This is a genomic window from Pedobacter sp. 01N310 (assembly GCF_056399805.1).
The window spans coordinates 173,015-288,357 of sequence record NZ_JBFTSB010000006.1 but is presented as its reverse complement, the minus strand read 5'-3'; the positions used below and the strand labels follow the sequence as shown (position 1 = coordinate 288,357).

Annotated in this window: 98 protein-coding genes and 7 tRNA genes (1 of these 105 cut by a window edge); 40 read left to right on the top strand and 65 right to left on the bottom strand. The window is 37.9% G+C overall.

Annotated elements, in window-relative coordinates; translation table 11 throughout:
- Positions 1-223: the 5' end (the start) of a GLPGLI family protein gene (locus AC1DNH_RS14955; protein WP_477583455.1), read on the bottom strand. Its footprint begins 548 nt before the window's first position; only the first 223 of its 771 coding nucleotides appear in the window; the start codon lies at positions 221-223; the stop codon falls past the left edge of the window.
- Between the two features lie 95 nt (positions 224-318).
- Between AC1DNH_RS14955 and AC1DNH_RS14950 the strand changes: the two genes are divergently transcribed.
- The 4 genes from AC1DNH_RS14950 to miaA all read left to right on the top strand — a co-directional run bounded on the left by AC1DNH_RS14950 (position 319) and on the right by miaA (position 4,140).
- Entirely contained in the window at positions 319-885 is a 567-nt protein-coding gene (locus tag AC1DNH_RS14950) for an L-threonylcarbamoyladenylate synthase (RefSeq protein ID WP_477583457.1), read from the top strand.
- 119 nt (positions 886-1,004) lie between these two features.
- Positions 1,005-2,411, top strand: coding sequence for a CCA tRNA nucleotidyltransferase (locus tag AC1DNH_RS14945; protein WP_477625477.1), 1,407 nt, complete (start codon positions 1,005-1,007; stop codon positions 2,409-2,411).
- A 99-nt stretch (positions 2,412-2,510) separates the two neighbouring features.
- A complete protein-coding gene (locus AC1DNH_RS14940; RefSeq protein ID WP_477625476.1) occupies positions 2,511-3,161 on the top strand; it encodes an IS1096 element passenger TnpR family protein in 651 nt (216 codons plus the stop codon).
- A gap of 73 nt (positions 3,162-3,234) precedes the next feature.
- Positions 3,235-4,140, top strand: a complete 906-nt coding sequence (miaA, locus tag AC1DNH_RS14935) for a tRNA (adenosine(37)-N6)-dimethylallyltransferase MiaA (protein ID WP_477611022.1) — start codon at positions 3,235-3,237, stop codon at positions 4,138-4,140.
- A gap of 52 nt (positions 4,141-4,192) precedes the next feature.
- Here miaA and AC1DNH_RS14930 read toward each other — a convergent pair whose 3' ends face one another.
- The 21 genes from AC1DNH_RS14930 to rpsU form a co-directional block, all read right to left on the bottom strand.
- Positions 4,193-5,491, bottom strand: a complete 1,299-nt coding sequence (locus AC1DNH_RS14930; RefSeq protein ID WP_477611020.1) for a G-D-S-L family lipolytic protein — start codon at positions 5,489-5,491, stop codon at positions 4,193-4,195.
- A gap of 11 nt (positions 5,492-5,502) precedes the next feature.
- A complete protein-coding gene (locus AC1DNH_RS14925; protein WP_477582264.1) occupies positions 5,503-6,726 on the bottom strand; it encodes an OmpP1/FadL family transporter in 1,224 nt (407 codons plus the stop codon).
- A gap of 76 nt (positions 6,727-6,802) precedes the next feature.
- Positions 6,803-7,114, bottom strand: a complete 312-nt coding sequence (locus AC1DNH_RS14920; protein ID WP_055914859.1) for a DUF3467 domain-containing protein — start codon at positions 7,112-7,114, stop codon at positions 6,803-6,805.
- A 237-nt stretch (positions 7,115-7,351) separates the two neighbouring features.
- Positions 7,352-9,085, bottom strand: a complete 1,734-nt coding sequence (locus tag AC1DNH_RS14915; RefSeq protein WP_477582262.1) for a DUF4091 domain-containing protein — start codon at positions 9,083-9,085, stop codon at positions 7,352-7,354.
- 159 nt (positions 9,086-9,244) lie between these two features.
- Positions 9,245-13,531, bottom strand: coding sequence for a DNA-directed RNA polymerase subunit beta' (rpoC, locus tag AC1DNH_RS14910; protein WP_477625475.1), 4,287 nt, complete (start codon positions 13,529-13,531; stop codon positions 9,245-9,247).
- 87 nt (positions 13,532-13,618) lie between these two features.
- The gene (gene rpoB, locus AC1DNH_RS14905; RefSeq protein WP_029279311.1) at positions 13,619-17,422 is read right to left on the bottom strand and encodes a DNA-directed RNA polymerase subunit beta; all 3,804 of its coding nucleotides are present in this window, start codon (positions 17,420-17,422) and stop codon (positions 13,619-13,621) included.
- 157 nt (positions 17,423-17,579) lie between these two features.
- Complete coding sequence (gene rplL, locus AC1DNH_RS14900) at positions 17,580-17,957, bottom strand: 50S ribosomal protein L7/L12 (RefSeq protein ID WP_029279312.1); 378 nt, start codon at positions 17,955-17,957, stop codon at positions 17,580-17,582.
- Positions 17,958-18,021: 64 nt separating this feature from the next.
- Positions 18,022-18,543 (bottom strand): 50S ribosomal protein L10, encoded by a 522-nt coding sequence (gene rplJ / locus AC1DNH_RS14895; protein ID WP_477584715.1) that lies wholly within the window; start codon positions 18,541-18,543, stop codon positions 18,022-18,024.
- A gap of 2 nt (positions 18,544-18,545) precedes the next feature.
- On the bottom strand, positions 18,546-19,244 hold the full coding sequence (gene rplA, locus AC1DNH_RS14890) for a 50S ribosomal protein L1 (protein WP_029279316.1): 699 nt from the start codon (positions 19,242-19,244) through the stop codon (positions 18,546-18,548).
- A 20-nt stretch (positions 19,245-19,264) separates the two neighbouring features.
- Entirely contained in the window at positions 19,265-19,708 is a 444-nt protein-coding gene (rplK, locus tag AC1DNH_RS14885; RefSeq protein ID WP_010601094.1) for a 50S ribosomal protein L11, read from the bottom strand.
- Positions 19,709-20,090: 382 nt separating this feature from the next.
- A complete protein-coding gene (nusG, locus tag AC1DNH_RS14880; protein ID WP_025143263.1) occupies positions 20,091-20,630 on the bottom strand; it encodes a transcription termination/antitermination protein NusG in 540 nt (179 codons plus the stop codon).
- A gap of 9 nt (positions 20,631-20,639) precedes the next feature.
- Positions 20,640-20,837 (bottom strand): preprotein translocase subunit SecE, encoded by a 198-nt coding sequence (secE, locus tag AC1DNH_RS14875; RefSeq protein WP_029279332.1) that lies wholly within the window; start codon positions 20,835-20,837, stop codon positions 20,640-20,642.
- A 109-nt stretch (positions 20,838-20,946) separates the two neighbouring features.
- Positions 20,947-21,017: transfer RNA gene (locus AC1DNH_RS14870), tRNA-Trp, on the bottom strand.
- Between the two features lie 83 nt (positions 21,018-21,100).
- Positions 21,101-22,288: an elongation factor Tu gene (gene tuf, locus AC1DNH_RS14865; RefSeq protein ID WP_029279334.1), complete on the bottom strand. Its 1,188-nt coding sequence runs from the start codon at positions 22,286-22,288 to the stop codon at positions 21,101-21,103.
- A 125-nt stretch (positions 22,289-22,413) separates the two neighbouring features.
- Positions 22,414-22,485: transfer RNA gene (locus AC1DNH_RS14860), tRNA-Thr, on the bottom strand.
- Positions 22,486-22,564: 79 nt separating this feature from the next.
- Positions 22,565-22,640: transfer RNA gene (locus AC1DNH_RS14855), tRNA-Gly, on the bottom strand.
- An 81-nt stretch (positions 22,641-22,721) separates the two neighbouring features.
- A tRNA-Tyr gene (locus tag AC1DNH_RS14850) sits at positions 22,722-22,804 on the bottom strand.
- Positions 22,805-22,843: 39 nt separating this feature from the next.
- Positions 22,844-22,916: transfer RNA gene (locus tag AC1DNH_RS14845), tRNA-Thr, on the bottom strand.
- Positions 22,917-23,461: 545 nt separating this feature from the next.
- Entirely contained in the window at positions 23,462-23,809 is a 348-nt protein-coding gene (gene hpf / locus AC1DNH_RS14840) for a ribosome hibernation-promoting factor, HPF/YfiA family (protein ID WP_025143266.1), read from the bottom strand.
- Between the two features lie 14 nt (positions 23,810-23,823).
- Positions 23,824-24,702, bottom strand: coding sequence for a tyrosine-type recombinase/integrase (locus tag AC1DNH_RS14835; protein ID WP_477625474.1), 879 nt, complete (start codon positions 24,700-24,702; stop codon positions 23,824-23,826).
- A 163-nt stretch (positions 24,703-24,865) separates the two neighbouring features.
- A complete protein-coding gene (rpsU, locus tag AC1DNH_RS14830) occupies positions 24,866-25,060 on the bottom strand; it encodes a 30S ribosomal protein S21 (RefSeq protein ID WP_086549247.1) in 195 nt (64 codons plus the stop codon).
- A gap of 168 nt (positions 25,061-25,228) precedes the next feature.
- Between rpsU and AC1DNH_RS14825 the strand changes: the two genes are divergently transcribed.
- Positions 25,229-25,615: a hypothetical protein gene (locus tag AC1DNH_RS14825; protein WP_029277247.1), complete on the top strand. Its 387-nt coding sequence runs from the start codon at positions 25,229-25,231 to the stop codon at positions 25,613-25,615.
- Positions 25,616-25,700: 85 nt separating this feature from the next.
- Here AC1DNH_RS14825 and AC1DNH_RS14820 read toward each other — a convergent pair whose 3' ends face one another.
- The 3 genes from AC1DNH_RS14820 to AC1DNH_RS14810 form a co-directional block, all read right to left on the bottom strand.
- On the bottom strand, positions 25,701-25,877 hold the full coding sequence (locus tag AC1DNH_RS14820; RefSeq protein ID WP_477584846.1) for a DUF6496 domain-containing protein: 177 nt from the start codon (positions 25,875-25,877) through the stop codon (positions 25,701-25,703).
- A gap of 213 nt (positions 25,878-26,090) precedes the next feature.
- Positions 26,091-27,242 carry an acyl-CoA dehydrogenase family protein gene (locus AC1DNH_RS14815; RefSeq protein ID WP_230143489.1) on the bottom strand — a complete coding sequence of 384 codons (1,152 nt, stop codon included), beginning with the start codon at positions 27,240-27,242 and terminating at the stop codon, positions 26,091-26,093.
- Between the two features lie 531 nt (positions 27,243-27,773).
- Complete coding sequence (locus tag AC1DNH_RS14810; RefSeq protein ID WP_477608584.1) at positions 27,774-28,673, bottom strand: ComEA family DNA-binding protein; 900 nt, start codon at positions 28,671-28,673, stop codon at positions 27,774-27,776.
- 95 nt (positions 28,674-28,768) lie between these two features.
- Here AC1DNH_RS14810 and AC1DNH_RS14805 point away from each other — a divergent pair, with 95 nt between their 5' ends.
- From AC1DNH_RS14805 to AC1DNH_RS14790, 4 genes are all read left to right on the top strand, one after another.
- Positions 28,769-30,520 carry a lysophospholipid acyltransferase family protein gene (locus AC1DNH_RS14805; protein WP_477608586.1) on the top strand — a complete coding sequence of 584 codons (1,752 nt, stop codon included), beginning with the start codon at positions 28,769-28,771 and terminating at the stop codon, positions 30,518-30,520.
- 339 nt (positions 30,521-30,859) lie between these two features.
- On the top strand, positions 30,860-31,666 hold the full coding sequence (locus tag AC1DNH_RS14800; RefSeq protein ID WP_477608588.1) for a lysophospholipid acyltransferase family protein: 807 nt from the start codon (positions 30,860-30,862) through the stop codon (positions 31,664-31,666).
- A gap of 127 nt (positions 31,667-31,793) precedes the next feature.
- Positions 31,794-32,999, top strand: coding sequence for a hypothetical protein (locus AC1DNH_RS14795; protein ID WP_477586039.1), 1,206 nt, complete (start codon positions 31,794-31,796; stop codon positions 32,997-32,999).
- A gap of 116 nt (positions 33,000-33,115) precedes the next feature.
- Positions 33,116-33,391: a hypothetical protein gene (locus AC1DNH_RS14790; protein ID WP_116250017.1), complete on the top strand. Its 276-nt coding sequence runs from the start codon at positions 33,116-33,118 to the stop codon at positions 33,389-33,391.
- Here the strand turns inward: AC1DNH_RS14790 and AC1DNH_RS14785 are convergent.
- Entirely contained in the window at positions 33,388-33,540 is a 153-nt protein-coding gene (locus tag AC1DNH_RS14785) for a hypothetical protein (protein WP_215129302.1), read from the bottom strand. The two genes, AC1DNH_RS14790 and AC1DNH_RS14785, sit on opposite strands and share 4 nt — an antisense overlap.
- Positions 33,541-33,688: 148 nt before the next feature.
- Here AC1DNH_RS14785 and AC1DNH_RS14780 point away from each other — a divergent pair, with 148 nt between their 5' ends.
- The gene (locus tag AC1DNH_RS14780; RefSeq protein WP_477582993.1) at positions 33,689-33,994 is read left to right on the top strand and encodes a hypothetical protein; all 306 of its coding nucleotides are present in this window, start codon (positions 33,689-33,691) and stop codon (positions 33,992-33,994) included.
- An 80-nt stretch (positions 33,995-34,074) separates the two neighbouring features.
- On the opposite strand, the gene AC1DNH_RS14775 is transcribed toward AC1DNH_RS14780, so the two are convergent.
- The 14 genes from AC1DNH_RS14775 to rpsT all read right to left on the bottom strand — a co-directional run bounded on the left by AC1DNH_RS14775 (position 34,075) and on the right by rpsT (position 48,687).
- Positions 34,075-35,274, bottom strand: coding sequence for a hypothetical protein (locus tag AC1DNH_RS14775; protein WP_477625473.1), 1,200 nt, complete (start codon positions 35,272-35,274; stop codon positions 34,075-34,077).
- A gap of 116 nt (positions 35,275-35,390) precedes the next feature.
- On the bottom strand, positions 35,391-38,207 hold the full coding sequence (locus tag AC1DNH_RS14770) for a TonB-dependent receptor (RefSeq protein ID WP_477582999.1): 2,817 nt from the start codon (positions 38,205-38,207) through the stop codon (positions 35,391-35,393).
- Between the two features lie 111 nt (positions 38,208-38,318).
- The gene (locus tag AC1DNH_RS14765; RefSeq protein WP_477583001.1) at positions 38,319-38,834 is read right to left on the bottom strand and encodes an Mpo1 family 2-hydroxy fatty acid dioxygenase; all 516 of its coding nucleotides are present in this window, start codon (positions 38,832-38,834) and stop codon (positions 38,319-38,321) included.
- Between the two features lie 102 nt (positions 38,835-38,936).
- Entirely contained in the window at positions 38,937-40,508 is a 1,572-nt protein-coding gene (rny, locus tag AC1DNH_RS14760) for a ribonuclease Y (RefSeq protein WP_029277270.1), read from the bottom strand.
- A 294-nt stretch (positions 40,509-40,802) separates the two neighbouring features.
- Positions 40,803-41,093, bottom strand: coding sequence for a cell division protein ZapA (locus AC1DNH_RS14755; protein ID WP_029277272.1), 291 nt, complete (start codon positions 41,091-41,093; stop codon positions 40,803-40,805).
- Positions 41,094-41,126: 33 nt separating this feature from the next.
- Entirely contained in the window at positions 41,127-41,417 is a 291-nt protein-coding gene (locus AC1DNH_RS14750; RefSeq protein ID WP_029277274.1) for a hypothetical protein, read from the bottom strand.
- A 31-nt stretch (positions 41,418-41,448) separates the two neighbouring features.
- Positions 41,449-43,848: a phenylalanine--tRNA ligase subunit beta gene (gene pheT / locus AC1DNH_RS14745; RefSeq protein ID WP_477625472.1), complete on the bottom strand. Its 2,400-nt coding sequence runs from the start codon at positions 43,846-43,848 to the stop codon at positions 41,449-41,451.
- A gap of 309 nt (positions 43,849-44,157) precedes the next feature.
- On the bottom strand, positions 44,158-44,352 hold the full coding sequence (locus tag AC1DNH_RS14740; protein WP_477585865.1) for a hypothetical protein: 195 nt from the start codon (positions 44,350-44,352) through the stop codon (positions 44,158-44,160).
- 9 nt (positions 44,353-44,361) lie between these two features.
- Complete coding sequence (locus AC1DNH_RS14735) at positions 44,362-44,556, bottom strand: hypothetical protein (RefSeq protein WP_215129284.1); 195 nt, start codon at positions 44,554-44,556, stop codon at positions 44,362-44,364.
- 1 nt (position 44,557) lies between these two features.
- Positions 44,558-45,952 (bottom strand): radical SAM protein, encoded by a 1,395-nt coding sequence (locus AC1DNH_RS14730; protein ID WP_477625471.1) that lies wholly within the window; start codon positions 45,950-45,952, stop codon positions 44,558-44,560.
- 5 nt (positions 45,953-45,957) lie between these two features.
- On the bottom strand, positions 45,958-46,716 hold the full coding sequence (locus AC1DNH_RS14725; protein ID WP_477583928.1) for a prolipoprotein diacylglyceryl transferase: 759 nt from the start codon (positions 46,714-46,716) through the stop codon (positions 45,958-45,960).
- A gap of 3 nt (positions 46,717-46,719) precedes the next feature.
- Positions 46,720-47,556 carry an endonuclease/exonuclease/phosphatase family protein gene (locus tag AC1DNH_RS14720; RefSeq protein WP_477583926.1) on the bottom strand — a complete coding sequence of 279 codons (837 nt, stop codon included), beginning with the start codon at positions 47,554-47,556 and terminating at the stop codon, positions 46,720-46,722.
- Between the two features lie 106 nt (positions 47,557-47,662).
- Positions 47,663-48,361: a RadC family protein gene (gene radC / locus AC1DNH_RS14715; RefSeq protein ID WP_029277287.1), complete on the bottom strand. Its 699-nt coding sequence runs from the start codon at positions 48,359-48,361 to the stop codon at positions 47,663-47,665.
- A 71-nt stretch (positions 48,362-48,432) separates the two neighbouring features.
- Positions 48,433-48,687 (bottom strand): 30S ribosomal protein S20, encoded by a 255-nt coding sequence (gene rpsT / locus AC1DNH_RS14710; RefSeq protein ID WP_029277289.1) that lies wholly within the window; start codon positions 48,685-48,687, stop codon positions 48,433-48,435.
- A 242-nt stretch (positions 48,688-48,929) separates the two neighbouring features.
- Between rpsT and purN the strand changes: the two genes are divergently transcribed.
- The 7 genes from purN to rodA all read left to right on the top strand — a co-directional run bounded on the left by purN (position 48,930) and on the right by rodA (position 57,167).
- Positions 48,930-49,508: a phosphoribosylglycinamide formyltransferase gene (purN, locus tag AC1DNH_RS14705; protein ID WP_477583924.1), complete on the top strand. Its 579-nt coding sequence runs from the start codon at positions 48,930-48,932 to the stop codon at positions 49,506-49,508.
- Positions 49,509-49,680: 172 nt separating this feature from the next.
- Positions 49,681-51,207 (top strand): bifunctional phosphoribosylaminoimidazolecarboxamide formyltransferase/IMP cyclohydrolase, encoded by a 1,527-nt coding sequence (gene purH / locus AC1DNH_RS14700; protein ID WP_230145384.1) that lies wholly within the window; start codon positions 49,681-49,683, stop codon positions 51,205-51,207.
- 231 nt (positions 51,208-51,438) lie between these two features.
- A complete protein-coding gene (locus AC1DNH_RS14695; protein ID WP_010601761.1) occupies positions 51,439-52,461 on the top strand; it encodes a rod shape-determining protein in 1,023 nt (340 codons plus the stop codon).
- An 85-nt stretch (positions 52,462-52,546) separates the two neighbouring features.
- The gene (gene mreC, locus AC1DNH_RS14690) at positions 52,547-53,386 is read left to right on the top strand and encodes a rod shape-determining protein MreC (RefSeq protein ID WP_477610390.1); all 840 of its coding nucleotides are present in this window, start codon (positions 52,547-52,549) and stop codon (positions 53,384-53,386) included.
- Positions 53,379-53,894, top strand: coding sequence for a hypothetical protein (locus tag AC1DNH_RS14685; RefSeq protein ID WP_029277298.1), 516 nt, complete (start codon positions 53,379-53,381; stop codon positions 53,892-53,894). Before mreC ends, AC1DNH_RS14685 begins: the two co-directional genes overlap by 8 nt.
- On the top strand, positions 53,894-55,903 hold the full coding sequence (mrdA, locus tag AC1DNH_RS14680) for a penicillin-binding protein 2 (RefSeq protein ID WP_477625470.1): 2,010 nt from the start codon (positions 53,894-53,896) through the stop codon (positions 55,901-55,903). Before AC1DNH_RS14685 ends, mrdA begins: the two co-directional genes overlap by 1 nt.
- A 1-nt stretch (position 55,904) precedes the next feature.
- Complete coding sequence (gene rodA / locus AC1DNH_RS14675; RefSeq protein ID WP_477579450.1) at positions 55,905-57,167, top strand: rod shape-determining protein RodA; 1,263 nt, start codon at positions 55,905-55,907, stop codon at positions 57,165-57,167.
- Between the two features lie 784 nt (positions 57,168-57,951).
- Here the strand turns inward: rodA and AC1DNH_RS14670 are convergent.
- Positions 57,952-59,142, bottom strand: coding sequence for a hypothetical protein (locus AC1DNH_RS14670; RefSeq protein ID WP_477579451.1), 1,191 nt, complete (start codon positions 59,140-59,142; stop codon positions 57,952-57,954).
- Positions 59,143-59,341: 199 nt separating this feature from the next.
- Here AC1DNH_RS14670 and AC1DNH_RS14665 point away from each other — a divergent pair, with 199 nt between their 5' ends.
- The 6 genes from AC1DNH_RS14665 to AC1DNH_RS14640 all read left to right on the top strand — a co-directional run bounded on the left by AC1DNH_RS14665 (position 59,342) and on the right by AC1DNH_RS14640 (position 63,489).
- Positions 59,342-59,800 (top strand): hypothetical protein, encoded by a 459-nt coding sequence (locus AC1DNH_RS14665; RefSeq protein WP_477579453.1) that lies wholly within the window; start codon positions 59,342-59,344, stop codon positions 59,798-59,800.
- A 1-nt stretch (position 59,801) separates the two neighbouring features.
- Positions 59,802-60,209 (top strand): hypothetical protein, encoded by a 408-nt coding sequence (locus AC1DNH_RS14660; RefSeq protein ID WP_477579454.1) that lies wholly within the window; start codon positions 59,802-59,804, stop codon positions 60,207-60,209.
- Positions 60,210-60,376: 167 nt separating this feature from the next.
- Entirely contained in the window at positions 60,377-60,958 is a 582-nt protein-coding gene (locus AC1DNH_RS14655) for a thymidine kinase (RefSeq protein WP_057932507.1), read from the top strand.
- 48 nt (positions 60,959-61,006) lie between these two features.
- The gene (locus AC1DNH_RS14650; protein WP_477608746.1) at positions 61,007-61,612 is read left to right on the top strand and encodes a Crp/Fnr family transcriptional regulator; all 606 of its coding nucleotides are present in this window, start codon (positions 61,007-61,009) and stop codon (positions 61,610-61,612) included.
- A 75-nt stretch (positions 61,613-61,687) separates the two neighbouring features.
- Entirely contained in the window at positions 61,688-62,620 is a 933-nt protein-coding gene (locus AC1DNH_RS14645; protein ID WP_477579458.1) for an NAD-dependent epimerase/dehydratase family protein, read from the top strand.
- 47 nt (positions 62,621-62,667) lie between these two features.
- Positions 62,668-63,489 carry an SDR family oxidoreductase gene (locus AC1DNH_RS14640; protein WP_477579460.1) on the top strand — a complete coding sequence of 274 codons (822 nt, stop codon included), beginning with the start codon at positions 62,668-62,670 and terminating at the stop codon, positions 63,487-63,489.
- Between the two features lie 284 nt (positions 63,490-63,773).
- On the opposite strand, the gene AC1DNH_RS14635 is transcribed toward AC1DNH_RS14640, so the two are convergent.
- The 10 genes from AC1DNH_RS14635 to AC1DNH_RS14590 all read right to left on the bottom strand — a co-directional run bounded on the left by AC1DNH_RS14635 (position 63,774) and on the right by AC1DNH_RS14590 (position 78,536).
- On the bottom strand, positions 63,774-67,154 hold the full coding sequence (locus AC1DNH_RS14635) for a DEAD/DEAH box helicase (protein WP_477579462.1): 3,381 nt from the start codon (positions 67,152-67,154) through the stop codon (positions 63,774-63,776).
- A gap of 416 nt (positions 67,155-67,570) precedes the next feature.
- Complete coding sequence (locus AC1DNH_RS14630) at positions 67,571-68,602, bottom strand: GntR family transcriptional regulator (RefSeq protein WP_131030893.1); 1,032 nt, start codon at positions 68,600-68,602, stop codon at positions 67,571-67,573.
- Between the two features lie 43 nt (positions 68,603-68,645).
- Complete coding sequence (locus tag AC1DNH_RS14625; RefSeq protein ID WP_477625469.1) at positions 68,646-70,031, bottom strand: FGGY-family carbohydrate kinase; 1,386 nt, start codon at positions 70,029-70,031, stop codon at positions 68,646-68,648.
- Between the two features lie 15 nt (positions 70,032-70,046).
- Positions 70,047-71,327, bottom strand: coding sequence for a sugar isomerase (locus AC1DNH_RS14620; protein WP_477579564.1), 1,281 nt, complete (start codon positions 71,325-71,327; stop codon positions 70,047-70,049).
- A 219-nt stretch (positions 71,328-71,546) separates the two neighbouring features.
- Positions 71,547-73,667 (bottom strand): bifunctional aldolase/short-chain dehydrogenase, encoded by a 2,121-nt coding sequence (locus AC1DNH_RS14615; protein WP_230145396.1) that lies wholly within the window; start codon positions 73,665-73,667, stop codon positions 71,547-71,549.
- A 28-nt stretch (positions 73,668-73,695) separates the two neighbouring features.
- The gene (gene rhaT, locus AC1DNH_RS14610) at positions 73,696-74,790 is read right to left on the bottom strand and encodes an L-rhamnose/proton symporter RhaT (protein WP_477625468.1); all 1,095 of its coding nucleotides are present in this window, start codon (positions 74,788-74,790) and stop codon (positions 73,696-73,698) included.
- Between the two features lie 371 nt (positions 74,791-75,161).
- Entirely contained in the window at positions 75,162-76,013 is an 852-nt protein-coding gene (locus AC1DNH_RS14605) for an alpha/beta hydrolase (RefSeq protein WP_477579568.1), read from the bottom strand.
- An 18-nt stretch (positions 76,014-76,031) separates the two neighbouring features.
- Positions 76,032-76,499, bottom strand: a complete 468-nt coding sequence (locus AC1DNH_RS14600; RefSeq protein ID WP_029277032.1) for a pyrophosphohydrolase domain-containing protein — start codon at positions 76,497-76,499, stop codon at positions 76,032-76,034.
- A 225-nt stretch (positions 76,500-76,724) separates the two neighbouring features.
- Positions 76,725-77,459 carry a LytR/AlgR family response regulator transcription factor gene (locus tag AC1DNH_RS14595; RefSeq protein ID WP_477579570.1) on the bottom strand — a complete coding sequence of 245 codons (735 nt, stop codon included), beginning with the start codon at positions 77,457-77,459 and terminating at the stop codon, positions 76,725-76,727.
- Positions 77,460-77,528: 69 nt separating this feature from the next.
- Positions 77,529-78,536 (bottom strand): sensor histidine kinase, encoded by a 1,008-nt coding sequence (locus tag AC1DNH_RS14590; protein WP_477579572.1) that lies wholly within the window; start codon positions 78,534-78,536, stop codon positions 77,529-77,531.
- Between the two features lie 207 nt (positions 78,537-78,743).
- Between AC1DNH_RS14590 and AC1DNH_RS14585 the strand changes: the two genes are divergently transcribed.
- Positions 78,744-81,158 (top strand): outer membrane beta-barrel family protein, encoded by a 2,415-nt coding sequence (locus AC1DNH_RS14585; protein ID WP_477579573.1) that lies wholly within the window; start codon positions 78,744-78,746, stop codon positions 81,156-81,158.
- A 141-nt stretch (positions 81,159-81,299) separates the two neighbouring features.
- On the opposite strand, the gene AC1DNH_RS14580 is transcribed toward AC1DNH_RS14585, so the two are convergent.
- Positions 81,300-81,782 carry a GNAT family N-acetyltransferase gene (locus AC1DNH_RS14580; RefSeq protein WP_477579575.1) on the bottom strand — a complete coding sequence of 161 codons (483 nt, stop codon included), beginning with the start codon at positions 81,780-81,782 and terminating at the stop codon, positions 81,300-81,302.
- A gap of 216 nt (positions 81,783-81,998) precedes the next feature.
- Here AC1DNH_RS14580 and AC1DNH_RS14575 point away from each other — a divergent pair, with 216 nt between their 5' ends.
- On the top strand, positions 81,999-82,601 hold the full coding sequence (locus AC1DNH_RS14575) for a hypothetical protein (RefSeq protein ID WP_477579577.1): 603 nt from the start codon (positions 81,999-82,001) through the stop codon (positions 82,599-82,601).
- Positions 82,602-82,671: 70 nt separating this feature from the next.
- Here the strand turns inward: AC1DNH_RS14575 and AC1DNH_RS14570 are convergent, their stop codons facing one another.
- Positions 82,672-84,276: a S41 family peptidase gene (locus AC1DNH_RS14570; protein ID WP_477625467.1), complete on the bottom strand. Its 1,605-nt coding sequence runs from the start codon at positions 84,274-84,276 to the stop codon at positions 82,672-82,674.
- Between the two features lie 315 nt (positions 84,277-84,591).
- Here AC1DNH_RS14570 and AC1DNH_RS14565 point away from each other — a divergent pair, with 315 nt between their 5' ends.
- Together AC1DNH_RS14565 and AC1DNH_RS14560 are read left to right on the top strand one after the other, a co-directional pair.
- On the top strand, positions 84,592-85,038 hold the full coding sequence (locus AC1DNH_RS14565; RefSeq protein ID WP_477579580.1) for an SRPBCC family protein: 447 nt from the start codon (positions 84,592-84,594) through the stop codon (positions 85,036-85,038).
- Between the two features lie 254 nt (positions 85,039-85,292).
- Positions 85,293-86,300 carry a hypothetical protein gene (locus AC1DNH_RS14560; RefSeq protein WP_477579582.1) on the top strand — a complete coding sequence of 336 codons (1,008 nt, stop codon included), beginning with the start codon at positions 85,293-85,295 and terminating at the stop codon, positions 86,298-86,300.
- 38 nt (positions 86,301-86,338) lie between these two features.
- On the opposite strand, the gene AC1DNH_RS14555 is transcribed toward AC1DNH_RS14560, so the two are convergent.
- Together AC1DNH_RS14555 and AC1DNH_RS14550 are read right to left on the bottom strand one after the other, a co-directional pair.
- Positions 86,339-86,411: transfer RNA gene (locus AC1DNH_RS14555), tRNA-Phe, on the bottom strand.
- Between the two features lie 216 nt (positions 86,412-86,627).
- Positions 86,628-86,700: transfer RNA gene (locus AC1DNH_RS14550), tRNA-Phe, on the bottom strand.
- A gap of 228 nt (positions 86,701-86,928) precedes the next feature.
- On the opposite strand from AC1DNH_RS14550, the gene AC1DNH_RS14545 reads away from it, so the two are divergent.
- Together AC1DNH_RS14545 and AC1DNH_RS14540 are read left to right on the top strand one after the other, a co-directional pair.
- Entirely contained in the window at positions 86,929-88,224 is a 1,296-nt protein-coding gene (locus AC1DNH_RS14545; protein WP_477579584.1) for a 4Fe-4S dicluster domain-containing protein, read from the top strand.
- 77 nt (positions 88,225-88,301) lie between these two features.
- A complete protein-coding gene (locus AC1DNH_RS14540) occupies positions 88,302-89,090 on the top strand; it encodes a (Fe-S)-binding protein (RefSeq protein WP_029277013.1) in 789 nt (262 codons plus the stop codon).
- Positions 89,091-89,165: 75 nt separating this feature from the next.
- Here the strand turns inward: AC1DNH_RS14540 and AC1DNH_RS14535 are convergent, their stop codons facing one another.
- The 3 genes from AC1DNH_RS14535 to AC1DNH_RS14525 form a co-directional block, all read right to left on the bottom strand.
- Entirely contained in the window at positions 89,166-90,503 is a 1,338-nt protein-coding gene (locus tag AC1DNH_RS14535; protein WP_477579586.1) for a TldD/PmbA family protein, read from the bottom strand.
- A gap of 8 nt (positions 90,504-90,511) precedes the next feature.
- Positions 90,512-92,149 carry a TldD/PmbA family protein gene (locus AC1DNH_RS14530; protein ID WP_477579588.1) on the bottom strand — a complete coding sequence of 546 codons (1,638 nt, stop codon included), beginning with the start codon at positions 92,147-92,149 and terminating at the stop codon, positions 90,512-90,514.
- A gap of 433 nt (positions 92,150-92,582) precedes the next feature.
- Positions 92,583-93,068 (bottom strand): hypothetical protein, encoded by a 486-nt coding sequence (locus tag AC1DNH_RS14525; RefSeq protein WP_477579590.1) that lies wholly within the window; start codon positions 93,066-93,068, stop codon positions 92,583-92,585.
- Positions 93,069-93,118: 50 nt separating this feature from the next.
- Here AC1DNH_RS14525 and AC1DNH_RS14520 point away from each other — a divergent pair, with 50 nt between their 5' ends.
- The 3 genes from AC1DNH_RS14520 to AC1DNH_RS14510 all read left to right on the top strand — a co-directional run bounded on the left by AC1DNH_RS14520 (position 93,119) and on the right by AC1DNH_RS14510 (position 96,402).
- A complete protein-coding gene (locus AC1DNH_RS14520; RefSeq protein WP_131030925.1) occupies positions 93,119-93,598 on the top strand; it encodes an ABC transporter ATPase in 480 nt (159 codons plus the stop codon).
- Between the two features lie 5 nt (positions 93,599-93,603).
- Positions 93,604-93,894: a YciI family protein gene (locus tag AC1DNH_RS14515; RefSeq protein WP_477585495.1), complete on the top strand. Its 291-nt coding sequence runs from the start codon at positions 93,604-93,606 to the stop codon at positions 93,892-93,894.
- A gap of 96 nt (positions 93,895-93,990) precedes the next feature.
- Positions 93,991-96,402 (top strand): AsmA family protein, encoded by a 2,412-nt coding sequence (locus AC1DNH_RS14510; protein WP_477608725.1) that lies wholly within the window; start codon positions 93,991-93,993, stop codon positions 96,400-96,402.
- 137 nt (positions 96,403-96,539) lie between these two features.
- Here AC1DNH_RS14510 and mtgA read toward each other — a convergent pair whose 3' ends face one another.
- Entirely contained in the window at positions 96,540-97,268 is a 729-nt protein-coding gene (gene mtgA / locus AC1DNH_RS14505) for a monofunctional biosynthetic peptidoglycan transglycosylase (protein ID WP_477586021.1), read from the bottom strand.
- 199 nt (positions 97,269-97,467) lie between these two features.
- On the opposite strand from mtgA, the gene AC1DNH_RS14500 reads away from it, so the two are divergent.
- From AC1DNH_RS14500 to AC1DNH_RS14490, 3 genes are all read left to right on the top strand, one after another.
- Complete coding sequence (locus AC1DNH_RS14500) at positions 97,468-98,277, top strand: 3-keto-disaccharide hydrolase (protein WP_477585511.1); 810 nt, start codon at positions 97,468-97,470, stop codon at positions 98,275-98,277.
- Positions 98,278-98,307: 30 nt separating this feature from the next.
- Positions 98,308-99,006, top strand: a complete 699-nt coding sequence (locus AC1DNH_RS14495; RefSeq protein ID WP_477625466.1) for an SDR family oxidoreductase — start codon at positions 98,308-98,310, stop codon at positions 99,004-99,006.
- Between the two features lie 260 nt (positions 99,007-99,266).
- The gene (locus tag AC1DNH_RS14490; protein WP_477611263.1) at positions 99,267-100,622 is read left to right on the top strand and encodes an ATP-binding protein; all 1,356 of its coding nucleotides are present in this window, start codon (positions 99,267-99,269) and stop codon (positions 100,620-100,622) included.
- Between the two features lie 102 nt (positions 100,623-100,724).
- Here AC1DNH_RS14490 and rplI read toward each other — a convergent pair whose 3' ends face one another.
- The 4 genes from rplI to AC1DNH_RS14470 all read right to left on the bottom strand — a co-directional run bounded on the left by rplI (position 100,725) and on the right by AC1DNH_RS14470 (position 102,685).
- On the bottom strand, positions 100,725-101,168 hold the full coding sequence (rplI, locus tag AC1DNH_RS14485; RefSeq protein ID WP_029277406.1) for a 50S ribosomal protein L9: 444 nt from the start codon (positions 101,166-101,168) through the stop codon (positions 100,725-100,727).
- Between the two features lie 12 nt (positions 101,169-101,180).
- Positions 101,181-101,444 carry a 30S ribosomal protein S18 gene (gene rpsR / locus AC1DNH_RS14480; RefSeq protein ID WP_010599582.1) on the bottom strand — a complete coding sequence of 88 codons (264 nt, stop codon included), beginning with the start codon at positions 101,442-101,444 and terminating at the stop codon, positions 101,181-101,183.
- A complete protein-coding gene (rpsF, locus tag AC1DNH_RS14475) occupies positions 101,444-101,800 on the bottom strand; it encodes a 30S ribosomal protein S6 (RefSeq protein WP_029277408.1) in 357 nt (118 codons plus the stop codon). Before rpsF ends, rpsR begins: the two co-directional genes overlap by 1 nt.
- Positions 101,801-102,091: 291 nt before the next feature.
- The gene (locus AC1DNH_RS14470; protein WP_477581058.1) at positions 102,092-102,685 is read right to left on the bottom strand and encodes a hypothetical protein; all 594 of its coding nucleotides are present in this window, start codon (positions 102,683-102,685) and stop codon (positions 102,092-102,094) included.
- Positions 102,686-102,867: 182 nt separating this feature from the next.
- On the opposite strand from AC1DNH_RS14470, the gene AC1DNH_RS14465 reads away from it, so the two are divergent.
- The 4 genes from AC1DNH_RS14465 (at position 102,868) to AC1DNH_RS14450 (ending at position 108,831) form a co-directional block, all read left to right on the top strand.
- Positions 102,868-103,731 (top strand): AraC family transcriptional regulator, encoded by an 864-nt coding sequence (locus tag AC1DNH_RS14465; protein ID WP_477581060.1) that lies wholly within the window; start codon positions 102,868-102,870, stop codon positions 103,729-103,731.
- Positions 103,732-103,807: 76 nt separating this feature from the next.
- Positions 103,808-106,123, top strand: a complete 2,316-nt coding sequence (locus AC1DNH_RS14460; protein WP_477625465.1) for a TlpA family protein disulfide reductase — start codon at positions 103,808-103,810, stop codon at positions 106,121-106,123.
- Positions 106,124-106,146: 23 nt separating this feature from the next.
- A complete protein-coding gene (locus tag AC1DNH_RS14455; protein WP_477581063.1) occupies positions 106,147-106,905 on the top strand; it encodes a DUF1570 domain-containing protein in 759 nt (252 codons plus the stop codon).
- A gap of 102 nt (positions 106,906-107,007) precedes the next feature.
- A complete protein-coding gene (locus AC1DNH_RS14450) occupies positions 107,008-108,831 on the top strand; it encodes a DNA polymerase III subunit gamma/tau (protein ID WP_477625464.1) in 1,824 nt (607 codons plus the stop codon).
- 148 nt (positions 108,832-108,979) lie between these two features.
- Here AC1DNH_RS14450 and AC1DNH_RS14445 read toward each other — a convergent pair whose 3' ends face one another.
- Positions 108,980-109,387: a hypothetical protein gene (locus AC1DNH_RS14445; RefSeq protein ID WP_477581066.1), complete on the bottom strand. Its 408-nt coding sequence runs from the start codon at positions 109,385-109,387 to the stop codon at positions 108,980-108,982.
- Between the two features lie 400 nt (positions 109,388-109,787).
- Between AC1DNH_RS14445 and galA the strand changes: the two genes are divergently transcribed.
- Entirely contained in the window at positions 109,788-112,613 is a 2,826-nt protein-coding gene (galA, locus tag AC1DNH_RS14440; RefSeq protein ID WP_477581068.1) for a beta-galactosidase GalA, read from the top strand.
- 481 nt (positions 112,614-113,094) lie between these two features.
- On the opposite strand, the gene AC1DNH_RS14435 is transcribed toward galA, so the two are convergent.
- Positions 113,095-115,314, bottom strand: a complete 2,220-nt coding sequence (locus AC1DNH_RS14435) for an NADP-dependent isocitrate dehydrogenase (RefSeq protein ID WP_477610219.1) — start codon at positions 115,312-115,314, stop codon at positions 113,095-113,097.
- Positions 115,315-115,343: the final 29 nt, after the last annotated feature.

Here is a 115,343-nt window from a genome sequence, read left to right as displayed (position 1 = left end):
TCCTCCTACGTAGGCCCTCATAGGTCGTATCATTCTTAAAACTGGTACTACTTGGGATAACTATTTCTAACGACCGCCCATTTAAATAATATTGCTCTAATTTTATATTACTGGTTATTCCACTAATATTGATGTTGTTTGTATAATGAAATATGATCTTTTTTTGAGCAATAACGAATGGAGATAAACAGATAAATATTGCGAGGGCGAATAACTTTTTCATATTATTTTAGCATTTGCATAAAAATATAGACTCTTAGAGTCAAAAACCAAACATTAACATTATTTAACTTCCTCTTAATAAATTAACTTTGTAAAATGCTAAGAGACGAGATTAACAAAGCTTTTGAAGTATTAAAATCGGGCGGGGTGATCCTCTATCCTACCGATACCATTTGGGGAATAGGTTGCGATGCCACAAATCCTGAAGCAGTGGATAAAGTACTTAAAATAAAAAACCGTCCTGCCGAAAAAAGCCTCATTGTGTTATTGGATGTAGACAGCAAACTGCAAAGTTATGTTGCCGAAATACCTGATGTGGCTTATGATTTAATTGAATATGCTGAAAATCCTTTAACGATTATTTTCTCTGGCGCAAAAAACTTAGCCCAAAATGTAATCAATGCCGACGGAAGTGTGGGGATCAGAATTGTTAAACACGATTTTTGCACACCATTAATCCAACGCTTCAGGAAACCTATAGTTTCTACCTCTGCAAATTTAAGCGGGCAGCCTTCGCCAAAATTCTTTGACGATATAGCCCCCGAAATTATTGATGCTGTTGATTATGTGGTAGATTTTGAGCAGGAAAACCGAACCAACAGAAAGCCATCAACCATTATGAAACTTTCTCCCGGCGGACAATTTGAGTTTATTAGGAAGTAAGCCTCAATAGTTTTTATTAATTTCGCATCATTAAGTAATTCGTCACCCAATTTATTTTCAGAGACTTAATACTAATAAATGCTGATCTCGCACATTCGGGACAGCACGAAGCAATTTTTATGCAGCAACACCTACAAAACCCAATATTTAAAACCTTATCCACAACTGCCGATAAGAACAATACCGAAGCATATGTAATCGGAGGCTTTGTTCGCGATTTATTTTTAAATCGCCCTTCAAAAGATATTGATATTGTTGTTGTGGGCAGTGGAATAGAATATGCTGAAGCAGTAGGTAGAAAACTGCACACCAAAGTAGCTGTTTTTAAAAATTTTGGTACAGCAAATATTAAATATCAGGATTTAGAAGTCGAATTTGTAGGCGCCAGAAAAGAATCTTACCGTTCTGATTCCCGTAAACCCATTGTTGAAGACGGTACCTTAGAAGATGACCAGCTGCGCAGAGATTTCACCATCAATGCTTTAGCGATCAATTTAAATGCCGATCATTTTGGTGAACTGTTAGATCCGTTTGACGGGATTAAAGATTTAGAAAACAAGCTCATCCGTACCCCCCTCGATCCGGAAGTTACTTTTTCTGACGATCCTTTGCGCATGATGAGGGCAATCCGCTTTGCTTCGCAGCTTAATTTCAACATCGATCCGGCTGCCCTAAATGCCATTAAAACGCAAAAACAGCGCATTACCATTGTATCAAAAGAGCGGATAACAGATGAAATGAATAAAATCATCCTCTCAAAAAAACCTTCTATAGGCTTTAAACATCTTTTTGATACGGGCTTATTGCAGCTCATTTTCCCTCAAATGGCACAGCTTTATGGGGTAGAGATTATTAAAGGAAAAGGACATAAAGACAATTTTTACCATACACTTGAAGTATTAGATAACATTTGCGCAGACACTGATGATTTATGGTTGCGTTGGGCGGCTATCTTACATGATATTGCCAAACCAGCCACTAAACGTTTTGAAGAAGGCCACGGTTGGACATTCCACGGACATGAAGATAGAGGAGCCAGAATGGTTCCAAAAATATTTGCACAGTTAAAACTGCCTTTAAACGAAAAGATGAAGTATGTGCAAAAATTGGTACAGCTTCATTTACGCCCAATTGTTCTGGCGCAGGAAACCGTTACAGATTCTGCGGTAAGGCGGTTACTTTTTGATGCCGGTGAAGAAATTGAAAGTTTAATGCTGCTTTGCAACGCCGATGTAACGACTAAAAACGAATACAAAAAAACAAAATACCGAAACAACTTTGAGCTGGTTAAACAAAAGCTTAAGGATGTAGAAGAACGCGATAAAATTAGAAACTGGCAGCCCCCTATTTCAGGAAACGATATCATGGAAACTTTCGGACTTGATGCAGGAAAAGAGGTTGGTATAATCAAAAATGCCATCCGTGAAGCCATATTAGAGGGCGAGATTACAAACGACTATCACGAAGCATTTAATTTTATGCTAAATCAGGCAAAACAAATGGGATTAAATCCTGTTAATAAATAATTTAATTGCTAAAACACTACAATTAGGCTGTCTTTTATGCCACCTGATATTTGTGGTAATTATAAATTAACTTTATTTTTACGGTTCCAAAACACTATAATGGCTATTTATAAATTTAGAATTACTTTCGAAGATTTTGATGATGTTGTAAGAGAGATCGACATTAAATCAAACCAAACATTTGAAGACCTGCACAAGGCTATTCACAGATCTACGGGTTATAATGCCGAAAAATCTTCCTCTTTTTACGTAAGCACCGATAATTGGTTAAAAGGTGATGAAATTGCTTATTTACCAAGTGAGCGTAAAAAAGACCGTGTAGTTTTAATGGAGAATTCTAAACTAAGTGGTTTTATTGAAGATCCGCATCAAAAGTTTTACTATATCTACAATTTCGATCGCCCTTATGATTTTCATGTAGAGCTGGTAAAAATAATTTTAGATGCCGATCCAAATATCGAATACCCATTTTTAGCTAAAAGCAGTGGTGAAGCACCTAAAATTTTTGAAAGTAGCAATGCACCCATTGTCGATCCTGGCGCAGCTGTTGGTGCAGTTGCAGGTGAATTTGATTTCTTAAACGAAATGAATTTTGTACCAGAAGATACCGACGAATTGGAAGCCATGGGCGAAATGGGGATCAATGCCGAAGAGAGGGACGAAGACGAAGAAAGCGAAGAAGACGAATTCGGCGACGAATTTTCTGATAGTGATAACTTCGAAGATGATAGCCACAAAGACGACTATTAATTAACAACGAAATAATAAATGCAAAAAGCTGCCAAATATTTAAATTTGGCAGCTTTTATTTTATACAAAGCTCATGCATCCTAAAACCTTAATATCCATTGTTGGTCCTACTGCAATTGGCAAAACAGCCTTGGGTATTGAACTGGCACAACATTTTGATACAGAAATCATTTCTGCCGATTCCCGTCAGTTTTTTAAGGAAATGGCCATAGGAACCGCAAAACCTGATGCAGGCGAGTTAGCAGCAGCAAAACATCACTTTATTGATTCACATTCGGTTTCACAACTCTTCAGCACAGGCGATTTTGAAATAGAAGGGTTAAATACCCTCGATCAAATTTTCAAAAAACACAATCTGGCCATTATGGTTGGAGGTTCAGGTTTATATGTTAATGCGTTAATTAATGGCTTGGATGAAATGCCAGATATTGATTTAGCCATACGTGAAAGGCTCAATAAACAGTTTGAAGAAGAAGGATTATCAAGTATCCAAAAACAGCTGGCAGCATTAGATCCTGAATATTTTGCAAAGGTAGATCAACAAAATCCACAAAGAATGATCAGGGGTTTAGAGGTATTTTTATCAACCGGACAAAAACTTTCGTCAATGCTTTCCGCTACAAAAAAGAAAAGACCATTTAACATTATCAAAATAGGTCTCAATACCGATCGTGCTATCCTTTACGACCGAATCAACCAAAGAGTTGATAAAATGATTGCTGATGGTTTAATAGAAGAAGTAAAGTCGCTTATACCCTTTAAAAAATATAATGCTTTAAACACGGTAGGTTACAGTGAACTTTTCGATTACCTAGACGGAAAATTATCTCTTGAAGATGCCGTTTCAGCAATCAAACAAAATACGCGTCGCTTTGCCAAACGCCAACTCACCTGGTTTAGAAGAGATGAAGAGATCAATTGGTTTGAACCTATTGAAAAAGAAAGGGTAATCAATTTTATCCATGATAGGCTAAAATGAAAAAGGTCCCAACAGCGTTAGAACCTTTTAAAAATATAAAAATCTTTTTGAATTAATTTGGGAATTTAACGCCTCTATATTGCGTAATATCAATGTTTGGTACGGTAGAACCGTATTTAGCATTAATGGCATCTATAAATACATTGGCAATTACTGCATTTCCACGCGGCGTTAAGTGAACACCATCTAAAGAGAATGCGCCACCGGTAATAAATGAAGCATTGATACCAACCCCCTGAACATTAATACCAGTTTTAACCTGATTAAAATAAGCATAAGTGTCTGCAATGGCCAAACCTTTGCTTGTAGCTAAAGATTTAATGCTGCTATTGTAGCTATTTACATAATCTTTTAATTTAATTACTTCATCCTTATCTAATACCCATTTATTTTCAATCGGATTTAATGGGTGTAAACCATAAGGAATGCCAGAACCATTTGGCTTGCCAAATATGCCCTCTGATTGAAACGGTAAACGGATTAAATCTTCAGCAGTTGCAGGCCTTACCGAACCTGTTCCTGTTTGAATATAAATAGCTGCCGCTGCAGGATTAATTGCTTTGGCAGCATTTAATAAAGCTGCTACAGTAACTGTATTAAAATAAGGGATTGCAGTTACATCAGGAATAGTACCAACTATACCTTTTTGGCCAGCTGCAGTTAAAACATTTAAAAAATTAGCATATAAAGAAGAAAAAGTAACCTTATCTGTTAAAGCCGTTGTAGGATCGGTAGATACGGTAACTGCACCATTTAAAGCGTAACCCAATACATCATTATTTCCAAGCCAAAGCGAGAAAAAAGTATGATTTCTTCCTTGAATAAACTGAAAATAATTGGTTTTACCTACCTGAGCATCTGGCAACAAACGCTCGAAATAAGGATTTGCAGCACTGAAAGTAAGCGTTGGATCGAAGGCCAGATCAACACGCATTCCAGGTATACCCAAGTTTTGGATTTCGTCATTGAATTTGTCTAAATGCTTCGCTGCATCTCTTATAGCCAGTTTATCAACAACAGGAGTTAAAGTTGGGGTACCATTAACCAGTGCTGTTAAAGAAATATAACCTGAGCCATTTGAATGTTCTTCGCTAAAAAACGGAGAGGTAAATGCCCCACCACCGACCGTAGCCATTTTGGCGGCAATTAGGTTTGGATAAGCAACTTTTTGTCCTTCCAAATATAAACCTCCATCGGCATATCCTGAAGTTAAGGAGTTACCCACAGCAATGTATTTACTAAAATTAGCTTGTCCGGCAGTTGTACCTGCAGACGTTTCTATTTCGGGTTTACAAGCTGCTGCAAAAAGGATGATAGCAGCAACGAAACTATTTAATATATATCTTTTCATTTAAATTTCTCCTACCATTTATAAGTTAACGAAATACCTGGTGCATAAACCAAAGTTTTAAAGGTACCATCTAGGCCCGTTTCAATATTCTTTTGTTTACGCGATTTAACATCTTCAAAAAAGAACGATGCATTAACTTCGAAATGGCGGGTTGGCGTATAACCTAAACCTGCACTTAAAATGTATCGGTCAGCATCAGGAGCTTCAGGTGTTACGTACCCGTCCTGTACCGGAGAGAAAGCATAACCAATACCTGCTCTTAATGCTAATTTCTCTGAGGCCTGGTGGTTAATACCTAATTTAAACGAAGAACCATCACGATAATTGCGCGCTGATTTTGTATCAACCAGCGCAGGTGTATTGGTAGCATAATCAAAAGACAAATCCTGATAAATATGCCATTGTACCCAACTTGCATCAAAAGCTAAAACTGTACTTTTTGACAATGGAATACCTACACCTAAACTTGTGGTAGCTGGTAAAGGTAATTCAGCGTTAAAGGTATTTCCTGCTGGAAAAGATCCTTCTAATGACTTTGGAACCTCAAATTCTGCTGAACCAGCATCAAGTTTCGTAATTACCTTCGATTTATGTACGAGTGCAAAAGAGATATTGCTTAATGTTTTGATATATAAACCCGCATTCCATCCATAACCTGTTCCGGTACCATCTAAGGTTGCTTTTCCCGAACGACCGTCAGGAAAATTTACAGGAATAGCTCTTTGAAGATTTACATCGCCATGGTTATAAACAAAACCTGCACCTATACCAATACGATCGGTAATTTTTATACTTAATGTTGGTTGAAAATAGATTGCTTTTAAATTTAATGAGGTTAAAGCATACTTACCAGACCAATTATCGCCCCAATCTACTAAACCGCCAAAAGGCGTATACACACCTAAGCCTAACTTCCACTTATTTGATTTCGGCCCCCACACCGCATAAAACTCGAAAGGAGGGGCAATTTTGTTCTTCACATCCTCTGTAACATTCGAACCCGTTTGTTTAAAAGCGGATTTAAATAATAATGGGTTTACACCTGCTGAAACTGAGTTTTTCTCTAAGAAAGTTACTGCACCGGGATTATAAAATACGGAAGCCTCGTCTAAAGCCAATGCAGAACCTGCACCTGCCATACCAATTTGTTTCTGTCCTTGTAAATTAACCTGGAAACCCTGCCCCAAAACCCAAAGTGGGGCAGAAAGTAATGCGCTCAATAAAAATTTTTTCATATATAAATGGTTATACACAAATATATACTATGCTAACATAGCAAACAAACATTTGTTTGTAAGATTTTGAATAGTCTTACGCTTGAGCGGTTGGCCCGCCGAAGCCCATAGGAAAAGGTGGTTCTTCTTGAGTTTTAATACGCCCGTTTACGGCTTCGAATTTCTGAATATTATCTTCCAATGCTGCTAATAAACGCTTTGCGTGTTCTGGAGTTAAGATAATTCTTGATTTAACTTTTGCCTTCGGAATTCCCGGCATTACACGGATAAAATCTAATACAAATTCTGTATTAGAGTGGGTAATGATGGCTAAGTTAGAAAAAATTCCTTCAGCGATTTCTTCCGATAACTCTATATTTAATTGATTCTCGTTTTGTTGTTCTTCCATAATAGCTCAAAAATAAAAAATTCCACTGCTTAAGCGGAATTTAAAACATAATGTTTGAAATAAAATTAAATTTTATGGCGCTTTAAATGTTATTTCTCTAAAAAATCTAACACAGCAATAGCTAATGCTTTTTTTATTGCCTGCAATAGCCATTGCTTTACTTGTATATATTTTGCCGAAATTCACAATGCACCAGGCAGATCATCAACCCCACAAAAAAGTATTTGGCTTCATCTATTATTTGTTTAGCATCGGTTTTACGCGTTTTAAAATTTCATCAGCAGTAACCGTTGATAAAGATTTTAAGTTGAAATTTTCTAAAGCTTTATTCAATTCCTCAAGTGCTGCTGTATTCTTATTTTTGGTATAAAGTGCCTGCAGTTGCTTAATTTTCTCAAAATCCTGTCCACCTTCAATCAATTTTTCAAACCTGACCGATGTTAATGGTCCGGGATAAACCTGATAAGTATCGCCAGCGGGCCAAGCTGTAAAACGCGTATCGGTTAAAGGATTTTTGGTCCAGCTGTTATATGCCCAACGCAAATAACCGTCCATATTTTTATTGGCGGTATACCAACCCATCCATACCTGTTCTGCAGGCGAAGAGAAACTGAATGCATTTGGGTAAGGTTCGGTACAGCAAGTATACCAGGTGCTGGTTTTACCTTGCTCGTTACGTTTTTGCAACACATCAGCCGGAAATTCCCATTTTGAAGCAATGCAATAATTATCGATATCTTTTTCGATTTCCTGATGGTATTCACCAGCTAAAGCAAGTTTCCATTTCGGATCAACACTTTTTAATAGTTTAATTACAGCCTGCATAGCTTTCATCGGGCGCTCATCCATAGCGATATATGTCTTCTCGAACCAGTTCTTAGCTTTTAAATGTTTGGTGAAATCGGTAAGCATGTTCTTCCAAAATGCATCATAAGCAGGTGTTCCAATAGCTTCTGTAAAAACAACCTCTTTTTGTGCAGTTTCATCCCAATAGGTAAAAGCAATTTTCCACGGCACCATACTGTAGCAATTAATGCGTTGATTTATACCAGTGGTCATTACAAAAGCAATGTATCTATCAAATAGGCTATAATCGTAAAGCCAACTGCCATCTTTTTTCTTTATCCATTTGATTAAACTTGGATAATCATCGTAGGTTTGATGCCCCCAGGGTTCATTTACAATACTTGCTGTAATTGTTTTCTGTCCGGCATTGGCCAACATTGTATAATATGGTTTCATTAATACAAAATGTTCGTCGCTCCATAATTTTACGTTATGCGCCCGGGCAATAGCAGCGGGATGCTGCCATAAATCTAAATCGTATTTCCACTCACTTGGAGGTGGTAAAGTTTTATCGAGTACTTTGATTTTAATGGGCAAATTGTATTCCTTTTCCCCTTTAATTTTGACTGTTCCAGCGTAACTTCCGGCTTTTACATTAACAGGAACTTTTATACTTAACCAAACTGGTTGTGTATTTTTAGTATTAATGCTGATCGTATTAAGTTTGGTATCGATCAGGTCTGCTACATATGATGAATCAAAATCTGCAGCTTTACGGTAGCCACAGCCATCTCTAAACTCGTCGGTAATTACATATTTAATTATACCTGAAGTAATGTTTTCTTTTTTTATGCTATTGCCTTGTTGATCTTTGAGATCAGAAACCTGAATACTGATGTTGATATGCTTAGCTTTTGTCCAAAGCAACAGCTGGGTATGTACTTTTTCTCCTTTCCAGGCAGCAGTATTCCATGTATTTTGAATTGAAATGGCTGGAGGTATATCTTTTGCAAACCTGAGGTTACTATTAGCAAAGCTAATATTTAAACCTTCAGAGGTATTATTCCACTCCTTATTTATAGTTTCGCTATCTGGCAATTTTGCTTTTTGTAAGGCCAGACTAACATCCTGAGCTGCGCTTGTTAAACCCAAGCCCATGATTAATATCACAGATAAAAACTTCATAAACCTAAGTTAATCAAACCTAACAGAATAAGATTAAGTGATTAAGAAGGTGCCTCTACGCAAACGTTTGACGGACCGTAACAAAATAGATAGATTCTTTCATAAAACAAAAAAGCCCTCTGAATAAAAATTCAGAGGGCTTATAATTACTATTAAAATCTAAGCTTCTACTTCTTCTTGTTTCGAAGCTAATAATTTATCGTATTCTTCTTGTGAACCAACGATGATTCTTTCGTAACCACGTACACCAGTACCTGAAGGGATTAAGTGACCAACGATCACGTTTTCTTTCAAGCCTAACATATTATCGCGTTTACCTGCAATAGCTGCCTCATTTAATACTTTCGTAGTTTCCTGGAACGAAGCTGCAGAAATGAACGATTTAGTACCTAATGATGCACGTGTAATACCTTGTAAGATAGAACTTGCAGTTGCTGGTCTTGCATCTCTAACCGTGATCTGTTTTAAATCTTTACGTTTCAATTGAGAATTTTCGTCTCTTAATCTACGCAATGAAACAATCTGACCTGGTTTGAAATCTGTAGAATCACCTGCATCTTCAACCACTTTCTTGTCGTACATCGCATCGTTCTCGTCGGCAAAATCCCAACGGTCAACAGCATTGTTTTCTAAGAAAATAGTATCACCTGGATCTTCAATGTGAACTTTCTGCATCATCTGGTGAACAATTACCTCGAAGTGCTTATCGTTAATTTTCACACCTTGTAAACGGTAAACCTCTTGAATACCATTTACCAGGTATTCTTGAACCGCTGCAGGGCCTTTAATTGATAAGATATCCGCAGGAGAAATTGAACCATCTGATAAAGGCATACCTGCTTTTACAAAGTCGTTATCCTGAACAAGGATGTGTTTCGACAATGGAACCAAGTATTTTTTAACTTCACCATCTTTCGATTCGATTGTAATTTCACGGTTACCACGTTTAACGCCACCTAAAGTTACCACACCATCAATCTCAGTTACTACAGCTGGGTTAGATGGGTTACGCGCTTCAAATAATTCCGTTACACGAGGTAAACCACCTGTAATATCTCGGGTTTTACCAGTTGCACGAGGAATCTTAGCGATAATCTGACCAGTTTGGATTGCTTCACCTTCATCAACTGAAACGTGGGCACCTACCGGAATGTTATAACCTTTAATGAATTCACCTTTCTTATCAACGATCTGAACTGAAGGGTTTTTAGTTTTATCACGTGTATCGATAATTACTTTTTCACGGTGACCAGTTTGCTCATCTGATTCTTCACGGAAGGTTACACCTTCAATAATGGCATCAAATTGTGCTTTACCGGCAAATTCTGATAGAATAACCGCGTTGTACGGATCCCACGAACAGATTTTATCACCTTTAGAAAGTTTATCACCTTCTTTTACGAACAAGAATGCACCGTAAGGAATGTTATTGGTTACAATGATACGTCCGGTTCCTGGCTCAACAATTTTGAACTCACCTGAACGGCCCAATACCACCTGAACTGTTCCTTCTTCTGTTTGTGTATCTACAGTACGGATATTTTCGAATTCGATTACACCATCAAACTTAGCTACGATGTTAGATTCTGCAGCAATGTTTGATGCAGTACCACCCACGTGGAAAGTACGAAGTGTTAACTGTGTACCCGGCTCACCGATTGACTGTGCTGCAATTACACCAACTGCCTCACCTCTCTGAACACGTTTACCAGATGCTAAGTTACGGCCATAACATAATGCACAAACACCACGTTTAGATTCGCAAGTTAGTACTGAACGGATCTCGATACCTTCTAGTGGAGATTCTTCGATCAATTTAGCTACATCTTCGTTAATATCTTCTCCAGCACCCACCAATAAAGTGTTATCCAATGGATTGTACACATCATGTAGTGAAGTACGGCCTAAAATCCTGTCGTATAATGGCTCAACGATATCTTCCTGATCTTTTAAAGCGGTAGTATACATACCTCTTAAAGTACCACAATCGTTATCGTTAACAATCATATCCTGCGCCACATCATGTAAACGACGGGTTAAGTAACCCGCATCCGCCGTTTTTAACGCCGTATCCGCCAAACCTTTACGTGCACCGTGAGTAGAGATAAAGTACTCTAATACCGATAAACCTTCTTTAAAGTTTGATAAGATCGGGTTTTCGATGATATCGCCACCTGAACCTGATTTTTGAGGTTTCGCCATCAAACCACGCATTCCGCAAAGCTGACGAATCTGCTCTTTAGATCCACGTGCACCTGAATCAAGCATCATGTAAACCGAGTTAAAACCTTGGTTATCTGACGATAACTGAGTCATAACGAATGTAGTTAACCTGTTGTTGATACGGGTCCAGATATCAATAATCTGGTTGTAACGTTCGTTGTTGGTAATGAAACCCATGTTATAGTTGTTTCTTACCTCTTCAACTTCAGCTGCTGCCTGTTCTAATAAAGTATGTTTTTCTACCGGAATGTTTACGTCTTGTAAGTTGAACGATAAACCTCCCTGGAATGCCATACGGAATCCTAATTCTTTGATATCATCTAAGAATTGAGAAGCACGGGCCATACCAGTCATTTTCACTACTTCACCAATAATATCTCTTAAAGATTTTTTGGTTAATAATTCATTGATATAACCAACTTCTTCAGGGACCATTTGGTTGAACAATACTCTACCTACAGTGGTTTCAGTTAATTTATTAACGATAGAACCATCGCCTTGTTTAACATTTACCCTTACTTTGATAAATGCATGCAAGTCTAATTCTTTCTCGTTATAAGCAATGATAACTTCTTCCGGAGAATAGAAATTCGAATCCTGTCCTTTTACAACTCTGGTTTCATCTGTTCTACGGCCTTTAGTAATATAATAAAGACCCAAAACCATATCCTGTGATGGTACTGTAATTGGCGTACCGTTTGCAGGGTTTAAGATATTGTGTGCGGCCAACATTAATACTTGGGCTTCCAAAATTGCTGCATTACCTAAAGGTAAGTGGACAGCCATCTGGTCACCATCAAAATCGGCGTTGAACGCAGTACAAACTAGTGGGTGTAACTGGATTGCTTTTCCTTCAATTAATTTTGGCTGGAAAGCCTGAATACCTAGTCTGTGTAGCGTAGGTGCACGGTTTAATAATACCGGGTGACCTTTTAATACATTTTCTAAAATATCCCAAACTAATGGATCTTTTCTATCAACGATTTTCTTAGCAGATTTAACTGTTTTTACTACACCACGCTCAATCATCTTACGAATAATGAATGGTTTGTAAAGCTCAGCAGCCATATCTTTCGGAATACCGCACTCGTGCAATTTAAGGCTAGGCCCTACAACAATTACCGAACGAGCTGAATAATCCACACGTTTACCTAATAAATTCTGACGGAAACGACCTTGTTTACCTTTCAGGATATCTGAAAGTGATTTCAAAGCACGGTTACCTTCAGTTTTTACCGCGTTAACTTTACGTGAGTTATCGAATAACGAATCTACAGCTTCCTGCAACATACGTTTCTCGTTACGTAAAATTACCTCTGGTGCTTTAATCTCGATCAAACGTTTTAAACGGTTGTTACGGATAATTACACGGCGGTATAAATCATTTAAATCGGAAGTAGCGAAACGGCCACCTTCTAATGGCACTAACGGACGTAATTCTGGTGGAATAACCGGAACGATTTTAACAATCATCCACTCAGGGCGATTCTCGATACGTGTATTAGCTCCACGGAAAGCTTCAACAACCTGAAGACGTTTTAAAGCCTCATTTTTACGTTGCTGAGAAGTTTCGTTAGCTGCCTGGTGACGTAAATCATAAGATAAAGTATCTAAATCAATACGTTTTAATAAATCTTCTAATGCTTCAGCACCCATTTTGGCGATGAATTTATTAGGATCTTTATCGTCTAAGTATTGGTTTTCTTTAGGTAATTTATCTAAGATATCTAAATATTCTTCTTCCGTTAAGAAGTCCATATAGTTGATACCTTCTTCAGCCATTAAGCCTGATTGAATAACTACGTAACGCTCGTAATAGATAATTAAATCTAATTTTTTAGTAGGTAAACCTAATAAATAACCGATTTTGTTTGGTAAAGAGCGGAAGTACCAGATGTGTGCAACAGGAACCACTAAAGCAATGTGTCCCATACGCTCACGACGTACTTTTTTCTCCGTTACTTCAACACCACAACGATCGCAAACAATACCTTTATAACGGATACGTTTGTATTTACCGCAATGACATTCGTAATCTTTTACCGGACCAAAAATACGCTCACAGAACAAACCATCACGCTCAGGTTTGTAAGTACGGTAGTTAATGGTTTCTGGTTTCAACACCTCACCGCTTGAGCGTTCCAAAATAATTTCTGGAGACGATAAGCTAATCGTGATTGATGTGAAATTGCTTTTTAATTTATTATCCTTTTTGTAAGACATATCTTTTTGTTTTTAGTAGCAAGTACTTAGTATCAAGTATCGAGATTGAATTAACCTTCTTGATACTCGATACTTTATACTTAATACTTAGTCTAACGTAATATCTAAACCTAATCCGCGTAACTCATGTACCAATACGTTGAACGATTCTGGTACACCTGGTGTTGGTAGGTTCTCACCTTTAACAATGGCTTCGTAAGTTTTGGCTCTTCCGATTACATCATCCGATTTAACGGTTAAGATCTCCTGAAGAATATTAGCTGCACCGAATGCCTCTAATGCCCAAACCTCCATCTCACCAAAACGCTGACCACCGAACTGGGCTTTACCACCCAATGGTTGTTGTGTAATTAATGAGTATGGTCCGATTGAACGGGCGTGCATCTTATCATCAACCATGTGACCTAATTTCAACATGTAGATAATACCTACAGTTGTAGTCTGATCGAAACGCTCACCTGTTAAACCATTGTATAAGTAGGTTTTTCCTGAAGCAGGAACTCCTGCTTTAGCGATCCATTCTTCCACCTCATCGTGCGTAGCGCCATCAAAAATCGGAGTTGCAAATTTAACACCCAATTCTTTACCGGCCCATGCCAATACGGTTTCGTAGATCTGACCAAGGTTCATACGTGAAGGTACACCTAGTGGGTTCAACACGATATCAACCGGAGTACCATCAGCTAAGAAAGGCATATCTTCATCACGTACAATACGTGCAACAATACCTTTGTTACCGTGGCGACCCGCCATTTTATCACCTACTTTTAATTTACGTTTTTTAGCTACATAAACTTTTGCCATCTGTACGATTCCTGAAGGAAGCTCATCACCTACACTGATCGCGAATTTATCGCGTTTGTAAGCACCAAGTTCTTCGTTAACACGGATACCGTAGTTGTGAAGCAACATTTTAATCATCTCGTTTTTATCATCATCAGTAGTCCATTTGTTAGGGCTAATGTGATTATAATCAAGCTCAGCTAAAATTTTCTGAGTAAATTTAGCGCCTTTAGCAACTAATAATTCTTTGTAAATGTTAAATACACCCTGAGATGTTTTTCCATTTACGATGGTGAATAATTTGTCAACTAATTCTGCTTTTAATTTCTCAGTGATATTGTTATATCCTTTGTCTAATTTCTCAATTGCCGATTTTTCCTCAGCTTTTGTAGTTTTCTTAGCACGGCTGAATAATTTAGTATCAATTACCACACCTTGGATTGAAGGAGGAGTTTTTAAAGACGCATCTTTAACATCACCTGCTTTATCACCAAAAATTGCACGTAGTAATTTCTCTTCCGGCGAAGGATCTGATTCTCCTTTTGGAGTAATCTTACCAATTAAAATATCACCTTCTTTTACATCAGCACCAATACGGATAATACCGTTTTCATCAAGGTCTTTAGTAGCCTCTTCAGAAACGTTCGGGATATCTGGTGTTAATTCCTCTTCTCCACGTTTAGTATCACGTACTTCTAATTCAAACTCTTCAATATGCAATGAAGTGAAAACGTCATCACGAACAATACGCTCGTTGATTACAATCGCATCCTCAAAGTTGAAACCTTGCCAAGGCATGAATGCCACTTTCAGGTTTCTACCCAATGCTAATTCACCATTTTCAGTTGCATAACCTTCGCAAAGTACTTGTCCTTTAGTAACTTTCTGACCTTTCTTAACGATTGGTTTTAAGTTGATACAAGTATTCTGGTTGGTTTTTTTGAATTTAATTAAACGGTAAGTTTTGCTATCACCTTCAAATGAAACTAAACGATCATCTTCGTTACGCTCATATTTAATGGTGATTTCGTTAGCATCAACATACTCTACAACACCGTCACCTTCTGCGTTGATCAAAGTTCTTGAGTCACGTGCAACGCGACCTTCTAAACCTGTACCTACAATTGGTGCTTCAGGACGCAACAATGGTACGGCCTGACGTTGCATGTTCGATCCCATCAAAGCCCTGTTCGCATCATCATGTTCTAAGAACGGGATTAACGAAGCAGCGATTGAAGTAATCTGGTTAGGCGCAACGTCCATTAAGTCTAATTTCTCAGGCTCAATAATCGGGAAGTCACCCTCATAACGCGCTTTAACACGTGGTGTGGTAAAATTACCTTTATCATCATATTCTGCATTGGCCTGAGCGATGGTTTTACCATCTTCGTCCTCAGCAGATAAATAAATAACGTCTGAATCTACAACTACTTTACCATCTTCAACACGTTTGTATGGTGTTTCAATGAAACCTAAATTATTGATTTTTGCATGCACACAAAGTGATGAAATCAAACCAATGTTTGGTCCCTCTGGTGTTTCAATAGTACATAAACGACCATAGTGCGTATAGTGAACGTCACGTACCTCGAAACCGGCACGCTCACGCGATAAACCACCTGGACCTAAAGCCGATAAACGGCGTTTGTGTGTGATCTCTGCCAATGGATTCGTTTGATCCATGAACTGAGACAACTGGTTAGTACCAAAGAACGAGTTGATAACCGATGATAACGTACGGGCGTTAATCAAATCAGTTGGTGTAAACACCTCGTTATCACGAATATTCATACGCTCACGGATTGTTCTGGCCATACGGGCTAAACCAACACCAAATTGTGCGTACAATTGCTCACCTACCGTACGTACACGACGGTTAGACAAGTGATCGATATCATCTACTTCTTCTTTTGAGTTGATCAATTTGATCAGGTATTTAACAATTGCAATAATATCTGCTTTTGTTAATACTTTAACCTCATCAGGGGTATTCATTTTTAATTTACGGTTGATGCGGTAACGACCAACATCTCCTAAATCGTAACGTTTATCTGAAAAGAATAAACGATCAATGATACCACGGGCTGTTTCCTCATCAGGTGGTTCTGCATTACGCAAAGCACGATAGATGTTTTCTACAGCTTCTTTTTCTGAGTTTGATGTATCTTTCTGTAATGTATTATATATAATGGTATAATCAGCCTGACTTGCGCCATCTTCTTTAGACAAGATGATGCTTTTTACGCCTGCTTCGATAACCATATCAATGTGTTCGTCTTCTAAAACGGTTTCTCTTTCAAGAATCACTTCATTACGGTCGATAGAAACTACCTCACCTGTATCTTCATCTACAAAATCTTCAACCCATTTTTTCAATACCCTTGCTGCCAGTTTACGACCGATGTATTTCTTCAAACCAGATTTACTAACTTTTACTTCGTCAGCAAGATCAAAAAGTTCTAAGATATCTTTATCAGAATCGTAACCGATAGCACGTAATAAAGTGGTAACCGGGAATTTTTTCTTACGATCGATATAAGCATACATCACGTTATTAACGTCTGTAGCGAACTCGATCCATGAACCTTTGAAAGGAATTACACGTGCAGAATACAATTTGGTTCCATTTGTGTGACGGCTTTGACCGAAGAACACTCCTGGAGAACGGTGTAATTGCGAAACGATAACACGTTCTGCACCGTTGATAACAAACGTACCTTTTGGTGTCATATACGGGATTGTACCTAAGTACACATCCTGGATAATGGTTTCAAAATCTTCATGTTCTACATCATTACAAGAAAGCTTCAGCTTTGCTTTTAATGGAACATTGTAGGTTAATCCACGCTCAATACACTCATGTATATCGTAACGTGGCGGATCAACAAAATAATCAAGAAACTCCAATACGAAGATATTTCTTGAATCTGTTATTGGAAAGTTTTCAGCAAACACTTTAAACAAACCTTCGCTAGAGCGATCGTCTGATGTGGTATCTATCTGGAAAAATTCTCTGAATGATTGCAATTGCACATCCAGAAAATCCGGATAGTCTATAATGTGCTTACTAGTTGCAAAATTTACTCTTTGTTCGACTGTCTTTGCCAATGGACTAAAAGATTTTAGTTTAAGAATAAACTATTTGTTTGGTTTCAGTTTCAAGCATTCTCATTAACCAAACAAAATGAGATGTTTATAAACAGGTAAAGACACCGACATTTTCAGTCGGTGTCTAATACATTTTTAGCTTAGCTAAGTTAAGTGATTACTTAATCTCAACTACTGCTCCAGCTTCTTCTAATTGTTTTTTAAGAGCTTCTGCTTCGTCTTTAGTAACACCAGCTTTTAATTCTTTTGGTGCTCCGTCAACTAAGTCTTTTGCTTCTTTCAAACCAAGGCCAGTTAAGTCTTTAACAAGTTTCACAACTGCTAATTTAGCGCCACCAGCTTCTTTTAAGATAACATCAAATGATGTTTTTTCTGCAGCAGCAGCAGGTGCATCACCACCAGCAGCAGGACCAGCAACTACAGCAGCAGCTGCAGGCTCGATACCATACTCGTCTTTTAAGATTTGAGCTAATTCGTTAACTTCTTTAACTGTTAAGTTTACTAATTGCTCAGCAAACGATTTTAAATCTGCCATTTTATTAAGATTTTAAAAATTTACGTAAAAATAATTTTGTTTAATTGCGAACTTAAGGTGTTCGTTAACCTTCTCTTTCTTGTAGAGTTTTAACAATTCCTGCAATTTTGCCTCCGCTTGATTTAAGCGCAGATATAACATTCTTAGCTGGTGATTGTAATAATCCAATGATATCGCCAATAAGCTCTTCTCTCGATTTTAAGCTTACTAAGTTATTCAATTGGTCATCGCCAACGTATACTGATGAATCTATATATGCTGCTTTAAGCAATGGTTTATCAGATGTTCTTCTCAAAGTTTTAATCAACTTAGCCGGAGCGTTTGCTGTTTTTGAGAATAATAATGATGATGAACCTTTAAGGGCTTCGTATATCTCAGAAGCATCGCCATCTAAACCTTCAATCGCTTTGCGGATTAAAGAGTTTTTAGCAACTTTCATGATGATATCACCTTCGAAACATTTGCGGCGGATGTTGTTAATCTGCTCAACAGAAAGGCTAGAAGTATCAGCAATATAGAAATTGCCATACTCTTGCATTTGTCCTTGTAGTTCTAAAACTACTTCGTTTTTTTCTTCTCTGTTCATGATTAAATCCCCGCTACTGATTTTGTTTCAATTGCAATTCCAGGACTCATTGTAGAAGACACGTGAATGCTTTTAAAATAAGTTCCTTTAGCAGCAGATGGTTTTAATTTTGAAATTACCTGAATGATTTCAAGTGCATTCTCATAAATTTTATCTGCTGGGAATGATACTTTCCCTATTGAAGCGTGTATAATACCGCTTTTGTCTACTTTAAAATCAATCTTACCTGCTTTAACCTCTGTTACAGCTTTACCAACTTCGTTAGTTACTGTACCAGATTTTGGATTTGGCATTAAGTTCCTTGGACCTAAAACGCGGCCTAATTTACCTACTTTTGCCATACAAGCTGGTGTTGTGATAATAATGTCTACATCGGTCCAACCACCTTCAATTTTAGCCACATATTCGTCTAAACCTACGAAGTCTGCGCCAGCTGCTTTCGCTTCTTCTTCCTTATCAGGAGTTACTAGAGCTAAAACACGTACAGTTTTACCTGTACCGTGTGGTAAAGTAGCAATACCACGTACCATTTGATTCGCTTTACGCGGATCTACACCTAAAGATACATCAATATCAACTGATGCGTCGAATTTAGTGGTAGTGATTTCTTTTACCAAAGCAGCAGCAGCCTGTAAAGTATAAGCTTTACCAGCTTCTATTTTAGCGTGTGCCTTTTTTTGATTTTTAGTTAATTTCGCCACTGTTGTAAACTGTTTTTTAATTAATTGTTCCAGGGTGCGTCACCAGAAACGGTGATTCCCATACTGCGTGCTGTACCAGCAACCATACTCATTGCAGATTCGATTGTAAATGCATTTAAATCAGGCATTTTATCTTCAGCAATAACTTTAATCTGGTCCCAGGTCACCGATCCAACTTTTTTACGGTTAGGCTCAGCAGAACCACTCTGTAATTTAGTAGCATCTTTTAACTGGATAGCTACAGGAGGGGTTTTGATGATGAAATCGAATGACTTATCAGCATAAACAGTAATTACAACTGGCAATACTTTACCTGCTTTATCTTGGGTACGAGCGTTGTACTGTTTGCAAAACTCCATAATATTCACCCCTTTAGCACCTAACGCAGGTCCTACTGGTGGCGATGGATTTGCCGCTCCGCCTTTGATCTGTAATTTGATCATTGCACTGACTTCTTTTGCCATTTTGTGTTTTTTGTTTATTTAAAACTCAATGTTAAATATTGGAAGCATGTAACATTTAATTCCTTAGAGCTCCTATAAAGCTTAAAGGACTGCAAAGATATGGATAATCTTGTAAATGCACAATAGATGGAGAGAAATATATTTAATAATATGTAGGTGTTTAAAATATGTGCATTAAATCAGCGATTAAGAAAAATACTTTCTTCAGTTATAAACCATGAATAGATTGCTTCACGCCACCATAAGACCCTTTCTTTGTTCGCAACGACAGAATAAACCACAAAACTTACACTAATTATTAAGCAATTTAAAAAATCATTTAAAAAGAAAAAACCGCACGAAATAAATTCTGCGGTCTTTTTATATTCTAAAAATAATTTGCTTACTCTTTTTCTACTTGCATGTAGTTAAGCTCAAGTGGTGTTTTACGACCGAAGATTTTAACCATTACTTTCAGTTTTTTCTTCTCTTCGTTTACCTCTTCGATAATACCTGAGAAACCGTTGAAAGGTCCATCCATTACTTTAATGCCTTCGCCAACGTAGTAAGGCACATTCATTGTTTCACCTTGCTCGCTCATCTCATCAACCACACCTAAAATACGGTTAACTTCTGCCTGGCGCATTGGGATTGGATTACCAGCTTTATCACCCAAGAAACCAATAACACTATTAATTCCTTTAATGATGTGCTCTAACTCTCCATCTAATGTAGCTTCGATTAAAACATAACCAGGATAGAAGTTACGTTCTTTTGCAATTTTTTTACCATCTTTCATTTGGTAATATTTTTCCATTGGTATTAAAACCTGAGGAACCAAATGAGAGAAACCTAAACGGCTGATCTCAGCATCAATGTACTGTTTTACTTTCTTTTCCTTACCGCTAACAGCCCTTACAACGTACCACTTTAGATCGCTCATTAGTAAATATTAATTAGAAAGTGATTTATAAAAAGTATCTAACACAAATGTTGATCCTTTATCCATTGCAAAAATAACCAATGCAATAATTAAAGAAGCCACTAATACAAGAATTGCAGAACTTTGCAGTTCACCCCAAGTAGGCCATGTAACCTTCTGGGTCATTTCATCGTACGATTCTTTTATAAACTCAACTACTTTAGCCATATTTAATTTATTGAATGACAGAATGACTAAATGAGTGAATGATAATATTCGAAAGCTAACCTTCAAATTCAATCATTCACTCATTCAATTACTCAACCATTGTTTTGAGCACGGGAACAAGGATTCGAACCCTGATCAAAGGTTTTGGAGACCTCTATTCTACCGTTGAACTATTCCCGTAATTAGAAAGCAAAGTGCCTAAGCGCACTTAAACACTTTGCTTTTCTTATTTTTCTTTAGTCCCGATAAATCGGGATTTAAGATTATTTTAAAATTTCAGTTACCTGACCAGCACCTACTGTTCTACCACCTTCACGGATAGCGAAACGTAGACCTTTTTCCATTGCGATAGCGTTGATCAACTTTACAGTGATTGTAACGTTATCACCTGGCATTACCATCTCAGTACCTTCAGCTAGTGAAATCTCACCAGTAACGTCTGTAGTACGGAAATAGAATTGAGGACGGTATTTGTTGAAGAATGGAGTGTGACGACCACCTTCTGCTTTTGATAATACATAGATCTCAGCTTTGAAATCAGTGTGAGGAGTTACTGAACCTGGTTTACAGATTACCATACCACGACGGATATCAGTTTTCTCAATACCACGTAACAATAAACCTACGTTATCACCAGCTTCACCATAATCTAAGATCTTACGGAACATCTCAACACCAGTTACTGTAGATTTTAAGTTCTCAGCACCCATACCTAAGATTTCAACTGGATCTCCAGAGTTGATTACACCACGCTCGATACGACCAGTTGCTACAGTACCACGACCAGTGATCGAGAATACATCTTCAACAGGCATCAAGAATGGAAGCTCAGTTAAACGTGGAGGAATTGGAATGTAGCTATCAACAGCATCCATTAATTCCATAATTTTTGCTACCCATTTAGCATCTCCGTTCAAACCACCTAAAGCAGAACCTTGAATAACAGGAATATCATCACCAGGGAAATCGTAGAACGATAATAATTCACGAACTTCCATTTCTACTAATTCTAATAATTCAGGATCATCAACCATATCCACTTTGTTCATGAATACAACCAATGAAGGTACACCAACCTGACGAGCCAATAAGATGTGCTCACGAGTTTGTGGCATTGGACCATCAGTAGCAGCAACAACGATAATAGCACCATCCATTTGAGCCGCACCTGTAACCATGTTTTTAACATAATCCGCGTGACCTGGACAATCTACGTGTGCGTAGTGACGGTTTGCAGTTGAATACTCAACGTGCGCAGTATTAATTGTAATACCTCTTTCTTTTTCCTCAGGAGCTGAGTCAATTGAATCGAATGAACGTGCCTCAGATAAACCTGCATCAGCTAAAACTTTTGTAATAGCTGCTGTTAAAGTTGTTTTACCGTGATCGACGTGACCGATTGTACCGATGTTTAAGTGCGGTTTACTACGGTCAAATTTTTCTTTTGCCATTTTATTTATAACTAATTAGTAGGTTAACTTTTTATTAATTTTATTTATTGTTTTGATGCAATGCAACACAAAAAACCTTGTCTACCCTGCATATTAAACAGATTTAACAAAGCTTTATTATCCTGAGCCAACTATGGGAATTGAACCCATGACCTCTTCCTTACCAAGGAAGTGCTCTACCGCTGAGCTAAGTCGGCTTTTTAGTTTCCAGTTCCAGCCTTTAGTTTTAACCAAATAAAAACTGTTACCAATAACTGCCCACTTTCTAATTTTTATTGGAGCGGAAGACGAGGTTCGAACTCGCGACCTATAGCTTGGAAGGCTATCGCTCTACCAACTGAGCTACTTCCGCTTTTAAAAACTAGTGATTGATTGAATGAAAGAATGATAGAAATAATCTCTCATTAAAACATTTGGTCGTTCATTTAAAGTGTGGGGAGAGAAGGATTCGAACCTTCGAAATCTTGCGATAACAGAGTTACAGTCTGTCCCATTTGGCCGCTCTGGAATCTCCCCATTTTCTACTTTAAAATGCTAACACTTTAAAATAAAAAGAGCCTCCTATCGGAATCGAACCAATGACCTACTGATTACAAGTCAGTTGCTCTACCAGCTGAGCTAAGGAGGCTTTAAATTTTGTGCAATGATACGAAAAATCTTCATTTTTCATACTATTAACGTGTTTTTTTAAAACTTTTATCTTTTTAAAGAACAAGCCTTTTCTTCTTGGCCTAACACCGTTTCCGAAAGGGAATGCAAATATACACACTTATATTTCACTTCAAAATAAATTTGAAAAAAAATAGTGAAATTTTTAGCCCTCCCACTCAATTAAGACGATTTAAAATAATAGGTACTTCATAATCAGTCGCTTTGCTTTCGCTTAAAATCGTATTATTTTTTTAACTTTTTCGGTGTTCTAACGAATATGAATCGGTTTTTAAGTTTAATTACGCTTGCCCCCATGTCCTGGCGCTTTCCAGCTACCACTTCTTATACCCTTTAACATCACCAAATCGTTTACATCCTTATTAATTTTAAAAAAAATCAATCGATACCATTTATTAATTAATCAAAAACAATTAAAAACAACAGCAAATTCCTCACGGTAGCCCATAAAAAAGGCAACATAATGATTAATCATGTTGCCTTTTCTTAAAATAATGCTAATTTTTAGTAATCAGCAGCTTCGCTTTCGCTTAAAATTGCTTTATGCTCACTTAATTTTGCACGTGTTTTATCCTTATGTTTAGTGATCTGCTTTCTTAACGATTCAATTGCCAGATCTGTGGCTTCTTCAAATGATTTACATTGTTCTTTAGCGAAGAGGGTCCCTCCCGGCACAATGAGTTTTATCTCACTAATTTTATTGGCCTCATCCTCTACGTTTTCTAACTTTAAATACACTTCTCCGCTAATGATCTGGTCAAAAAACTGATCTAGCTTATTTGCTTTTTTTTGTATAAAATCTAACAACTTACTGTCTGCACTGAAGTGGATTGATTGAACTCCGATTTTCATTTTTCCTCCTTTTTTTATGCCTTTGGATGGGCTTGTTTATAAATTGTTTTTAATCTTTCGATCGAATTGTGGGTGTAAACCTGGGTTGCTGCTAAGCTGGCGTGACCCAAAAGTTCTTTAATTGCATTTAGATCTGCTCCTGCATTTAGCAGGCTTGTTGCATAACTGTGCCGAAGCACGTGGGGACTTTTCTTCTCATTGGTTGATACGTGGTTTAGGTATGAGGTAACAATACGGTATATTAACTTTGGATATGCCGCTGCACCTGTATTGGTAACGATTAAGATAGGCAAATTGTTATTAAAGTTTTGCAACTTTTTTAGCTCAACATAGGTATTTACCTGATTGATAAGCTGTTTATTTACAGGAATGATCCGCTCTTTATTTCTTTTACCCAATACCTTTATCGTTCCCGAATAAATATCTATATCTTTTAACTGGAGTAGTTCTGTTAAACGCATGCCGGTACCAAAAAGCAACTCGATTACCAGATGATCGCGAACAGAAGAGAAGCTTTCATTAAAATAATGCTCCGAATCCAATAGCTGATCCATCTTTTGCGAATCAACAAATACGGGTAGTCTTTTGGGTATTTTTGGTGCTTTAATTAAAACGGTAGGATTCTGATCAATCTTTCCGCTTCGCTGCAAAAATTTATAAAAACTCCTCAACGTCGAAATTTTTCTATTGATGGTCTGTTCTGATACTTTCTTCTCCATCAGATCTACCATATAGCTCCGTAGGTGAATATGCTTAACTTCTAAAAAATTTAGCTCGAACGTAATATTGACATACTCTTCAAACTGATCTAAATCTGTTTGATAAGAGGTAATGGTGTGCTGAGAATAGCGCTTCTCGTGAGTTAAATAGGTTATAAAACTTTTTAGCAACATTCAATATCTTTTTGAGGGGCATTGATATGAAGTTACAAATAGTTTTGATATAAAGAAATCATTAATTAATTGTTTATTGTAAAGTTTTTGATTTCTTTTTAAAACAAAAAAGTCCTCCCGATTTTACATCAGAAGGACTTTAACGTATTTATATCTTAAACAACTATGCAGTTGTATCTTGATTCATATTCTGAATGTAAACAGCATGTTTAATTTCAGTACGGCGAGCAACGGATTTTTTCTCGTATGCTTGGCGACTACGCAGTTCTCTCAATACACCAGTTTTTTCAAACTTTTTCTTGAAACGTTTAAGGGCTTTATCTAATGATTCGCCGTCTTTAATGTTGATAATGATCATAACGCTGAAATACCTCCTCTCGTGGTTTTTAAAATTTCCCGTGCTATCGGGGCTGCAAATGTAAGCAAAATATTGAAAATGAGAAAGGTTTTATAAAAAGAAAATTTATTTAAATCGTTGGTTAAACTAAACTGTTGTTTACCTACATTTATATATACATTATATGATATGACAACAGGCAAAAAAGTAGGCTCAATTATCGCGGTTATAGTTGTTATTTTACTAGTAGCAATTTGCTATTACCGGTATTTCTTTGTTTTTGGCGAAGGCGTTAAAGCCGGCGAATTAAATTATGTAGTAAAGAAAGGTTATCTGTTTAAAACCTACGAAGGGAAATTGATCCAGAGTGGGGTAAAATCCAGACAAGCGGGAACATTACAAAATAATGAGTTTGAGTTTTCTATTGCAAGTAAAGAAATTGCAGATAAAATGATGGCCAATAGTGGCAAATTTTACGAACTCCACTATAAGGAATATAAAAATACCCTGCCTTGGCGCGGATTTAGCGTTTATGTAGTAGACAGCATTTTAACTACTAAAGATATACCGCAATAAGCTGAAAGTCCAAAGACCAAAGCTTAAAGCGCTGTGCAGGTAGCTTAGAGTATCTATATTTGCTTTGTTCTTTCAGCTTTGGTCTTTAATCTTTTTTCCTAGGTACCTTCGCTCCTTCTTTCCTGGCTTCCGATAATCCGATAGCAATTGCCTGCTTTTTAGAAGTCACTTTTTTACCTGATCCGCTTTTAAGCTTACCTTCTTTCATTTCGTGCATGGTTTTTTCTACTTTCTCACCAGCTTTTTCTGAATACTTTGCCATATTTTTAATTCATTAGTTCAATGGTCAATAGTTCATTGGTAATTGCCCATTGGTTATTACTTTTTAGTCTTTTAATCTTAGTAAAAACACCGGCAATTGAAAGTTGGTTTTGAAAATTTTAAAACAAAAAAATCCGGAGGTGGTTAAACCGTCCGAATGCTCATAATATATTTGGTTTTTCGTTAACTAAGTTCCAGCTTTAGTCTTTTAGCTTTAAGCTAACACCTCTCTTGCGATTACAATTTTTTGTATTTCAGACGTTCCTTCGCCTATTGTACATAATTTACTGTCGCGATAAAATTTTTCTACCGGAAAATCTTTGGTATAACCATAACCGCCAAATATCTGAACAGCTTCTGTTGCTACCCTTACCGAAACCTCTGAGGCAAAGTATTTTGCCATGGCCGATTCTTTTGTCATGGGCAAATGCCTGTTCTTTAAATCTGCCGCCTGGCGGATCAATAATTCGGCTGCTTCAATTTCGGTAGCCATATCAGCCAGTTTAAAACTAATGGCCTGAAAGCTGGAGATTGGCTGACCAAACTGCTGGCGTTGTTTTGAATACGCTACCGCAGCATCAAAAGCACCTTTTGCAATACCTAAAGCCAATGCCGCAATAGAAATTCTTCCGCCATCTAACACTTTCATCGCCTGTTTAAAACCTTCGCCAACATTACCCAATAAATTAGCTTTTGGCACACGGCAGTTATCAAAAATCATTTCTGTGGTTTCTGATGCACGCATGCCTAATTTATTTTCTTTTTTGCCTGCTGTAAAACCTGGTGTACCTCGCTCTACCACAATGGCCGAAATCCCTTTCGAACTTCCCTGCTCCCCGGTTCTTACCATTACCACAGCGATATCGCCGCTTTTGCCATGGGTAATCCAGTTTTTTGCACCATTTATTATATAGTCATCGCCATCTTCAACAGCGGTGGTCATCATTCTCAACGCATCCGAACCTGTGTTTGCTTCTGTTAAACCCCAGGCACCAATCCATTCGGCCGTAGCCAGTTTTGGTAACCACCTCTGCTTCTGTTCTGCATTGGCAAAGGCCAGAATATGCCCGGTACATAAAGAATTGTGTGCAGCCAATGATAAGCCGATTGAACCACAAACCCGGGCCACTTCTACAATTACATCAACATATTCCTGATAGCCCAATCCAGAGCCTCCATATTCTTCGGGAACCAAAACACCCATTAAACCTAATTCGCCGAGCTGTTTAAACAATTCGACAGGAAAATGCTGTGCCTCATCCCATTCCATTATATGTGGACGAATGTTTTTCTCTGCAAAATCGCGGACCATGGCCTTTACACTCTGCTGAGTTTCTGTTTCTGAAAAATCGAAGCTTACGCTCATTAAATTTATATTTTAAAGTTAGTTGAGGCAATTATAAACAATTATTTGATAGTTAATTACCATTAAATATTTGTGCAATTACAGAATGAAATGGTATTCGGTTCAATTAGTTTATCGGTTAATTTTAAACCTTGAAATTAACGGAGAAAGTTTTTTTCTATTTTTCTTACAACTATAGCCAAATAAACTAATTATATGGTGTTTTTGATGAATATAGATAAAATTGAAGGAATGATAGTAGATGAATACATTCAGTTTTTCGCAAAACATTTGTTGAAAATGGATTCTCTTAAACTTTGCAGACAATTAACTCCTATACTAGCTCAGAACAGGAAATACATAATTTTTAATTTGGTTGTCTTTTTTTGGAAATCAGGTACAGAAGCGTTTGGCGTTATTCAGCCCTGCTCTCCACTTTACTCCGTTGCACTACGTGTTCGTTCCGATCAGGTTTAGGTGGCGCGGCCAGCACTATGATTTGGGGGTTGCTTTTCAAATAATATTTAAAACTTAACCTTTAAATTCAAGGTGCTAAAAAGAAATATAAGGCGTAATCTTATCAATAACCTCTTGGTTTAAAATGATGATCTTTTTTAAATCGGATGAGTTAGCATAATTGCCATGCTGCTTACGGTATTGAATAATGGCATTGATCTGCTTGTAAGAGAGGTATGGATTGCGCTTTAAATCATCAAACGTTGCTGTATTTATATTTATTGTTTTTAATGGGGCATTACTGATTTCAATCTGATCTTTAATTTCGGCATACTTATTAGAATCTAATCCATAAACTTCGAGAAGCTGCTCTTTCTTGTAAAAACCACCTAAACGTTCACGGTATTTAATAATTCTAAGCGCAAAAGTTCCGCCAATGCCTTTTATCTTATCCAGTTGTGCAGAATCGGCCTTATTAATATCGACGATTACTAAAGTTTTTTTAGCGTATTCTTTTTTATCGAAAGGTGCATATTTTCTTGAGGTATTGATGGGCTGATCGGGTATGTTAACATAGGGCAATATCTTTTTATACATTTCTGGCGAAATGGTATACATTTTCTGAAGATCTTCGGCTTTGTAAAACTTACCGCCCTTAGCGGTATAATTCATAACCGATTGTGCCTGTTTTGCTGATAAACCTAGAGTTTGCCAACCCTGTGCATCTAAAGTATTGGGATTGAATTTGAAAAGTTTAACCGTTTTTTTGGGATTCGAATTTTCAATCCGATCACGAATGGTATGGGCATATACCTGATCTGTTATGGTTATCTTCTGAATTTGTGCTAAAAGATTTGAACCATCATTTGAAAGGGGCCGATAATAGCCATATATAATAGGTGTTGCCTTAATTACAATAATAATAAAGACTAGAAATAGCAATCCATTAAATTCACTTTTGCTAACACCAAAATTTTTGTTGAGCCAAATTCTCATTGATGCGATATGACATGTGTATTATAAATATAAATCTTATTTTTGGAATTGCAAAACAGAACAGGTTTTGCCTATCAACGCCATAAGAATTTTATATGAAGATCATAACTACATCTGAGTTTGCGAAAGCAACAAAGATAGATAAGCTAGGTGTACCAGGTTTAGCGGGTTTGATGATGGAGATCATGAAACTGAACGACATTAATGATGTATTCGCTCAAAATCAACACTTTAAAGGTTTAGAGTTTGTAGATAAGATACTGGAAACCATTGGCGTTTCTATCGAATTTGACGATGATGATTTAAATTGCATTCCGAAAACAGGACCATTTATTGCCATTGCAAACCATCCTTATGGAGGTGTAGAAGGTTTGGCTTTGGTTAAACTTTTATGTACGGTTAGGCCAGATGCCAAGGTGATGGTAAACTTTATTCTGAAAAAAATACCGAACCTTGATGAGTTTTTTGTTGCTGTTAACCCTTTCGAAAACGTTCAACATACATCGAGCATCAGTGGTTTAAAAACTACTTTTGATCTGCTTAGAAACGGGGTTCCGATCGGGATTTTCCCTGCAGGAGAGGTTTCTACCTTTAAGTTGGATGCCCAACAGGTAACCGACAGGATGTGGCATCCTGTTGTTGGAAAACTGATTGCTAAAGCAAAAGTACCCGTTGTACCTATTTATTTTCACGGTAATAACGGGGTTTTCTTTAATATTTTAAGCTTCATCCACCCTACCCTGCGTACTGCAAAGTTACCTTCGGAGTTTTTAAATAAACATGGGCGCACCATTAAGGTACGGATTGGCAAACCAATAGCCGTATCTGAAATTTCGCACATGAACAGCAGCAATAAACTGATGGACTTTTTAAGGGCCCGTACATATGCACTTGGTATTGGCTTAGATACAGAGAAAAAACTCTTTAATCCACTAAACTTGTTCAAAATTAAAAAGAAACCTGTTGAGGTAATTGAAGAAACTTCGAGGCTTTTAATTAAAAATGAGGTGATACTTTTAGAAGATTTTAAAGTTTGGACGGAAAAAAATTACGAAGTATACATTGTTCCGACTTTAAAAATCCCCAATATTTTAAGAGAAATTGGCCGTTTGCGCGAAATTACTTTCCGAGAGGTTGGTGAAGGAACCAACAAAAAAATCGATCTCGACAATTACGACATCTACTATAACCACTTATTTATTTGGGATAAGGATTTAGAAAATATTGTAGGTGCTTACCGGATTGGTAAAGGTGATGAGATTTTAGAAAGCATGGGCCGCCGTGGATTCTACCTATCAGAACTGTTTAAAATGAAAGATCAATTCTACCCAATGTTGAGACAGGGAATCGAGCTGGGCAGATCGTGGATCAGAAAAGAATACCAGGGCAAACCACTTCCATTATTTTTGCTTTGGAAAGGAATTTTAAAATACCTGATCGATAACCCACAGTATCGCTACATGTTTGGACCGGTAAGTATCAGCAACAACTTCTCTAAATTTAGCAAGGCCTTAATTGTAGATTACATTACAAAAAACCATTTCGATTATGAGATGGCAAAATATGTGAAGCCAAGAAACAAGTTTAAAGCTGATCTTTTACCAATTTCTACAGATACATTGGTTGATAGCAGCGAGTCTTTTAAAGATCTGGATAGCATTATCGGCGATATCGAAAACTCGCATATTAAGATTCCGGTATTGTTGAGGCAGTATATGAACCTGAATGCGAAGATTATCTCATTTAATATCGATCCTAAATTTTCCGATTGTTTAGACGGCTTCTTAGTGGTTGATACGCATAATATTCCACCAGAAATGCTCGAAAAGCTCGGCAAGAATCTATAAACGAATTCCATAAAAAAACCCAGACATCCATCTGGGTTTTTTATTATCAACTAACCTAAACTTTATAAATACTAACCAAATATTTATGCCACAAAAGTAGGTTTACCCTGTTAAATTGGTGTTAATGAAATATTATTTATAGAATTTTCTTCCTTACAATTTCTTAATCGATTAATACGCTGTTGTTCATATTATTCCATTATCTTTAGGTACTCTGTATGAGCTATGATAAACATTCTTCTTCGTGAGAACCGAATGTTTCCCGCCCTTATATTTAGCTCAAATAAAAAATCATTTATCAAGTTGCTTCCCTAATGGAATCGATTTTGAACTATAATTATGACAGTCATTTCTAAAGAGAATTTTTCAAAGGCAACAGGCATTTGTAACATTCCAATCCCTGGCCTTGCTTCCTTTTTAATGAGGTTCTTGAAGATTAACGACTTCAATGGAATTATTAGAGATGCGAATACCTTAGAAGGAGAAAAATTTGCCAATCATATTCTGGATGTTCTGGGCGTTACCATTCAGATCACTGATGAGGATTTAGCCAACATTCCTAAAGAAGGTGCATTTATTGCGATTGCAAACCACCCCTACGGTGCTATAGAATCATTGGCATTATTAAGTACTCTTGCCAATTACCGACCTGATACGATGTTTATGGGGAATTTTCTGTTAAAAAAAATCCCAAATCTGGAGAAATGTATTATCGCGGTAAATCCGTTCGAAAAAGTTCAGGATTCATCAAGTATTAGCGGATTAAAAACAACTTTAAAAGTTTTAAAAGATGGTAGTCCTGTTGCTATTTTTCCGGCAGGCGAAGTTTCTTCTTATAAATTCAGAAAAAATCAGATTACCGACCGTGAATGGCATCCCGTGGTTGGGAAAATCATCTCAAAAGCCAATGTACCCATACTACCGGTATATTTTCATGGTAATAATGGCATCTTTTTTAGCCTGCTGAAATTTATACACCCTTCGTTACAAACAGCAAAGCTTATTTCAGAGTTATTCAACAAAAATGGTCACCAGTTAAAAATCAGTATCGGCAAACCCATTCATTTGAAAGAAATAGACTGTAAAGATTGTAATACCTCGCTTTTAAAACATTTAAGAAAAGGGCTTTATGCCCTAAAAAAGTAAGCTGATCCGGAATCATGAAAATACAATGTTAATTTCCCGTTAAGCACCAACCTTATTGTTGACATAAAGAAATTGTTGCTTTTGTGTTAATAATAAGTAAATTTAATGTAACCAAATATGGAGCGGTTTGAAAAGAGGGAGTTACATATATATTTTGAGGACCATTTTGTTCGTTTGCCTGATGATGAATGCCATCATCTCGAAGGGACAGAATTATTCTTTTGATTTTTATGATGGAACTTTCAACTTTAGTGTAGATTCTTCAGTCGTTTTTCCAATACCAAAAACAGCAACTACATCAGCCGTTTCAAACTTTTACAGCCGCATCTCTTCTGGCCAATACGCACCTCTTATCTCGTCTTTAGAAAAATACCAGAAAAAATATAATTTAAACGATTGGATTTATTATCAACTGATCCGAAAAACAGCCGAACAGATTAGTCCAAAAGCAGATAATTATTTTAGCTATACTTTATACAAATGGTTTTTACTGAGTAAATGCGGCTACGATGCAAGATTAGCTGTAGGCAATGATCAGGTTATCTTTTATGTAAGAAATGAAGAGGATATCAGCGATATTCCGTTTTTTATGATTGACGATAAAAAGTTTATGTGCTTAAATTACCACGATTATGGCAAACTGTTTAAACAGGCCGATGCTTATAAGCCTGTTAAAATTTTAATTCCAGAAGCTAAAAATCCTTTCTCTTATAAGGTTACCCGAATGCCCGATTTTAAACCAGAAAGTTATCAGGAAAAAGATATCGAATTTAGCTATCGTCAAAAAATCCATCATTTTAAGTTAAAAGTTAATGAAGATGTACAAACCATTTTCAAAAACTATCCGGTAGTCGATTTTGAGAGTTATTTTAATATCCCTTTGAGCCGGGAAACCTACAGCTCTCTTATTCCCACCTTGAAAGAAAACCTGAAAGGCATGGATCAGAAAAAAGGTGTCGATTACCTGATGAGATTTACCCGTTATGGTTTTTTATATGAAGATGACGGTGAAAATTTTGGCAAGGAAAAACGTTTCTCGCCCGAACAAACATTATTAAGTACCTACAGCGATTGCGATGACCGGGCCGCACTATTTTTCTACTTGGTAAAGGAAATATATAACCTGCCGATGATCGCCTTGCTATACCCTAAACATTTAACTATCGCTGTTCAGTTTGACAAACCAGTTGGCGAACCGATTACTTATAAGGGCAAAAAGTATTCGTACTGCGAGCCTACACCCCAGGCTCAGAATCTAAAAATCGGACAACTTTCATCAAATTTCAAGAACAGTAAATACGAAGTAGTTTATGCATATGAGCCTAAGAAATAAGCCCTTCATATTAAATTAATGTTAAAAAATCGTTATTTTATCAATAACAGGTTGATTCATTAGCTATTTAAGGTAATTTAGATTTCTCATATTGAGTTAAATCTAAAACCTTGTCTATGTCTGCTATTATCTATACCGTTTTAAAGGAGTTTTTTGTTGAGGTGAACGGTCACGCTATAAAGGCTAGAATTATGTCGCCGATTAACGATGGCAAAGTTTTCGTTTTCAAAATCAGTTCATTTTACAAAAGCAAAACCGATTCTGATGCTTATGAGCCCGCATCAACATTTACTTCTTACGCAAATGCTGAACGACATTTACTTCAATACCTGGAAGGTTTCCAGAATACCCTAGATCTTGGCGGCGATATAGCACCAGGAAGTACTTTTTAGTTGTTTTCTTTATCATCTTTCTCAGGCGGAAGTTCAGACTGGATTACCTCTTCTTCAAATTCCTTTTTGTCTTTTTGGTTTCTTTTGATCAGGTAGGCAATTAAAATAATGACCAGAACCGCAACACCGATTAATATTGGATAATTCATATTCGTTCGATTAAATTCTAACCTATGTGATTTAACCTAAGTTATGAGAAATATTTTATATGTTAAGCAGTTAGCTACGTGTTAACATAATCATAATATTAATTTAACTTTCCGATTCTCTATCTTTGGGAAAACCCATAAGTTTTAGATGAAAAAGAACAAATCCAAGTCGAAAAGTCATTCGACAAGCAAAAAACTACGCAAAGAATTAGAATCGAAATTAGCCCTTGCATTTAACGAACTTGTTATCCAGTATGGCAAAGCAAAAAAAGCCGATAAAGTAATCGAAAAATTTGCAAAGCAATTAACTAAAAAAGTTACTTTCGCCACTCAAGATGATTCTATAACGCCATATATCAAAGAAGAGGAAGTTACTCCTGCGACTCCGAAGGCAAAAGCTGCTAAACCTGCTGTAGCAAAGAAAGCAAAAGAAGAGGTTAAAGAGGCAGTATAAATACGATTATAAAATAAAGCGGGTGTTCACCATTATGATGAACACCCACTTTTTTATGCTTATTAAAGAATAGTTTGCTATTATAGATTAGCTAACAAATCTACACCATCAACAGTAGCCCATTTTCCTTTTGTTAAAGAAGCACCCGTTGCAGTAGTTGAAGTAGTCCAGTTGGTACCAAAACTTGCTGCGTTTACTGTGAAAGTTGTTGCACCTGCGATGAACAATGTAGGGGTATTAGTTATTTTTACGTTTGTTAATTTAATTTTTCCAGTTAATACCTGATCGTTATAAGTAACTAAATCTTTGATTTGAACTGCCCCACCGACAAGTGCTGTTGGAGTTGTTTGGCTATTATATCCATCAATTACGATATTGCTGTAATCGCCATTACCCTGTGCTTTAAATTGTAAAGCATCTAACTGAATTTCACTTTGTGCTTCAGTTGTGGTACCAGCAGCTCTTTTTAAAGTAATATTGGTTACTTTAGGCCAAAATGCATTGTTAACACTTTTTGCTTCTACTTCCATGCCGTAGTTAGCCACACCAGTTTGATAAGCAAACCAGTTGGTATTGTCTTGACCTCTCCAGCCATCTTGCCAATCGAAAGCATCATCAGCATTACCATAAGAAATTAAGTTTTTAGCACTTACAGTTCCACCATAAAATTCGAAACCATCATCATTTCCTTTGTAAGAAACCAGGTTTTCTAATACTGTTCCACTACCTACTGAGTAGAATGAGAAACCATTTTGTTCTTTAGAGTTGGTAGTAATTACACGACCAGCATATTCTACTCTTACATATTTTAACGAACCACCATTATGGGCAGCATTAGTACCACCGTATGGTAATAACAAACCATCCTCAGAGTTTGAAGTTTGTACCCCTGATGCCGAGTTTACAATCGGCGCATCACCATACATGATGATACCATTCCAAGAACCACCAACTTTTGATTTTTCGGTTAATACAATCGGATTATCGGCAGTACCGTTGGCAATTAGCTTACCACCATTTAATACTACTAAACCATCATCACCATCAGCTTTATCTGCGGTAAAAGTAGAACCTGCCTCGATAGTTAAAGTAACACCCGATTGAATTTTAACAATACCTTTTAACGTATAATTACCAAAAGCCAATGTTCTGTTAGCTGTAATATCGCCTGTGATTTCGCCTACTACCGGAACTTTTGTAGGGATTTCATCATCTTCGTCTTTTGAACAGCCCGTAAAAATTGTAGCTGACACAGCAATTGCATAAAGTAATTTTTTCATTTTTAATCTTTTTTAATTTTCCTTTTGATGTGTAAATTTAGTTTTCCTATGTTTTGAATACATTAACCCATGTTTAACATTACGTAAACCGAAGGTTAAGGAATCGTAATATTAAATTAGAATGTGTAGCCAAGGCCTAACGACACGCCAACACCTCTTTTATAATCTTTAACAGTAAGGCTGTTCTCGTATATTTTCACTAAGCTCTTTTCGCCCAAATCAACTTTATAAGTTGGATTTAAGATATTCTCTACACCAAACTTTAAATCCCACTTGCTCGCAATTTTGTTGTTCCAGATCAAATCTAGTTTTCCAAATGGTTTCTCGTAGTAGTTATCTAAGCCATTGGTACCCACAGCATAAATACGTTCGCCATAAATATTATAGGCTAAAGTGATGGTGCTTTTCCAGTTTTTACCAAAATTACTTTCATGTTTGATATCAGCATTGATTAACCACGGTGACGCGCCCTGCAACTTGCGGGTATTATCATTACCAATAGCAGCAGTTTCAGCACTATTTTTTACCTTATCAATAGTAGTTTGGGTATACATCAATGAGGTATTGAAACCAACCGAGAAATTAGAAAGGGATTCGCTGAACCTTGAGAGTTGCAATAAAAATTCTAATTCAGCACCATATAAAACTGCTTTTTTAGAGTTATCATAAGTAATGGCTAAACCACCACTTCCTGCGGTTTGTGTAAATAAACGTTCTATAGGATTCTTCAAATATTTGGCAAAACCTGTTATGGCAAACATTTCTGTATTAGAAGGAAAAAACTCATATTTTACATCAACATTGTAGTTTTTACTGTTTACCACATTAGGGTTACCATTTTCGATAGTCGCATCCGGATTTACGAACTCTAATGGGAAAGCTTCCATAATAACCGGTTTGGTTAAGGTTTTTGAAAGTGATAGCCTTAAGTTCGTTTTCTCAGTAACCGAATATTTAAAGTTTACGGCTGGTAAAACATCAGTATTATTTTTAGTTACTCTCACAAGAGGGTCATCAAAAGTACCCTGATTTCTAAACCTGGTAATCCGTTGAGATTGCTCTACCCTTACCCCACCATTGATGTTAATTTTATCTCCGATAACCAACGATAAATCGGCATAACCAGCGTTAACACTTTCTTGCATGCGGGCAAGGTAGGTTGCACCTGTACCTTCATTATAAGTAAAGCCGCCATTAGCAATCTGACCAGCCAATGTAGCATCAGGCTGATTGGTATTAAAAGTAGCACTATTAGAGGCTAGATTTTGCGAAACTAAAAACCTGAAATTAGATTCTATTTTATTGAAAGAGCCATTGTAACCTAGTGTAAATTTATTGGCTTTTTCTTTATCGCCGTTTCCAAACTTCAAGTTATATTCCAATAAACCAGATCCGAAGAAATCGCCGTTAAAATCCATATACTGTCTTGAAATACTGTTGCCGGTATAACTAATTGATGTGGTATTCGCATCTAGCTGTACTCCTTTAAACGATTTTCTATCAGGAAGCTCATAACCTGTTTTTGAATAAGAAGCTCCTGCCCTTACGCTATGTCTGTCGTCTTCGGTTATTTTATAATTCGCGAATACCTGACCGGTAAAGAAATCGGTTTTTTGCAACTGGTTTAAACGGATAAATGAGTTAGTAACCGTAGCCTGGCTATTGGTATAACCCAGTTGATCCTGAATCATTGTTTCTGTTCCTTTTAAATAAAAGGCATTTAAATTAAGGTTTAACCTGTTGGTACCATAATTAATTGCACCTAATACCGATGAATTGGTAGAAAACCTATATTTAGTGGTATATAAGTTGTTGTCGTAAATACCTTGTGCGGTATTAAAGAAACGATCTACACCTTCTCTAATCTGAAAATTATTATCTGTATTTACAGAAACCAGATACTGGAAATAGCGGTTGTTTTCAAATCTGATTTTTCGTGTATGTAGTATACCAATATTTGTATTCAAAGGCGCATTTCCCTCTTCAACATCGAAACCGGATCCGAATTGCGAATTGGCTTCGTTTCCAGTCATGGTATAAGATGATGGTTTCTTGCCGAAAACCTTAGGTAAATCACGTCCATTATTAGGAAAACCAAAGTAATCTCCAATTGAAGTTTCACCTTCAGGTCTTAAGAATTTCTTAAAGCTACTGTTAGAAAGAAAGCTGGTACCAATATTAATTTTAGTTACTGCTTTTTCGCCCTTAGCGGTTACAATGTTAAAAGTTCCACCGGCAAAATCGCCATATAAGCCTGAGTTAAAAGTTTTGTAAGTTTCCAAAACACTTACAATATCCGTTGGAAAAAGATCTAAGGGGATAATTTTTTTAAACGGATTGTTAGAAGGTACTGCTAAACCATTTATTAATAAGTTGTTATACCTATCTTCTAAACCTCTTACAAATAAACCCCTGCCGTCTACCTTAGTAATACCTGTAATTTTTGTCAATCCTTCTTCAACATCACTTACACCTTTTCTAGATAGTTCCTGGATTCCGATGCCCTGTTTAATTTCTATTGCATTTTTTTGAAGCGATAAAAGTGCCGTTTCAGTCTCTCTACTTGCCTGGCCTTTTACCTGTACATCAGCCAATTTCTGAGAATTTGATTCATCAAGCGCCAGGTTTAAGGTAGTTGTACCTCCACCATTTACTTCAACAGCTGGTACCTCCTTTGTAGCATAACCTACGTACGATGCTTCGATAATAAATTTACCATCTTGCAATGCAGCAATAGTATATTTACCATCAGCTCCTGTAGAAGTACCTTTAGTGGTACCTTTAATTTTAACCGTTACTCCAATTAAGGTTTCGCCGGTTTTTTTATCGGTAACTGTTCCAGAAATTTTTCCTGTCTGCGCATATGATAATATGCTGATCGTTAAAGCGAACACAGTGAGTGCCGCTCTTTTAAAAGAGTTTAGTAAGTCCAATTTGCCTTTATTTGATAAGGGCAAAAGTATTACCACAGTGTTAACTGCAAGTTAGGTATTAATTAATATTACTTTACCTTAAGGTTAACTGAATGTTAATCACTTTTCGAATCAGTAACGAATACCTACTTTCTTACAAATGAAGTGCAATAACCAGATCGGACCTATTAACAAGAACTTAACATCATCAAGGAATGAAGGTTTTTTCCCCTCAATTTTATGCCCAATAAACTGACCGATCCAGGCGGCTACAAATATTGCCGCATAAATGGCATAGGCCGTTCCACTACCTAAGCCTACCGCCTGTTCAATTTTAACGATGATGTAACTCATTAAACCCACCACCCAGATCATTAAGAAAAACAACACAGGTGAAAGTGTAAAGTAATAATACAAGCTAAAGGCCAATAGAAAAGACGCCCAGTTAAAGAAACCGTTGTAGCTACCTAAAAAACCGATATGTGGAAAAGGAATCTGCCAGATCAACCCCAGTAAGCTGAATACAATTAACGGAACACAGATCCAGTGCACCAGCTTGTTTGTTGGATTTTGGTGACTTTCGGCATACTTATCAAAAAGCACATCTACTGCCCGCTTTGGTTCGATTGTTATGGTTTGCTTGCTCATTATGTAAAAATAAAAAAAAGCGATGGAATATCCATCGCTTTATAATTTGTTTTGTCCTTCAGACCTTATAGGTTTTTAAAAACCTATAAGGTCTTTAAAAAATTATTTCGCAAATGCTACAGAACGGGTTTCTCTAATTACAGTAACCTTAATCTGCCCTGGATAAGTCATTTCGGTTTGAATACGGGTTGAAATATCTGCAGCTAAAAGTTCTGCCTGTGCATCAGTAATACGTTCACTTTCTACAATCACACGTAATTCTCTACCAGCCTGAATTGCAAACGTTTTTTCAACGCCAGGATAAGATAAAGCCAGTTCTTCTAAATCTTTAAGGCGTTTGATATAACTTTCTACCACCTCGCGACGTGCACCCGGACGCGCACCAGAGATTGCGTCACAAGCCTGTACGATTGGAGAGATCATTGAAGTCATCTCAATTTCATCGTGGTGGGCACCAATAGCATTACAAATTTCAGGGTGCTCTTTATATTTCTCGGCCAATTGCATACCTAAAATTGCGTGTGGCAATTCAGGGTTATCATCAGGCACTTTACCTATATCGTGTAATAAACCTGCGCGTTTAGCCATTTTAGCATTTAAGCCTAATTCGGCAGCCATCGTCGCACAGAAATTAGCTACCTCACGAGAGTGATGTAACAAGTTTTGTCCGTAAGATGAACGGTAACGCATACGGCCAACCATACGGATTAACTCAGGGTGTAAACCATGGATACCTAAATCGATTACTGTACGCTCACCAATCTCTACAATTTCGTCTTCGATCTGTTTTTTGGTTTTCGCTACAATTTCCTCGATACGAGCCGGGTGGATACGACCATCTGTTACCAAACGGTGTAAAGCCAAACGGGCAATTTCTCTTCTTACCGGATCGAAACCTGATAAAATAATTGCTTCTGGTGTATCATCAACAATAATCTCAATACCGGTAGCAGCTTCTAAAGCACGGATGTTTCTACCCTCTCTACCAATAACACGACCTTTAATCTCATCGCTTTCGATATGAAAAATAGAAACCGAATTTTCAATTGCAGCTTCGGTAGCAGTACGCTGAATGGTTTGGATTACTACTTTTTTAGCTTCTTTGCTCGCCGTTAACTTTGCCTCATCAACAATATCCTTCACCTGCATCATTGCCTGTGTACGGGCTTCTTGTTTCAGATTTTCTACCAATTGCTCTTTAGCTTCTTCGGCAGACAGACCAGCAATGGTTTCTAATTGTTTTAGGTGTTGGTTTTTAAGCACTTCAACTTCTTCTTGCTTTTTAATCGCAATTTCGGTTTGCTTTTCTAAAACGCTTTTTTGTTTATCGAGTTCTTGTTCTTTTTTATTGAAATTTTCCATGCGCTGGTTTACCGATTGCTCTTTCTGCTTCATGGTATTTTCGCGTTGGTTAATGTTATTGTTTTTGGCATTTACTTCTTGCTCATGCTCCGCTTTCATTTGCAAAAACTTTTCTTTTGCTTCTAAAAGTTTATTCTTTTTTAAGATCTCTGCATTGTTTTCAGCATCTTTTAAAATCTTTTTCACTTTGTTCTGTGCTGCAACTTCCTGCTGTTTAAGCAAGTTACGCAGTAGGAATCTTCCTACCACCACTCCGATAGCAATACCCGCTATTACGGCAAATACGTATCCTAATATTTCAACTATTTCCATTTTGTTTTTTAAGTAAAAAAAAACCGCAACTAATTTTTAAAGTCTCATACATTTTAAACCTCAACTAAGCATAATTAGGGTTTAAGCCATTTTCAGGTGCCATAGCAGATGAAATACGCCCTCTTAACCCTATAGATATTGAAGTGTTAAGTTTTATAAAATTTGAAACTCAAAAACTAGCCGCGGCTATGTTTTTATGCTAATATTAGCGTCGTCATCCTAAATTTATTTCAGGATCTCATTAAATAAGCTCTGAAACAAGTTCAGAGTGACGAATCGCCGAAAGAACGAACCTTATTTTGAAAAGAAATTACTGAGTAAAACATCCAATTCTTCAACTTTATCGGCAACAGCAGTATCCTGATTTTGTACTTTATTTTCTGTTCTTAATACGGCTGTTGCATAGTGTAATACTGCCATAGAAAGAAGATCCTGCTTATCTCTAACCGCATAATTATCCTGATAATCTTTTATGCGCTCATTGATCATTTTTGCTGCCCGTCTCACAATTTCTTCCTCTTCCATATTCACCTTTAGTGGATAAATACGGTCGGAAATGGTTATTTTAATCGAGATTTCTCCCATTTGTTTAGCTTAGTTTCTGATTTCTCTGCATCATTATTTTTTTAATAATGCAATACTTTTATCAATCTCCCGCACAAAATCGTTAATTTTTTGTTTAATGTCAAGCGATTTTTCGCTTGTTCCCTCTATACTTTTAGCCAATTTTGTAACCCTTAATTTTTCATCAAGTTCTACATTTTTGCCTTTCGCTGTATCGAGTGCTACTTTTAACGATTGATTTTCAAGCTTTAATAAATCATTTTCTTCCTGTAGCGCATTACATAGCTCTAATACCTGAGCCGTTTTTTGTAATACCTTATCTAATTGATCTGCAACAGAAGTCATGAATTTATTTCTAAAAATACGAATTTATATTTTATTTCCTAATTTCTGCACCAGCTTGTGCCGTTAAATTCGCGATTAATTTCTGCATCGTGTTTTCAATCTGCTTATCGGTTAAGGTTTGTTCCTCATCCTGCAAAATGAAGTTCAAGGCATACGATTTTTTGCCTTCAGGTAATTTATCACCTACATACACATCGAACACACCAACCTCTTTGATCAGCTTTTTATCAGTTTTGAAAGCAATACCTTTTAAAGTATCAAAAGTTACCGCCTGATCGATCAATAAAGATAAATCTCTACGCACTTGCGGGTACTTAGAAACCTCTTTGTTAACGATTTTATTTTTCCTTACAATATCCAACAAGGCAGCCCAATCAAAATCGGCATAAAAAACCTCCGCACTTACATCGGCTACTTTACGGTCGGCTTTTGAAACTGCACCAAAACTTACCAGGGTCTTATCTCCACGGAAATATTTAATCCCGTAAGCAAAGTTTTCATCGTTTAAGGTATCGGTTTGATAGCTTGCAATACCCAAACGGCTTATAATGGCATCAACTGCCGATTTTAAGTTATAAAAGGTAGCCGATTTAGCATTGTGGTTCCATTGCTCGCTCTGTTTAGCACCCGAGATCAACAATAATAACCTTGAGCGCTCTATATACTGCTCATTAATTAAGTGATAGGTTTTACCAAATTCATAAAACTTAACATCAGCATTTTTACGGTTCTGGTTGTAAGCCACACTTTCTAATGCCGGCATCAGTAAATGCTGGCGCATTACATTTAAATCGCTGCTTAATGGATTTAAAATAAATACAGCTTCGTCTAAATTTTTCGAATAAGCCGATTTAGTTAACGAGTTGCACATAATTTCTGCATAACCGTTTGAGGTAAGCATATCTGCAATTACGTTGTGCGTATTTTCTTTTTCAGGTTTGATGCTGTAAGAAAGCGATGCATTTACCTTTGAAGGGATTTCGATATTGTTATAGCCGTAAATACGCAATACTTCTTCTGTAATATCACATTCGCGGGTTACATCAACTTTAAACGATGGTACTCTTAAAGCCAAAGTATCTTCAGAGGTATTGGTTGCAGCAATACCCAAAGCGGTAATAATGTGTTTAATTTCGGCTGATGGAATGTTTGCACCAATTAATTTATTGATATTGGTATAACTTACTTCAAACTCGAACGGCTTGATATGACTTGGATAAATATCAGAAACTGATGAAGAGATTTCCCCGCCAGCCAGTTGTTTAATTAATAATGCTGCATATTTTAAAGCCGTAACCGTAATCTCCGGATCGGTACCACGCTCGTAACGGAAAGAAGCATCGGTTTTTAAGCCATGTCTTTTTGAGGTTTTACGTACAGAAACCGAATTAAAATAAGCACTTTCCAAGAAAATATTTTTGGTATTAGCATCAACTCCAGAAGATTTTCCACCGAAAACACCTGCAATACACATTGGTGTTTCGGTATTGCAGATCATTAAATCATCTGCGCTGAGTTTACGCTCAACATCATCAAGGGTTACAAAAGGTGTCCCCTCAGCTACTTTTTTCACGATTACTTTTCCGCCCGTAATTTTGTCGGCATCGAAAGCATGTAAAGGCTGTCCTAAACCATGAAGCACATAATTGGTAATATCAACCACATTATTGATGGGACGTAAACCAATTACCTTTAATTTATCTTTTAACCACTCTGGCGATTCTTTTACAGTAACACCAGAAAGTGTTAGGCTGCTATAACGCGGACAAGCGGCTAAATCTTCTACTTCTACCGGAATTACCAGATTTTCGTTATCTGTTTTAAAAGCTGAAAGATCAGGCATTTCATATTCACTTCTGAAATAAGCGGCCAAATCTCTCGCCACACCTAAATGAGAAGCCGCATCAGCACGGTTTGGTGTTAATCCGATTTCGAAAACAAAATCGTCATCCATTTTGAAATGGTCTTTTGCACGGATTCCTATTTCGGTATCATTGGCAAGGATCATAATCCCATCATGCGATTTACCTAAACCGATTTCATCTTCGGCACAGATCATTCCCTGCGAAAGTTCTCCCCTGATTTTTGATTCTTTTATTTTAAATGGTTCGCCCTCTAAAGGATATACAGTTGTGCCTACGGTAGCTACTACCACTTTTTGGCCAGCACCTACATTTGGGGCACCGCAAACAATCTGAAGGTTTTCTTTACCCCCAACGTTTACCGTAGTAATGCGCAAACGATCGGCATTGGGATGCYGAACACAGGTTAATACTTCGCCGATAACCAAGCCCTCTAAACCGCCCACAACAGGCTGCACTTTTTCTACACTTTCTACTTCTAAACCAACATTGGTAAGAATTAACGAAAGTTCCTGAGGTGTTTTATCGATCTGTACGAATTGTTTTAACCAGTTATATGATATTTTCATTTATTGAGATTTGAGATTCTAGACATGAGATTTGAGACTTATGAGCGCTAAAACCTTGGTTCAAGAATTATAAAACGCAAAGATATTATTTAAAGGTCAAAGGAGAAAGTTAAATTATTGAGATTTGAGATTCTAGACATGAGATTTGAGGCATGCGAGCGCCAAAACCTTAGTTCGAGAATTATAAAACGCAAACATATTATTTAAAGGTCAAAGGAGAAAGTTAAATTATCGAGATTTGAGATTCTAGACATGAGATTTGAGACTTATGAGCGCTAAAACCTTGGTTCAAGAACACAATAAAAATGACTAATGGCCAATATTTAAATTAGATAGAATTACTGCGCATGCTCCTGCCCCTATTACCAACATTATAATAGATGCAATAACCAGTTTAAGGCCGGGTTTAACGGGTTGATTTTTCGCAGCTTTTACAATGATCTGAATGATGCCAATTACAAACAACAATGCGACAACTACCCAATATACAATAAAAAGTCCCATAGCCGATATTTAACTGTTAAAGAGCAACACCGCACAGGCACCAAAACCAATGACCATCATAATTACCGAAATAATAAGCAATTTTAACCCAGATTTTACAGGCTCGTTCCTTGATGATTTGATAATAATCTGAATAATTCCCACCACAAAGAGTACAACTGCAGTAAGACAATAAACAATGAATAATCCAAATAAACCTTCCATGTTAGTTCATATTTAATTTTTCCCTGATCAGATCTATTTTGTTGTCGCGGTAAAAAATATTCATAGTTTCGAAGGGTACCATTTTATATTTATCGCTCACAATGTGCACGCATGACTTTTTAACAGCGCGTACATCAAAATCCAGCGGGTCCATAAAATTCATGATGATGATCCGAAATAAATTATCGTAACTTAAACTATCCGATTTTACCCTTGGAAGGCAACACATCAATTCGCCAAAGGTATCTTCGGCACAATCTACCGAAACACCTGTACTAAACAAATTCAGCATGTGTTCTTTCAATTTTTCATCGTGTTCGAAAACGATGGTATTTTTCGAATTGTTGAGTAAATCTTCCGGATTGATCAGATGTGTCATCGGGATCACCTCATCGCCGATTTTTAATGCATAACCCATACACAGCGCATCGGGATTACAGGGTACAGGGATTAAATCCTGAGGGGTAAAAACAGGGTATTGCTCATAAATTTTTCTGCGCACCTCAGTTAGGGTGATTCTTCCCTGTTGATCGTTATAATCATCATTTCTTCCGGCAACCTGAGTAGGCTGGAAAGTAACGCCGCGAACACATTTCTGCTTAAGTGCATAATCTAAAATATCGCCAATTTCATGATCGTTAAGGCCATTTTGCAAAGTAACCACCAAAGTAGTAGATACATTAAACTGGTTGAGGTGATCGATGGCTTTTCTTCTTACTTCTGTAAGGTCTTCTCCCCTTAGCTTGGTTAATACTTCGGCGCTGAAACTATCAAACTGCAGGTAAATTTCGAAATCGGGCATATAGCTTGCTAATTTTTCTACAAAGCCAATATCTTTTGCAATCCTGATACCATTCGTATTCACCATTAAATGTTTAATGGGTTTTGTTTTGGCAAGGTCTAAAATCTTAAAAAAATCGGGATGTACGGTTGGTTCTCCACCCGAAAGTTGAACCACATCGGGTTCACCCTCGTTTGCCACAACAACATCCATCATACGCTCTATTTCTTCCAGTGTACGGTGCCTGCCATAACTTGGCGATGACATGGCATAACATGTTGGACAGGCCAGGTTGCAACGATCAGTAACCTCTATTACGGTTAAACACGAATGTTGTTCATGATCGGTACACAAACCGCAATCGTAAGGGCAACCGTAGTGCACTTTAGTATTAAACTTAAGTGGCATTTCCGATTGTTTATTGTAATTCCTGATCTGTTTGTAATATTCTACATCATCAGCAATCATTACTTTGCTATCGCCATGCGTTCTGCAATTCTTCAGCATAAATACCTTAGCATCCTGAAAAACAATTTTCGCATCGCAAAGCTGTAAACATTCGGGGCAAAGACTTTTGGTATAATCGTAGTATATATAATCTCTGGTATTGGCCATAATGTTTACTGTTTATGTAAAATCTGTTTCGAAATTCTGATGATGAATTTATAATAATAAATAAAAATAAACAATGCAGACCAATGAATGCTGCTTAAATTTAAAAATAATGAATGGTAAGGTTTTATAAATTCTACCCAAAAACGGAACAGAAAATACAATACCATAAACAATTTAAAACGGTCTCCATTGATCAATGCCATATTTTTCAAGCCATTGAACAAAAAAATCAAAAGTATGAGGTAAACCATTTCGTAGAGCATAATGGGATGCCGCAATATGCCATCGCCCAAATCCATACCCGTAAAAAAATGGGTTGGGATGCCGTAGGTTGGCTCGTCGATCCCCATGGAAAAACAACCGATACGGCCAATAATAAGGGCAACCAAAATCGGGATAACGTAGACATCTCCGGAGGCGGTATTCACACCTATTATCTTTTTTATCAATTCAACACCGAACAAACCTCCAAGCAAACCGCCAACAATGGTTTTACTTTGATAAAGAACTGAAAAACTAAGGTGGTGAAGTACTTCAGGCGTTTCGAGCACAGCAATTACACGCGAGCCAATTAATGCTCCAAGCATAGCGCCCAGCATAATCCACAGCCTGTTTTCGTCAGATATCGGGTCTTTAATTCCTTTTTTATAGAAATAATATAACCTAACACCAATTATAAATGCCAGTGTTTCGAAAATATAATGATAATGATATGGGTTACCAAAAAGCTCGAATTGAAAGGGAAACAGAGATTTTAACAGCATTTATTAAAACCAAAGTCTGCAAAAAACAGGTAAATGGTCAGAATAATACCTTTTATCCTTACTATCAGTTAATACAGCGAATTTCTGCACCTTAAATCCTTTGTTTACAAAAATGTAGTCGATCCTGTTTTTCAGGTCACTGTTAAAATCAAAAGCATTAAAAGTACCTGTCGGGCCATATGGGGGCTCTACAGAAACATCTTTCGCATCGATAAGAAAAGATTTTATAGTAGCAATGGCTTCTGTCTCTGGCGTTACGTTTAAGTCGCCGGTAAAAACAACCGGTAGCGTTGGTGCAATCTGCTGAATTTTACGTTTAAGCAATTTAGCTGATTCGATCCTTGCCCGAACACCGATATGATCGTAATGTGTGTTAAAAACGATAAACTCTTTTTTATTCTGTTTATCGTACAATTTAACCCAGCTGCATACCCGGTTAAGTGCGGCATCCCAACCTTTTGATGGAACATCTGGTGTTTCTGACAACCAAAAAGTTCCGCCATCCTTTTTAGTGAACCTGTTTTTATCAAAATAAACAGCAGAAAATTCTCCCTTTCTTTTACCATCTTCACGACCAACACCCACTACATCGAAATTGGAATTCTCCAAAAGCGCATCAAACTGTTCAGGTAAGGCTTCCTGTACACAAAGAATATCAGCATCATGAAATTTCACCAGGGCTTTAACATTATCTTTCCGGTTAGGCCAGGCATTAACACCATCAGACGCTACATTTAAACGGATATTGTAAGTAATAATATTAATTGGGACTGCCGTTTTTTGCGCAAATGCCATAACGGTTAACAAAAGAAAAACAGGGATGATTTTTAAAGTATTCATAAATATAATTACACAATTTAATTAATGCTGGCTAGCCAGTAATATTTAATTTAAGCCGCTATTATACTAATTTAACGTTAATTGTATTTTAACAACCAAATATCTTTTAAATTAAATCTTCATCCCGATAACTATAGTAACGGTTATTGGCAAAAATCAGGTGATCGACCACATACAGGCTAAGCAAATTTCCTGAAGCAACCATATTCCTGGTCAATTTATCGTCGCTCTCACTGGGTTTTAAACTTCCGGAAGGATGGTTATGTGCCAATACAATATTTGCGGCATTGTTTTCTAAAGCTGTTTTAAAAATAATTTTCGGATCGGCTACCGTACCCGCCTGCCCCCCTTTACTAATCAAAAATTTACCTATTACCCGGTTAGACCTGTTTAGGAGTAATATCCAGAACTCTTCGTGATTGAGATTAGCGAAAGTTTGATGTAAATATTTATAAACATCGTTAGAAGTAGTAACATGGGTAATGGCCTCCTCCGCAGTTTCCTTCCGCCGCAAACCAAGCTCCAGAGCGGCAATTATAGTTAATGCTTTGGCTTCTCCAATACCTCTAAACCTGGAAAGCTCCAGAATAGAAGCTTTTCCCAGTTTTGTTAAATTGTTGTCGTAAAACGATAAAATCCTTTTACTTAAATCTACAGCGGTTTCGTTTTTACTTCCTGAGCCAATTAAAATAGCAATCAGTTCGGCATCTGTTAAATGTCTTCGGCCATGTAATAAAAGTTTTTCACGCGGGCGATCTTCTTCGGCCCATAACTTTATACCTAGTTTCTGTTCGTAATTTTCCATTTTTTTTAGACAAAAAAAGGCATCCTAACTTTTGGTTAGGATGCCTTTACTAATATCGTAAAAAAATTGGCTTATTTTAAACCGTTAACGAATTTCGTTAATTTTGATTTGTTATTAGCCGCTTTGTTTTTGTGGATAATATTCTTTTTAGCTAAACGATCTAACATAGAGATTACTTTTGGCAATAAATCAGATGCAGATTTTTTATCTTCTGCAGCACGTAATCTTTTAATAAAGGTACGTGTAGTTTTTGCCTGATATCTGTTACGTAAACGTTTTGTTGCGTTTGCTCTAATTCTTTTTAATGAAGATTTATGATTTGCCATTTCTATTTAGCCTTTTATTTTTCTTATTCGTTTCCTATAATTCGGGTTGCAAATATAGGATTAATGTTTTTAAATTACAAAACACTTTCAACTTTTTTTTCATTAAAATTGAACCCCATTTCCGAACTGCAAAAATACGTTAAAATTATTCATTATAAATACTTTAACTTAATTCAATAAAATTTCCTTTCGATTAAGAAAACAGGCTTAAAAATACTATTTTTGGGCAAAACGATTTTTGAGTGAAAAAACGAATAGCCATCTTTGCATCAGGTTCTGGCTCCAATGCCCAAAAACTGATGGAGCATTTTAAACGGAGTAATGAAATAGAAATATCTTTGGTGTTAACCAACAATGCAGATGCCTATGTATTGCAGAGAGCTGATAATTTCGAAATCCCCACTCATATTTTCGACAAAAACGAGTTCTACAAAACCGATGAAGTGATAGATCTTCTCAAAAATCTTGAAATCGATTTTGTTGTGCTTGCGGGTTTTCTCTGGCTGATCCCTAAAAACCTGATCCATGCTTACCCCGGCAGAATTGTAAATATCCATCCGGCAATCCTTCCAAAGTTTGGCGGTAAAGGCATGTACGGAGACCATGTACACAATGCCGTTATGGCCGCCGGCGAAACTGAAGGCGGAATAACCATTCATTATGTTAATGAAAACTATGACGAAGGAGAATATATTTATCAGGCAAGGTACAGAATAGACAAAAACGACAATCTGGAAATGGTAAAGTTTAAAGGTCAGCAGCTCGAACACCAGCATTACCCACGTATTGTAGAAACCATTGTTAAAAAAATCAGCAAATAAATCACACAATAAAACGGGTTAATAAGGATATTTAATCAGGCTTTAGGAGAGCTTACCTGGCAAATGAATATACCTTATTATATATAGTGGAATAAAATTTAATATTGATAGGTAAATCTCATTAAAAAACAATCCTGTTTTACTACCTTTGCGGCTCAAAATTTTCAGTAGAATGAGTCAATCCATTAAAATCAAAAACGCTTTAATCTCAGTATATTATAAAGATGGTTTGGAGCCATTGGTAAAATTGTTGGCCGCGCAAGGGGTACAGTTATTTTCTACCGGTGGAACAGAGCAATTCATCAAAGATTTAAATCTTCCGGTTACGGCGGTTGAAGATTTAACAGGTTATCCATCTATTTTAGGCGGACGTGTTAAAACCCTACATCCGAAAGTATTTGGTGGAATTTTAAACCGTAGAGCGTTAGCGGGAGATCAGGAGCAGATTGCTGAATATGAGATCCCTGAAATTGATTTGGTTATTGTTGACTTATACCCTTTTGAAGAAACCGTAAAAGCAGGCGGAACACCAGAAGAAATTATCGAGAAAATAGATATTGGTGGTATTTCCTTAATCCGTGCAGCTGCGAAAAACTTCAACGATGTGGTGATTATCGCATCGAAAAACGACTACCCTACTTTACAAGCCCAATTAGAAGCCCAAAATGGTGAAACTACTTTAGCACAACGTAAATCGTTCGCTAAAACAGCTTTCCACACTTCTTCACACTACGATACTGCAATTTTTAATTATTTCAATACAGAAGAGCCTCTTGATGTTTTCAAACAAAGCGTAACAGAAGCTAAAACTTTGCGTTATGGCGAAAACCCTCATCAAGGTGGTGTATTCTATGGCGATTTAGACGCCATGTTTACCAAATTGAATGGTAAAGAACTTTCTTATAACAATCTGGTAGATGTAGATGCAGCTGTTGCATTGATCGACGAATTTGAAGATCCAACTTTTGCAATCTTAAAACATACAAACGCTTGTGGTATTGCTTCCCGCCCTACTGTTAAACAAGCCTGGATTGATGCATTGGCCTGCGATCCGGTTTCTGCTTTTGGTGGTGTATTGATTACCAATGTTGCGGTAGATTTAGAAACGGCTCAAGAAATCAACAATCTTTTCTTTGAAGTATTAATAGCACCTTCTTACCAAGCAGAAGCAATTGAGTTATTCAGCAAAAAGAAAAACCGCGTTATTTTACAACGTAACGAGGTTGAGTTGAGCAAAAAACAATTTAAAACCTTATTAAACGGTGTAATTGAGCAGGATAAAGATTTAATTATCGAAGGTCCTGAACAAATGACAACCGTAACCGATAAAGCACCAACTGCACAAGAGTTAAAAGATTTATTCTTTGCCAACAAAATTGTAAAACATACTAAATCGAACACCATTGTTTTGGTTAAGGATGATGTTTTAATTGCAAGCGGCGTTGGTCAAACTTCGCGTGTTGACGCCTTAAGACAAGCGATTGAAAAAGCAGCGGCTTTCGGATTCAGCGTTAAAGGTGCTGCTATGGCTTCTGATGCTTTCTTTCCTTTCCCTGATTGTGTTGAAATTGCTGCCGAAGCCGGAATTACAGCTGTGCTACAACCAGGTGGATCGATTAAAGATGCTGATTCTGTTGCTAAAGCAAACGAAAAAGGCATTGCAATGGTAACCACTGGGGTAAGACACTTTAAACACTAATCAAGCTTAAAGCCGAAAGACTAAAGCTTAAAGTGAAGATTCTTATAAAGCTTAATGGCTTAAAACTTTAGTCTTTTAGCTTTGTTCTTTTAGCTCTTTATTTTCTGAACATTTTAATTGCCTTAAAAACAATTTAATAACTGAAGAAAATAAAACTTAAAACAATAAAAAAGCTATTTTTACATTAGGAATAGTATAGATTTGATAAAATAAAGAAAACATACCTTATACATGGGATTATTTAACTGGTTTACGCAAGAAGTTGCCATCGATTTAGGCACTGCGAATACCCTGATTATACATAACGACAAAGTAGTTGTAGATGAGCCATCTATCGTTGCTTTCGATCGTACTACAAACAAAGTCATTGCTATAGGTCGTCAGGCAATGCAAATGGAGGGTAAAACCCACGATAATATTAAAACCGTTCGTCCATTAAAAGATGGTGTTATTGCCGATTTCAACGCTGCAGAAGCGATGATTAAAGGCATGATCCGCATGCTTAATGGCGGTAAAGGATGGATGTTCCCATCTTTACGTATGGTAATCTGTATTCCATCCGGTATTACTGAAGTAGAAAAACGTGCAGTACGCGATTCAGCTGAAATTGCCGGTGCAAAAGAGGTATACTTAATTCATGAGCCAATGGCAGCTGCCGTAGGTATCGGGATTGATGTAGAAGAGCCAATGGGTAACATGATTATCGATATAGGTGGCGGTACTACAGAAATTGCGGTTATCGCTTTATCAGGTATTGTGTGCGATCAATCAATCCGCGTTGCGGGAGATAACTTCGACTCTGATATTGTAAATTACATCCGTCGCCAACACAACATTATGATTGGTGACCGTACCGCTGAGAAAATTAAAATTGAAGTTGGTGCAGCTTTACCTGAATTACAGGATGCTCCTGCTGATTTCGCAGTTCAAGGTCGCGATTTAATGACTGGTGTACCAAAACAGATCACTGTTTCTTATACCGAAATTGCCCACTGTTTAGATAAATCGATCTCTAAAATTGAAGAAGCAATTTTAAAAGCTTTAGAGATTACGCCTCCAGAGCTTTCGGCAGATATTTACCAAACTGGTATTTATTTAACCGGTGGTGGTGCATTGTTAAGAGGTTTAGATAAACGTGTAGCTGCTAAAACCAAATTACCTGTTCACGTTGCAGAAGATCCGCTTCGTGCAGTAGTTCGTGGAACCGGCATCGCCCTTAAAAACATTGGCGGATATAAATTCTTAATGCAATAACCTTGATTTGAGATATGAGATGTGAGATTTGAGACTAATTATCCAAACTCATATCTCATATCTTACATCTCATATCTCATGAGCAATGCGTAACCTTTGGATTTTCATCAGCAGATACAACGCATTTTTCTTATTTATCATTTTTTTTATCGTAGGGATTTATCTAACGGTGAAAAACAACTCCTATCAGCGTAGCGTAACTTTAAACTCAAGCAATGAGGTAGTAGGTACCGCATACGAAAGATTAAATGTTTTTAAACGATATTTAAATCTGGGTATGGTTAACGATAGCCTTGCGGCCGAAAATGCCAAGCTTAAAAGCCAGTTACTAGGATTAACTACGGTAGATACGACAAAGGATGTTAAAGTGGTAGATACGGTTACCAATCAGCAATACACTTATTTGGCTGCCAAAGTGGTTAAAAATTCGATCACTTTACGCAACAATGTAATGACGATTAATAAAGGCACTGTTGACGGCATTAAAAGTGGTATGGCCGTTATTGCGCCTCAACGCGGAGTGGTCGGCTTTATCCGTGATGTTTCGGCCCATCTGGCCACCATACAATCGCTATTGCATAAAGACACTAAAATTAGTGTAACCCTGAAAAAGAACAATGCGCTTGGGTCATTAGTTTGGGGAGATGGAAATTTCGATATTAAAAAAGCGTTTGTTAAAGAGGTGCCCAACCATATTAAAATGTATGTGGGCGATACGGTTGTAACCTCGGGTTATGCAGCATTTCCAGCCGGAATTTTAGTCGGAAAAATCAGCAAGGCCAACGTAGCCACCAATGATAATTTCTTATCAGGAGAATTAAATTTATTTACAGATTTTAGCACATTGCAATATGTATATGTGGTTAAAGATAAAAAAGCCGAAGAGCAAAAGGCTTTGGAAAGCTTAGTTAAACCGAATGAATAGTAGAATCATAATTGTAAATGTGATCAGGTGGTTTTTACTCCTTTTTGTGCAGATCTTCCTGCTCAAAAACATGGGCTTTTATGATCTTTCCACACCGTTTATCTATGTGCTGTTTTTGCTCCTGCTTCCATTCGGAATCCCCAATATTTTGTTGTACTTATTGGCTTTTGGAACAGGCTTAACACTCGATGCTTTTTACGATACCATGGGCGTACATGCTACGGCTTGCGTGGTATTGGCTTTTGTAAGGATTTCCTTTATATCGATAAGTTTAAACCGCGACGCAATTGACGACCCAGAACCATCGTTAAGTTATATGGGTTTTCAATGGTTTTCACTTTATGCTTTTCTTTGCGTTGTTGCACACCACCTGGTGCTGTTCTTTCTAGAAACATTTAGGCTAACCGAAATTGGTTACACCTTAATGAGATGCGGCTTAAGTTGTATCTTTACACTGCTTATTATTTTATTGGTAGAGTTTATATTCTATAGAAGAACACCACGCTAATGGATCAATTATTTAACCGAAAATATATCGTTCAAGGATTATTTATTGTAATCGCCCTGATTTTATTGGGGAAGTTATTTTATATCCAGATTATTAGCGACAAGGCCTTTATTTCTGCAGAAAGTAATGTATTAAAAAAGAAATTCAAGTTCCCTGCACGTGGTGCTATTCTAGACCGGAACATGAAGGTTATTGTACAGAACGAACCTGTTTACGATTTAATGGTTATTCCCAACGAAGTAAAGGAATTTGACACGGTTACCTTAGCTGCAGCACTCGAGATTTCGGTAGCGGACGCACGCAAATTTATGCGTAAGGCCAAGGCTAAATCCAACTATCAGGCCACACCTTTTGTTAAACAGATTTCAGTTCAGAGCTATGCTCGTTTACAGGAAATTATGTACCGTTTTCCGGGTTTTTCAACTCAGGACCGCACCATACGCCATTATCCCGATAGTGTTGGAGGACAGTTATTTGGTTATGTAAAAGAGGTAGACAGTGCCGATATTGCCAAATCTGAAGGCTTTTACAAGCCAGGCGATTATAAGGGAAAAAGTGGTCTGGAAAAATCATACGAAGAAGTTTTAAGGGGAGAAAAGGGCGTTGTAAATACAATTTATGACGTGCACAATACCCCCCAAGGCAGTTATGCTGATGGAAAGTATGATATCAATGCAGTTTCGGGCGAGCGACTAATTTCGGGCATTGATATGAGGATTCAGAAACTGGGTGAAGAGCTGATGATGAACAAGGTTGGGGCAATTGTAGCGATTGAGCCTGCTACCGGGGAAATTCTTTCACTGGTAAGTAGTCCGGGCTATGATCCAAATCTTTTGGTTGGCAGAAATCAAGGGAACAATTACATGGAATTTATTGTGGGCAATCCATACCGCCCATCTTTAGTAAGACCAATAATGGGTTACTATCCCCCTGGGTCATCGTTTAAGCCTGTTGATGCGCTAATTGGACTACAAGAAGGCGTAATAGATCCCAATACCACATTCTTTTGTCCGCACTATTATCAGGCTGGAAATAGAAAAATTAAATGCGAACACTTTGATGGCTCAATTTCTTTACGAAGAGGCATAGCCCGTTCCTGTAATACTTACTTTTGTTATGTTTTTCAAAAGTTAATTACCAAAAACGGGATGAAAAACCAAAGACAAACCTATCAGGAATGGCGCGATAAAGTGGCTAAATTTGGTTTCGGATCAAAGCTCGACATTGATATGCCTTATGAAAGAAAGGGCTATTTTTATACCGCAGACCATTACGATAAAATTTATGGTAAAAGATGGGGTTATACCAACGTAATTTCACAGGCTATTGGCCAGGGTGAGATTACCGCTACCCCATTACAAATGGCAAATGCCATGGCTATTATTGCTAACCGTGGTTATTACATTAAACCGCACTTAATTAAAGGTATAGGCGATAAAAATCTGGTTAAAAAAGAATATGTAGTTAAAAATTATGTAGGTGTAGATGCCAGACATTTCGAATCCGTAATTGATGGTATGCAGGATGCCGTAAACACCAGCTGGGGAACGGCCATACTGTCACGGATTCCTGATATAGTACTTTGTGGAAAAACAGGAACGGTACAAAACCCGCACGGAAAAAACCACTCTGTGTTTATAGGTTTTGCCCCAAGAGATAATCCGAAAATTGCTATTGCAGTAATTGTCGAAAATGCGGGTTTTGGCAGTACCTATGCAGCGCCGATAGCCAGTTATATGATCGAAAAATACCTGAAAGGTAGTGTTAGCGGTGGAAGAGCTGCTCAGGTAGAGTGGATGAAGAATCAAAACCTGCTTCCTTTATTAATCGACAAAACAAAAAAGATCAAATTAACGAAGGCAGATAGTCTGTTGCTTAAAAAAGCAGATTCAACCAAAAGGATAAAAGATAGTTTGAGAATTAAATCGGCAACGATAAAACAGACGGTTACTACAAAACCTAAAGAATTAAAATCAGTAATCATCGATAAACCTGTAATCCAGAAATAAAATGCAGCAGCAACAGGGAAACCGTTTTTTCTTTAATGTAGATTGGATTACTGTTTTAATCTATATCGCCTTATGCGCTATTGGTTTCATCAATATTTATGCTTCCGTTCCACCAGAACACACAGCGGTGTTTGGCTTTAGCACGCTTTACGGCAAACAGCTAATTTACATCATCACTGGTTTAATTTTAGGCTTATCTATCTTATTGTTTGATGGAAGGCTTTTCAATGTCTTCTCGCCTTTTATTTATGGCGGCACACTGCTGTTGTTAATGGCCGTATTGGTAATCGGGAACAAAGTGGCGGGGAACCAGGCATGGATTGCAATAGGATCCTTTAAACTTCAACCTGCCGAATTTGCAAAGTTTGGCACAGCCTTGCTTTTGGCGAGATATGTAGGGGCATTTAACCCCAAATTCCGGGATGTTAAATCAATTATGATTGCAGGATTAATCGTGGGTGCACCGCTATTGTTAATTATGCTTCAGCCCGATACGGGTTCGGCATTGGTGTTTCTTGCATTTATGTTTCCATTATACCGTGAAGGTTTATCAGGTTATTTTCTATTGATATTTTTGGGAATGATTGTGCTCTTTATTGCCGATTTTCTGGTCCCTACCTATATCTTAATCATCATTATTACCACAATTGCTGGCCTTTTCATTTACAACAACAGAAGAAAACAAAAAATAATCTTCTCTACTGTTTTGGTAACCGTTTTCGCTATTGGCTATCTGTTTTTAATAAAAATTGCCTACGAAAAAGTTTTAGCTCCCCACCAACGTAGCCGTATCGAATTAATGTTAGGGCTTAAAACTGACAATAAAGGTGCGGGTTATAATGTAATTCAATCGCAGATTGCCATAGGCTCAGGGCAGGCAACCGGCCGTGGATTTTTACAGGGCACACAAACTAAATATGGTTATGTACCAGAGCAGAGTACCGATTTCATCTTCTCTACCATCGGCGAAGAATGGGGATTTATGGGCTGTTCTGTAGTGATAGGTTTGTATATGTTCCTTCTACTCCGATTGGTTAATTTAGCAGAAAGGCAACGATCTACATTCTCCAGGGTATATGGTTATAGCGTAGCCTGTATCCTCTTTTTCCACGTTTTTATCAATATCGGGATGACGATTGGTATTATTCCCGTAATTGGGATTCCCCTACCCTTAATTAGTTATGGTGGTTCGTCGTTATGGAGTTTTACAATCTTACTGTTCATCTTTTTAAAGCTGGACTCTAACCGGATGGGATTTATTTAGTCTTAAGTCGGGAGTCCTTAGTCTGGAGTCGATATATTAAAAGGAATTCGTCATTCCAAAGCAAAAGCAATCTTAAGGTTAGGTTAAGGCCGAAAATCTATTTACTGGAAAGCAAAAGTTCTTCTAAAATCAATGCGTATTCCCGCTAACCGCTTTACTTCTCCCGATAAAACCTGTGAAACAAGCAAGCATACCAAAAAACAATAAACAGCAATGCTTAAATCGGGCTTCGTGTTCGCTTTTATCGGGTTTAGGCGGGCAGTTCTGTCCTACCGGTTTGCGTTAATAAACCCAACTTAACGGAAATCCTTTTTGGAAAAATCATATTTTCCATTAAAGGTAAATTTACAAAAAGATTGAAGTGGTGGGACTACAGCACCAATGAAATGCTGAACAATCATTTCCTAATGATTTACAAAATTGGGATGGTTCATTTATAATCAGGCCAGAGTTGATATGCGTCATCCTGAGTCTTCAGCTTTTTAGAAAAACATTAGAGTGCCGAGAACAGGCTGTGAGGTCTCGTCATGTCGACCTTAGTGTTATAAAGGAATCCTTTGGAGGAGAGATCTTTAAAATTGTTCAAAGATTTCTCTCCCGAATGTTCGGGACTGCGCTCCAGTCGAAATGACGACTGATTTTAGAACTCTGTAATTGGTAATGTATTTTTCAGGGCCTAATGGATACTGACCTGTAGCGAAGCGGAAAGCTACGCAGTAAAACAAGTTCAGTATGACGATGCGCGGTGTAAGACCAGGCGCTAAACGCCTTACGCTTATCGCTTCTACCTACTAAACCTTCGGTTCAACAACTCGTAAAACTGATCAACTGTAGCCTGTTTATTGGCCCAGTTATTTTTCGCCGCATAATTATTCTGCAGGTAGCTATCTGCCGCTTCGAAACTGCTCATCTTATTTATGATATCAATTACTTCCGAATAGGCCAGATTATACCCATTAAAAAGATCCTTGATAAAAAGTAACTTTTCGTTCAAACTAATCGCCTGCTTTAAATCGGCAATAGGTGCTTTAACAGGCTCATCACTTTTACCATTTGTTTTGGCAAGCAGATCATTTAAACTTGGTGCAGGTTTAGCCGCCTCAGGCTGTGGAGATGGTTTTACCGGAACTGCTTCAGGCCTAAACAAGGGGCGCTCCTGTTCAACAGGCGGCGAAATAATGGGATCATCCAGTTTCACATCTTTCAGTGCCTCAATAGGCTCACTTGGCACAGCAACCGGTTCTACTTCTTTAACAACTGCAACAGGTTCTTCTTCGGCAATTACTAAAGGTTCTTCCTCCTCTTCCTGTGGAATTAAAAAAGGTTCAGGGCCAATTTCATCTTCTTCAGTTGGTGTAGGCTCTTCCTGAACAGATAAAGTTTCTTCCTTTTCGTGAATTATCTTTTTACGTGCTAAAATTTCAGCTTCTTCTTTGCTTAAAGGGCGATCGAAAATTTCTTCAACAGATTTCGCTTCATAATCGAACTGGTCGTTTTCATCGTGTGTACCCAATACAAATTCAAAAGTATGATCATCCTGGTCTGGCTTAAAGAAATCTTTATTCAAAAGCGATGCAGCTTTTTCTTCTTCAATAATTTCATCATCCAGCACTTCCTGTTCGGGCTTCACATCCACACGTTCTTCCTCTTCCTGAGCAGTAGCAACTTCTTCCAGTTCCTGCGGATCGAAACACTCATCATCTTCTACATAACTTTTTTCAACTTCGGGCAGTATAATGGTATTTTGTTCGGCCAACAAAGCATGATTTCCAGGTTCAGCAGGCTTATCTTCTACTATGGTGTTTAATTTTTTGACGACATTCACATGATCGGAAAGAAAATGGGCATTGGCCAGAAAAAGCTCCAGCTCCAAATCGTTTAATTGCTGAGGATTTTGAGCTAAAAACTGATATTGCTCATTTAATTCTGTTAAAATGCTGCCGATCTTTCTGAAAATATCCTGTTGGTTCATCATAAAATTAAAACGAATTTTTAGTCGATTTATGTTGGTAACTATGTGTTCAAAAATAACACATAATTCTCATTTAATTTCATTCGGTAATATTATAAAAAGCATACTTAAGTAGTTCTGTTATTATAACAGAAAATTTATAAAGAATGTTTAAGTACTTAGTCACCGATTCAATATATGATCAAATCATTATATTAGTAATATGAAATTTAAATACGCCCTCATCGTTTCAAGCTTAATTTTGGTCACTTCCTGCTCGGACACTAAACAAAAGACCTTGCCTAGCCTGACAATCCTTCAAGAAACACTAAACTTAAAGTCAGAGTTAAAAACGTCATACTTCAAAAAATTAGGTTACGAATTTAAAAAAGGTGACTCTATTAGCTTAACCTATAAACATATCGATCAAAATGATACAAGCTCATATCGCATAGCCGATCTGTCTACCTCTAAGGTATGTATATATACGACTAATAATAGAAGTGAATTAAAGTCCATTGTTAAGGAGGCAAAATCAAAGGGCTTCGTTCAAGAGATAAAGGAAAAAGGCATAACCGGCTACAGGAGTAACAGCCAAATTCTTTTTGTTACTGACACCGTTAAGCAGGGAAAAAAGATTTTTAGTTTGAATTTGATGCAATTGGGAATTAAAAAACTGTAAGATGAATTGGGAAACTATTTCGGGAATGTGTGCGGTAATTGGAATTGGGTATGCCATTTATCAATTTAATTTTTTGCCTACGAAAGAATTACATGAATCTAAGTTGGCCTTAGCTGCACAATTCGGTACATCCCAAAAGCTAATAAGATCATTAATTGCGGAGCTAAAAGACTATTCATTGGTTCATGGCGATTTAGAAATATTTAGTGATGGTTTAACAATTGGTGGGTATATCAAATATTTAGAAGATATGGAAATCAACAACTTATCTGATGAAACATTTGACAAAATAAATGATACAGATTTGAATAAAGATACGATAGCTGCAATGTCGAATTCTTTACATGCTCAAATACACAGTTTTAATAAATCTATAGCTTTTTTTCAGACTAAATTCAAGTATAAATAAAAATATCCCTAAAGATTCCTTCATTAAAACATAAGCAATATTAATTCAATCATATTTAAATACTTAATTATCATGTTGGTAACTTAGTAGCCAAAAATCATGCAATATTCTCATATTTGTTCGGTTTAAAAATTATAGAACAGACATAGGGGAATAAAAAAAGAGGCATGTTATTTAGCGAACAAAATTTTAGAAGAAGGGGCGAATTTTCGGGAAGTATAGAGGTGGTATGTGGCTCTATGTTTTCTGGTAAAACGGAAGAACTGATCCGCAGATTAAAAAGAGCCCAGATTGCTAAACTGAATGTCGAAATTTTTAAACCCCGTACCGATACCCGCTACCATGAAACTGCTGTGGTTTCGCACGATTTGAACTCCATAAACTCTACCCCTGTTGATAGCGCTTCGGCCATTTTACTACTTGGCACCAATACACAGGTGGTTGGTATAGATGAAGCGCAGTTTTTTGATGATGAGCTGCCTGACGTTTGCAATAAACTCGCCCTTAAAGGTATACGGGTTATTGTTGCTGGCCTGGATATGGATTTTACGGGCAAACCCTTTGGGCCCATGCCTGCTTTAATGGCCATTGCCGAACATGTTACCAAAGTAAATGCCGTTTGTGTTTGCTGTGGAAACCCAGCCCTATACAGTTACCGTACAGTTGCTGATGAAGCGACCGTACTACTAGGCGAAAAGGAAAGTTATGAGCCACGTTGCAGAGCGTGTTATAATCTGGACAAAGGATAACACCATTCTTGATTAATCTGTACCTTTAAGTTGCACTTAATTATTGATATGGATAAACAATTTAAAATCAATGCTTTTAGAACCGGTTTAGCAAAATTCGTAACTTTTGAAGAAAGCGAATGGGAAATCTTAACTCAGCACCTCAGTTTTTCTACCCTAAAGAAAAAGGAACATTTTGTAGTTGAAGGGAAAGTATGCGATTATATTGCCTTTATTATTCAGGGTGCTGTAAGGCATTATCATGTTAAAGACGGACAAGAAATTACTGGTTATTTTTGTTTTGAAAATGAGCTGGTAAGTGCCTATAAAAGCTTTGTAAAAAGAGTACCGAGTACAAACTTTATTCAGGCCCTGGAGGAAACCCAACTTGTTCTTATTGCTTACGCCGATCTTCAGAAAATGTTAAACCACCCCGTGCTGGGGCTGAAAATGGAACGGTTTGGCCGTCTGGTTGCTGAATATTACATCTGCTGTTTTGAAGACCGCCTTAATGCTTTTGTTATCCAAAGCCCCGAAGAGCGTTATACTGCGCTTGAAAAAACTGCAAAAGATATTTTCCAGCGTGTTCCACAACACTATATCGCCAATTTTTTAGGTATTACCCCTGTTTCACTCTCGCGTATCCGTAAACGTACACTCATTTTAAAGGATTAAATTTAAACCTTATCTTTTGTTAACGTTTTCATCGTTCCATACGGCATAACTTTGAACTAATTAAAAAACGAAGATATGCACACTATACTTGGCGCCGGCGGACCAACAGCAAACGCACTGACCAGAGAATTAAGCAATACTAACGAAACCATTAGATTGGTTAGCCGAAAACCAATTTCTACAAGCAACCCGAATGCAAGCTGGGTTAAGGCCGATTTATTAAATGAAGCTGACCTTTTCGCAGCAGCCGAAGGTTCGAAAGTAATATACCTCTGCGCCGGTTTGGTTTACGATGCCAAAGTATGGCAAGAACAATGGCCGGTTATTATTCAGAATGTAATTAACTTAACTAAACGTACAGGCGCAAGGCTGATATTTTTTGATAATGTTTATATGTATGGCCTGATAAATGGCCCAATGACAGAAGATACGCCTTACCATCCCTGTAGCTTAAAAGGAGAAGTAAGGGCAAAGGTAGCCGAACAATTAATGAGCGAATCGAAAGCGGGTAAAATAAATGTAACCATTGCCCGTGCTGCAGATTTTTACGGAGCAGATTCGATGAACAGCTTTTTTGACATGATGGTACTCGATAAGTTTGCCAAGAAAAACAAAGCTCAATGGATAGGAGACCCAAATAGACTACACAGTTTTACTTACATTGAAGATGCTGGAAAAGCTTTATTTCTGTTAGGCCAAACACCCGATTCTGGCAACCAGATATGGCACCTGCCAACCGCGGCTCCCTTAAAAGGGAAAGCTTTTATAGAAATGGCTGCAAAAATTTATGAAACCAAACCTCAATATTCTACCATTAATAAACTGATGCTACGTTTAGTAGGTTTATTTAAAAAGATAGTTTCGGGTACTGTAGAAATGTACTATCAGTACGATCATGATTATCATTTCGATTCTACCAAATTTGAAAAGGCATTTAATTTCAAACCTACACCTTATTATGATGGGATTTTAAAACTATCGAAAACCATGTATAAAAAGCAGAATTGACATGAATCAGGGCAAATTATAAAGCTAACTATTTATCTTTAGCGCCAATGATTCAAGATAATACGACACATAAAAACGGCATTAAAACCATATCGGTTTTAGGCTGTGGTTGGTTCGGCTTGGCCTTAGCCAAAAAACTGATCGGGTTAAGTTATACCGTTAAGGGTTCTACCACAAGCCGGGAGAAACTAGCAATACTGCAGTCCGAAAATATCCAGCCTTTTTTAGTCAACTTTACGGCAGAAGCGGTAGTGGCCGATCCAGCTTTTTTTGAGGCCGATACCTTGTTTATCTGTATTCCGCCAAAACGCAATTCGACTGAACTTCTTGATTATCCCCAAAAGATCAATTCAATTTTGGCAGCAGCGAAAGATAAATCGAAACATGTGGTATTGATCAGTTCGACGAGTGTTTACGCTGATGAAAACAAAATAGTAAATGAAACCAGCGAGACACATCCTGATACTGATTCAGGAAGAGTCGTTTTAGCTGCAGAAATTCTATTTAAAGAACTATTTCCCGAAAACTGCACAGTGATCCGCTTTGCGGGCTTAATTGGCCCTGACCGTAACCCTGGGAGGTTTTTTGCCGGAAAAAGTAATGTACCGAATGGTTTAGCTCCCGTAAACTTGATTCACCAAACAGATGCTGTAGGGATTGCGGTCAAGCTTTTGGAAAAACAGGCATTCGGCAGAACTTACAATGCCTGCTCACCAAACCATCCTGCAAAAATGGATTTCTATATTAATGCAGCCAAAACCACAGGGCTTGCCGAACCTGATTTTATTGCAGAAAAGAAAGATTGGAAAATTGTGGAAAGTGTTAATGTACCGGAATTTTTGAGTTATACGTTTGAGGTTGGGATTTAGAAATCTCGTCTCACGTTCGTCACCCTGAATTTATTTCAGGGTCTATTTTGCAAGAAAGATGCTGATCCCGAATGTTCGGGACAACATGACGATCGCGTAAGTTAAAGAGGCTAAAAATTATGACCATGAATAAATAGTAATCGAATTAAGGTCGATAGATTTCTCGGCTATGTTGCACTCCGCTCGAAATGACGATCAAATAAGGCACATTGGTGCCTCCACGAACCAAAACTAGATTCATCAGCATGGTCCTTCGACAGGCTCAGGATGACAACATGGATGATTTAACTCAACAAGCCCAATAATTCTTTCTTGGTCAAATTCTTGAATAAACTTCCATCCGTCTGGATCAGATCCTTAACCAGGTCTTTTTTAGTGGCCTGAAGTTTCATAATTTTCTCTTCAATAGTATCAGGGCAGATTAAACGCACAGCCATTACATTTTTATGCTGGCCGATCCGATAGGCCCGATCTATGGCCTGGTTTTCTACAGCAGGGTTCCACCATGGGTCAACCAGATAAACATAATCAGCTTCGGTAAGGTTCAATCCGGTACCACCAGCCTTTAAACTGATCAGGAAGACCGGAATATCTGCGTTTTGTTGAAATGAGCTAACTACTTCGGCTCTTTTACGGGTTTGCCCAGTAAGGTATTCGTATTTAATGCCACGTTTTTCCAATTGTTTTTTAATCAGATCGAGCATGGTTACAAACTGAGAAAAAACAAGGATTTTATGCTTTCCGGCCTTGCTCTCAATCTGCTCCATCAGCACATCAATTTTTGATGAAGCCTGTAAATACGATTTCCCATCTGCCAATAATGCGGCCGAATTGCAGATCTGCCTTAAAGTGGTAATACTTTTCAGCACATGCATCGAACTTTTAGGCAGCTCATCTTCCTGTTTACCCAGAATAAAATCTTGAATTTCCTTTTTGTTCGCTTCGTACACTTCGCGCTGCTCTGCTCCCATTTCGCAATAGAGTACAATTTCTGTTTTATCGGGAAGTTCTTTCGCCACCTGTTCTTTGGTCCTGCGGAGAATAAAAGGTCTTATTTTTTGCTGAAGTTCCTCTGCCCTTCTGCTATCCTTAAACTGATCGATCGGGGTTGAATATAAATCGGCAAACTGCTGTTTACTGCCAAACAAACCCGGACAAGCGAATGACAGCTGGCCATATAAATCAAAAGTATTGTTCTCAATCGGCGTTCCTGTCATGGTTACTTTATTCCTCGATTGCAGCATCCGAACAGCTTTATAACGCTGCGAATCTGGATTTTTGATCAGCTGCGATTCATCTAAAAAGATATAGTTAAAGCGATAATCCTTTAAGAAACGGATATCAGAAAGCAGCGTTCCGTAAGAGGTTAAAATGATTTCGTAATCATCGAAAGTATCAGTGGTTTTAGTCCTTTCGCCAGCATAAATGGTTTTTACCTTTATAGACGGGGCAAATTTCTCCACTTCGGCCTTCCAGTTAAATATTAACGAAGCCGGAACAACCACAAGATTTGTATTGTGTTTTACTTTTTCGCGCTGCGATAAAATGAAAGCCAAAACCTGAATGGTTTTACCCAGCCCCATATCATCTGCCAGACAAGAACCGAAATTAAAGTCATCCAAAAAGTTGAGCCAGTTTAAACCGTCTTTCTGGTAATGACGTAGCGTTGCTGTTAAACCTTTTGGCACCTCTACCTCTTGAATCGAATCCGTTCCTTCGAATTTTTGCTTATAAAGTTTCAATTCATTCTGCACATCACCATCCAATAAAGCATCTTCATAAAGCTCGTTTATCGAAGCAAACTTAATTTTTGGTGTAAGAATGGCATCTTCAGTTACTTCACCGGCACTAAAATAAGCAGCGAATTTTTCGATCCACTCATGCGGTAGTATGCCTTGGGTTCCATCATCAAGCGTTACAAACTTACTTTTGTTCCTGATCGACTTATGCAGATGCTTGAGCGCAACCTGTTGTTTGCCAAACTTCACTTTTACTTTGGTTTCGAACCAGTCTGTTCCACTTAAAACCTCGATATTAATTTTAGCCTGAAATTCGCTCAGTTTATTGTTTTTAAGCTGATTAAAACCTAAAATATGAATGCCTTTATTGCGCCATACCTCAAAAGCTTCGAGAAACCAGGCTTCTTCAAGAAACCGTTTGCGGTGCAGGTAAAAAGAATCGTTGGTTTCCTGATCGTAGAAATAAGGATGCTGTTTCAACACGTTTCCAATAAACTGAAGTTCAGCATTTTCGTCACGGTGTAAGGTAAAAAGGTTACCCAGTTTATCCTGCGCCTGGATCTGTTTTTTAGACAGCACAGGTATTTCCAGGTTCCCATATCGCATTACCGGCGTGAGGAGAATATAATCTTCTGATTCTGACAGGTAGATCAATTGTTCATTTTCGAGATCAAAACCTTTTTCTTCGATCTGGCTTTTGGTAGCCGGTTTTAAATAAGAATAATCTACGTGAATACTTCCCTCTAAAGGTACCAAAATAACCTTCTGAAACTCAGGATATTTTGTTTTGTGCAGGATTAATCTGTTGCTCTGCTTTTTAAAAAACCCGATTACGCGTAGAAAATCCAATCTGCCAATTAAATAAAGTTGATTCTTAAGTTTAACAAAATACTGGTGTACCAATACCAGGTTATCCAACTCGTAAGATTTTCCTTCGATAATTAACCGTCCGGTAATTTCGTAATAATCATCGCGTTGATTTACAGAAAGACGCAGATCTACTTCTAATAAATGTACATCAACTGCTGTAATGGTCGACGCTTGAATAGCGACAGATTGCTTACTATCCTGCAGGTAAAAAGGGATCTGCTCAGGATTTTTAACGATCGCTTTTAAAGCTTCAATTTCTGCCTCACTTTGATCGCTATTGTAATTCTGTTGAAAAGTGGTAATGCCGCTATAAAACTTTACCTGATTGTTATCATTTGTTTTAAAAAGCAAATCAGCCGGATTGATTCCTTTTATCGGGTTTTTAACCTTACCACTTTTAGTGGTTTCGGCCTCGAATAATTCTACCGTTAAATTGTTGTAATAGCGGTGTTGCCCAAAAACAAGGATCATTTTACCCCGATCGTTTTTAGCCTGTACTTTGGTTTTGGTTGCCGGTAGTAAAAGTTCCTGTAAATTTTGCTGAGCTTCTTTATTGAATGCCTGGAGAGCATCCATCTTTGGGCGGACATCTACCTGACCATTTTCGTAGCGGAGATTAAACAGAAGATCAAGATTCTCTTCTTTTTCCAATCCGTAATCGAGTGCAATTTTGGCAAGCTTTTGCTTCCGTAAGTTGCTGTCGAAAAAAATGAGCAGATCCTGACGTTGAAGGATATTGTACAAAACCCTTGCCTGATGCTCACACAATTTATGCTTCGGCGTGGCGCAACGACAAGAAAGTTTTACGGAGTTTGAGTGCTGCTGTACCTGAACAATTGGGAAGGGCAATCCAGAGGCCTCATCGCTAAAGGCTGCAAAATCGATTTCAATCTGTTCAGGGTAAAGCTGGTAAAAGCCCTTAACATCAGTATGGATCAATCCGCTCAAATGTTTGAGGATAACAATCTGGCTCAGATTTTTCAGGTTAAAATCCGTCAAAATATAATCGTAAGGATTTTGTTCTGATACTAGATGCGCGGTTACCTGTTCACTCATTTAAACTAAAATAGCTAAGTGATAAAAGTAATCATTAATAAGTTTTAGCTAAAACCTCTTTTTAGGTTTTTATGCACAATTAATCAAGAGAATTGTCATTTCGAGGGAAAATTTATTCCATAAAAACCAATATAAATGACAGTGCGATTTTAGCGAATTAATAGGCAGCGAGGAGTCGTCATTGCGAGAAGGCTTTTTCAGCCGACGAAGCAATCTTACAACGATCGCTACTAGCGTGAGCATTAAGATTGCTTCGTTCCTCGCAATGACGACCCTTTTTATTTAAATTTGTAGATGGTAATGGGGTGCAACGCAGTCGAGAACCCGAAGGCTCTGCGAAGCAAATCTGTCAAAATAGATCTCCCTCCCGAAAGTTCGGGACTGTGCTTCAGTCGAGATGACGAACTAACCGCGTACTACAGCGATTTACGCAAGTTCAAATAAAAAGGCACTGCTATCTTTTCAGTTTTTCCGTTGAGAATAAATTCAGCGGCCTGAGCGCCCAATTCGCTAAAATCAGTCGAAATGGTGGTAATCCCATCCAAAATAATCTTTTTTAAAGGCGTTTCGTTATAAGAAATTACGCCAACATCTTTCCCGATTTTAAGTTTTTGGGCAATTAAACGCTCAATGAGTGTTACCAGGTCATCTTCCATGAGGTTAATGTATACTTCCCCAGGATTAATTTCTTCGTCTTTAATGTTATGAATTACTTTATGATCGAAAGCATATTGCTGGCAGAACCTATAAAAACCGGTTAGAATCTCGTGCGGAAAATAGCTGTTTTTTGGGAAGATAATTTTTAAGGTCCGGTAATGAGATAGCCGGTCTAAAGCCTGTTCTAAAGCCGCGTAAATATCCTGTGCAAAGTTTTCATAAGCCGCAGCATAATCGCCTGTTACTCCTGGCAACAATTTATCAAGGATAACTAGTTTTTCTTTTGGAATGGTATTGATAATTTCGTGTGCATTTTCGCCTCCTTCTAAAAAATGTGGAATAATTACAAAGTGCGAATAATCATCACGTTTGGTAACGATCATTTTTTTAAACAGTGCGAAATCATTGTTGTAGATATAAAAATCGATCGCAGCACGCTCACCCAATGTTTTTGTAAACGAATCGTAAATGATCTTTTTGTGCGTACTGAGTTTATTAAAAAGCAGACAAACTTTTAGTTTACGTGAGAAATCGGTATTGATGATGAAATAACCCTTACCCGGTACAGAATCTACTACCCCAAGTTTCCGGAGGTTGCGGTAACCTTTTTCAGCGGTATCTCTCGACATTTCCAAACTGAAGCTCAGTTCATTGATAGACGGCAATAAACTATTTTTCAGAAGTTTACCACTTTCAATTGCGGCCAAAATAGCATTGGTTAACTGCTTGTATTTTGGCGTCGACGAATACTCGTCGACGTTAATGTAGGGGATTAAATCTTCTGGTTTCAAAATGGTTATATTGATATAGGAAATTCCTAATATAAGGAAATTCCTAAAAATCTAGTGTACGTTGTATAGCAGAATAGTATTTTAACTGGATCATATCCGTTGGTGCAGGGTTTTCGTTCCAGGCATCATTTATTGCTAAGGCCGTTCCTATCGCCGTAGCCTGCGAAACCGAAGAGGCATAAACCTCAATATCTGGAATAGAAGTAGCCAAAAGATGCATATAAATTGCATTTTTACCGAAACCACCATCTACAAAAATTCTTTTCACACCTGCATTTAAAATCAGCTTTAACGAGTAAATCTGCTGTTTGATCAGATCAAAAATTAATTGGTGATAGGCTTCTTCTGCCGTTTGAAAGAGGTTCAGATCACGCTCCGGGAAAGCAGAATTTGCTGAAAAGCCCTGTTGCTCCTGTTGGTTTTCAGGGATTTTATTGGCCAGTTTCAAAATCATTGAAGGATTAAACTTCAAATGTTTAAACAGATAGGCGGCACGATCGAAATGTTCTGCTATACGCTTAAGCTGTACCTCGTGCTCATAACCAGCAAAAATACGTGAAGCCTTTACCGCTTTGCCTTTAAAGTGCATGTAACACAGGCAATCCTGTTTAAGTTCTTCGGCAGTTAAAGGTTCCTGGTTGAAAGGGTTTAAACTGATACACCAGGTTCCTGTTGAAATGAGCACAAACGGTGTATTAAAATTGGCCAGATAGGGAATCAGTGCTGCAGAACTATCGTGCAAACCTACACCAACCTTTACACTGCTCCCTTCGAAATCAGTTTTCAGGCTGGAATCTGCAGGGGTAAATGCACCAAATTTCTCATCGATTTTTTCGGTAGTAACCCAGTTATGGTATTCACTTTTATTGAAATCCCAAAGCTGGGTGTGGCAGCCTATGCTGGTAATATCAGCCACGGCCTTACCCGTAATTAAATAACTTAAATATTGAGGCAGGTGTAAAGCCCACTTCACTTTTTTAAATATTTCGGGCTTTTCGTTTTTCAGGCGATACAATTGCATTCCTGAATTTAAGCTGCCCAAGATTGGCGAGGCCGTTTCTAAGGAAATCTTCTCCTCACCTCCGTATTTTGCATAAAATGCTTTTTTAAGCTCTTCGGGGTATTCTTTTAAATAGTTATAAAGTGGTGTCAGGGGATCGCCGTTTTCATCGAGATAAACAAAACTGGCACCATAAGTAGAAAAATTTATGGCCCTAATATCGAACTCTTTTAACTGTAAAACCTGATGCAGGGAATCGTAAACTGATGAACGCAGGCTTTCGAGATTTTCGCATGGTTCGCCATCTTCATCAACTGTTTCTACAAAACGTGCAGACCGTTCGTAAACAATACTGTAGTTTTCATCAATCAGAAACAGTTTTTTATTCGTTTTCCCAACATCAAATATGGCAATAACAGGTTTAGGCATTTTCTATTTCTCTATTTACAAACCTGTGGCAACAGTATTTCCGCGGTGATTAACTAACTTAGTTCTAACTTCTAAACCGCGGTATAAAGCGATTGGTGATAAAGCTGCTCCAGCCCTTAATCTGGCTTCGGCTACCAAAGCCCTTAAATCGCTCCGGAAAGTATGCTGCAAAATTTCCTGTGCTTTTGCTACATCGTTGTTGTTCTGCGCTTCGCTTAATGCTTTTCTATCAACCAATAAGGCTTGTGCATAAGCAATCATAATCGCTTCTACTGATTGCAATAAATCTTCTAGAGGGTCTTTCACATTGTGAGAAGCATCTATCATCCAACCTAAATCTTTTGCATGGTTCATGCCTTTTGCATCCATACCTTCTACCAGCTCGTTAAAAATTAAGAACAACTGATAAGGCTTAATGCTTCCGGCAGTTAAATCATCATCGCCATATTTAGAATCATTAAAGTGGAAACCACCCAATTTTCCTTCCATTAACAATAAAGCAACAATCTGCTCAATGTTTGCATTAGGCAAATGATGACCTAAATCAACCAAAGTATAAGCTTTTTTACCTAGTTTGCTTGCATATAACAGTGATTGTCCCCAATCGCCAACCGTAGTTGAATAAAAATTAGGTTCGAAGGCTTTGTACTCCACAAACATTTTCCAATCTTCTGGCAGTGCTGAATAGATTTCTTGCAGACTTTCTAATGTATTTTCGAAAGCTTTGCGGAAATTAAGCTGACCAGGGAAACAAGAGCCATCGGCTAGCCAAACGGTTAATGCGTCAGATCCTAGCGCGATACCATGTTTAATTACTTCTATATTATGCTCGATCGCCTGTTTGCGGATGTCTTTATTTACATTCTGTAACGAACCAAATTTATAGCTATGTGCAGCACCTTTCTGATCTTGAAAGGTATTCGAGTTCATGGCATCGAATTTTAAACCATAGCCAGATGCCAAAGTTTTTAACGCTTCAGCATCTTGTGGAATATCCCAAGGAATGTGAAGCGAAATTGCGCCGCTTGCGCCATTAAGGGCATGAAGCAGACCAACATCTTCAATTTTTTCTTCAATGGTACGTGGTTCACCACCAGTAATGGCAAAACGGCCAAAACGTGTTCCACCTGTACCTAAAGCCCAACTTGGAATGGCAATCTGAAAATCAACCAGTTTCTGGATTACGCTTTCTACATCAACGTGCGCCCAATCTTCTTTTAAAAAAGAAAGTTTACGCTGATGTGAGGTTAAAAGGGAGTCGTTATGTTTTTCTATTTGGTTCTGCTCGATATTCATGAGAATATTTGGTTTATTAGGTTAATGTTGCGGCGATACACTCGCCGTTCTCGCTCCAAACGGGGGCTATTATAAAAAAATTAAAGTCATTTCGGTCTGTGCCAGGCACAGACCGATTAAACAACTTACTAAAACTGAATTTGTCGCCATAGTCTGTGTCCTCACAGACCATTTAACTTATCTTCTTTCGATCTGTGGAGACACAAACCGTGGATTAAGCTATCTTACAAATGCCATGGCTACTCCGCCATCAACATTTAAAACATTTCCGGTTGATTTGTGCAGCAAGCCACCCACAAAGGCGAAACAAGCATTGGCAATATCATCTGGTAGTATAATCTGATTTAACAAAGTACGTTTCGCATAATAAGCCGGTAGTTCTGCAACGGTAATTCCGTAAGCTTTTGCACGGCCTTCTGCCCAACCCCCTGCCCAGATATTACTATCGCTGATTACAGCATCAGGGTTAACCACATTTACACGGATATTATCGGCTCCCAATTCTGCAGCATTTAACCTGCTCAAATGTAACTGGGCAGCTTTTGCACTGCCATAACCGGCATTGTTAGGTCCGCTTACCAGGGCGTTCTTACTTACAATATTAATGATATCGCCACCAATATTCTGCTTTTGCATCGTATTTGTTGCAGCCTGAGTGATAAAAAACTGACCTTTTACCAAAACATCATATAATAAGTCCCAATCCTTCTCGGTATGGTCGGCAATGGTTTTAGAAATCGATAACCCTGCGTTGTTTACAATAATATCTACCCCACCAAAAGCCAGAGCAGCCGAATCGAAAGCTTGTTTAATATCTGCTTCGCTGGTTACATTTAAAATTGCGGTACTATAAGAATCTTTACCATACAGGCTTGCAAATTCCTTACCTGCTTCTTCCAAACGCTCGGCATTCATATCGTTTAAAATCACCACGCCACCTTCTGCAACAAACTTTTTAGCAATCGCCTTACCTATACCACCTGCACTACCGGTAATCAAAGCAATTTTACCTGTTAAAGGTTTTGGCTTAGGCATACGCTGCAACTTCGCTTCTTCCAACAGCCAATATTCGATGTTAAAAGCTTCCTGGTGCGGCAAAGAAGTATATTCTGAAACGGCCTCAGCGCCTTTCATTACGTTAATGGCATTGATATAGAATTCTGCAGCAACCCTTGCCGTTTGTTTATCCTTAGAGAAGGTAAACATTCCGATACCAGGATATAAAATAACAACCGGATTGGTATCGCGAATGGCAGGACTGTTTGGATGTTTACAGGCTTCGTAATAAGCCGTGTACATTGCCCTATATGCTTCAAAAGCTGGCTCCAATGTTTCTTTTAGTGCTTTAACATCCGATAAATCGGCATCGCTTGCTAAAGTTAAAACCAGCGGACTGATTTTGGTGCGTAAAAAGTGATCTGGACAGCTTGTGCCCATTGGTGCAAGGCGATCAAGATCGTTAGAATTGATGAATTCTAAAACACGACTGTCGTCGGTAAAATGACCGATCATGTGCTGTTTAGAAGAACATAAACCACGCAAAACAGGTGCTAAAGCAGCCGCTTGTTGTTTACGCTGATCTGCTGCGGCACTTTCAATCTTTTGTCCTCCAAAAACAGGCCCTTTTTTACCATAGTTCTGGTTAAGGTAATCAGAACAGATTTCGATAACTTCTAAGGTATTCAGATAACTTTCGTAAGCCGTATCGCCCCAGGTAAACAAACCATGTGAGCCCAACATAATGCCACGGATACCTGGATTCTCATCTAAACATTGCTTTAATTGCAGACCCAGTTCGAAACCAGGTTTTTTCCATTCAACCCAGCCTATCGTTCCACCAAATAATTCTTCGGTAATTTTTTTACCGTCTTTAGCTGCTGCGATGGCGATGGCCGCATCTGGGTGCAAGTGATCGATATGTGCAAACGGCAGAAAACCATGCAAAGGGGTATCGATTGATGGTGCTTTAGAGCTTAAATCGAAAATACAGTGGTTAAAAAGTTCAACCATTTCATCTTCGTGTTCTACACCACGGTAGATATTTTTCAGACTACGCAAACGATCAACATATAATGCTGCAAGACCACTTTTCTTTAAGGTACCTAAATCGCCACCTGAACCTTTTACCCACATTACTTCGGTTTCAAGGCCGGTAAGCGGATCTTTTTCCAATACTTTACACGAGGTATTTCCACCTCCATAATTGGTTAAGCGTAAATCTGCACCCAATAAATTTGAGCGATAAATTAAGAGGGCAACTTCATCACCAGCAAGTTTTGCGGCTTCCTCTTCATCCCACAAATAGCTTACGTGCTTATAACTTTTCGTATCGATTGACATTCTTATATTCTATTTAAATTTTTATTTATTAACCTTTTATTGAATTACCATAACCAACAATGAGTACCGAAATGATGATGGTTAAAATACCCGCCAAAACAGTAAACAACGTTTTTCTCGACACACCTTTCCACTCTTTTAATACCAGCCCCCATACGTTGGCGATGAGAATGATAAAGGCCATGTGCAGAATCCATGAACTGGCGCCGTTGCCCATTTTGCTTTCGCCCATGCCATAGAAAAAGAATTGTAAGAACCATGTAGTACCTGCCAGGGCAGAAAAAATATAGTTTTTTAACAGTGGCGTTTTTGCATTGGTATAATCGCCAAATGTTTTATTCCTTGCATTTAATACCATACACCAGATAAAATTAGTGGTTAGGCCTCCCCAAAGCACAATTACATAAGTAACGTTGTTCTGGAATAAGAAATTACCTGTTTCAGCAGGGTTTGCAGCTTTCCAGATGGTATTCGCCGCATCGGCCATTGGCTTTCCGGCTTCAATACCAAAATTGAAACAGGCACTTAAAACACCCGAAACAATACCCACAAACAAGCCAAGTCCGAATTTATATTCTGTTTTTACCTCCATGCCATGCGGATCGGTAATACCAGATTTCATTTCCTTTTCTTTCATCATACCTGCCTTACCGCAGATTACAATACCAATAACACAGACTAAAAGCCCCAGCAATACCATACGCCCCCAATCGGTGTATAAAAACATGGTAAAAGTATCTTTACCTCCCTGCGGGAAAAAATCGAAGTAAATGGATGGCAGGATTGAACCCAAAACCATACAAAGTCCTAAAATGATACTACTCCCTAACGATACGCCCAGATAACGAACACCTAAGCCATAGGTTAAACCTCCAATACCCCAAAGCACACCAAAAAAATAGGTTAACCATAAAATGCTACCGTTGGTACTGGTGATAATTGCCGTAAAATTCGGGATGGTTAAAAAAGCAGCAAGTGGCGGAACGATTAACCAGGAGAAGATTCCTCCAACGATCCAGTAACTTTCCCAGGCCCAGCCTTTAACTTTTTTGTACGGAATATAAAAACTTCCGGAGGCGAAACCACCGAAGAAATGAAAAATTACACCTAAAATTGCTTGCATGCTCTATTAATATATTTGGTTGCTCTAAAATAGAATATACAGTAATTTTAACTGTTATGCACTGTTATGGATGTGAAATAAATTGGTGGATGGGATTAGTTGGGAGACCGAAGACGGAGGTCGGGAAGTTGGGGTGAGGATATAGTTCTGCGTTGATCAGTGAAATCTGCGGGCAATAATGATGTTATAGTTTTCTCGCAGATTATTGTTGTGCACCGGATTTTGTGGAAGCTATTATTAAGGTAATTTCTCTTTCAAATTGTGTCATGTTGAGCCTGTCGAAACACATTAAAAAATATTTAAACAAGTCCTTCGACAAGCTCAGGATGTTGAAAGCTTCCCGCCATGGGCGGCAACAGATTATAAATAAATTAATTCTGGGATTGGATGCGCTGCAAAATATCTTCAATTACCTCAACCGATTTGAGGATTTTATAATGTCCCACATCTTCAAAAGATTTTGAACTTATCGCCGGATATTTATCCAGAAATTCTTTAAGGAATGGGTATGGCGAAATATGATCAGCTGGATCAAATGCCAGAAAATGATTTAAATCCGGACTTAGTTGATACAGTTCGGTCAGGTTAAAGTGGCTTACAGGAACGGGGAATTCTTTGGCAAAGTTGCTGAAAAAGATATCCTGATCCTTTATGCCGATGTTCACCGAATCGAGACTTTGTTCGAAGTTTTCTTTCAGTCTGATTAATGGTGCGATGCTAATGAGCAAATTGGGCGTAACACCCAGCTCCTGCAAAGCAATTACATTAGCCATGCCGCCAAGCGAATGCCCAATGAGGACATCAGGTTGTGCATAGTTTAAGGCAATAGATTTTACTGAACCGGCATATAACATCAGGTTGGAAAATTCAGAGATTGAGCTTCCGTTGCCAGGTGCATCAAAAGCAATGATTTCCAGGTCATCTATTTTCAGGAGTTCAATAATCAGCTCATAAAAATCTAAAGCCTTCGAAGCCCAGCCATGCGTAAGTAACACTTTACGTTTTCCATTTCCCCAGCTAAAGCAGTTAATGCTTATATCGGCATTGGTAAAATAGGCATCAAAAACCTTGAGGCTAAATTGTTTCGAGGTAGCAATAAGCTGTTCCTGATGCAGGCGTAATGGCATTTTGGGTGAGTAGAAAATAAACTCACGCATTAAAGCTGCATCAGGCGCCGCCTGTGTTAATTTTAGCTCGTTTACAATTTGTTTTAGCCTTTTCAATTCGAGCTTATTTATGAGTTAAACCAAATGTGATTTTAAATCAGCTGGCGAATAGTTGATCGATTTTAAAGTTTTGTCGTCAGATTTCCTGAATACCAAAAACAGTCCGTCGATTTCTTTGTAATAAGATTCGGTCTGGTCTTTATTTAAGTAAAACTGAATGGTTTGTTCAGCCTCTTCTACCGTTTTACAGGCTTTGCTCATATTAGAGCGGTGAACTTCATCAAATAAAGTCTTAAATTTTCCACCCAAACCAAACTCATGGATCGCACCCGCCAAAACATACTGCAGATCGCAAAGGGCATCAGCAACTTCTACCAGATCATCATTTTCTACTGCTTCCTGCAGTTCTTTCAACTCTTCGGCTAAAAGCGAAATACGCAAATTGGCTCTCTGTTTTGAAGGAATAACAGGACTTTCTAAAATTGGATGTTTAAAGGTAGTATGAAATTCTGCAACCTGGTTTAGCGAATTCGTTTCTTGCATGGTGATGTTTGATTTAATCTTTATACAGCAAACTTAAAAAAATCGGAAGAAATAATGAGGAGAATTTATGCACACAGCTGATTAATTGTTGAAACTGGTTAATCGGTTAACTGCTTGTTGAATTTCTTTATTGCAGAATTCTTAAAACTAGCTAATTGGTTAACCAAAGATGAATCCCAACAATTTAACAATTAACCAGTTAACCGATTTATACAATTAACCAAACTACCCATTCTTCTTCCCTTCCCTAACCACTTTAAAAAACTCTTCTTTATAGGTTTCGCCGATGGGAATCGCTTGGTCGCTAATATAAACGGTATTCCCATCTATCATCTTAATTTTTTCGATAGAGATAATGTACGATTTATGGATGCGGTAAAAAGGCGGTCGGGGCAGCTCAGTTTCCAGCTCACGCAGTGCCTGGTAGGTCACAATCCTTTGGGCGGCGGTATAAACAGAAACATAGTTTTTCAATCCTTCAATGTATAGGATATCTTCATAATTAACCTTAATAAACTTGTTCTTGGTATCACCTTTAATGAAAATAAAATCGTTCCCCTGCGTTACCTGCTGTACAACAATTTCTTGCTGAACGGGTGCCACAGGCATTAAAATCTGTTGTGCTTTAGTAGCTGCTTTATAAAAACGCTCGTATGAGATCGGTTTAAGCAAATAATCTACCACATCAAGATCAAAGCCTTCTAAAGCATATTCTGGATAGGCTGTGGTTAGAATTACTTTGCATTTACCTCCACAGATTTTCAAAAACTGGATCCCGGTTAATTCTGGCATCTGTATGTCTAAAAAAACAAGATCAACTTTACCTTCCTGAACCAGGTTAAGTGCTTCAAAAGCATTTGTAGTGGTCCCAACCAATGCCAAAAAAGGGGTTTTATTGATAAAAGCAGCAATAATATCTGAGGCGTAAGATTCATCATCAACGGCAAGGCAACGGATCATGGTTAAGGTTTAGCGGTTAGGGGTTAGCAATTAGCGCAAATAAAGTATTTCAATGATACAACTTATCTGCTATAGATTTAAAATTAACGTGCTTTTGTAAGTATTGCCATTGTTCGAAATCAACAATTCGTGTTTTTCGGGATAAATCAGATCCAACCTGCGATGGATATTTACCATGCCTACGCCACTTGAATGATCTTTCTGCGCATGGCTGATCTTATTGCTCACCTCGAAACTTAAGCGTTTGTTCTGCACCTTAAGTTTAATGCGCACAGGCCGTGCTTCATCATTTACCACGCCATGTTTAAGGGCATTTTCAACAAAAGGGATCAGGATCAGCGAAGCTATTTTTTGATTGGCAATGCCCTCGGTTGTAAAGTCGACATAAAATTTGGGTTCAAAACGCATCTTAAATAATGCAACATAACTCTCCAGATATTCTACTTCCTTATCTAAACTTACTTTACCATCAGGACTATCATTTAAAGTATAGCGCATTAAATCTGATAACCGTAAAACAGCATTGGCCAGTTGATCGGAAACAGGAATGGCCAAAGAGTAAACATAATTTAAGGTATTGTACAGAAAGTGTGGATTGATCTGCGATTTCAAAAATGAAAGTTCAGCCTTAACTACTTCTTCCTTAAGTTTCCTGTTAACCTGTTCCGACTTGAAACTATGCTCGATACCATAAACCGCAGCAGGTGTAACAATAAAACCAATGCTCCAATAAATATTATCTGTGATGTAGGCCCAGGCTGTTGTACCATCATCATAGTTATGAAAACCAAGCCATTTTAAATAAAGCACTTCTTCTATTAAATACCTAAGTGCAATAAATACCCCTATGGTAAACAAAATGCCACCAATTAACTGAAGTACTTTATTCTTTTTCAAAAATCTCGGATATACCCATAAGTAACAGATGTAGAACTCTATCACTTGTATAAAATTCATAGAGATATTCAAAGCGGCCTTGCTAAAAGTTGTGCCATCAATTAAATAGCCACCATAAAAATAGCCTAGTACGAGTATCCAGCAAAAAATATGAATGGAAATGGTTTCTATTCTTTTCATGGCCCAAAACTATGCAAAGCTTTTTTAACTGCCTATTTTCTTATTCCAAACCTGCATATAATTATCCCAACCTGTGCATTTCAAGGATCAACACCTTTTGTTACCAAAAAAAGCATTGGGATAATATTTTAAAGGGTTGGGATTATTTAATTTTTAGGCTGATGCAACCTCTTCATCTTTGAATCGTCAATATAAAACAAACACGATATGAACCTCTTATTTAAATCTGCTCTTTTTGCGCTGCTTATTTTTAACCTTCAAATCACTTTTGCTCAAAACATTAAGGTATCGGGAACCGTTACCGACAAAAGCAATAAAGCACTCGATTATGCTTCAGTAGCATTAATCCACTTACCCGATTCGGCTTCGGTTGCCTTACAAGTCACCAACCAACAAGGTTTATACGAGTTCAGCAATGTTAAATCTGGCAGGTATTTTATTAAAGCCTTAATGATGGGTTATGGTAAAAACCAATCTGTACCATTTGAAGTAAAAGATATAGCCGTTAAAGTTCCATTAATTATGCTGGAAGACCACGCTCAAAACCTGAAAGATGTAAACATCGTATCGAAAATGCCTGTAATTGATCAAAAAGCAGACCGGGTGATTGTAAATGTAGAACAGATGAATACCGCAGGCGATAATGCACTGGAAGTAATCAGCAGATCGCCGGGAGTAAAACTGGATAAGGACGATAACATTGTGCTGAAAGGTAAAAAAGGAATCAACGTGATGATCGATGGTAAGATGAGCTATATGACGGGCGTGGAATTAACCACTTACCTCAAATCGCTACCTGGATCGGTGTTAAGCAAAATCGAACTGATTTCTAACCCTCCATCCTCTTTCGATGCTGCTGGCACAGCGGGGATCATCAACATTAAACTCAAAAGAAATAAAATGCAGGGCTTTAATGGGAACCTGAATATGGGTGGTGGTTACGGCCGTTATGAAAAAGTTTATGTTGGTACCAACCTGAATTACAATATCGGTAAGGTGAGTACCTATGTACGCTTAAACGCCGGACACTATAATTCATACAACAGGTTAACTTTAAACAGAACAATTGGCGATGAACAATATAACCAGCTTAATTTCTGGCACCCGGTAACCAACAGCTTAAATTATTCTACCGGTGCTGATTATTTTATCAATGAGAAACATACCTTAGGCTTAATGGTAAAAGGCTTTACCGCACCTGAAGAAACCAAGGTAAACAGCAATTCGGTAAATTATAATGCAGCGGGTATAAAAATGGGCGGAACATCGATGTTTAATCCGCAAAGTAATACCGAAAAAAACCATGCACTTAACTTAAACTACCGTTTCAAAATAGATACATTGGGCGGTGAACTGGGTTTTGATGCCGATTATGTTCAATACGACAACAGCAAGAATGAAACCTTTACCAATAATTACCTCGATGCCAGTGATCAGCTGATCGGCAATCCAATCGATTTACGTAATAAAGGTATGGGCAACGTTTCTATTTATTCCATTAAGGCCGATTATAGCTTAAATTTTTCAAAAACATTAAAAATGGAAACTGGCTGGAAAAGCAGCTGGGTAAAATCGCAGAGCGATGTACGTTTCGATTCGCTAAAAACCGCTGGCTGGATTAACGATCCGCGCCGAACCAACGCCTTTTTATACAATGAAAACATCAATGCAGGTTATCTTTCTTTAGATCAGAGCTTCAAAAACCTACAGATCAAAGCAGGTTTACGTGCAGAACAGACTTTGGGCAATGGCAGTTCATCGGGCACCAATACGCTGATTGACAGGAAATACTGGAAACTTTTCCCAACGCTATTTATCTCTTTAAAACTGGATTCGAACAACCTTGTAACGGCAGCCTACCGAAAAAGTATTAACAGGCCATCATACAGCAGTTTAAATCCCTTTACCTTTTATACCGACCCCTATACTGCCATACAGGGAAACCCATTATTACAGCCATCTTACGCCAATAGTTTTGAATTTAATTACTCGATTAAAAATTTCAGGGTACTAACGTTGAGTTATTCGGTAAGTAATGGCGCGATGTGGGAAGTGATTTATCAGGACAATAGCACAAAAGAAAGTATCTCCCGGCCAGAAAACCTGAACCGTACAACAAATTTTTATATGGCCACCGGAAGTCCTTTTGATGTAACCAAATGGTGGAACAACAGTACAGAAGTTTCTGTTGGTTATAACCGAACCACATCGGCAGTACAGGGAAATGGCTATAATGCTTTCTCGTGGAACTGGTCTGTTATGTCGGATAATACCATCACTTTGCCCAAAAACTACAGTTTAACGGTGTATGGTTATTACGATTCTCCTTCTATTTCTGGTTTATTCCGCAGTTTAGGAAATTATCAGCTCAATGTTGGCGCTAAAAAGTCATTCTGGAACAAAAATGCAACGTTGGCCTTAAAAGTAAACGATATCTTTAATACCAGTAAATTCAGAGCCAATCTGGCGTACAATAACATTAAAACCTATTGGCAGAACGAATGGGAAAGCCGTAGGATAAACTTAAGTTTCACCTATAAATTCGGGAACATGAAAATCAAAACTGCCCGCAGCAGGCAAACCGGAACAAGCGATGAGGAAAGCAGAGTCGGCAAAAATTAAGATTAAAGGGTTAACTGTATAAATCGGTTAACTGGTTAATTGAGCTTGATTTATCAATTCCAACAATTAACCAGTTTCAACTTGAGCTGTATTTCTCGATTTCAACAGTTAACCGATTAATCAGTTTGAACAATTAACCAATTATAAGATCAGTAGCATCCAAACATTACAGGCAAAATGGCCTGAATTACCCAATGGAGCTGCGATTTTTTTAAATCCTGCCTTTTCGTACATCTCAATTGCCCTTTTAAGATCGGGAAACGATTCAAGGTAAATCTCATTATAACCAAAGTGCTGCGCCGACTCTATACTTTTCTCCATGAGCATTTTGCCAATCCCTTTTCCGCGCGAAGATGCCGAGGTGTACAATTTAACCAGCTCAACACAACCATCTGGCAAGCCTTCGGTCGGGTAAATACCACAACCGCCAACAATAAGCCCATCTTCTTCAGCTAACCAATAAGCCGATTGGGGGTGTTCGAAAACTGTAGAGAGCTCATCGGTTGTAGGATCGGTGTAAACCGTGCCCGGCTTGTCTATTTTAAATTCTCTTAAAACAGTCCTGATCATTTCAGCTGTTGCAGTATTATCCTGTGCAGTTATCCTACGGATGGTAATGGCCATGTCTTTTGTTTTTTTGTAAAGTTAATGGTTTAGGTTAATTGTTTAAATTGATAGATTGTTAAATTGTTCTTATTTGATCTTTAGTTAACCGGTTTAAACAATTAACCGCTTAAGCAATTAACCTATCTAAAATAGATTTATTATTTTGGCGTTATGTTTGCAGTACATAAATATCCAAATTTTTGGATACTTATGCTATCACTTAACACACATAAAATGAAACAAAGATTATTAGTATGCCTTTTAACTGTTGGCCTTTTTGGCTGTGGAATAAACAGACAGGCACAGCAGATAAAAGCCCTGGAAGACTGCACCTATAAAATTACAGGCGTACAACAGGTATCGATTGCAGGTACAGATGTTAAAAAGTTAATGGACCAGCAAAGTTTTAGCTTAACCAGTTTGCCTGGGGTTGCATTGGGGTTGTTAAGAAAAGACATTCCTTTAAAAGCTAATCTGAATTTAGAAATAACCAACCCATCAAGCAATTTAGCGGCCATAAACCAGTTTGAATATAAGATATTGGTTAATAATACCGATTTGGCAGAAGGCATTGTTAATCAAAATGTGAGCATTGCTCAAGGTCAAACAGTTACTGTTCCGGTACAACTGGTAAGCAACATTTACGGGTTAGTATCTAACGGCAATGTTTTTAACGATATTATCAAGGCTGCTCAGAAAGGATCAGCTTCAAAAGATGAAAAATTAGGTTTATTAACCATTAAAATAAAACCGACCTTTATGCTGGGCAATACACCTGTTAAATATCCAGGTTACATTACCATCAATAAAGATATCAGTAGTAAAATATTATTGTAAATACCACCATAAATAAAAATGCCCGCTTAATTAAATATGTTAAGCGGGCATTTTTATTGAAAAGCTTTTATTAAAATTTCTTATCAGGCGTCATTACCATCCCCTTAAATCCTTTTGGATCTAACTTTTCATCTAAGACTCTCAGTTCTGCTACTGATAGTTTTGGAACAGCCGTTGTCGTTGTACTTAAACTAGCCGTTTTTGCAGCTGTAGTTACAAAATTCCCGTTCTTTGCATACAATAATGCATAAGCCAACAAAGTCTCCGTTTCATCGCCCCATGCCTTACTTAAATCCTCTGCTGATTCTTTATCAACTGTAAGGCCAGAATAGTAGCCACCAACGCCAAGTTTATTTTTGGTTTCAAATTCTGGAATATACATATCCACCTTATCTATTCTAATCGGGAAGAAACCAACAGGTTTACCATAAGTTGTTCTACCAATCAGTTTTACATCCATTACAGGCTTTAAACTGTTAATGGTTAACTCGCTTGCCGAGGCTGTTGATCCAGTTACTATAAAATAAACTCTGTTTAATGCTAAACTACCTGATTTTGCAAATTTCTCTATATTATCGGTAGCTGTAGGCGAATAATTTAAATCGGCATAAGTGGCATACTTTCCGTTTACACCTGTTGTAAAAGTCTGTAATTTACCAGCATCATCTAACAGCGGTTGGTGTGCCAAAACCGAGGCTTTGCGCTGAGCTGTGGTGATCGATTGTAGGTAGTTATTGTAATAAGAAGTAAACATCGTATTGCCGTTTTCTCCTGCCGGTGCTACTAAATTAATAATCTGGGTAGCTGTTGAAACATAACCACCACCGTTATAACGTAAATCAATAACCAATTCACTTACTCCCTGGGTAGCAAAATTAGAAAAAACTGTACTTATTGCTGTAGAAGCATTATTGGTGAAACTATTAAATACAATGTAACCAACTTTTTTAGTGCCAACTGTATAAACATTGGTAAATAATATCGGATTAACAGTATATAGGCTACTAGATATAACAGCTGTTTTGGGGTTGCCGCTCATATCATTGAAAGCCAAAGTCACCGTGGCATTCGTACCAAAAATGGCACTATTTAAAAAATTAAGTGCTCCAGGATAGGTCAGATCTGTTCTTCCATTTACACTGGTTATCCTGCAGCCACGTGTTAAACCCTGCTGTGCTGCCGGTGAGCTGGGATAAACATATTTTACCCTTAAGTCTGTAAAGCTATTATAATTATATTGAACAGAAAAACCGTAATCATTGGCAGAGCCATTTACATCTGCTTTAAGCGCTCCTGTTTTACCTGTTGTAGCTGCCGTATAGTCGAAGAACGAATATTTAGGTTCGGTGGTGGAAGTGCTGACATATTCATATGGTTTTCCTGTTGCCGGATCTAAAGAATATTGTGTCATAGCGTATAACTCAGCTTCATTCGAACTAAATCCGCGCGGATTAAACACTTCATAAGTTGGTAGCGAAGTGTTCCAATAATAAAGTTCTTTACCGTATAAAAAGATAGAATCTTTAGTCAATTCATCCCGCGTTCCGGTAGGCGTAGTAACAACTGGTGGGGTTATAGGCTCATCGGGCGCAGGACTGCTCTTTTTGCAGCCGGTAATGGCCCCAAAGCTTAAAAAACCTAGTGTAACCAGGTAAAGGAATCTCTTATTTCTCATGGAAATTATTGTAACATTATCTTATATATTTACTGGGGCAATGGTTATTTGTTCAGAAAGAAACTTTATTTACCAACAAACTAAATTTAATTCAAAATATTGTGCTGTTAAGCATATGTATCAGTGAATTACGTAAATCTACCGATTATATTACTTTTTACTGAAATATTTAGCAAATTTTAACAAGATCTACCAAACCGGTGTCGCAATGTTAGTCCTTATGCCCCCATAAATTGTCGCCTTTGCACCGCTTAAGTCAATCAATTCCGCCGCAAATTTGTTATACTAAATTATCTGATTTAAAAACCAGGAACCATGGAAAAGATCGAATTTAAAACCACAATTAACGCCCCAGCAGAAAAAGTTTGGAATACGCTGTTTGGCGTAGAAACCTACCCCATGTGGACAGCTGTTTTTATGGAAGGATCGCGTGTAGAAACCGATTGGAAAAAAGGAAGTAAGGCCCTGTTTCTGGGTAATAACGGGGATGGAATGGTAGCTGTAATTCAGGATAATATCCCTAACCGGTATATGTCTATCAAACACCTGGGCGAAATAAAAGACGGAAAAGAAACCCTGCACAATTGGGGGGAATCGTTCGAAAATTATACCCTCGAAGAAGAAGACGGCAAAACAGAGCTTATTGTAGATATGGACATTATCAAAGAATGGCTTGATTATTTCGAAAAAACCTGGCCAAAAGCTTTAGATAAAGTTAAAGAAATAGCCGAAAAAAGAAGTGAATATCATGTGGAGACATAAAAATCGATGGGCCTCTGGATAAAACGGAGGCTTTTTTTTGTAAACGGAATATCAGATCAAAAAATCATGCCCGATCGGGAACAAAAGACAGCCAAAACTTAGAAATGATTCCCAAACGGGTATAACATTTACTATAAAATTTCACAAGAATGCCGCAATCTCGAACTATTCCTCTGACTTACCCTTGGTAGTAGACCCCGAGTAATATTTGGTTTAAAAAATTCAAACTGATAGATTTATGCAAAATCGACAATATGAATTTCTCAGATTCTGAAGAATTACGGTCAATATTATGGCCAAGAGTAGAAAAACCACTGCTAAAAGGTTATTTTGGAGGCGTCTTTAATAAAGAACACAACAAATTTTATGCTGCAACTTTAACAAAAATATCGGAAATAGATTATGACGATTTTGAATATCATCATGATCTATTTCATGGTTATACCTCATTGTTCTATGATTTTAAACAGGCAAAAAATTTCATTACTCCTGATTCCTGGCAAAGCAAATCAACCCGTGAGCTTATTGATGAAAAAGTATATACCTATTTTTCGGTTTCCTTTACGGGCATGTTCTTTGAAGGCGAGTGGTTTATTTTAAAAAGCCTTACCTTTTATGGTAATCAGAAAGATGAAATTGAAGTTAGAGATGATATTCAAAAACCGTGTAACAATGCCAATTTTTGGCATGATTGCTTGTTTCTTCCGAACGTACCTCTCCAGCATGATGTACTAGGCAAAACGGTTACCTTAAGAGATATACAGTTCGAAGAATTTAAAGATTCACCCTACTTAGTAGCCATTTTAAAGCAGGAAAAAAAAGAAAAAATAAACAGAGCTTTTGCAAATTATTGCGACGAAGAGTTTATTAAACCATTTTTTGAAGAGATTCGAATAACTTTTCCATCAGAATATACAGAACTATGCCCGTTAAGAATTAACTATCCTATGATTTTTCCTGTGCATAAAAAACAGGTTATTTTTTGTGCACTTGTAGCCGATTATCAGAATAAATGGCGATTAAGGTATTATTTGCTAAACATGGAGGATAGGCAATTTTATGAGTGGGTGTATTTTAAGAATGATGAACATGATTTCTCCTTTTTCTACAGCGATTTAATCATAAATAATCTAAAGACCATTTCAAATTGGGACGAAGATGATTTTCTTGATTCATCGTGCACGATGGATGATGATTTTTTTTGGAAAGAATATGTTTTCAAAAAAGAAGATAACAGTTTCTTCTTTTTAAAATTACTTTAAAAAATAAAAGCCTTACATTTCTGTAAGGCTTTTAGAAGTGGTGCCACCTGGATTCGAACCAGGGACACAAGGATTTTCAGTCCTTTGCTCTACCGACTGAGCTATGGCACCCTCTTTTGGGATTGCAAATGTAGCATTCTTTTTTTCAAATCCAAAAAAGGATTTTAGATTTATTCAGTTTTTTTTCTTCAAATGTAACCTTATTAAGGCCATCTTTTTGATAAGCAGGAAGATGGGCAGAAAAATATTTTTATTTCAGCTTAGGCTTTCCTTTTTGAAATGACATAAAACCAAAAAAGCCTCTCATTTCTGAAAGGCTTTTGGAAGTGGTGCCACCTGGATTCGAACCAGGGACACAAGGATTTTCAGTCCTTTGCTCTACCGACTGAGCTATGGCACCATCCGTTTGGGATTGCAAATGTAGTGTTCTTTTTTCAAAAGCAAAATTTTTTTTCGATTATTTCATTGCCACGCTGATTATCAATTAATTAATTTTTAACGATTCTTAAAACAGGCCTTAATCCTTGCTTAGAATGAGTACAAACAAACAATTTTATTATTTTTTTTATGCATGCATAGCAATTTATTTAGATTAATATCCTAATTTAGCGTAACAATCTAATATTGCATGGTAGCACAGATCCTTTTTCTAGTACTTACACTTGCAGCAATTGCGCTGTTTACAGTTAACCTGCGTAAAATAATTCGCAATATCCGTTTAGGAAAACCGGTAGATCGACAAGATCAGCCACAAAAAAGATTAATGACCATGCTTCGCGTGGCATTTGGTCAGTCTAAAATGGTTGTCCGCCCTATCCCTGCCTTTCTCCACTTTTTTGTTTACATCGGTTTTGTGATCATTAACATTGAAGTATTGGAGATCATAATCGATGGTTTATTCGGCACGCACCGTATTTTTAATGGCCTGGGTGGTTTATACAATTTTCTGATCGGCTCTTTCGAAATTCTGGCTTTTACCGTTTGGATTTCATGCGCTATTTTTCTTATCCGCAGAAATATCCTAAAACTTAAACGCTTTAGCGGCGTAGAGATGAAAAGCTGGCCAAAATCTGATGCCAATTACATCCTCATTACCGAGATTTTATTAATGAGCGCTTTCTTATTAATGAACGCAGCCGATGCAAAATTACAGCTTTTGGGCGCCAGCCATTACGTTAATGCCGGTGCATTTCCAGTGAGTCAGTATTTAATTAATATCCTGCCTTCATCAGAAAGTGCCTTGGTTATCGTAGAGCGCAGCTGCTGGTGGTTCCACATTATTGGCATTCTGGCTTTCCTAAATTACCTACCTTATTCGAAACACTTTCATATTCTTTTCGCCTTTCCAAATACCTACTTTTCTAATTTGGAGCCTAAAGGTGAGTTTACAAATATGGCCTCAGTTACCAATGAGGTGAAAGCCATGCTGGATCCTTCTTTTGTTCCGGCAGAAACCGAACCCGGTAAATTTGGAGCCAAAGACGTAACCGACTTAAATTGGGTAAACCTCATGAATGCTTATACCTGTACCGAGTGCGGAAGGTGTACTTCGGTATGCCCGGCAAATATTACAGGTAAACTTTTATCGCCGCGGAAAATTATGATGGATACCCGCGACCGCATTACCGAAGTGGGCCAAAATATTGATAAACACGGCGCTGAACATCAGGATGGAAAATCTTTATTGGATGACTACATTAGCAGAGAAGAAATTTGGGCCTGCACCAGTTGTAATGCCTGTGTAGAGGCCTGCCCGATAAACATCGATCCATTACAGATTATTATGGAACTTCGCCGTTTTGCCGTGATGGAAGAATCGCAGGCGCCAGGCAGCATTAACGCGATGATGGGAAATATTGAGAATAACCAGGCACCCTGGAAATACTCTCCAGCCGATCGTTTTAACTGGGCACAAGAAAGCTAGATTGACAGTTTTTGTTGGCATTGAATTAAAATAATAATTACATCAGGTCTTGATACTTGATACTAGATACTAGACAAATGGAATTTAAAGTCCCTACAATGGCCGAGTTGATGGCCGCAGGTGAAGAACCGGAAATATTATTTTGGGTTGGCTGTGCTGGAAGTTACGATGAAAGAGCACAGAAAATTACCCGCGACATTTGCAAGATCTTACATCATGTAGGCATAAAATACGCTGTTTTAGGAACAGAAGAAAGTTGCACCGGAGATCCTGCTAAAAGAGCCGGTAACGAGTTTCTTTTCCAGATGCAGGCCATGACCAATATTGAGGTATTGAATGCTTACAACATCAAAAAAATTGTAACAGGCTGTCCACATTGCTTCAATACCATTAAAAATGAATATCCGGGTTTAGGCGGCACTTACGAAGTGATCCACCATACCCAATTGATACAGGATCTGATTAACGAAGGCAAACTAAAAGCTGAAGGTGGGGAAAGTTTCAAAGGTAAAAAAATCACCTATCACGATCCATGTTATTTGGGCCGTGGAAATGGAATTTACGAAGCGCCTAGAAAAGCCCTGGAAGTACTTGATGCACAGTTGGTAGAAATGAAACGCTGCAAAAGCAATGGCTTATGCTGTGGTGCCGGAGGCGCGCAGATGTTTAAAGAACCAGAAAAGGGAAATAAAGATATTAATGTAGAACGCATTGATGAGGCTTTACAAACCAATCCGCAGGTTATTGCAGCAGGTTGCCCTTTCTGTATGACCATGCTAAGCGATGGTATTAAACTAAAAGATAAAGAACAGGAAGTTAAGGTGTTGGATATTGCCGAGATTACAGCAAGGGCAAACGGCCTGTAACCTTAGCTTTTAACTAAACAAAAGCCTGAACATCGATGATGCTCAGGCTTTATCATATTGTTAATTCTTGATTTGCTATACCGCGTCAGATAAAGAGGTAAAAGTAAAATCTCTTATTCTTAATGGAGGTAAAAGATAGTTGGCTTCCGATTCGGCACTAACTGTTCTTTCGGCTATTCCGATTTCATCCAGGTTGTTCAACATAATAATCGGACTTTCATTGAAACGGAAATTTTTGACTGGGAACTTGATCTCTCCATTTTCGATGTAAAAAGTACCATCCCTGGTCAGCCCTGTAAGCAAAAGGGTTTGTGGATCTACCGTGCGGATGTACCATAAGCGTGTAACCAATATACCTTTTTCTGTTCCTTTGATCAGCTCTTCCAGGGTTTTCGTTCCGCCCTTCATAATGGCACCACCCGGGAAGGGGATCGCTTTAATCCCAGTTTTTTGCGCCCAGTACCTCGAACTGTATAAATTTTTAACTACTCCTTTTTCTATCCAATTTACTTTCTGCTGTGGCCTTCCATCCCCAGACCATGTTGCAGTTGGCAGTTCGGGGTTCCATGGGTCAGAGTAAATATTTACTCTTTCATCCACCAGCTGTTCTCCCAATTTTGTCTTGCCTCCGGTTTTGCTCATAAAGCTCCGTCCTTCATCGGCCTGCCTGGCATCCATCGAGAAGAATAGGTTTTCCAGCATCACTGCTACCGCAGTCGGTTCTAAAATAACGGTATACTTTCCTGGCTCAATGGCCTTTGCCGTTACCGACGACATGGCCTTTTTGGCTGCTATAGCTGTATCAGCTTTTGCGTTGAGTTTGCTAAAATCGTTGTATCCCCTTGTGGCATAACCAGATCCTTTACCATCATCAGTTCTTACGGTAATATTAAAAGCTACATCGGTTGAAGTATTGTAGGCAAATAAACCTTTACTGTTCATCATTGCCGAACAGCCTATACTGTTGGATAAAAACCCTGCAGCATTCAGCTTGCTGTCTATAGCCTGTTTTAAACTGGCCTGTACTGCATCGGCCCTGTCTTTCGGGGTAACGGCTGCTGTAGCCGGAGAAAAGGTAGGCGAATCGGCACCATATTCCTGCGGACTGAGAAAAGGCATAAATTCAGGATTTTCGGGTGCCAGCTGAGCAAGTTCTTCTGCCCTGCGCACTACTTTTTCCAATGAGGCATCGTCAAATTCATTTATAGTGGCCGTACCCAGTTTTTTTCCGAAGGCAGAACTGACTACCAGGCTGTTGGCGCTTATCCCCCCACTGGTTGATACCGAATTTCGGGCGTACCTTATATTACCGCTATCTGAGCAATTTAGGTTTACTTCACATTGTTCTGCTTTAGAGTAAGAAAGTACTTTAGTTAAAAGGGCCTTTGCTTCTGCTTTTGTTAAGATTGGCATAGTTTCTATCAGATTTTTCTAGCGGTGTTGATAACATTAACTTTATTAAAACGTGTGGTTGCCGATCCATGGGAGACAGCACTCACCTGACCTGGCTGGCCTTTACCATCGAAAAAAGAGCCTCCTAAACGGTAATCGCTTTCATCGCAGATAGCCACGCACGAATTCCAGAATTCCTGGGTATTGGCCTGATAGGCTACATCTTTAAGCATACCTGCGATTTTGCCTTCTTTAATTTCGTAATAAAGCTGACCGCCGAACTGGAAATTATAACGTTGCTGATCGATCGAGAAAGACCCATCGCCTACAATGTAAATGCCTTTTTCAACATTTTTAATCTGATCGGCTATGCTCAGCTTGGCTTTGCCCGGCTGCAGTGAAATGTTGGCCATACGCTGAAACTGCACACTGCTCCAGTTATCGGCATAACAACAGCCTTGTGAAGCATTTAAACCTAATATATGCGCCTGATCTCTGATGGCCTGGTAATTTACCAATATACCGTCTTTAATTACATCCCATTTTCCGCATTTTACACCTTCATCATCATACCCAACAGCTCCTAATGATCCGACTTCGGTTTTATCGGCAGTAATATTTACTTCTTTGCTGCCATAATTAAATTTTTTAGATTCCCATTTGTCAAGTGTCAGGAAACTGGTTCCTGCATAATTGGCCTCATAGCCCAACACGCGATCAAGCTCGGTTGGATGACCGCACGATTCGTGTATGGTTAACCATAAATGTGAAGGATCCAATACCAGATCATACTTACCTGGCTCTACTGATTTTGCCTTCATTTTTTCACCCAACTGCCTGGCTCCCTGTGTGGCATCTTCAAGCATATCGTACCTGCCTTTATAAAGCGTGCCCGAAGCTGTTTGTATTTTATCCTGTGGCCTTGCATCCAGGTATTCGTATCCCTTGCCAGTAGGTGCACTCAATGCATTTCTCGTTTCGAACTTACCAGTTGCCTTATCTATTTTAGTGATAAAAAAAGTAGGCCAAATACGGTGGATGTCCTGATCAATATAAGAACCATCGGTAGATGCAAAATATTTTTGTTCATTTACGGCGAATAAGATGGAGTTGATGTAATCTGCACCACCTTTCATTGCCGCATCGTTCACCGCCAGCAATAAATCTACCTTTTCTTTTACGGGTACCTCAAAGGTATTTTTCTCAATCGGTGCTTTCCAGCTTACCTCACCATATCCTTTTTGTGGCGCCAGCTTTACGGGCTCTCTTAACAAACGGGCATTTTCTTTGGCAATAGTTACCGCCAGTTCGGCTGCTTTGGCAATACTATCTTTGTCCATTTTGTCGGTTGCCGCAAATCCCCAACTGCCATTCGAAATTACCCTGATACCAATCCCATACGATTCGGTATTTACAATATTCTCTACTTTATCCTCGCGTGTAACAACGTATTGGTTAAGATACCTGCCTACACGCACATCAGTATAAGTTGCGCCTTTTGAGCGTGCCGCATTTAGGGCTACATCAGACAAGATTTTTTTAGCCGCCGGATCGATATACGTTAAGGCTTGCTCGGGGGAAATCTCTTTCCCAAAAACTGGAATAGCAGGAAGCATAGCCGCGGCAGCCCCTACGCCAGTTAAATAAATAAAGTTTCTACGTTTCAAGATGAGATTGTTTTAAGTTGACTGAATATAAGTGTTTTAACTTATATTAAAAAAACTTCTTGATCCTTGTACTGTTTAGGTTGTTTATTTTTAGGAAAGCAATAGCAGCAGTCCATAGGTCAGTTTCTTCCTGCTCTACCTTCTGCCATGAAAAACGGCATTCGTTCAATCAGGTTTAGTTTAGCCATTTTCTGCTACTATGTCGGTTTTCTGTGCCACAGCCCCAAGTCCATAGCCCTGATCGGAGCGGCATCCCCGATATTTCATCGGGATAAAGCAAAGAGCAGGACTAACATAAAAAAAAGCGAATGACGCTGTGCTCCAAAATAAACAATAAGCTTAACATGTAATTTCCCTAGTGGTGTTAACAACGGAATTAATAAGACTATAAAAAGATAATCAACTCGCTTGAATGCTCATCATCAGAGACAAGTTATGGCTTCTGGGAAATTGAAACCTCTGTATTTATTTTATTCAAATTATCTCGGATAAGATTTAAATCTTCAGCTTCCATATTTTTTAACGGAATAACCAGTTGCGTAGCCATCGAGTCTACATCGCCTCCCTTGTCTTTATAGGTCTGCACAATTACGTCGTCACCTTTGGTATGGATATACAATTTGCCCGAAGTAGTTGTACCATAATAATCCATATCTTTAAATTTCGACAGCTTAAATGCGAAATACTCTGTTTTACCGTTATTAAAATAACGTTTGTAACGACAAAAGCCATTGTTGGTAACATTTAGCTCATAACGCTTTACTTGGTCGCTTTCCTGACTGTTATCGTAATGATCGGTAAATGTTTTTTGAAGAAAATTGATCGATTGTGCTACGGTTTCGGGGTCGGAAAAAGCACATAAAAACATACAAAAAGCCGAAAGAAGGGATATTTTCAAGCAGAGTGTAAACTTTTTCATCAGGTTAGCGTTTTAAACACACCAATTTAATTAAAATCATAAATTTGTATATGAGTTTTTCTCCACAATCAAGAGTTTGGGTATACCAAAGCGATCGCAAATTTACTTCTGTTGAAGAAAGTGAGATCTTAAATAAATTAGCAGCTTTTACAAACCAGTGGAAAGCACATGGAAATGAATTGCTTGCAAAAGCAGAAATCCGCTATGGCTTTTTTATTATCCTAACGGTCGACGAAAGCCAGGCGGGCGTTACCGGTTGCTCTATTGATAGCTCTGTTCGCTTAATTAAAGAAATTGAACAGGAATACCATGTAGACCTTTTTAACCGCTTCAATATTGCCTATAAAGTAAATGGAGAAGTTGTAGTAAACAGCAAAGAAGATTTTGAAACTTTGGTAAATATCAAACAGGTAACACCAGAAACGATTGTTTTTAACAATATGGTACAAAATCTGGCAGAGTTGGAAAGCAAATGGGAAGTGCCATTCCAAAACAGCTGGCATTCTACTGTTTTTGCCCATTTATTGTAAGCCATATGTTCATTGTAGATCTTAAATATATTGTTCCGCTAACCGAGTTGGATGAACATATGGAGGCCCATGTCCAATATTTAAAGAAATACTATGAAAAAAACATTTTTGTTGCTTCGGGCAGAAAAGTACCCCGAACTGGTGGAATCATTTTAGCACTGGCAAAGGATGAAGAAGCTTTAAAAAAAATCCTGATGGAAGATCCGTTTTACATCAATCGATTGGCCGATTTCTCCATTACACATTTCTTAACCTCACAATACCATCCTGATCTCGAATCACTTTTAGGAAAATAATCCTTAAAACCCGTAGTAATATCCTACATTATTTTCACTATTGCTCAAACAATTAGCTGGCAAAAAACATTATATTGGTTAAATCAAATAATGTCTATGAAGCGCTGGCTCAAAATCTCTTTAAAAATTATATCGGTTATTGTTGTTCTGATTATCCTCACCTGGTTGGCAGGAGCATTTTACATCAGTAGAAATAAAAAAGAAGTACTCGCTTCTATCCTATCACAGCTCAATAAAAATTTAAACGGAAAAATTACCGCTACAAGCATGGAGCCAACACTCCTGAAAAGTTTTCCCGGGGTTTCGGTATCCTTAAACGGCGTTTTACTGAGAGATAGTTTATGGAACCAACATAAACACGATCTTTTAAAAGCGCAGGATATAGATATATCGCTAAACGTACTTTCGCTTATTGTGGGGAACATTAACATTAAACAGATTGCCATCAACAATGCAGCTATTTATATCTACACCGATTCTACTGGTTATAGCAACACAAGTATTTTTAAAAGCAAGCCGAAAAACGAGAAAAAATCGTCACCAAAATCTTCCGCATTAGAAGTCAAAAAAATAGATTTTAATAAGGTTAGCCTGATATTAGATAACAAAAAGAGATTCAAGTTATTCAATTTCGATATCGATCAGATCCAGGGCAGAATGCAGTATCCTGATAGCGGCTGGACAGGTAAAATCAAGTTAATGACGAAAGTGAACAGTTTCGCCTTTAATACCCGAAAAGGAAGCTTTATAAAAGACAAAACTTTAGATGGAACATTAAATGCACATTACAGCCGCGAATTGGATGCAGTAATACTGAGTCCCGAAATCTTGAACATTGGCGGGCACCCTTTTAAAATCGGGGCCAAAATAGAATTGGATAAATCTGCTTTTGCCATTAGCATAGCTGTTGATGATATTTTATTCAAAGATGTTGCCTTACTCTTATCGCCTAATATCTCCTCAAAACTCTTAAAGTTCGGCATAGAAAAACCGATCGATATCCGGGGAAATATTGTTGATGACGGATCAGGGAAATACGGAGATCCCTTGATCAAAGTAGGCATAACCGTTCGGGATAATGTGGTTTCTATTCCGGCAGGCAAATTAACGGCCTGTAATTTTGATGGTTCCTTTACCAATCGGGATACCGTTGGTGGTATTATTGGTGATGAAAATTCATCCATCAAATTCCACAGACTTACGGCAAAATATTTTAATGCACCGCTTAAGATCGACACTTTCACAGTGAATAATTTATCGCGTCCAATTGCTACCGGGTTGGTAACCTCGCAATTTCCCCTATCCAATTTAAACAATTCGTTAGGCACGAACGATTTTGAATTTAAAAACGGAACAGCCAACTTAAGGCTTTACTGTAAGGCAGATATTGATAATTTCAGATTTACAAAACCTGTTGTTTCAGGTAAAATACAGATTGCCGATGCAGATATTCTTTACATCCCTCGTAGGCTTCATCTGGTAAAAAGTGCCTTAAACATCAATTTCAACCAGAACGATTTATCGATACAGAACGGGCATTTCCAGTTGGGCAAAAGCGAACTTAATGTAAGCTGTAGCATTGCCAACTTTGCTAACCTGTATTATACTGCTCCCGAAAAAATATTGGTGAACTTAAAAATGTCGAGCCCGCAGCTCTACCTAAAGGAGTTTTTACCCTTCTTAGGACCGAGAACAGCGAAGAAAAAATCGAGTGGAAACAAACAAGTGGTTTCCAAAGAGCTGAGCAATGTGCTGGAGCTTTCGAAAATGAATATCCGTTTAACCGTTGATAAGGCCATTTATGATAAGTTTCTGGCTAAAAATCTAGATGCCCATATTTCTTTACGTGGCGGGGGTATTTTCTTCAACAAAATAAGCGTGGCCCATGCGGGTGGTCAGTTATCGCTGAATGGACATATTATGCAGGAAGCCGCCTCAAATAGCTTTAAAATCAATTCAAAGATCAGCCATGTAAGTGTTAAAGATTTCTTTTATTCGTTTGATAACTTCGGACAGAATACCATTACCAACAAAAATTTAAAAGGGTATTTATCAGCGTTGGCCAACATTTCCGGAAGGATATCGCACACGGGAAAAATTCTTCCGAGATCGATAAATGGAAAAGTGGTATTCAACCTGAACAATGCCGCATTGGTTAATTTCGACCCGATGGTTAAGGTAGGGAAATTTGCTTTTGCCAACAGGAACTTATCAAACGTAGAAATCAAAAATCTTGATGGAACACTTAACGTGCGTGGTGATAAAGTAGAAATAAGTCCGATGCAGATAAATTCCAGCGCGTTAAACTTTAACGTAAAAGGTATTTATGCTTTAGGGAGTGGTACAAATGTAGAGATGGATATTCCGCTGAGAAATCCAAAGGGTGATGAAAACCTAACCAGATCGGAAAAAAGAGAAGCCCGTATGCGCGGCATCGTATTACACCTAAAAGCTGTTGATGACGAAAAAGGTGGAATAAAAATCAGGTGGAATAAGGATCACGAATAAACTAATAATTGAATGAGAGCGTTTTGAATGATTGAATGTGTTTGTATTTCCTTATTAGAAATTTTTGCACTCAATTATTCAATCACATCATTCAAAATTCAATAATTCTGTCATTCAATCATTCAATCATTCAATCATTAGAAATCAAGCGGCCCTAACCTATTCATATTTCTTAAAATCAGATATTGACGGTGCCTGATGTACGGGGTTGCATTTTTGGGTGTCCACCTTCTGGGGTTTGGAAAACAGGAAGCAATTAAAGCAGCCTGTTTCCTGGTCAGTTTTGTACAGGATTTGCCATAATACTCCTGGGCGGCGGCCTCGGCGCCATAAATCCCATCGCCCATTTCGATTACGTTCAGGTAAACTTCCAATATTCTTTCTTTGCTCCAGAACAGTTCGATGAGTAGCGTAAAATAAGCTTCAAAACCTTTTCTTATCCACGACCTCCCAGGCCACAAGAAAACGTTTTTAGCTGTTTGCTGCGAAATGGTACTTCCACCTTTTACCTTTTTCCCTTTGGCATTACTGGCAAAAGCTTTTTCAATGGCTTTCATATCAAAACCGATATGTTTTAAAAAGAGTTGATCTTCGGCAGATACCGCAGCCCTTTTCATATTATCAGACATATCCTCGAATTTCACCCACTTTTTCTCTGTTTTAAAAGACTTACCATCGGCTTTGCGTTCAATGTTCCGTAGCACCATTAAAAGTGTAATGGGCGGATTGATAAAACGCAGGGCGATTACCCAAAACACAGAAACCAGCAGAAAATATAAAAATACTTTCGTAACAATATTGGTGATCTTTTTTAAAAGAGGATGTTTTGCCTTGCTTTTAGCTCTGGTTGTCCGGGTTTTGGCCATGGCGCAAAGGTAATTAAAGGGACGGAAGATGGGAAATGCAGGAGACGGGAATAATGCTAAAAAAATGTTTTTTTATGATCAAAAAATAAAGCCGAAATGCAAAATTCTCGTGGTAAACCTTTAATGTACGTGAAAATCACTTTGTTTATGTATTTTGTGATTCACTTTTTTAAACAGAGCGCAAAACAAAATTAACCAAATGAAAAAACTAGGCTATCTCTTTCTTGCTGTTACACTATGGAGCTGCAGTACAACCAAAAACATCAATAACCGATCTGAAAAATGGATAACGCTTTTTAACGGAAAAGACATTAAAGATTGGAACGTTAAAATCCACCATCATGATTACAATGTAAACTACGGAAATACCTTTAGGGTTGAAGATGGCATAATACAGGTTCGTTATGATCAATATGGCGATTTTAATGATCAGTTTGGTCATCTTTATTACAAAACCCCTTTCTCTTATTACCACCTCAAATTTAAATACCGCTTCGTTGGCGAGCAGCAAAAAGGTGCGCCAAGTTATACCCTACTCAACAGCGGTGTGATGTTTCATTCTCAGGACCCGAAAACCATGCCTAAAGAGCAAGATTGGCCAATTTCAATCGAAATGCAGTTATTGGGAGGTTTGAGCGATGGTAGGCCCCGCCCTACCGGAAATATGTGTTCGCCAGGTACAGATATTTTTTACAATGGCAGTAAGTTTCCAGGTCATTGTCTGGATTCGAGATCGAAAACATACGATGGCGACCAATGGGTATCCGGCGAGCTGATTGTTCTGGGCGACTCACTAGTCACCCATATTATAAATGGAGATACTGTACTCCAGTACAGCAAACCCCAGATTGGCGGAGGCGTTGCCAATGGCTACGATCCGAAAATTAAAATTGATGGAAAAGCACTTACCCAAGGTTTTATCGCCTTGCAAAGTGAAGGACAGCCTGTTGATTTTAAAGATATCCAGATTATGGAGCTTCCGCATCATAACAACAAAAAATCTAATTAAACATTTTTCGATACTATACGTTACAAGAACATGAAAGTTGCATTAATTACAGGAGGAAGTAAAGGAATTGGTTTCGGCATTGCCGAAGCCCTTTTAAAAGAAGGCTATAAAGTAGCCATTACCAGCAGGACAATTGCCAGCGCAAACCAGGCCGCATCACATTTGGTGGCACATGGTGATGTATTGGCCATTGAAGCAGATGTGGCAGATTTTAAATCTCAGCAAAATACGGTAAATCTGATACTCGAAAAATGGGGACAATTAGATATACTTATCGCCAACGCTGGCGTAGGGCATTTTGCACCTATTGACGAGCTGGATGTAGATTTATGGAAAGAAACCATTGATACCAATTTAACAGGCGTTTTTTATAGTATTAAAGCCAGTGTTGAAGAAATCAAAAAGAATAAGGGACATATTTTTACGATATCTAGCTTAGCGGGTACAAACTTTTTTGCGGGTGGCTCAGCTTACAATGCCAGTAAATTTGGTTTAACAGGTTTTACGCAATCGGTTATGCTCGATCTGAGAAAATATGGCGTAAAGGTGAGTACCATTATGCCAGGATCGGTAGCGAGCCATTTTAACGATCACCAGCCCAATGCTGAAAATGATGCCTGGAAAATCCAGCCAGAGGATATGGGTAAACTGATTGTTGATTTATTGGCCATGCCAGCAAGGACTTTGCCGAGTAAGGTAGAAATCAGACCGACTACGCCGAAGGGATAATGTAAGATGTAGTTAATTCTACAACAAAGTAAAATGTTCTTTATTTATCACTGCGGGAAGCAATAATTGTTTTCCGCAGGCTGTGCTAATTAAGCGTCCTATCAAACTTTTTATCAGCCAATTCATTACATTTTGATAATATTTTTACTGCCGACACAATCAAATGCCCTGACTTTATTACAAAATTCAATAAAATATGACCTGACTTTGTTACAAAAAAATACTATATTTGGGTTGACTTTGTTACAAAATAAAAAATAATGGCATTTAAACGATCCATTGAAGAAAACTTAACTCAATGGAAAAACAGCAAAAATAGGAAACCTCTAATTATTCGAGGGGCACGTCAGGTAGGAAAAACAACACTGATCAAGGACTTTGCGAAAAACTATCCTAATACTATTTTTCTTAATCTGGAGAAGCCTGCACACCGTCAATATTTTGATGATTTTGAAGATGTACAAAGTATTGTTGAAGCACTATTGCTGGGACATGGGATTCAATCAGATAAGATAGCTGAAACTTTGCTCTTTGTTGATGAAATTCAGGAAAGTGCGAAAGCTATACAAATGCTAAGGTATTTTTACGAAGAAATTCCTGAACTGCATGTAATCAGTGCAGGCTCTCTTTTGGAGTTTGTATTACAAAAAGTAAAAAGTTTTCCGGTTGGCAGAGTCGAATTTTTATACTTATATCCTTTAAATTTTCAAGAATACCTTCAAGCTAACCAAAAAGATGATCTATTAAAATATCTGCTTCAAACCCCTGTAAAAGCCGTTGCGCATAAATTATTATTAAAAGCCTTTCATAGATATGCCATTATCGGAGGCATGCCTGAAATAATAAAAACCGATTCAGAAGAACATAACCTTTCAGATCTGCCTATTGTTTACGAAAGCATTTGGGCAACTTACAAGAATGACATAGAAAAATACACCCAGAATGATACAGCGAGAAGAACGATTAACCATATAATAGGTACTGCTCATCTTTTTCTCGATAAGCGTGTTGTTTTTCAAGGTTTCGGCAATTCGAACTATAAATCAAGAGAGGTTGGAGAGGCTTTTAGGATATTAGATGATGCAAAAATTATCCGGTTAATATACCCATCTACCAATACTGAAGTCCCAATTATTCCTGATTTAAAAAAATCACCAAGACTACAATTTTTAGACACAGGATTAGTCAACTACTCATTGGGTATCCAAGGAGAAATGCTTGCTTTAGATGATTTAAGTTCAGCTTACAAAGGAGCCGTTATTCCACATTTATTTACTCAGGAACTGATTTCAGTTGAGCGTATATCTTCTCATAAGCCTAATTTTTGGGTAAGAGAAAAAAAACAGTCTGATGCAGAAGTTGATTTAATTTATGCCTATAAAAAGATTGTAATACCGATTGAAATAAAATCGGGCAGTACGGGAAGCTTAAGATCGCTTCATCAATTCATAGATGCCTCAGAACATCCTTTTGCCATTAGGGTATATGGAGGCGAGTTTAAGCTTGAAAAAACAATTACTCCAGCAGGCAAGCCATATCTCTTATTAAACCTTCCATACTATCTGGGGACACGCATAGCAGAATATTCTTCTTGGCTAACAGAACAAAACCTATAATACTATCGAAATCTTCTTTCTTCCACCCTTATTTGTTATACCAAAAAAATAGCCTCCCGATTTTCATCGAAAGGCCATTTCTATTGATTCTTTAAAGAATGCTTATTCAGCTACTACTTCAAAAGGAACCTGAACTTTAACTTCTTTGTGTAAGTTTAAGTTAGCAACATATTCGCCAACAAATTTAGGTTCAGTTTCGAAAGTAATACGACGACGGTCTACATCAAAGCCTTGTGCTTTTAATGCTTCAGCAATCTGGATGGTGTTAACCGCTCCGAAGATTTTTCCGCTTTCGCCTGCTTTAGCACCAATTGAAAGTTTAACATCAGTTAAACGCTCAGCAACACCTTCAGCATCTTTCTTAATTTTATCTTGTTTAAAAGCAGCTTGCTTCAAGTTTTCAGCTAAAACTTTTTTAGCAGAAGAAGTAGCTAATGCTCCAAATCCTTGAGGGATTAAATAGTTACGGCCATAACCTGGCTTTACTGTAACTACATCATCTTTCTCACCAAGGCCTTTAATATCTTGTTTTAAAATAATTTCCATATCTCTAGCCTCCTATTTTAATTGATCAGCAACGAAAGGTAACAAACCGATGTGACGGGCACGTTTAACTGCCTGAGCCACTTTACGTTGGAATTTTAACGAAGTACCAGTTAAACGGCGTGGTAATAATTTACCTTGATCGTTAATAAATTTCAACAAGAAATTTGCATCCTTGTAATCGATGTATTTAATTCCGTTTTTCTTGAAACGGCAATATTTTTTACGGTTATCCTCTACTTTAGGGGCAGTTACGTATTGTATTTGTTCTCTTGCCATTACGCTGCAACCTCCTTAGTTTTTTTGTTAAAAGCCCCACTACGCTTTTTCTCATTGTAAGCAACAGCGTGTTTGTCTAAACGGATTGTTAAGAAACGTAACACACGCTCATCGCGTTTTAATTCAAGCTCTAATTTTGCGATCAAATCACCTGAAGATTTGTATTCAGTTAAGTTGAAGAATCCGTTTGATTTTTTCTCAATTGGATACGCTAATTTTCTCAAACCCCAATTATCCTCTTGGACAATTTCGGCTCCGTTATCAACAAGGATTGCTTTATATTTGGCTAATGCCTCTTTAGCAACTTCTTCTGATAACAAAGGGGTTAGAACGATAACAGTTTCGTACTGATTCATTGTTATAAATTATGTTTTTAATTTTTAATCCCGAGGTATATTACGGGGATGCAAAAGTAACAATATATTTCTTAAAATCAAATGATTAATTATAAAAAAGAAGAATCGCAAGCAATTAAGAAAGAAAAAGTTACATGATAAAACGAAACACCGAAAAAGACCGCGATACACCTACCTCATCACCATTCTGGTGCCTCAAATCTCATTTCGCATATCTCACATCTAATCTCACAAACAAAAAAAGGGAGACTATCTATCCGACAATCTCCCCATATCAATTAGCTGTAATGTTTAATAAGTTTGTATCGTTTTAACAAAACTCTCTTCTTTATACGTCACCACAAAGGTTAATTCTTTAGAATCTGTTTTGCTGATATTGAATTTTTTTGTCAACTGCACTTTATCTTTAAATACTTCGCTGTAAACCTCGTCATTGTATTCGTTGTATACTTTAACTTCGATTGGATTTTTATCCAGGTTATCCAGATCAAGGGTAACTACCTGATCTTTTTTAGTATAAACCGGTTTAAATATGTTAGATACTTTTGGCTCAGACACCAATGCCTCACCATCTTTGATGGTTACTGTATATTTAGCCAGTTTTAATTCAGACTCTACTTTAAGCACATAGTTTCCGTCAGGAAGTGCATTTAAATCATAAACCTTGCTTGATAAAGCTGAAGCATGGATATTTTCTTCAAATAAAACTTCCTCATCTGCACCGATCAGTGACAGATTAACGTCTTCTGCCTTATCTACAGAAAAACGGATAAACTTTTCTTTTTCGCCTTTTACTTTTAGCGTAAAATTATCATCGTTAGCGTGAACACCCGTAGCAGTAAAAAACAACGCTGCTATTAAACCGATTTTTAAGAACTTTTTCATAACCAATATTTTTAAAGAGTTAATAATTATATGACACCACTAAGGTATGGAGGTAACTGAGATATAGGCGATTGCATATTTTCCAATATCTATGCTAGATTACCCCAATTACAAGGGTATTTTATCATAAGTTATAATAAAGCATATTTTTTATGTATTTTAGTACAATAAATTAGAAAATAATGAAGCCAAGTTTCGAGGTTGTTGAGCCTTCTTTCGGGAGTTCATTCTATTATTCAAAATATGTAGAAAACGCTAATAACATGGCGCACCTCTGGCATTACCACCCCGAAGTTGAAATGGTATTTGTAAATGGCGGTGCCGGAAAAAGGCAGATTGGTAGCCACGTTTCTTATTATACCGATGGCGATCTGATCCTGATTGGCAGCAATCTCCCCCATTGCGGATTTACAGATACCAATACCGGGAATAAAAACGAAACGGTAATCCAGATGAAGCCCGATTTTTTAGGCGCCACTTTTTTAGGCCTGCAGGAGATAAAAGGAATCTATGAGCTTTTTGATAAAGCAAAGGCCGGAATTGCATTTGGCAGCGAAACCAAAAGTATGGTAGGCGACAGGATCGAAATGATGGACGATCAGCCTCCATTCGACAGGCTTTTAACCCTGCTCAGCGTTTTAAAAGAGCTCGAACATGCCAAAGATTATAAAATTTTAAATGCCGACGGGTTTTCGATGGAAATGCAGGTGCAGGATAACGACCGCATTAATATGATCTTTAACTATGTAAAAGATCATTTTCAGGATCAGATCAGTTTGCAGCATATCGCTGAAATGTCGAGTATGACTGTTCCCTCCTTTTGCCGGTATTTTAAAAAGATCACTAAAAAAACCTTTACCCATTTTGTGAATGAATACAGGGTGGTACATGCTTCAAAGCTTCTGGCCGAAAAACCCATCAGTATTGCCAATATTTCTTACGAAAGCGGTTTTAACAACTTTAGCCATTTTAATAAATTGTTCAAGGAGTTTACCGGCAAAAGTGCATCAGAATATAGGCATGAGCTTAAATCAGTGATCAAATAATTTACATCCCTTATTTAACAGAATTTAACAGGCAATAACCAGTTTTTTAGTTATACTTGTTTTTCGATCTAAAGCAATGAAAAACAGTTCTCTACACCAAAAAATCATACTAGCCTTTTTTCTGTCGATAGTTACAGTTGGCCTGTATGCTCAAAAAACAATCAACAGCCCTTCTATTGGTTTCAATAGCAATGGTTCAACACTGAAAATCACTAAAATAGTAACATCAGATACCGCTACCGTGTTATGGTTCACCACCACTTACCCTGCTGGCCAATGGATCAGGATCCCAAAAGACACTTACCTCCAAGACAATGTTGGCTCAGCTAAATATTATATCAAAAATACTGTTGGCGTACCATTAGCCGCACAGTATTTTATGCCAAAAACGGGTGTAGTATCCTATCAGCTAATTTTCCCAAAAGTAAATGCAAAGGCTACAAGCATTGATTATGGAGAAGAAGGTGACAACGCCTGGAAAATTTACGACATTGCCCTGCAGGAAAGCAAAAGTTTACTTCCAAACTTTATTTATACAAGCTGGTATAATAAAAACAATAGTAATCTCGAAGTTGCTTTTTTCAATAAAGAGATAGTTTACAACAACAAAATTTGGTCGTATAAAAATGTCGTTAAAAAAACCAATAGTGTTAATACCACTATATCTATTACCAATGGAAAAGACACCAAACAACTATCAATTAAGGACTTAAAAAACAATAACATTAGCCTTACCATTGGCAATAAAACAATTCAATTGATCAAAAATCAGGTAGATTGTAAAAGGACCATCAGCAAAGAAACCTATAAACTTCCCATCTTCAAAAACGACAGCGCTACTTTTAGTGGTTACATTAAAAACTACAGTCCAAAACTGGGCACTAAAACCTTGATCATATATGTAAACAATATTATCGCAGGAGGACAGGAAAACCAGATCATAAAAATACAGAAAAACGGCTATTTTTCAACAAAAGTAGGAATCTATCACCCTGAAAGAGTTTTCCTTAGGTCAGATATATGCAATGAAAATGACATCTATCTGGAGCCTGGTAAAGAACTTTTCGTAATTATCGGTGATGAAAAAACTAAGTATGCAGGTGAGATGGCCCAATTAAACGAAGATCTTTCCACACTAAATCAAATACAGCTATTCGACTACGAAAAAATCCAGAAAAAGATTGTTCGCATGCCCCCGAATGAGTACAAGGATTACTTACTTGAGCTTCAGGCCTTAGAAAGCAAAAAATTAGATTCTGTACATCGCCTTAATGTTGTAAGCGAAAAGGCTTATCAAATTAAAAAATTAGATATTGTGCTCGGTTATGCCTCGCATATTCTGGAATATAATATGCTTTTTCAAAATGCCACTAGAAGCAGCAATCCAGCGGAAAAAGAGAAAGCAGAAAAATACCCTGATGATTACTACACTTTTATTGATAAAAACATCATCAATGACGAAATATCTGTCATCAGCGGTGAGTATGAAACTTTTATAAACCGGATTAGTTTTCTACCCGGCTTTAATCCAGGAAGCCTTAGTTATACCCATAATTATCGCGATATGGTAAATGCTATCAAAAAAAATGGCAGTATATTAAATGAAAACGACAAGGCATTTGAAACCATGATATCAGAGGATGGTTTATCTTTAAAGACAGATGAAAAGACTGTAATCATTAAAGACAAATGGCTTAAGGATAATGCCGAATTTATTAATTTATTTACGAAAAGATATTTTTCTAACATCCGTCTTAAGCCTATTGATTCTGCCTTTGGCCAAAACCGTGGATTATTGATTAATCTGGTTAAGTCTCAAAATATTTCAAGGCCAATTGTAAAAGAACTCTCCCCGATTAATGATCGCTATCTATCTTACACTTTAGCAGGCATCGACAATGAGTTCGTAAAGGATTATATCAAACTCAGAAACAACGATACCCAAAAACAGATCATCGCCAATAAAAAAAATGGGGGATATTTTGTAAACCAAACACCAAAAGTAGAAGCCGATAAAATTTTAGATAACATTATCAGCAAACATGCTGGCAAAGTTATATTAGTTGATTTTTGGGCAACTTGGTGCGGCCCCTGCCTTAGCGGAATTGAAGAAATCAGGCCTCTAAAAGAAGAAATGAAGGATAGTAATGTGGTATTTGTTTACATTACCGACGAAAGTTCACCTTTAGCTGCCTATCAGAATTTAGTACCAACTATAAAAGGACAGCACTATCGCTTAAAAAGCGATGAATGGCGTTATTTAGCTGATAAATTTAAAATTACAGGTATTCCGCATCAAGTACTGATTAATAAAGAAGGGAAAGTGGTAAATCCAGCTTTGGGATTTATGGATAACGGACAAATAAAAAAACTATTAGAAAAACAACTGTAACAAAGAGATTTAAGACAGCAAACATGAACAAATTTCTGCTGCTTCTAATAGCAAATATTATAAGCCTATCCCTTTACGCCCAATATGTTGATATCAATTTTATTAACTGCAAAATAAGCGAAACCGAGCAAAAGAAGATAGAGAAACTGATAGCTTACGAACGCATGTTCTGTAACGAAATTTTTGAAACCAGAGAGAACATTACTGCACCTGTTAAAATAAACCTCTATGGAAAAAGTAAAGATTATCGCTTAGCGCAAAAAACATATAGTGCACCAATAAATAGTGCTGGATTTTATATTGCCGCAATTAACGAAGCCTTTGTATATAAGAGCAGCGATTTCATTTCGGTAGCACTCCATGAGGCTAGCCATAGTATTTTCCAGTTTAATTTTAAAAAATCGCCTAAATGGCTAAACGAAGGCCTTGCAGAGTTTTTCGAAACACTAGATTTCGATAGCGAGGGAAATTTATACTCCTATCCACAAAGTGGCAGAATTAAGCGTATAAAAGCAGGAATAGATTCGAAAGACACCGAAAGGCTAAAAAATTTCTTTAAAATATACAGTGGTTCATTTTACGGACATGATATAGACGACAATTACAATACAGCTTACAGTGTGATCTACTTTTTTATAAAATCCAAAAGAACAGACCTGCTTAAAAAAGTAATTAAACTAAATACGCAGGGTTACGATACCGAAAAAGCGATTGAACTTACTTTTGGCAGTTTTGATCGGTTTGAAGAAAGATATAAGCTATTTTACAACTATCATAAATAAATTGTTCTTTAAGCTTAAGCCTCCGGCCTGATCATATTACAACTTTTCAACATTCCAATCTTACCACATTCCAACTGATAAAAAATTCCTATTTTCGTGCCGATGGAAAATTTTATCGTTTCTGCCCGTAAATACCGCCCAGCCACCTTCGAAACCGTTGTTGGCCAGCAGCATATTACCGGTACGTTAAAAAACGCCATTAAAAACAATCAACTTGCCCAGGCATTTTTATTCTGCGGGMCTCGTGGTGTGGGTAAAACAACCTGTGCACGTATCCTTGCAAAAACCATTAACTGTACCAACCCTACAGCAGAAATGGAAGCCTGTGGCCAGTGCGACAATTGTCTTTCTTTTCAGAACGGGCATTCTTTTAATGTTCACGAATTAGACGCGGCTTCAAACAACTCTGTTGATGATATCCGTAGCTTAATCGAGCAGGTTAGAATACCACCACAAGCCGGAAAATATAAGATCTATATCATTGATGAGGTTCATATGTTATCGCAGAGTGCATTTAATGCCTTTTTGAAAACATTGGAAGAACCACCTTCTTATGCTATTTTTATTCTGGCTACCACTGAGAAACATAAAATCCTGCCGACTATTTTATCACGTTGCCAGATTTTTGATTTCAACCGGATCCAGGTAGAAGATATTGCCAGTCACTTATCAACCATTGCCCAACGCGAAAATATTGCGTTTGAAAGTGATGGTTTGCATATTATTGCCCAAAAGGCAGACGGTGGACTGCGTGATGCACTTTCGATGTTCGATCAGATTGCCAGTTATGCAAACAAGAACATTACTTATAAAGCTGTAATCGATAACCTAAATATTTTAGATTACGATTATTTTTTCAAGCTTACCTCTTATTTAACCGCAGCAGAAGTTAGCCAAACCCTACTCCTGTTCGACGAAATTTTAAATAACGGTTTCGATGGGAATAACTTTATAAATGGCCTGGCTTCGCATTTCCGTAATTTATTGGTAGGTAAAGACGCATCGACCATTAAACTTTTAGAAGTTAGCGAAAACATCAAACAAAAATATCTCGATCAGTGCAGGCAAACAGAATTATCCTTCTTGCTAACAGCATTAAACCTGGCCAATACCTGCGATCTAAATTACAAGAATTCTAAAAACCAGCGTTTACAGGTAGAGCTGGCACTGATTAAAATGTGCCATATCCGGTCGGTCGTCAATTTAGCACAACAGCCTTTAAGCCCTAATAACACAGCAACTGACGTAGATCAGGATAAAAAAAAAACTAATGTCGTAGCTGGACAGGCAGAAACACCAAAGCCAAAAACAGAAAGCGAAAATACGGATCAAGCTGTAGCGCCTATTGTTAAAACGGCTGTTTTACCGAACATTCCTGAAGAAGAAAAACCTAAGGAAACACCCAGGGTTGGTCCGCCACCATCTGCAACTTCCATTAGTATCAATATTCCAAAGCCCAATGCGATAAGTACACTCATTCCATCGCTAAACGATCTGAACCGGGCTGCACAGGAAGATGACGATAAGGGTCCAAAAAAAGTTACAGGTGAGGCCAGAGAACCTTTTAGTTACGACCGCTTATTGGAAGTATGGAATGCCTTTACTCAAAAAATGAAGGCGACCGATAAAATCAATCTTTTTACCATCTTAAATAATTTCGCGCCTACGCTTTTAAATCCCGAGCTGATCGAAATTTCGGTAGAAAGTAAAACGCAGGAACACCTTGTACAACAAGAATCTGTTGAGCTGTTGAACTTTTTGAGAAATGAGCTTAGCAATTTTGGTGTAGAGGTTACCTACAAACTGGTTGAACGTAAAATAGAAAACAGGCTTTATGGCAACCGTGAAAAGTATGATTACCTGGTAAATAAAAACCCAAAACTCGACGAATTGCGCAGGAGATTTAACTTAGATGTTAATCCTTAAATTTCAGATCCGACAACTGAACAATACTTATTCGGTTAAAAATTACTAAATAAAAAGCAGGACTACACATCATCGTAAATGTATAACCCTGCTTTTCCAATTATGATTGTTTCGTCAAATAACTATCCTCACGACAGTGATCTATTGACTATTTTTGGGGCGTATCGTTAATCGGATAACCTTCTTCATCTAAATCATCGCGGTTATCTTCGGGTGTACGGGCAAGGATTTCATCTTCAGGGTTCAGCTTTACACTCTCCCCGTTATCTACGTGCATGCCTAATTCTTCCAGGTTATCCTCGGCAATTTCTTCATTGCGGGCATATTCATCACCAATATAAGGGTTAGCTTCATCATAGGTCGAATCATCATCTTTGGCACCAGCAGCAACCGTTTCGTATCCCATTGGGTGGTCGTAATCTTTATCTGTACCTCTTACATCGAGCTCGTAACTCTGCTTATTTTTATCATAAGCGAGATTCTCTTTATTGATTTCGCTATTTTCTGTGGTACTGTGTATTTTATCCTGCGATCCTTTATTCTCGTTACTTGCCATGGTATGGGTCTCCTATAATTTATATGAATATAACAAAATGATATGGATAAGGTTTGTTTGTTGAAAGAGAATCTTACAATTATTAGGGCGTGCCCCAAGCTGCGCAAGGGTCGGGCTATACACTTCAAGTCCTCGCCCGATGAAGAATCGGGCTGTGGGCTTTCCGTTGCTATCCCTCACGCAGAAACAACAGATTCTAATTTCCATTTTTTTTACGGAGCACAAATCTCTACAAATGATAATTTCACTTATAAAAAAAGTAATTCGACGTATTAAAAGAGCAATTAATTCGTATAAATTTGTTTCTTAACACCATATCCGTTGTTCTTTTAAATTGCTCTGCAAATTAAAAATGACATCTTGATAAAACCAAACAAAATAGCTAGCCAATAATAACCAAATGAAACCCCAACTAAGCACTAAATTTATTCTTACCGTATCATTATCAATCTTTTGCCTGTTCAACAGTATGGCACAAAAAAGAGAGGTATTCTCTTTCGACAAGAACTGGAAGTTTTACCAGGCAGACGTAACCTTCCCAGTAATAAAAGGCCATGGAGCAAGTTATGCCAATGCAAAAGCAGGAAAAGCCTGGGGAGCGGCAGCACCAGAATATAACGACAGTAAATGGACAATACTCAATTTACCACACGATTGGGCGGTAGAAAACCCATTCGATTCTAGTGCAAATGTTTCGCAGGGATACCGCCAGCGCGGCATTGGATGGTACCGTAAAAGCTTTAAACTAAATGATGCAGACAGAGGCAAACATTTAGAGCTGCAATTTGAAGGAATTGCTACCTACGCCACCATCTGGTTTAACGGAAACCTCGTACATCGCAACTGGTGCGGCTATACTTCCTTTTATGTAGATATTACCTCAATGGCCAAATATGGCGATCAGGTAAACAACGTTGCCATACGTGTTGATGCCAATGCCATGGAAGGCTGGTGGTACGAAGGTGCTGGCATTTACCGCCATACCTGGTTGGTAAAACGAAGCCCTGTACACATTGTTACCGATGGGGTATTTGCCAATCCGGTTAAAAAAGAAGGAAATAACTGGACCATCCCTGTGGAGGTTAATCTGAATAATATTGATAAAAACACGCAGAAAGTAGTGGTAAAATCAACATTGTTTGATAAAGCAGGTAATAAAATAGTGAGTGGAACCAACAACCTTTCCCTGGCAGAACTACAAACAGGAATTACAAAATTTGATCTTCAGGTAGCTAACCCTAAATTATGGAGTATAGAAAATCCAGAACTATACAAAATAGAAACTGTGGTAGAACAGGATGGAAAAACAGTTGATAAACTGGTTACCAAATGTGGCTTCCGCACCGCACATTTTGATGTGAACACCGGTTTTTACCTGAACGGAAAAAATATAAAGCTGCATGGCGTATGCAACCATCAGGATCATGCAGGTGTGGGCGTTGCCTTACCAGATGCCATTTGGGAATTCAGGCTCAAAAAATTAAAAGAAATGGGCGTAAATGCTTACCGCTGTTCTCATAACCCGCCACCGATAAAAATGCTCGAACTATGCGACAGCCTGGGCATAATGGTCATGGACGAAAACAGAAACTTTAATGTTTCGCCCGAATATATGCGCCAAATGGAATGGCTGGTACGAAGAGACCGCAACCACCCAAGCATCATTATGTGGTCGGTGTTTAACGAAGAACCCATGCAGGGCACCGAGCAGGGTTATGAAATGGTACGCCGCATGCGCGCCCTGGTAAAATCGTTAGACACCACCAGAGTGATCACCGCAGCCATGAATGGAGGCCTATTTAGTAAATTAAATGTATCGCATGCTGTTGATGTGGTAGGCTTTAACTATCAAACGGGTTTATACGATCGGTTTAGAAAAGAAAATCCTGAAAAGAAACTAACCAGTTCGGAAGATATTTCATCTTTCCAGATCAGGGGCGAGTATAAAACCGACAAAGCAAATCATATTATAGATGAATACGATAGCGAAGCCGCACCCTGGGGTGAGACGCAACGCAATGGCTGGAAACCTATAGCAGAACGGCCCTGGTTAGCTGGTCAGTTTATTTGGACAGGCTTCGATTACCGTGGTGAACCTACCCCTTTTGCCTGGCCATCGGCAAGCTCATTCTTTGGTATTATGGATTTATGTGGTTTTCCGAAAATGGCTTTCTATTTAAAGCAAGCACAATGGCGTAAAGATATTGATGTACTTCAACTGGCGCCGCACTGGAATTGGCCGGCAGATAGTATAGGTAAACCGATAAAAGTAATGGCCATGAGCAATGCAGATAGTGTAAGTATTAAATTAAACGGCAAAACAATTGGTGGCCAAAAGGTAGATCAGTACGAAATGAATACTTTTAATATTGCCTATAAGCCGGGCACCTTAGAAGCATTTGGTTATAAAAAAGGCAAACTGGTTTCGAAATTCAAAACAGAAACAACTGGTAAGGCCGTAGCGCTAAAATTAGAACCTTATTTAAAAACATTGGCAAATGATGGTCTTGATGCCACACCTGTTACCGTACAAGCTGTTGACAGCAAAGGCCGGGCAGTACCAACAGCTAACGTTATGGTTACTTTTAGCATCAGCAATAAAGGCAAAATTATCGGCTTGGGTAATGGAAATCCAAACAGTCACGAACCTGAAAAAGGGAATAAACGCAGTTTATTCAATGGTTTGGCACAAGTTATTTTACAAGCTGTTGAAGGTGAAGAAGGCGTTATCGAATTAACGGCTACTGCCGATGGACTTAAGCCTGCAAAAATTATTTTGCCTTTAAACCGAGTGGCCGTATTACCACAAATAGATGCCGTAAAAGGTCCGTTAATGGTTAATGATTTTACCATGTCGCCTTTCGTTTCTAAAAAACCAAATGCCAAACAAACCTTATCAGATAACGATATGAACTCCTGGCAACCTGTTAAAGCAGGCGAGCTGGTTAAATTTGCAAATGGCACTTTTGTGCTGTTTAACACTAATTTTATGATGGAGAAAGCCAATGCTAAGGCTGTACTCAAATTAAATAAATTGGTAGGCAAAGCCGAGGTATGGATAAACGACCAATTGGTTTACACTAAAGCCGATCCAAAACAAGAAAACATAAATATCAAATTTGATGCAAAGATGGCTAAAAACAAACTGGTTATCGTTATAGAGGCCGCAAACAATACCCAGGCAGGTTTAGGCGGTACTGTAACTGTTGATACCGAAACGAATTAATTCACTTGGTTGGAGAAAAAAGTTTTGATAAAAATTAGCGTATTTTTCATTTTTGAAAGGCAATGACTCTGCTGCTTCGGTTCCGATAGTCCCGCCCTTTGCTTAATCCGATGAAACCTGTGAAACAAGCAAGCACGCAATAAAAAACAAAAGTGTAGTGCTTAAATCGGTATAACGCTGCCGGTCGGGTTTATTTTACTCAGAATAGCAATACTATTTTGGCCAGCTAAACCCGATCAAAGCGGGATGCTACCGATCCTTAATCGGGAGCAGAAGCGGGAGCGGGACTGCTACAACCTAAAAGCTTCTGCATCTGCTTTCCAAATAAAAGACTCATCAACCTCCTGGCAAAATGACTATAAATCTGACAACATTAAACCATAAAAAAGCGCCCTGATTTTTATATCGGGACGCCAAAATATTTTAAGAGTTGTCAACTTCCACTCTAGAAGCATATTAAAGTTGACAACTCAAATTTAGCTTACAAACTAGCCAAAGAAGTATTTAATGTTTCACTCGGACGCATGGCTTTGCTTGCCAGTTCATCATTAGGGTTATAGTAACCGCCAATGTTTTGAGGTTTACCTTGCGAACCGATCAACTCTTCGTTAATTTTCGCTTCGTTTGCTAACAAGGTTTTAGCCAACGGTGCAAATCTGGCCTGCAAATCAGCATCCTTAGTTTGAGCCGCTAAAGCTTCAGCCCAATATAAAGCCAAATAGAAATGAGAACCACGGTTATCGATAGTACCCAATTTTCTGCCCGGAGATTTATCCGTTGCCAAAAATTTCGCATTAGCCTCATCCAAAGCATCGGCCAGCACCTGCGCTTTTGCGTTATTTTGCGTTTGAGATAAATGCTCTAAAGAGGCCTGAAGTGCTAAAAACTCACCTAATGAATCCCAACGTAAATAACCTTCTTCGATAAATTGCTCAATATGTTTTGGGGCAGAACCACCAGCACCAGTTTCGAACAAACCACCACCGTTCATTAAAGGCACGATCGACAACATTTTAGCAGAGGTTCCTAATTCTAAAATAGGGAATAAATCTGTCAAATAATCACGTAATACGTTACCGGTAACCGAAATGGTATCTAAACCTTTGCGGATACGCTCCAAGGTAAATTTAGTAGCTTCAATTGGAGCCAAAATGCGGATATCTAAACCAGTAGTGTCGTGATCTTTTAAATATTTGTTCACCTTAGCAATGATTTCTCTATCGTGTGCTCTATTTTCGTCTAACCAGAAAACGGCAGGAGTTTCTGATAAACGCGCTCTGTTAACCGCTAATTTTACCCAATCCTGAATCGGGGCATCTTTGGCTTGGCACATGCGGAAGATATCGCCTTTTTCTACTTTCTGATCGAAAAATACTTTACCATCAGCATCAGTTACACGGATTGTTCCGGCAGCAGTAGCCTGGAAAGTTTTATCATGCGAACCATATTCTTCAGCTTTTTGAGCCATTAAACCTACATTTGGTACCGAACCAATAGTAGTCACATCAAAAGCACCATTTGCTTTACAGTCATCAATGGTTGCGGTGTAAACACCGGCATAACAACGGTCTGGAATTAAAGCGATGGTATCTTGTGCTTTACCTTCTTTGTTCCACATCTGGCCTGACGTACGGATCATGGCTGGCATCGAAGCATCAACAATCACATCAGATGGCACATGTAGGTTGGTAATTCCTTTATCAGAATTTACCATGGCCAGGGCCGGACCGTTTTCTATGGCCTGAGCTAAAGCAGCTTCAACTTCAGCTTGTTTTGCGTTGCCTGCAATTTTAGCGTAAACATCGCCTAAACCATTTCTGGTATCAATGTTCAGTTCTTTGAAAAGATCGGCATATTTAGTAAACACATCTGCAAAGTAAACTTCAACAATGGCACCGAAAATAATCGGATCAGAAACCTTCATCATCGTTGCTTTTAAGTGCGCAGATAACAATACGCCAGCTGCCTTAGCTTCAGCAATTTCTTTAGCCACAAAAGTTTTCAATGCCGATAGGCTCAATACAGAACTATCAATCACCTCTCCTGCTTTTAATGGCGACAAACCTTTTAATTCGGTTATTGCCTCATCTGCAGCAACAAATTCTATTTTAAATTGGCTTGCTTCAGCAACGGTTGTAGATTTTTCCGAACCGTAAAAATCGCCTTCAGTCATGCTGGCCACCTTGGTTTTCGAATCTGCCGACCATTTACCCATCGAGTGCGGGTTTTGTTTGGCGTAGTTTTTAACCGCTTTAGGTGCTCTACGATCAGAGTTACCTTCACGTAAAACCGGATTTACAGCCGAGCCTAAAACTTTTGCATATTTAGCTTTAATTGCTTTTTCTTCGTCGCTTTGTGCATTATCAGGATAATTTGGAATGGCAAAACCCTGCGCCTGTAGCTCGGTAATTGCACCTACCAATTGGGGGATAGAAGCAGAAATATTTGGTAATTTGATAATGTTAGCTTCAGGAGTGGTAGCCAAGGCACCAAGCTCTGCTAAAGCATCACCAATTTTTTGATCGTCTTTTAAATACTCAGGGAAGTTTGCCAAAATTCTTCCTGCTAAAGAAATATCTCTGGTTTCTACATCAATACCTGCTGACGCGGTAAAAGCTTGTACGATAGGTAAAAGTGAGTAGGTTGCCAACATTGGCGCCTCATCGGTTTTGGTGTAGATAATTTTTGATGTATTTGACATGTTTATATTGATTTTGCTTATTTAAGGTT

Excerpts from the sequence above, each read along its gene's own strand:
- AC1DNH_RS14950 (WP_477583457.1), top strand. The coding sequence starts at position 319 with ATGCTAAGAGACGAGATTAACAAAGCTTTTGAAGTATTAAAATCGGGC.
- AC1DNH_RS14945 (WP_477625477.1), top strand. The coding sequence starts at position 1,005 with ATGCAGCAACACCTACAAAACCCAATATTTAAAACCTTATCCACAACT.
- AC1DNH_RS14940 (WP_477625476.1), top strand. The coding sequence starts at position 2,511 with ATGGCTATTTATAAATTTAGAATTACTTTCGAAGATTTTGATGATGTT.
- miaA (WP_477611022.1), top strand. The coding sequence starts at position 3,235 with ATGCATCCTAAAACCTTAATATCCATTGTTGGTCCTACTGCAATTGGC.
- AC1DNH_RS14930 (WP_477611020.1), bottom strand. The coding sequence starts at position 5,491 with ATGAAAAGATATATATTAAATAGTTTCGTTGCTGCTATCATCCTTTTT.
- AC1DNH_RS14925 (WP_477582264.1), bottom strand. The coding sequence starts at position 6,726 with ATGAAAAAATTTTTATTGAGCGCATTACTTTCTGCCCCACTTTGGGTT.
- AC1DNH_RS14920 (WP_055914859.1), bottom strand. The coding sequence starts at position 7,114 with ATGGAAGAACAACAAAACGAGAATCAATTAAATATAGAGTTATCGGAA.
- AC1DNH_RS14915 (WP_477582262.1), bottom strand. The coding sequence starts at position 9,085 with ATGAAGTTTTTATCTGTGATATTAATCATGGGCTTGGGTTTAACAAGC.
- rpoC (WP_477625475.1), bottom strand. The coding sequence starts at position 13,531 with ATGTCTTACAAAAAGGATAATAAATTAAAAAGCAATTTCACATCAATC.
- rplL (WP_029279312.1), bottom strand. The coding sequence starts at position 17,957 with ATGGCAGATTTAAAATCGTTTGCTGAGCAATTAGTAAACTTAACAGTT.
- rplJ (WP_477584715.1), bottom strand. The coding sequence starts at position 18,543 with ATGAACAGAGAAGAAAAAAACGAAGTAGTTTTAGAACTACAAGGACAA.
- rplK (WP_010601094.1), bottom strand. The coding sequence starts at position 19,708 with ATGGCAAAAGAAGTCAGTGCAATGATCAAATTACAGATCAAAGGCGGA.
- nusG (WP_025143263.1), bottom strand. The coding sequence starts at position 20,630 with ATGAGCGATCTAAAGTGGTACGTTGTAAGGGCTGTTAGCGGTAAGGAA.
- secE (WP_029279332.1), bottom strand. The coding sequence starts at position 20,837 with ATGGCTAAAGTAGTTGAGTTTATAAAAGAATCGTACGATGAAATGACC.
- tuf (WP_029279334.1), bottom strand. The coding sequence starts at position 22,288 with ATGGCAAAAGAAAAATTTGACCGTAGTAAACCGCACTTAAACATCGGT.
- hpf (WP_025143266.1), bottom strand. The coding sequence starts at position 23,809 with ATGAAAATCGGAGTTCAATCAATCCACTTCAGTGCAGACAGTAAGTTG.
- AC1DNH_RS14835 (WP_477625474.1), bottom strand. The coding sequence starts at position 24,702 with ATGTTGCTAAAAAGTTTTATAACCTATTTAACTCACGAGAAGCGCTAT.
- rpsU (WP_086549247.1), bottom strand. The coding sequence starts at position 25,060 with ATGATCATTATCAACATTAAAGACGGCGAATCATTAGATAAAGCCCTT.
- AC1DNH_RS14825 (WP_029277247.1), top strand. The coding sequence starts at position 25,229 with ATGACAACAGGCAAAAAAGTAGGCTCAATTATCGCGGTTATAGTTGTT.
- AC1DNH_RS14820 (WP_477584846.1), bottom strand. The coding sequence starts at position 25,877 with ATGGCAAAGTATTCAGAAAAAGCTGGTGAGAAAGTAGAAAAAACCATG.
- AC1DNH_RS14815 (WP_230143489.1), bottom strand. The coding sequence starts at position 27,242 with ATGAGCGTAAGCTTCGATTTTTCAGAAACAGAAACTCAGCAGAGTGTA.
- AC1DNH_RS14810 (WP_477608584.1), bottom strand. The coding sequence starts at position 28,673 with ATGAGAATTTGGCTCAACAAAAATTTTGGTGTTAGCAAAAGTGAATTT.
- AC1DNH_RS14805 (WP_477608586.1), top strand. The coding sequence starts at position 28,769 with ATGAAGATCATAACTACATCTGAGTTTGCGAAAGCAACAAAGATAGAT.
- AC1DNH_RS14800 (WP_477608588.1), top strand. The coding sequence starts at position 30,860 with ATGACAGTCATTTCTAAAGAGAATTTTTCAAAGGCAACAGGCATTTGT.
- AC1DNH_RS14790 (WP_116250017.1), top strand. The coding sequence starts at position 33,116 with ATGTCTGCTATTATCTATACCGTTTTAAAGGAGTTTTTTGTTGAGGTG.
- AC1DNH_RS14785 (WP_215129302.1), bottom strand. The coding sequence starts at position 33,540 with ATGAATTATCCAATATTAATCGGTGTTGCGGTTCTGGTCATTATTTTA.
- AC1DNH_RS14780 (WP_477582993.1), top strand. The coding sequence starts at position 33,689 with ATGAAAAAGAACAAATCCAAGTCGAAAAGTCATTCGACAAGCAAAAAA.
- AC1DNH_RS14775 (WP_477625473.1), bottom strand. The coding sequence starts at position 35,274 with ATGAAAAAATTACTTTATGCAATTGCTGTGTCAGCTACAATTTTTACG.
- AC1DNH_RS14765 (WP_477583001.1), bottom strand. The coding sequence starts at position 38,834 with ATGAGCAAGCAAACCATAACAATCGAACCAAAGCGGGCAGTAGATGTG.
- rny (WP_029277270.1), bottom strand. The coding sequence starts at position 40,508 with ATGGAAATAGTTGAAATATTAGGATACGTATTTGCCGTAATAGCGGGT.
- AC1DNH_RS14755 (WP_029277272.1), bottom strand. The coding sequence starts at position 41,093 with ATGGGAGAAATCTCGATTAAAATAACCATTTCCGACCGTATTTATCCA.
- AC1DNH_RS14750 (WP_029277274.1), bottom strand. The coding sequence starts at position 41,417 with ATGACTTCTGTTGCAGATCAATTAGATAAGGTATTACAAAAAACGGCT.
- AC1DNH_RS14740 (WP_477585865.1), bottom strand. The coding sequence starts at position 44,352 with ATGGGACTTTTTATTGTATATTGGGTAGTTGTCGCATTGTTGTTTGTA.
- AC1DNH_RS14735 (WP_215129284.1), bottom strand. The coding sequence starts at position 44,556 with ATGGAAGGTTTATTTGGATTATTCATTGTTTATTGTCTTACTGCAGTT.
- AC1DNH_RS14730 (WP_477625471.1), bottom strand. The coding sequence starts at position 45,952 with ATGGCCAATACCAGAGATTATATATACTACGATTATACCAAAAGTCTT.
- AC1DNH_RS14725 (WP_477583928.1), bottom strand. The coding sequence starts at position 46,716 with ATGCTGTTAAAATCTCTGTTTCCCTTTCAATTCGAGCTTTTTGGTAAC.
- AC1DNH_RS14720 (WP_477583926.1), bottom strand. The coding sequence starts at position 47,556 with ATGAATACTTTAAAAATCATCCCTGTTTTTCTTTTGTTAACCGTTATG.
- radC (WP_029277287.1), bottom strand. The coding sequence starts at position 48,361 with ATGGAAAATTACGAACAGAAACTAGGTATAAAGTTATGGGCCGAAGAA.
- rpsT (WP_029277289.1), bottom strand. The coding sequence starts at position 48,687 with ATGGCAAATCATAAATCTTCATTAAAAAGAATTAGAGCAAACGCAACA.
- purH (WP_230145384.1), top strand. The coding sequence starts at position 49,681 with ATGAGTCAATCCATTAAAATCAAAAACGCTTTAATCTCAGTATATTAT.
- AC1DNH_RS14695 (WP_010601761.1), top strand. The coding sequence starts at position 51,439 with ATGGGATTATTTAACTGGTTTACGCAAGAAGTTGCCATCGATTTAGGC.
- mreC (WP_477610390.1), top strand. The coding sequence starts at position 52,547 with ATGCGTAACCTTTGGATTTTCATCAGCAGATACAACGCATTTTTCTTA.
- AC1DNH_RS14685 (WP_029277298.1), top strand. The coding sequence starts at position 53,379 with ATGAATAGTAGAATCATAATTGTAAATGTGATCAGGTGGTTTTTACTC.
- mrdA (WP_477625470.1), top strand. The coding sequence starts at position 53,894 with ATGGATCAATTATTTAACCGAAAATATATCGTTCAAGGATTATTTATT.
- rodA (WP_477579450.1), top strand. The coding sequence starts at position 55,905 with ATGCAGCAGCAACAGGGAAACCGTTTTTTCTTTAATGTAGATTGGATT.
- AC1DNH_RS14670 (WP_477579451.1), bottom strand. The coding sequence starts at position 59,142 with ATGATGAACCAACAGGATATTTTCAGAAAGATCGGCAGCATTTTAACA.
- AC1DNH_RS14665 (WP_477579453.1), top strand. The coding sequence starts at position 59,342 with ATGAAATTTAAATACGCCCTCATCGTTTCAAGCTTAATTTTGGTCACT.
- AC1DNH_RS14660 (WP_477579454.1), top strand. The coding sequence starts at position 59,802 with ATGAATTGGGAAACTATTTCGGGAATGTGTGCGGTAATTGGAATTGGG.
- AC1DNH_RS14655 (WP_057932507.1), top strand. The coding sequence starts at position 60,377 with ATGTTATTTAGCGAACAAAATTTTAGAAGAAGGGGCGAATTTTCGGGA.
- AC1DNH_RS14650 (WP_477608746.1), top strand. The coding sequence starts at position 61,007 with ATGGATAAACAATTTAAAATCAATGCTTTTAGAACCGGTTTAGCAAAA.
- AC1DNH_RS14645 (WP_477579458.1), top strand. The coding sequence starts at position 61,688 with ATGCACACTATACTTGGCGCCGGCGGACCAACAGCAAACGCACTGACC.
- AC1DNH_RS14640 (WP_477579460.1), top strand. The coding sequence starts at position 62,668 with ATGATTCAAGATAATACGACACATAAAAACGGCATTAAAACCATATCG.
- AC1DNH_RS14635 (WP_477579462.1), bottom strand. The coding sequence starts at position 67,154 with ATGAGTGAACAGGTAACCGCGCATCTAGTATCAGAACAAAATCCTTAC.
- AC1DNH_RS14625 (WP_477625469.1), bottom strand. The coding sequence starts at position 70,031 with ATGCCTAAACCTGTTATTGCCATATTTGATGTTGGGAAAACGAATAAA.
- AC1DNH_RS14620 (WP_477579564.1), bottom strand. The coding sequence starts at position 71,327 with ATGAATATCGAGCAGAACCAAATAGAAAAACATAACGACTCCCTTTTA.
- AC1DNH_RS14615 (WP_230145396.1), bottom strand. The coding sequence starts at position 73,667 with ATGTCAATCGATACGAAAAGTTATAAGCACGTAAGCTATTTGTGGGAT.
- rhaT (WP_477625468.1), bottom strand. The coding sequence starts at position 74,790 with ATGCAAGCAATTTTAGGTGTAATTTTTCATTTCTTCGGTGGTTTCGCC.
- AC1DNH_RS14600 (WP_029277032.1), bottom strand. The coding sequence starts at position 76,499 with ATGCAAGAAACGAATTCGCTAAACCAGGTTGCAGAATTTCATACTACC.
- AC1DNH_RS14595 (WP_477579570.1), bottom strand. The coding sequence starts at position 77,459 with ATGATCCGTTGCCTTGCCGTTGATGATGAATCTTACGCCTCAGATATT.
- AC1DNH_RS14590 (WP_477579572.1), bottom strand. The coding sequence starts at position 78,536 with ATGAAAAGAATAGAAACCATTTCCATTCATATTTTTTGCTGGATACTC.
- AC1DNH_RS14585 (WP_477579573.1), top strand. The coding sequence starts at position 78,744 with ATGAACCTCTTATTTAAATCTGCTCTTTTTGCGCTGCTTATTTTTAAC.
- AC1DNH_RS14580 (WP_477579575.1), bottom strand. The coding sequence starts at position 81,782 with ATGGCCATTACCATCCGTAGGATAACTGCACAGGATAATACTGCAACA.
- AC1DNH_RS14575 (WP_477579577.1), top strand. The coding sequence starts at position 81,999 with ATGAAACAAAGATTATTAGTATGCCTTTTAACTGTTGGCCTTTTTGGC.
- AC1DNH_RS14570 (WP_477625467.1), bottom strand. The coding sequence starts at position 84,276 with ATGAGAAATAAGAGATTCCTTTACCTGGTTACACTAGGTTTTTTAAGC.
- AC1DNH_RS14565 (WP_477579580.1), top strand. The coding sequence starts at position 84,592 with ATGGAAAAGATCGAATTTAAAACCACAATTAACGCCCCAGCAGAAAAA.
- AC1DNH_RS14560 (WP_477579582.1), top strand. The coding sequence starts at position 85,293 with ATGAATTTCTCAGATTCTGAAGAATTACGGTCAATATTATGGCCAAGA.
- AC1DNH_RS14545 (WP_477579584.1), top strand. The coding sequence starts at position 86,929 with ATGGTAGCACAGATCCTTTTTCTAGTACTTACACTTGCAGCAATTGCG.
- AC1DNH_RS14540 (WP_029277013.1), top strand. The coding sequence starts at position 88,302 with ATGGAATTTAAAGTCCCTACAATGGCCGAGTTGATGGCCGCAGGTGAA.
- AC1DNH_RS14535 (WP_477579586.1), bottom strand. The coding sequence starts at position 90,503 with ATGCCAATCTTAACAAAAGCAGAAGCAAAGGCCCTTTTAACTAAAGTA.
- AC1DNH_RS14525 (WP_477579590.1), bottom strand. The coding sequence starts at position 93,068 with ATGAAAAAGTTTACACTCTGCTTGAAAATATCCCTTCTTTCGGCTTTT.
- AC1DNH_RS14520 (WP_131030925.1), top strand. The coding sequence starts at position 93,119 with ATGAGTTTTTCTCCACAATCAAGAGTTTGGGTATACCAAAGCGATCGC.
- AC1DNH_RS14515 (WP_477585495.1), top strand. The coding sequence starts at position 93,604 with ATGTTCATTGTAGATCTTAAATATATTGTTCCGCTAACCGAGTTGGAT.
- AC1DNH_RS14510 (WP_477608725.1), top strand. The coding sequence starts at position 93,991 with ATGAAGCGCTGGCTCAAAATCTCTTTAAAAATTATATCGGTTATTGTT.
- mtgA (WP_477586021.1), bottom strand. The coding sequence starts at position 97,268 with ATGGCCAAAACCCGGACAACCAGAGCTAAAAGCAAGGCAAAACATCCT.
- AC1DNH_RS14500 (WP_477585511.1), top strand. The coding sequence starts at position 97,468 with ATGAAAAAACTAGGCTATCTCTTTCTTGCTGTTACACTATGGAGCTGC.
- AC1DNH_RS14495 (WP_477625466.1), top strand. The coding sequence starts at position 98,308 with ATGAAAGTTGCATTAATTACAGGAGGAAGTAAAGGAATTGGTTTCGGC.
- AC1DNH_RS14490 (WP_477611263.1), top strand. The coding sequence starts at position 99,267 with ATGGCATTTAAACGATCCATTGAAGAAAACTTAACTCAATGGAAAAAC.
- rplI (WP_029277406.1), bottom strand. The coding sequence starts at position 101,168 with ATGGAAATTATTTTAAAACAAGATATTAAAGGCCTTGGTGAGAAAGAT.
- rpsR (WP_010599582.1), bottom strand. The coding sequence starts at position 101,444 with ATGGCAAGAGAACAAATACAATACGTAACTGCCCCTAAAGTAGAGGAT.
- rpsF (WP_029277408.1), bottom strand. The coding sequence starts at position 101,800 with ATGAATCAGTACGAAACTGTTATCGTTCTAACCCCTTTGTTATCAGAA.
- AC1DNH_RS14470 (WP_477581058.1), bottom strand. The coding sequence starts at position 102,685 with ATGAAAAAGTTCTTAAAAATCGGTTTAATAGCAGCGTTGTTTTTTACT.
- AC1DNH_RS14465 (WP_477581060.1), top strand. The coding sequence starts at position 102,868 with ATGAAGCCAAGTTTCGAGGTTGTTGAGCCTTCTTTCGGGAGTTCATTC.
- AC1DNH_RS14460 (WP_477625465.1), top strand. The coding sequence starts at position 103,808 with ATGAAAAACAGTTCTCTACACCAAAAAATCATACTAGCCTTTTTTCTG.
- AC1DNH_RS14455 (WP_477581063.1), top strand. The coding sequence starts at position 106,147 with ATGAACAAATTTCTGCTGCTTCTAATAGCAAATATTATAAGCCTATCC.
- AC1DNH_RS14445 (WP_477581066.1), bottom strand. The coding sequence starts at position 109,387 with ATGGCAAGTAACGAGAATAAAGGATCGCAGGATAAAATACACAGTACC.
- galA (WP_477581068.1), top strand. The coding sequence starts at position 109,788 with ATGAAACCCCAACTAAGCACTAAATTTATTCTTACCGTATCATTATCA.
- AC1DNH_RS14435 (WP_477610219.1), bottom strand. The coding sequence starts at position 115,314 with ATGTCAAATACATCAAAAATTATCTACACCAAAACCGATGAGGCGCCA.